Origin of the sequence: Streptomyces sp. NPDC005706 (assembly GCF_040631045.1) — a bacterium.
GTDB lineage: Bacteria > Actinomycetota > Actinomycetes > Streptomycetales > Streptomycetaceae > Streptomyces.
In genome coordinates, this window is sequence record NZ_JBEXYS010000020.1 from 1 (window position 1) to 115,343 (window position 115,343).

Annotated in this window: 98 protein-coding genes, 2 pseudogenes and 2 riboswitches (1 of these 102 running past the window's edge); of the genes and pseudogenes, 63 read left to right on the plus strand and 37 right to left on the minus strand. The window is 72.0% G+C overall.

All coding sequences use genetic code 11. The features are described from left to right. Positions 1-854 (minus strand): maltotransferase domain-containing protein (locus ABZ478_RS26680; protein WP_359553185.1); only part of this gene is annotated, 854 nt, incomplete at its 3' end. 362 nt (positions 855-1,216) lie between these two features. Here ABZ478_RS26680 and ABZ478_RS26685 point away from each other — a divergent pair. Then, complete coding sequence (locus ABZ478_RS26685; protein ID WP_359553186.1) at positions 1,217-3,835, plus strand: glycosyltransferase family 1 protein; 2,619 nt, start codon at positions 1,217-1,219, stop codon at positions 3,833-3,835. Positions 3,836-3,866: 31 nt separating this feature from the next. On the opposite strand, the gene ABZ478_RS26690 is transcribed toward ABZ478_RS26685, so the two are convergent. The 13 genes and pseudogenes from ABZ478_RS26690 to glgX all read right to left on the minus strand — a co-directional run bounded on the left by ABZ478_RS26690 (position 3,867) and on the right by glgX (position 23,605). Continuing rightward, positions 3,867-4,388 carry a DUF1990 domain-containing protein gene (locus ABZ478_RS26690; RefSeq protein ID WP_359553187.1) on the minus strand — a complete coding sequence of 174 codons (522 nt, stop codon included), beginning with the start codon at positions 4,386-4,388 and terminating at the stop codon, positions 3,867-3,869. A gap of 70 nt (positions 4,389-4,458) precedes the next feature. Further along, a complete protein-coding gene (locus ABZ478_RS26695; protein WP_359553188.1) occupies positions 4,459-6,117 on the minus strand; it encodes a M4 family metallopeptidase in 1,659 nt (552 codons plus the stop codon). 344 nt (positions 6,118-6,461) lie between these two features. Beyond that, entirely contained in the window at positions 6,462-8,123 is a 1,662-nt protein-coding gene (locus ABZ478_RS26700; protein WP_359553189.1) for a M4 family metallopeptidase, read from the minus strand. Positions 8,124-8,371: 248 nt separating this feature from the next. After that, on the minus strand, positions 8,372-10,426 hold the full coding sequence (locus tag ABZ478_RS26705; protein WP_359553190.1) for a M4 family metallopeptidase: 2,055 nt from the start codon (positions 10,424-10,426) through the stop codon (positions 8,372-8,374). A gap of 381 nt (positions 10,427-10,807) precedes the next feature. After that, positions 10,808-12,571, minus strand: a complete 1,764-nt coding sequence (locus tag ABZ478_RS26710) for an ABC transporter ATP-binding protein (RefSeq protein ID WP_359553191.1) — start codon at positions 12,569-12,571, stop codon at positions 10,808-10,810. After that, a complete protein-coding gene (locus tag ABZ478_RS26715; RefSeq protein WP_359553192.1) occupies positions 12,568-14,319 on the minus strand; it encodes an ABC transporter ATP-binding protein in 1,752 nt (583 codons plus the stop codon). Before ABZ478_RS26715 ends, ABZ478_RS26710 begins: the two co-directional genes overlap by 4 nt. Before the next feature lie 27 nt (positions 14,320-14,346). Continuing rightward, entirely contained in the window at positions 14,347-16,212 is a 1,866-nt protein-coding gene (locus ABZ478_RS26720) for an ABC transporter ATP-binding protein (protein ID WP_359553193.1), read from the minus strand. Then, positions 16,209-18,014 carry an ABC transporter ATP-binding protein gene (locus ABZ478_RS26725; protein WP_359553194.1) on the minus strand — a complete coding sequence of 602 codons (1,806 nt, stop codon included), beginning with the start codon at positions 18,012-18,014 and terminating at the stop codon, positions 16,209-16,211. Before ABZ478_RS26725 ends, ABZ478_RS26720 begins: the two co-directional genes overlap by 4 nt. Positions 18,015-18,127: 113 nt before the next feature. Next, on the minus strand, positions 18,128-19,372 hold the full coding sequence (locus ABZ478_RS26730) for a glycosyltransferase family 39 protein (protein WP_359553195.1): 1,245 nt from the start codon (positions 19,370-19,372) through the stop codon (positions 18,128-18,130). Between the two features lie 44 nt (positions 19,373-19,416). After that, positions 19,417-20,121, minus strand: a pseudogene (locus ABZ478_RS26735) (dolichyl-phosphate beta-glucosyltransferase); the annotation flags it as partial. Between the two features lie 117 nt (positions 20,122-20,238). Further along, positions 20,239-20,730 (minus strand): hypothetical protein, encoded by a 492-nt coding sequence (locus tag ABZ478_RS26740; protein ID WP_359553196.1) that lies wholly within the window; start codon positions 20,728-20,730, stop codon positions 20,239-20,241. A gap of 11 nt (positions 20,731-20,741) precedes the next feature. Beyond that, positions 20,742-21,248, minus strand: a complete 507-nt coding sequence (locus ABZ478_RS26745) for a SigE family RNA polymerase sigma factor (RefSeq protein ID WP_359553197.1) — start codon at positions 21,246-21,248, stop codon at positions 20,742-20,744. Between the two features lie 110 nt (positions 21,249-21,358). Then, positions 21,359-23,605: a glycogen debranching protein GlgX gene (gene glgX / locus ABZ478_RS26750; protein WP_359553198.1), complete on the minus strand. Its 2,247-nt coding sequence runs from the start codon at positions 23,603-23,605 to the stop codon at positions 21,359-21,361. Between the two features lie 243 nt (positions 23,606-23,848). Between glgX and ABZ478_RS26755 the strand changes: the two genes are divergently transcribed. The 6 genes from ABZ478_RS26755 to ABZ478_RS26780 all read left to right on the plus strand — a co-directional run bounded on the left by ABZ478_RS26755 (position 23,849) and on the right by ABZ478_RS26780 (position 30,333). Next, entirely contained in the window at positions 23,849-25,072 is a 1,224-nt protein-coding gene (locus ABZ478_RS26755) for an Ig-like domain-containing protein (protein ID WP_359553199.1), read from the plus strand. A 157-nt stretch (positions 25,073-25,229) separates the two neighbouring features. Next, positions 25,230-26,474, plus strand: coding sequence for an Ig-like domain-containing protein (locus ABZ478_RS26760; protein ID WP_359553200.1), 1,245 nt, complete (start codon positions 25,230-25,232; stop codon positions 26,472-26,474). 208 nt (positions 26,475-26,682) lie between these two features. Beyond that, positions 26,683-27,450, plus strand: a complete 768-nt coding sequence (locus ABZ478_RS26765; RefSeq protein ID WP_359553201.1) for an enoyl-CoA hydratase-related protein — start codon at positions 26,683-26,685, stop codon at positions 27,448-27,450. A 182-nt stretch (positions 27,451-27,632) separates the two neighbouring features. Further along, positions 27,633-28,253, plus strand: a complete 621-nt coding sequence (locus ABZ478_RS26770; protein WP_359553202.1) for an ATP-binding protein — start codon at positions 27,633-27,635, stop codon at positions 28,251-28,253. A 95-nt stretch (positions 28,254-28,348) separates the two neighbouring features. Beyond that, on the plus strand, positions 28,349-29,149 hold the full coding sequence (locus tag ABZ478_RS26775) for a polysaccharide deacetylase family protein (RefSeq protein WP_359553203.1): 801 nt from the start codon (positions 28,349-28,351) through the stop codon (positions 29,147-29,149). After that, positions 29,149-30,333: a beta-propeller fold lactonase family protein gene (locus ABZ478_RS26780; RefSeq protein WP_359553204.1), complete on the plus strand. Its 1,185-nt coding sequence runs from the start codon at positions 29,149-29,151 to the stop codon at positions 30,331-30,333. Before ABZ478_RS26775 ends, ABZ478_RS26780 begins: the two co-directional genes overlap by 1 nt. 10 nt (positions 30,334-30,343) lie before the next feature. Here ABZ478_RS26780 and ABZ478_RS26785 read toward each other — a convergent pair whose 3' ends face one another. Then, positions 30,344-30,976 carry a GNAT family N-acetyltransferase gene (locus ABZ478_RS26785; RefSeq protein WP_359553205.1) on the minus strand — a complete coding sequence of 211 codons (633 nt, stop codon included), beginning with the start codon at positions 30,974-30,976 and terminating at the stop codon, positions 30,344-30,346. A 49-nt stretch (positions 30,977-31,025) separates the two neighbouring features. Between ABZ478_RS26785 and ABZ478_RS26790 the strand changes: the two genes are divergently transcribed. The 3 genes from ABZ478_RS26790 (at position 31,026) to ABZ478_RS26800 (ending at position 32,271) form a co-directional block, all read left to right on the plus strand. Next, complete coding sequence (locus tag ABZ478_RS26790) at positions 31,026-31,148, plus strand: hypothetical protein (RefSeq protein WP_359553206.1); 123 nt, start codon at positions 31,026-31,028, stop codon at positions 31,146-31,148. 59 nt (positions 31,149-31,207) lie between these two features. After that, positions 31,208-31,420 (plus strand): EF-hand domain-containing protein, encoded by a 213-nt coding sequence (locus tag ABZ478_RS26795; RefSeq protein ID WP_359553286.1) that lies wholly within the window; start codon positions 31,208-31,210, stop codon positions 31,418-31,420. 164 nt (positions 31,421-31,584) lie between these two features. Continuing rightward, positions 31,585-32,271 carry an NAD(P)-binding domain-containing protein gene (locus ABZ478_RS26800; RefSeq protein ID WP_359553207.1) on the plus strand — a complete coding sequence of 229 codons (687 nt, stop codon included), beginning with the start codon at positions 31,585-31,587 and terminating at the stop codon, positions 32,269-32,271. A 15-nt stretch (positions 32,272-32,286) separates the two neighbouring features. Here ABZ478_RS26800 and ABZ478_RS26805 read toward each other — a convergent pair whose 3' ends face one another. The 4 genes from ABZ478_RS26805 to ABZ478_RS26820 form a co-directional block, all read right to left on the minus strand. After that, positions 32,287-32,841 carry a GH25 family lysozyme gene (locus ABZ478_RS26805; protein WP_359553208.1) on the minus strand — a complete coding sequence of 185 codons (555 nt, stop codon included), beginning with the start codon at positions 32,839-32,841 and terminating at the stop codon, positions 32,287-32,289. Positions 32,842-32,933: 92 nt separating this feature from the next. Next, complete coding sequence (locus ABZ478_RS26810) at positions 32,934-33,965, minus strand: phosphatidylinositol-specific phospholipase C domain-containing protein (RefSeq protein ID WP_359553209.1); 1,032 nt, start codon at positions 33,963-33,965, stop codon at positions 32,934-32,936. Between the two features lie 81 nt (positions 33,966-34,046). Further along, on the minus strand, positions 34,047-34,883 hold the full coding sequence (locus tag ABZ478_RS26815) for a hypothetical protein (protein ID WP_359553210.1): 837 nt from the start codon (positions 34,881-34,883) through the stop codon (positions 34,047-34,049). Next, positions 34,880-35,464: an RDD family protein gene (locus ABZ478_RS26820; protein WP_359553211.1), complete on the minus strand. Its 585-nt coding sequence runs from the start codon at positions 35,462-35,464 to the stop codon at positions 34,880-34,882. The genes ABZ478_RS26815 and ABZ478_RS26820 overlap by 4 nt, the downstream gene beginning before the upstream one ends. A gap of 549 nt (positions 35,465-36,013) precedes the next feature. Here ABZ478_RS26820 and ABZ478_RS26825 point away from each other — a divergent pair. Both ABZ478_RS26825 and ABZ478_RS26830 read left to right on the plus strand, forming a co-directional pair. After that, a complete protein-coding gene (locus ABZ478_RS26825; RefSeq protein WP_359553212.1) occupies positions 36,014-36,514 on the plus strand; it encodes a DUF3293 domain-containing protein in 501 nt (166 codons plus the stop codon). Between the two features lie 115 nt (positions 36,515-36,629). After that, positions 36,630-39,395: a tetratricopeptide repeat protein gene (locus tag ABZ478_RS26830; protein ID WP_359553213.1), complete on the plus strand. Its 2,766-nt coding sequence runs from the start codon at positions 36,630-36,632 to the stop codon at positions 39,393-39,395. A gap of 67 nt (positions 39,396-39,462) precedes the next feature. On the opposite strand, the gene ABZ478_RS26835 is transcribed toward ABZ478_RS26830, so the two are convergent. After that, positions 39,463-40,476, minus strand: a complete 1,014-nt coding sequence (locus ABZ478_RS26835; protein ID WP_359553214.1) for a LuxR C-terminal-related transcriptional regulator — start codon at positions 40,474-40,476, stop codon at positions 39,463-39,465. A 396-nt stretch (positions 40,477-40,872) separates the two neighbouring features. Between ABZ478_RS26835 and ABZ478_RS26840 the strand changes: the two genes are divergently transcribed. From ABZ478_RS26840 to ABZ478_RS26855, 4 genes are all read left to right on the plus strand, one after another. Continuing rightward, positions 40,873-42,633, plus strand: a complete 1,761-nt coding sequence (locus tag ABZ478_RS26840; RefSeq protein WP_359553215.1) for a M28 family peptidase — start codon at positions 40,873-40,875, stop codon at positions 42,631-42,633. A gap of 149 nt (positions 42,634-42,782) precedes the next feature. Further along, positions 42,783-43,934, plus strand: a complete 1,152-nt coding sequence (locus ABZ478_RS26845) for a sensor histidine kinase (RefSeq protein ID WP_359553216.1) — start codon at positions 42,783-42,785, stop codon at positions 43,932-43,934. Beyond that, positions 43,931-44,587 carry a response regulator transcription factor gene (locus tag ABZ478_RS26850; RefSeq protein ID WP_359553217.1) on the plus strand — a complete coding sequence of 219 codons (657 nt, stop codon included), beginning with the start codon at positions 43,931-43,933 and terminating at the stop codon, positions 44,585-44,587. The genes ABZ478_RS26845 and ABZ478_RS26850 overlap by 4 nt, the downstream gene beginning before the upstream one ends. A gap of 237 nt (positions 44,588-44,824) precedes the next feature. After that, positions 44,825-45,253 (plus strand): DUF2690 domain-containing protein, encoded by a 429-nt coding sequence (locus tag ABZ478_RS26855; protein WP_359553218.1) that lies wholly within the window; start codon positions 44,825-44,827, stop codon positions 45,251-45,253. Between the two features lie 37 nt (positions 45,254-45,290). Here the strand turns inward: ABZ478_RS26855 and ABZ478_RS26860 are convergent, their stop codons facing one another. The 4 genes from ABZ478_RS26860 to gcvT all read right to left on the minus strand — a co-directional run bounded on the left by ABZ478_RS26860 (position 45,291) and on the right by gcvT (position 49,653). After that, positions 45,291-46,658 (minus strand): L-serine ammonia-lyase, encoded by a 1,368-nt coding sequence (locus ABZ478_RS26860; RefSeq protein WP_359553219.1) that lies wholly within the window; start codon positions 46,656-46,658, stop codon positions 45,291-45,293. An 81-nt stretch (positions 46,659-46,739) separates the two neighbouring features. Continuing rightward, entirely contained in the window at positions 46,740-48,017 is a 1,278-nt protein-coding gene (gene glyA / locus ABZ478_RS26865) for a serine hydroxymethyltransferase (RefSeq protein ID WP_359553220.1), read from the minus strand. Positions 48,018-48,031: 14 nt separating this feature from the next. After that, a complete protein-coding gene (gene gcvH, locus ABZ478_RS26870) occupies positions 48,032-48,409 on the minus strand; it encodes a glycine cleavage system protein GcvH (protein WP_351664555.1) in 378 nt (125 codons plus the stop codon). A 116-nt stretch (positions 48,410-48,525) separates the two neighbouring features. After that, positions 48,526-49,653: a glycine cleavage system aminomethyltransferase GcvT gene (gene gcvT / locus ABZ478_RS26875; RefSeq protein WP_359553221.1), complete on the minus strand. Its 1,128-nt coding sequence runs from the start codon at positions 49,651-49,653 to the stop codon at positions 48,526-48,528. A 159-nt stretch (positions 49,654-49,812) separates the two neighbouring features. Further along, positions 49,813-49,910: riboswitch (glycine riboswitch) on the minus strand. A gap of 178 nt (positions 49,911-50,088) precedes the next feature. On the opposite strand from gcvT, the gene ABZ478_RS26880 reads away from it, so the two are divergent. The 10 genes from ABZ478_RS26880 to ABZ478_RS26925 all read left to right on the plus strand — a co-directional run bounded on the left by ABZ478_RS26880 (position 50,089) and on the right by ABZ478_RS26925 (position 61,752). Then, positions 50,089-50,766 (plus strand): AAA family ATPase, encoded by a 678-nt coding sequence (locus ABZ478_RS26880; protein WP_359553287.1) that lies wholly within the window; start codon positions 50,089-50,091, stop codon positions 50,764-50,766. A gap of 65 nt (positions 50,767-50,831) precedes the next feature. After that, positions 50,832-51,626, plus strand: coding sequence for an enhanced serine sensitivity protein SseB (locus tag ABZ478_RS26885; RefSeq protein ID WP_359553222.1), 795 nt, complete (start codon positions 50,832-50,834; stop codon positions 51,624-51,626). A 175-nt stretch (positions 51,627-51,801) separates the two neighbouring features. Further along, a complete protein-coding gene (locus ABZ478_RS26890) occupies positions 51,802-52,620 on the plus strand; it encodes an enhanced serine sensitivity protein SseB C-terminal domain-containing protein (protein ID WP_358935565.1) in 819 nt (272 codons plus the stop codon). A 349-nt stretch (positions 52,621-52,969) separates the two neighbouring features. Then, positions 52,970-53,968 (plus strand): ABC transporter permease, encoded by a 999-nt coding sequence (locus ABZ478_RS26895; protein WP_359553223.1) that lies wholly within the window; start codon positions 52,970-52,972, stop codon positions 53,966-53,968. 38 nt (positions 53,969-54,006) lie between these two features. Next, positions 54,007-55,776 (plus strand): ABC transporter substrate-binding protein, encoded by a 1,770-nt coding sequence (locus ABZ478_RS26900; RefSeq protein ID WP_359553224.1) that lies wholly within the window; start codon positions 54,007-54,009, stop codon positions 55,774-55,776. A 72-nt stretch (positions 55,777-55,848) separates the two neighbouring features. Continuing rightward, entirely contained in the window at positions 55,849-56,856 is a 1,008-nt protein-coding gene (locus ABZ478_RS26905; protein ID WP_358935572.1) for an ABC transporter permease, read from the plus strand. After that, positions 56,853-57,947: an ABC transporter ATP-binding protein gene (locus ABZ478_RS26910; RefSeq protein ID WP_359553225.1), complete on the plus strand. Its 1,095-nt coding sequence runs from the start codon at positions 56,853-56,855 to the stop codon at positions 57,945-57,947. The genes ABZ478_RS26905 and ABZ478_RS26910 overlap by 4 nt, the downstream gene beginning before the upstream one ends. A 26-nt stretch (positions 57,948-57,973) precedes the next feature. Continuing rightward, positions 57,974-59,557 (plus strand): dipeptide ABC transporter ATP-binding protein, encoded by a 1,584-nt coding sequence (locus ABZ478_RS26915; RefSeq protein ID WP_359553288.1) that lies wholly within the window; start codon positions 57,974-57,976, stop codon positions 59,555-59,557. Between the two features lie 96 nt (positions 59,558-59,653). Next, positions 59,654-61,045 (plus strand): M1 family metallopeptidase, encoded by a 1,392-nt coding sequence (locus tag ABZ478_RS26920; RefSeq protein ID WP_359553226.1) that lies wholly within the window; start codon positions 59,654-59,656, stop codon positions 61,043-61,045. Between the two features lie 47 nt (positions 61,046-61,092). After that, on the plus strand, positions 61,093-61,752 hold the full coding sequence (locus ABZ478_RS26925) for a trimeric intracellular cation channel family protein (protein ID WP_358935579.1): 660 nt from the start codon (positions 61,093-61,095) through the stop codon (positions 61,750-61,752). Here ABZ478_RS26925 and ABZ478_RS26930 read toward each other — a convergent pair. Continuing rightward, on the minus strand, positions 61,661-62,959 hold the full coding sequence (locus tag ABZ478_RS26930; RefSeq protein ID WP_359553227.1) for an alpha/beta hydrolase-fold protein: 1,299 nt from the start codon (positions 62,957-62,959) through the stop codon (positions 61,661-61,663). The genes ABZ478_RS26925 and ABZ478_RS26930 overlap by 92 nt on opposite strands. Before the next feature lie 175 nt (positions 62,960-63,134). Between ABZ478_RS26930 and ABZ478_RS26935 the strand changes: the two genes are divergently transcribed. After that, positions 63,135-64,034 (plus strand): thioesterase family protein, encoded by a 900-nt coding sequence (locus ABZ478_RS26935; protein ID WP_359553228.1) that lies wholly within the window; start codon positions 63,135-63,137, stop codon positions 64,032-64,034. Here ABZ478_RS26935 and ABZ478_RS26940 read toward each other — a convergent pair. Beyond that, positions 64,021-64,617 (minus strand): TIGR03086 family metal-binding protein, encoded by a 597-nt coding sequence (locus ABZ478_RS26940; protein ID WP_359553229.1) that lies wholly within the window; start codon positions 64,615-64,617, stop codon positions 64,021-64,023. The two genes, ABZ478_RS26935 and ABZ478_RS26940, sit on opposite strands and share 14 nt — an antisense overlap. A 100-nt stretch (positions 64,618-64,717) precedes the next feature. Here ABZ478_RS26940 and ABZ478_RS26945 point away from each other — a divergent pair, with 100 nt between their 5' ends. Continuing rightward, positions 64,718-65,707, plus strand: a complete 990-nt coding sequence (locus ABZ478_RS26945; RefSeq protein WP_359553230.1) for a YafY family protein — start codon at positions 64,718-64,720, stop codon at positions 65,705-65,707. A gap of 131 nt (positions 65,708-65,838) precedes the next feature. Next, positions 65,839-66,249: a hypothetical protein gene (locus ABZ478_RS26950; protein ID WP_359553231.1), complete on the plus strand. Its 411-nt coding sequence runs from the start codon at positions 65,839-65,841 to the stop codon at positions 66,247-66,249. 32 nt (positions 66,250-66,281) lie between these two features. Here the strand turns inward: ABZ478_RS26950 and ABZ478_RS26955 are convergent, their stop codons facing one another. Further along, positions 66,282-66,908: a TetR family transcriptional regulator gene (locus ABZ478_RS26955; protein ID WP_359553232.1), complete on the minus strand. Its 627-nt coding sequence runs from the start codon at positions 66,906-66,908 to the stop codon at positions 66,282-66,284. A gap of 145 nt (positions 66,909-67,053) precedes the next feature. Between ABZ478_RS26955 and ABZ478_RS26960 the strand changes: the two genes are divergently transcribed. The 3 genes from ABZ478_RS26960 (at position 67,054) to ABZ478_RS26970 (ending at position 68,818) form a co-directional block, all read left to right on the plus strand. Next, positions 67,054-67,221 (plus strand): hypothetical protein, encoded by a 168-nt coding sequence (locus tag ABZ478_RS26960; RefSeq protein WP_199212098.1) that lies wholly within the window; start codon positions 67,054-67,056, stop codon positions 67,219-67,221. Positions 67,222-67,264: 43 nt separating this feature from the next. Continuing rightward, positions 67,265-67,543: a DUF4190 domain-containing protein gene (locus ABZ478_RS26965; RefSeq protein ID WP_359553233.1), complete on the plus strand. Its 279-nt coding sequence runs from the start codon at positions 67,265-67,267 to the stop codon at positions 67,541-67,543. 105 nt (positions 67,544-67,648) lie between these two features. Further along, on the plus strand, positions 67,649-68,818 hold the full coding sequence (locus ABZ478_RS26970; RefSeq protein ID WP_359553234.1) for a cysteine desulfurase family protein: 1,170 nt from the start codon (positions 67,649-67,651) through the stop codon (positions 68,816-68,818). Positions 68,819-68,892: 74 nt separating this feature from the next. Beyond that, positions 68,893-69,071, minus strand: a riboswitch (TPP riboswitch). 70 nt (positions 69,072-69,141) lie between these two features. Here the strand turns inward: ABZ478_RS26970 and ABZ478_RS26975 are convergent. Beyond that, on the minus strand, positions 69,142-69,777 hold the full coding sequence (locus ABZ478_RS26975) for an N-acetylmuramoyl-L-alanine amidase (RefSeq protein WP_359553235.1): 636 nt from the start codon (positions 69,775-69,777) through the stop codon (positions 69,142-69,144). 93 nt (positions 69,778-69,870) lie between these two features. Between ABZ478_RS26975 and mnmA the strand changes: the two genes are divergently transcribed. Beyond that, positions 69,871-70,995 (plus strand): tRNA 2-thiouridine(34) synthase MnmA, encoded by a 1,125-nt coding sequence (gene mnmA, locus ABZ478_RS26980; protein ID WP_359553236.1) that lies wholly within the window; start codon positions 69,871-69,873, stop codon positions 70,993-70,995. A 27-nt stretch (positions 70,996-71,022) separates the two neighbouring features. Here the strand turns inward: mnmA and ABZ478_RS26985 are convergent, their stop codons facing one another. Further along, positions 71,023-71,955, minus strand: a complete 933-nt coding sequence (locus ABZ478_RS26985) for a hypothetical protein (RefSeq protein WP_359553237.1) — start codon at positions 71,953-71,955, stop codon at positions 71,023-71,025. Positions 71,956-72,265: 310 nt separating this feature from the next. Between ABZ478_RS26985 and ABZ478_RS26990 the strand changes: the two genes are divergently transcribed. Further along, on the plus strand, positions 72,266-72,556 hold the full coding sequence (locus ABZ478_RS26990; protein WP_359553238.1) for a hypothetical protein: 291 nt from the start codon (positions 72,266-72,268) through the stop codon (positions 72,554-72,556). An 888-nt stretch (positions 72,557-73,444) separates the two neighbouring features. On the opposite strand, the gene ABZ478_RS26995 is transcribed toward ABZ478_RS26990, so the two are convergent. Both ABZ478_RS26995 and ABZ478_RS27000 read right to left on the minus strand, forming a co-directional pair. After that, positions 73,445-74,224 carry an alpha/beta hydrolase gene (locus ABZ478_RS26995; protein WP_359553239.1) on the minus strand — a complete coding sequence of 260 codons (780 nt, stop codon included), beginning with the start codon at positions 74,222-74,224 and terminating at the stop codon, positions 73,445-73,447. A 63-nt stretch (positions 74,225-74,287) separates the two neighbouring features. Beyond that, positions 74,288-74,620 carry a DUF427 domain-containing protein gene (locus ABZ478_RS27000; RefSeq protein ID WP_359553240.1) on the minus strand — a complete coding sequence of 111 codons (333 nt, stop codon included), beginning with the start codon at positions 74,618-74,620 and terminating at the stop codon, positions 74,288-74,290. 51 nt (positions 74,621-74,671) lie between these two features. Here ABZ478_RS27000 and ABZ478_RS27005 point away from each other — a divergent pair, with 51 nt between their 5' ends. The 5 genes from ABZ478_RS27005 to ABZ478_RS27025 all read left to right on the plus strand — a co-directional run bounded on the left by ABZ478_RS27005 (position 74,672) and on the right by ABZ478_RS27025 (position 81,676). Further along, positions 74,672-75,211, plus strand: coding sequence for a TIGR00730 family Rossman fold protein (locus tag ABZ478_RS27005; protein ID WP_359553241.1), 540 nt, complete (start codon positions 74,672-74,674; stop codon positions 75,209-75,211). A 7-nt stretch (positions 75,212-75,218) separates the two neighbouring features. Further along, positions 75,219-75,917: an SDR family oxidoreductase gene (locus tag ABZ478_RS27010; RefSeq protein ID WP_359553242.1), complete on the plus strand. Its 699-nt coding sequence runs from the start codon at positions 75,219-75,221 to the stop codon at positions 75,915-75,917. Between the two features lie 89 nt (positions 75,918-76,006). Further along, positions 76,007-76,963 (plus strand): methionine synthase, encoded by a 957-nt coding sequence (locus ABZ478_RS27015; RefSeq protein WP_359553289.1) that lies wholly within the window; start codon positions 76,007-76,009, stop codon positions 76,961-76,963. Positions 76,964-76,978: 15 nt separating this feature from the next. Beyond that, positions 76,979-79,174, plus strand: coding sequence for an NAD-dependent DNA ligase LigA (gene ligA, locus ABZ478_RS27020; RefSeq protein ID WP_359553243.1), 2,196 nt, complete (start codon positions 76,979-76,981; stop codon positions 79,172-79,174). 261 nt (positions 79,175-79,435) lie between these two features. After that, on the plus strand, positions 79,436-81,676 hold the full coding sequence (locus ABZ478_RS27025) for a bifunctional diguanylate cyclase/phosphodiesterase (protein ID WP_359553244.1): 2,241 nt from the start codon (positions 79,436-79,438) through the stop codon (positions 81,674-81,676). Positions 81,677-81,707: 31 nt separating this feature from the next. On the opposite strand, the gene ABZ478_RS27030 is transcribed toward ABZ478_RS27025, so the two are convergent. Then, a complete protein-coding gene (locus ABZ478_RS27030) occupies positions 81,708-82,295 on the minus strand; it encodes a TetR/AcrR family transcriptional regulator (RefSeq protein WP_359553245.1) in 588 nt (195 codons plus the stop codon). An 86-nt stretch (positions 82,296-82,381) separates the two neighbouring features. On the opposite strand from ABZ478_RS27030, the gene ABZ478_RS27035 reads away from it, so the two are divergent. The 11 genes from ABZ478_RS27035 (at position 82,382) to ABZ478_RS27085 (ending at position 92,486) form a co-directional block, all read left to right on the plus strand. Next, complete coding sequence (locus ABZ478_RS27035; RefSeq protein WP_359553246.1) at positions 82,382-82,753, plus strand: DUF4267 domain-containing protein; 372 nt, start codon at positions 82,382-82,384, stop codon at positions 82,751-82,753. Positions 82,754-82,785: 32 nt separating this feature from the next. Beyond that, on the plus strand, positions 82,786-83,286 hold the full coding sequence (locus ABZ478_RS27040; RefSeq protein ID WP_359553247.1) for a cupin domain-containing protein: 501 nt from the start codon (positions 82,786-82,788) through the stop codon (positions 83,284-83,286). Between the two features lie 290 nt (positions 83,287-83,576). Next, on the plus strand, positions 83,577-83,873 hold the full coding sequence (gene gatC / locus ABZ478_RS27045; RefSeq protein WP_018544665.1) for an Asp-tRNA(Asn)/Glu-tRNA(Gln) amidotransferase subunit GatC: 297 nt from the start codon (positions 83,577-83,579) through the stop codon (positions 83,871-83,873). Continuing rightward, positions 83,870-85,375 carry an Asp-tRNA(Asn)/Glu-tRNA(Gln) amidotransferase subunit GatA gene (gene gatA, locus ABZ478_RS27050; RefSeq protein WP_359553290.1) on the plus strand — a complete coding sequence of 502 codons (1,506 nt, stop codon included), beginning with the start codon at positions 83,870-83,872 and terminating at the stop codon, positions 85,373-85,375. The genes gatC and gatA overlap by 4 nt, the downstream gene beginning before the upstream one ends. Next, positions 85,372-85,611 (plus strand): hypothetical protein, encoded by a 240-nt coding sequence (locus tag ABZ478_RS27055; RefSeq protein WP_359553248.1) that lies wholly within the window; start codon positions 85,372-85,374, stop codon positions 85,609-85,611. The genes gatA and ABZ478_RS27055 overlap by 4 nt, the downstream gene beginning before the upstream one ends. 16 nt (positions 85,612-85,627) lie before the next feature. Continuing rightward, complete coding sequence (gene gatB, locus ABZ478_RS27060; protein ID WP_359553249.1) at positions 85,628-87,142, plus strand: Asp-tRNA(Asn)/Glu-tRNA(Gln) amidotransferase subunit GatB; 1,515 nt, start codon at positions 85,628-85,630, stop codon at positions 87,140-87,142. A gap of 140 nt (positions 87,143-87,282) precedes the next feature. Continuing rightward, positions 87,283-87,603: a hypothetical protein gene (locus tag ABZ478_RS27065; protein WP_359553250.1), complete on the plus strand. Its 321-nt coding sequence runs from the start codon at positions 87,283-87,285 to the stop codon at positions 87,601-87,603. 69 nt (positions 87,604-87,672) lie between these two features. Continuing rightward, entirely contained in the window at positions 87,673-88,248 is a 576-nt protein-coding gene (locus ABZ478_RS27070; RefSeq protein WP_359553251.1) for a GNAT family protein, read from the plus strand. A gap of 35 nt (positions 88,249-88,283) precedes the next feature. Continuing rightward, positions 88,284-88,934 carry a hypothetical protein gene (locus ABZ478_RS27075; protein ID WP_359553252.1) on the plus strand — a complete coding sequence of 217 codons (651 nt, stop codon included), beginning with the start codon at positions 88,284-88,286 and terminating at the stop codon, positions 88,932-88,934. Positions 88,935-89,130: 196 nt separating this feature from the next. Then, complete coding sequence (locus ABZ478_RS27080) at positions 89,131-89,322, plus strand: hypothetical protein (protein ID WP_359553253.1); 192 nt, start codon at positions 89,131-89,133, stop codon at positions 89,320-89,322. 119 nt (positions 89,323-89,441) lie between these two features. Continuing rightward, complete coding sequence (locus tag ABZ478_RS27085; protein WP_359553254.1) at positions 89,442-92,486, plus strand: AAA family ATPase; 3,045 nt, start codon at positions 89,442-89,444, stop codon at positions 92,484-92,486. A gap of 24 nt (positions 92,487-92,510) precedes the next feature. On the opposite strand, the gene ABZ478_RS27090 is transcribed toward ABZ478_RS27085, so the two are convergent. Together ABZ478_RS27090 and ABZ478_RS27095 are read right to left on the minus strand one after the other, a co-directional pair. Further along, positions 92,511-93,659 (minus strand): PQQ-dependent sugar dehydrogenase, encoded by a 1,149-nt coding sequence (locus ABZ478_RS27090; protein ID WP_359553255.1) that lies wholly within the window; start codon positions 93,657-93,659, stop codon positions 92,511-92,513. Positions 93,660-93,778: 119 nt separating this feature from the next. After that, positions 93,779-94,777: an aldo/keto reductase gene (locus ABZ478_RS27095; protein ID WP_359553256.1), complete on the minus strand. Its 999-nt coding sequence runs from the start codon at positions 94,775-94,777 to the stop codon at positions 93,779-93,781. 75 nt (positions 94,778-94,852) lie between these two features. Between ABZ478_RS27095 and ABZ478_RS27100 the strand changes: the two genes are divergently transcribed. The 6 genes from ABZ478_RS27100 (at position 94,853) to serA (ending at position 104,782) form a co-directional block, all read left to right on the plus strand. Next, on the plus strand, positions 94,853-95,806 hold the full coding sequence (locus tag ABZ478_RS27100) for a 2-hydroxyacid dehydrogenase (RefSeq protein ID WP_359553257.1): 954 nt from the start codon (positions 94,853-94,855) through the stop codon (positions 95,804-95,806). A 373-nt stretch (positions 95,807-96,179) separates the two neighbouring features. Further along, positions 96,180-99,203 (plus strand): EAL domain-containing protein, encoded by a 3,024-nt coding sequence (locus ABZ478_RS27105; protein WP_359553258.1) that lies wholly within the window; start codon positions 96,180-96,182, stop codon positions 99,201-99,203. A 241-nt stretch (positions 99,204-99,444) separates the two neighbouring features. After that, complete coding sequence (locus ABZ478_RS27110) at positions 99,445-101,292, plus strand: acetolactate synthase large subunit (protein WP_359553259.1); 1,848 nt, start codon at positions 99,445-99,447, stop codon at positions 101,290-101,292. Positions 101,293-101,320: 28 nt separating this feature from the next. Next, positions 101,321-101,845, plus strand: coding sequence for an acetolactate synthase small subunit (ilvN, locus tag ABZ478_RS27115; RefSeq protein ID WP_030216544.1), 525 nt, complete (start codon positions 101,321-101,323; stop codon positions 101,843-101,845). Between the two features lie 118 nt (positions 101,846-101,963). Then, positions 101,964-102,962 carry a ketol-acid reductoisomerase gene (ilvC, locus tag ABZ478_RS27120; RefSeq protein ID WP_359553260.1) on the plus strand — a complete coding sequence of 333 codons (999 nt, stop codon included), beginning with the start codon at positions 101,964-101,966 and terminating at the stop codon, positions 102,960-102,962. Between the two features lie 230 nt (positions 102,963-103,192). Then, on the plus strand, positions 103,193-104,782 hold the full coding sequence (serA, locus tag ABZ478_RS27125; RefSeq protein ID WP_359553261.1) for a phosphoglycerate dehydrogenase: 1,590 nt from the start codon (positions 103,193-103,195) through the stop codon (positions 104,780-104,782). Between the two features lie 71 nt (positions 104,783-104,853). Here serA and ABZ478_RS27130 read toward each other — a convergent pair whose 3' ends face one another. Further along, entirely contained in the window at positions 104,854-106,401 is a 1,548-nt protein-coding gene (locus ABZ478_RS27130; RefSeq protein WP_359553262.1) for an MFS transporter, read from the minus strand. 98 nt (positions 106,402-106,499) lie between these two features. Between ABZ478_RS27130 and ABZ478_RS27135 the strand changes: the two genes are divergently transcribed. Beyond that, positions 106,500-107,072 carry a TetR/AcrR family transcriptional regulator gene (locus ABZ478_RS27135; RefSeq protein WP_359553263.1) on the plus strand — a complete coding sequence of 191 codons (573 nt, stop codon included), beginning with the start codon at positions 106,500-106,502 and terminating at the stop codon, positions 107,070-107,072. Positions 107,073-107,154: 82 nt separating this feature from the next. Here the strand turns inward: ABZ478_RS27135 and ABZ478_RS27140 are convergent, their stop codons facing one another. Then, a complete protein-coding gene (locus ABZ478_RS27140; protein ID WP_359553264.1) occupies positions 107,155-108,372 on the minus strand; it encodes a helix-turn-helix domain-containing protein in 1,218 nt (405 codons plus the stop codon). 165 nt (positions 108,373-108,537) lie between these two features. Here ABZ478_RS27140 and ABZ478_RS27145 point away from each other — a divergent pair, with 165 nt between their 5' ends. The 3 genes from ABZ478_RS27145 to ABZ478_RS27155 all read left to right on the plus strand — a co-directional run bounded on the left by ABZ478_RS27145 (position 108,538) and on the right by ABZ478_RS27155 (position 112,098). Further along, positions 108,538-109,464 carry a proline dehydrogenase family protein gene (locus ABZ478_RS27145; protein WP_359553265.1) on the plus strand — a complete coding sequence of 309 codons (927 nt, stop codon included), beginning with the start codon at positions 108,538-108,540 and terminating at the stop codon, positions 109,462-109,464. Between the two features lie 39 nt (positions 109,465-109,503). Then, the gene (gene pruA / locus ABZ478_RS27150; RefSeq protein ID WP_358935659.1) at positions 109,504-111,135 is read left to right on the plus strand and encodes an L-glutamate gamma-semialdehyde dehydrogenase; all 1,632 of its coding nucleotides are present in this window, start codon (positions 109,504-109,506) and stop codon (positions 111,133-111,135) included. A 93-nt stretch (positions 111,136-111,228) separates the two neighbouring features. After that, entirely contained in the window at positions 111,229-112,098 is an 870-nt protein-coding gene (locus ABZ478_RS27155; protein ID WP_359553266.1) for an alpha/beta fold hydrolase, read from the plus strand. Here the strand turns inward: ABZ478_RS27155 and ABZ478_RS27160 are convergent. Further along, positions 112,058-112,928 (minus strand): annotated as a pseudogene (locus ABZ478_RS27160) (alpha/beta hydrolase). The gene ABZ478_RS27155 and the pseudogene ABZ478_RS27160 sit on opposite strands and share 41 nt — an antisense overlap. Before the next feature lie 413 nt (positions 112,929-113,341). Between ABZ478_RS27160 and ABZ478_RS27165 the strand changes: the two are divergent. The 3 genes from ABZ478_RS27165 to ABZ478_RS27175 all read left to right on the plus strand — a co-directional run. After that, a complete protein-coding gene (locus tag ABZ478_RS27165) occupies positions 113,342-113,473 on the plus strand; it encodes a hypothetical protein (protein ID WP_359553267.1) in 132 nt (43 codons plus the stop codon). A 143-nt stretch (positions 113,474-113,616) separates the two neighbouring features. After that, positions 113,617-114,660: a 3-isopropylmalate dehydrogenase gene (locus tag ABZ478_RS27170; protein WP_359553268.1), complete on the plus strand. Its 1,044-nt coding sequence runs from the start codon at positions 113,617-113,619 to the stop codon at positions 114,658-114,660. A 246-nt stretch (positions 114,661-114,906) separates the two neighbouring features. Further along, positions 114,907-115,343, plus strand: the 5' end (the start) of a protein-coding gene (locus tag ABZ478_RS27175) for a branched-chain amino acid aminotransferase (RefSeq protein ID WP_359553269.1). The gene runs 652 nt beyond the window's last position; the window shows 437 of its 1,089 coding nt (coding positions 1-437); its start codon is at positions 114,907-114,909; the stop codon falls past the right edge of the window.

Genomic DNA, 115,343 nt, shown 5'->3' on the forward strand with positions numbered 1-115,343 from the left:
GGCGGCAGGTAGACGACGTCGAAGCCCATCTCCGCGATCGCCGCGAGACGCCGCTCGGCGCTGCGGAACGTGCCGTGCGCCCGCTCAGCGGTGCCCTCGGAGCGGGGGAAGAACTCGTACCACGAGCCGTACAGCGCCCGCTCCCGCTCCACCAGCAACGGCATCGCCTCGGACGCCGTCACCAACTCCCGCAGCGGATACCGGGACAGCACCCCCTCCACCTCCGGAGACAGCGCCGCCGCCAGCCGCCAGGCGGCCGGACGGCCCTCGTCCCGGAGCGCCGCGGCGGCCTCCAGGACGGTCTCGCGCCGTTCCTCCGGCACTCCGGCGGCCGCCCGTTCGTACAGCTGTGCGCCCTCGGTGAGGACCAGGTCGGTGTCGATGCCCGCCGGGATCTTGATCTGTGCGTGGTGCCGCCAGGTGCCGACCGGGTCCGACCAGGCCTCCACCGTGTAGGTCCAGTGGCCGGGCTCGCCCGGCGTGACGGTGGCGCCCCAGCGGTCGGTGCCGGGGGCGAGTTCGCGCATCGGGGTCCAGGGGCCCGGCCGGCCCTCCGGATCGCGCAGCACGACGTTCGCGGCGACCGCGTCGTGTCCCTCGCGGAACACGGTGGCCGACACTTCGAACGCCTCGCCGGTCACGGCCTTGGCGGGCCGGCGCCCGTGCTGGACCACGGGGCGCACGTCGAGGACGGGGACGCGTCCGACGGCCGTCGACCCGGCCGGGGCGGTGCGCTGCTGGGGCGGGCCGGGATCGTGGAGGTTCTCCGCCGGCTTCCCGGCCTTCCTGCCCGAGGTCTTCTTGCCGGCTGTCCTGCTGGTCGGTGGTGACGACGAGTGGTGCGTGGCGGGCATGACCGCTCCTGTCCGCGTCAACGTGGGTGTGGGCGGATGAATATGGGGAGGTGGGTCCTGCGTTCGTGCTGTGGTGCCGCTGTGGGGCGTACCGGGGGAGCCTTCCCATCCGTATCGGGTGGGCAATCCGGCACTTTGTTAACTACTCGCGCGTATGTCTACGTTCAAGACCGGCCCTCTTTTCCGGGTGCCCGCCGACCGCGGCTCCACGCCCCCGGCACCCCCTCCCCGTGACCCCGGCGCGCCCCGACACCCGTCCCGGTACGTCCCCACCGACCCCCCGGTAACCACTACCGTCGACAGGGACGACGAGACGTACAGCGCCGTGCGTCTCACACCACGCAACGCGTCCGAGGTGAGATGTGAAGGCGATCCGTCGGTTCACCGTCCGTCCCGTTCTCCCCGAACCCCTCCGGCCGCTGAGCGACCTGGCGCGCAATCTGCGCTGGTCCTGGCATGCGGAAACGCGCGACCTGTTCCAGTCCGTCGACCCCGAGCGGTGGGCGTCGGCCAAGGGTGACCCGGTGCGCCTCCTGGGCGGAGTGCGCCCGGCCCGGCTGGCCGAGCTGGCCGCCGACCGGCGCTTCCTGCGCCGGCTGACCGCGGTCGTGGACGACCTCGGCGACTACATGGCCGGCGACCGCTGGTACCAGCACCAGGGCGACGGACTGCCCGCCGCGGTCGCCTACTTCTCCCCGGAGTTCGGCATCACGGCCGCGCTGCCCCAGTACTCCGGCGGCCTCGGCATCCTCGCCGGCGACCACCTCAAGGCGGCCAGCGACCTCGGGGTGCCGCTGATCGGGGTGGGGCTGCTCTACCGGCACGGCTACTTCCGCCAGAGCCTGTCCCGGGACGGCTGGCAGCAGGAGCACTATCCGGTGCTCGACCCGCACGAGCTGCCCGTCACCCAGTTGAAGGAGGCCGACGGCACCCCGGCCCAGGTCTCGCTCGCGCTGCCCGGGGGCAGGGCGCTGCACGCCCGCATCTGGCTGGCGCAGGTCGGCAGGGTGCCGCTGCTGATGCTCGACTCGGACGTGGAGGAGAACGACCTCGGCGAACGCGGGGTGACCGACCGGTTGTACGGCGGCGGCAGCGAGCACCGGCTGCTGCAGGAGATGCTGCTGGGCATAGGAGGTGTCCGGGCCGTGCGCACCTACTGCCGGCTCACCGGCCACCCGGAGCCCGAGGTGTTCCACACCAACGAGGGGCACGCGGGTTTCCTCGGTCTCGAGCGGATCGCCGAACTGTGCGCGCGGGGGCTCGATTTCGACGCGGCGCTGGAGGCCGTCCGGGGCGGCACCGTGTTCACCACGCACACCCCGGTCCCGGCCGGGATCGACCGGTTCGACCGGGAGCTGGTCGCCCGGCACTTCGGCCCGGACTCCGAACTCCCGGGCATCGACGTGCAGCGGATCCTGGCCCTGGGCATGGAGACCTACCCGGGCGGCGAGCCGAACCTGTTCAACATGGCCGTCATGGGCCTCCGGCTGGCCCAGCGGGCCAACGGGGTGTCCCTGCTGCACGGACAGGTCAGCCGGGAGATGTTCGCGGGCCTGTGGCCGGGGTTCGACGCCGAGGAGGTGCCGATCACCTCGGTGACCAACGGGGTGCACGCCCCGACCTGGGTGGCCCCGGAGGTGCTCCGGCTCGGCGCCCGGCAGATCGGCTCCCAGCGGGCCGAGGACGCGCTGGCCGTCGGCGGCTCCGAGCGCTGGGACTCGGTGGCGGACATCGCGGACCAGGACGTCTGGGAGCTGCGCCGCACCCTGCGCGAACAGCTCGTGACCGAGGTGCGGGAGCGGCTGCGCGCCTCCTGGCGGCAGCGTGGCGCCGGGGACGCGGAACTGGGCTGGATCGACGGCGTCCTCGATCCCGACGTGCTCACCATCGGGTTCGCCCGGCGCGTCCCGTCGTACAAGCGCCTGACCCTCATGCTGCGCGACCGCGACCGGCTGATGGAGCTGCTGCTGCACCCGGAGCGGCCGATCCAGATCGTCGTCGCGGGCAAGGCGCACCCGGCGGACGACGGCGGCAAGCGGCTGGTGCAGGAGCTGGTGCGGTTCGCCGACGACCCGCGCGTGCGCCACCGCCTCGTCTTCCTGCCCGACTACGGCATGGCGATGGCGCAGAAGCTCTACCCGGGCTGCGACGTCTGGCTGAACAACCCGCTGCGCCCGCTGGAGGCCTGCGGCACCTCCGGGATGAAGGCGGCGCTCAACGGCTGCCTCAACCTGTCCGTGCTGGACGGCTGGTGGGACGAGTGGTTCCAGCCGGACTTCGGCTGGGCCGTCCCGACGGCGGACGGCGCCGGCACCGACCCCGACCGCCGGGACGACATCGAGGCCGCCGCCCTCTACGACCTGCTGGAACAGCGGGTGACCCCGCGCTTCTACGAGCGCGGCCGGGGCGGACTGCCCGACCGCTGGATCGAGATGGTCCGCCGCACCCTCGGCCGGCTCGGCCCGAAGGTGCTGGCGGGCCGCATGGTCCGGGAGTACGTGGACCGTCTGTACGCCCCCGCCGCCCAGTCGCACCGGGCGCTGACCCCGGACACGGCCCGTGAACTGGCCGCGTGGAAGGCCAGGGTGCGGGCCGCCTGGCCCGGGGTGAGCGTCGACCACGTGGAGACGACGGCCACGACGGCCACCGCGGAGCTGGGCACGACCGTGGGGCTGCGGGTACGGGTGGGACTGGGCGAGCTGGAGCCGGACGACGTGGAGGTGCAGGCGGTCTCGGGCCGGGTGGACGCGGAGGACCGCATCACCGAGGCCACGGCGGTGCCGCTGAAGCCGACCGGCAGCCCCGACCTGGAGGGCCGCCGCCTCTACGAGGGCCCGCTCTCCCTGGACCGCACCGGACCCTACGGCTACACCGTGCGCATCCTCCCGGCCCACCGTCTCCTCACCTCGGCGGCCGAACTGGGCCTGGTGACGGTGCCCTCGCAGGACACGGCGGAGGGAGCGGGGGTGCTGCTGCGCTGAGGGCGCGCGGCTCCGGCGGGCGGTGCGTCGCTCAGGCCTCGTCGTACTCGGCGCACAGGCGCTTCAGGACGGTGCCGCAGCGGCGGGCGTAGGCGCGCTGGAAGCCCCGGGTGGCGGGGCCGCCGGCGCGGGCGTACCACTTCTGCGCGCGGCTGAAGGCGGCGACGGTCAGCCAGACCGTGCCGTCACCCGTACGGTCGACCACGAAGGCCTCCTCACCGCACTCGGGGTGGCCTTCGAGGGTGCCGTAGGCCCAGCCCGCGCGCCGGGGTTCCTCGGCGGTCCAGACGACACGGCAGGGGGCTTTGATGACGCCGGCCAGGGTGACCGTGACGTCCACACCGGGGGCGGCGCGGTCGGCGCCGGCGTCGATGCCCACGCCCATGGCGCGGTGCATCTCCCAGGTGAGGACCGCCTCGGCGGCCCGACTGAAGACGGCCGTTCCCTCGCCGAGGCGGGTACGGACCAGCATCGGGTGGAAACCGGGCGGGCAGACGGTCAGGTCGTCGCGTGTCGCGCCGACCGGCTCGTAGGTGAAGGGCGCCTGGGGCATGGGTCAAAAGGGTAGGGCGGTACCCGGGACGACTTCCGACCGGGTACCGCCCAGCTTCACCGGGCCGTCGTCACTTGACGTTGACGGCCGTCCAGGCGGCCGCGACCGTCTTGTACTCGGTGCTGGAGGCGCCGTACAGGGCCGACGCCGCGCTCAGGGTCGCCTTGCGGGCGCCCTTGTAGTCGGTGGTCGACGTCATGTACTCGGTGAGCGCCTTGTACCAGACCTTCAGCGCCTTGTCCCGGCCTATACCGGTGACCTTGGAGCCGTCGGACGTCGGCGAGTCGTACTTGACGCCGTCGATCGTCTTCGCGCCGCTGCCCTCGGAGAGCAGGTAGAAGAAGTGGTTCGCCACGCCCGAGGACTCGTGCACGTCCTTGTCGCCGACGCCGGCCGACCAGTAGTCGGCGGAGCCGCCGTCCTTGCTGGGCTTGTCCATGTAGCGCAGCGGGGTGCCGTCACCGTTGATGTCGATCTTCTCACCGATGAGGTAGTCGCCCTTGTCGGTGGCGTTCTTGGCGTAGAACTCCACGCCGGTGCCGAAGATGTCGCTGGTGGCCTCGTTCAGGCCGCCGGACTCGCCGCTGTACTCGAGGCCGGCGGTGTTGGAGGTGACGCCGTGGCTCATCTCGTGGCCGGCCACGTCCAGCGCGGTCAGCGGGTGGTTGTCGCCCTCGCCGTCGCCGTAGGTCATGCAGAAGCAGCTGTCGTCCCAGAAGGCGTTGACGTAGTTGCTGCCGTAGTGGACGCGGGAGTACGCGGCCTTGCCGTCGTTCTTGATGCCGCTGCGCCCGAAGGTGTTCTTGTAGAAGTCCCAGGTGACCTGGGCGCCGTAGGCCGCGTCGGCGGCGGCCGTCTGGTCGGTGGGCGAGGAAGAGGCGCTGCCCGTGCCCCACACGTCGTCCGCGTCGGTGAACAGCGTGCCCTTGCCGCTGGTCTTGCGGGCCAGGTTGGTCGTCTGGTGACCGCCGCGCGAGGTGTCCTTGAGCTGGTACTTGGAACCGGACTTGCTGGTGCCGAGCGTCACCGTGCCCGAGTACTGGGTCTTGCCGGACCCCGTCTCGACGGCCTGGTGCTCGTACAGCTTCTTGCCGGTGTTGGCGTCGGTGACGACGTGCAGCTCGTTCGGGGTGCCGTCGTCCTGGAGGCCGCCGACGACCGTCTCGTAGGCGAGGACCGGCTTGCCCTCGGCCGCCCAGATCACCTTGCGCGGTGTCGTGTCGGCGGCCGTCTTCTCCGAACCGGCCGACCTGGCGGCGGTCAGCGCCTGCGACTCGGCCTTGCCGGTGGCGATCTTCGGCGTGAGCGAGGCGACCTCGATGGCGGCCTTGGTGTTCTCGGTGACGCCCTCGGACCTGCCGGACTTGGCGGTGTGGACGATGAGGTCGCCGCCGAGGACGGGCAGTCCGCCGTAGGTGCGCTCGTAGCGGGTGTGCACCGTGCCGTCGGCGTCCTTGACGACGTCCTTGACGACCAGCTTCTCCTTGGCGCCGAGGTCCATCTCCCGCGCGGTGCCGGCGGCGCCGGCCTGGGCCTGCTGGACCAGCGTGGTGCGGGCCCCGGCGGAGAGCTGGACCGGGGCGGCCGACAGGGAGCCGGCGGTGGTGGATCCGTGCGGGGTGTCGGCGTTGGCGTTGAGGGCCACACCGGTGGTGATCAGGGCGCCGGCCGCTACCGCGGTGGCGATGGCCAGCTTGGTGCGCTTTTGGCGCGCGTGAACGGGGCTCACTGAAGCTCCTTGTTCGTGGGGGGTCTCCGGCCGGCGTGGGGGCCGACAGGAGTGTCGTGCTGTGAAGGTGCTGTGGTGCCGCGGCGGTGGGGACAGCCTGGCGTGGAGAGCGCGTACATGTCATGCCCCCCAGTGATGTTGGCCGGAAAACGGCTGTCCGGTAACGGCCTCGGAAATGCGTACGAGCACGGCCCGGAGGTGCGAACCTCCGGGTCGTGCCCGTTGTGCGGCGCCGAAACGTCCGGCTCGGTGAACGTCGGCTTCCGGCCAGGGAGCCGGGGCGAAAGGGGAGGGCGGTACCGGGGCAAGCGCCCCGGTACCGCCCTCGTCCGGTTCTGCTGCGACTAGTTGACGTTGACCGCCGCCCAGGCCGCGGCCACCGTCTTGTACTCGGTGCTGGTGGAGCCGTACAGGGCCGACGCCGCGTTCAGGGTCGCCGTGCGGGCGCCCGAGTACTTCGTCGTCGAGGTCATGTACGTGGTGAGCGCCTTGTACCAGATCTGCAGCGCCTTGGCGCGGCCGATGCCGGTCACCGTGGAGCCGTTGTAGGTGGGCGAGTTGTACGTCACGCCGTTGATCGTCTTCGAGCCGCTGCCCTCGGACAGCAGGTAGAAGAAGTGGTTCGCGACACCGGACGAGTAGTGCACGTCCTTGTTGCCCACGGTGGAGGACCAGTAGTCGGCGGAGCCGCCGTCCTTGCTGGGCTTGTCCATGTAGCGCAGCGGGGTGCCGTTGCCGTTGATGTTGATCTTCTCGCCGATGAGGTAGTCACCGACGTCCGAGCTGTTGGCCGCGTAGAACTCCACGCCCGTGCCGAAGATGTCCGAGGTGGCCTCGTTCAGGCCACCGGACTCACCGCTGTAGTTGAGGCCCGCGGTGTTGGAGGTGACACCGTGGCTCATCTCGTGGCCGGCCACGTCCAGCGAGGTCAGCGGGTGGGTGTTGCCGCTGCCGTCGCCGTAGGTCATGCAGAAGCAGCTGTCGTCCCAGAACGCGTTGACGTAGGCGCTGCTGTAGTGGACGCGGGAGTAGGCGCCGACACCGTTGTTCTTGATGCCGTTGCGGCCGAAGGTGGACTTGTAGAAGTCCCAGGTCTCCTGCGCGCCGTAGGCGGCGTCCGCGGCGGCCGTCTGGTCCGTCGAGGAGCTGGAGGCCGCGCCCGTGCCCCAGATGTTGTCGGCGTCGGTGAACAGGGTGCCGGTGCCGGAGGTCCCACGGGCCAGGTTGTACGTCTTGTGGCCGCCGCGCGAGGTGTCGTACAGCTGGTACGTCGAGCCCGACAGGTTGGTGTTGAGGCTGACGGTGCCGGAGTACAGGGTCTTGCCGGTGCCGGTCGCGTTCTCGATGCCCTGGTACTCGTAGAGCTTCTTGCCCGTGGCCGCGTCGGTGATGACGTGCAGCTGGTTCGGGGTGCCGTCCTCCTGGAGGCCGCCGACGACCGTCTCGTAGGCGAGGACGGGCTTGCCGGAGCCGGCCCAGATCACCTTGCGCGCGCCGTCCGCCGTGGTCTTGGCGGAGCCCAGCGTCTTGGCGGCGCCCACGGCCTGCTTCTCCGCCTTGGCGGCGGTGATCTGCGGCTTGAGCGAAGCCACCTTCACGGCCGACTTGTTGGCCTTGGTGACGCCCTCGGCCTTGCCGGACTTGGCGGTGTGGACGATGAGGTCGCCGCCGAGGACGGGCAGCCCGCCGTAGGTGCGCTCGTAGCGGGTGTGCACGGTGCCGTCGGCGTCCTTGACGACGTCCTTGACGACCAGCTTCTCCTTGGCGCCGAGGCCTATCTCCTGCGCGGTGCCGGCGGCGCCGGCCTGGGCCTGCTGGATCAGCGTGGTGCGCGCCGCGGCGGAGAGCTGGGTCGGGGCGGCCGCAAGCGGCTTGGCGGCGGCGGCCTCGGCCGCGCTCTGGGCGCTGGCACTGGTGGTCAGACCAGTGGAAAGCAGGGCTCCGGCGGCGACAGCGGTGGCGACGGCCAGAGTGGTGCGCTTGCGACGCGCGTAGAGGGGGCTCACAGAAGCTCCTTCTCGTGGGGGAGTCCGGTCAGCGTGGGGTCACTGTCCGGAGGTGTGGTGGGAAGTTGCTGTGCTGTTGCTGCGGCGGTGAGGGAAGAGTGGCATCAGGGGCGCGTACATGTCATGACCCTGATGTGATGTTGGCTCAAATGCATCTGTCCGATAATCGTTTCAGCTATGTAAACGGGCGCCGCCCGAGGGTGCGAACCCCCGGACGACGCCCTGTTTTCCGGCTCGTGGCGAGCGGTTTACGGGAAGGTCAGCTTCCAGCTGTTGATCTTGCCCGTGTCATATGTGGCTTGATCCTGAACCTTCAACTTCCAGGTCCCGTTGGCCGATTCGGAGGAGGCGTTGACCGTGTAGGTCGCCTGCACGTTGTCCGCCGAGTCGGAGGAGGAGCGGTTCTTCAGGCGGTACGAGGCGCCCGACGGGCCGACCAGATCGATCACCAGGTCGCCGCGCCAGGTGTGCGTGATGTCCACGCTCACCTGGAGGTTGCTCGGCGCGCTTCCGCTCCTGCCGGAGACGGTGATGCTCGAGGTGACGGCGGGACCGTTGTCCGGTATCGGCACCGGGGTGGTGTTCTCGTACGAGGTGCCGCCGCCCCCGCCGCCGCCGGAACGTGCACCGACCGCCACGCCCGCCCAGGCGTCCTGCACGGCCTTGTACTCGGCGCTGGTGGTGCCGTACAGCTCGCCGGCCGCCGCGAGCGTGCCGGTGCGCGCGCCCGCGTAGTTGGTGGTGGAGGTCCACTTGGTGGTCAGCGCCCGGTACCAGATCTGCAGCGCCTTGTCCCGGCCGATGCCGGTGACCGGGAGGCCGTCCGCCGTCGGCGAGTTGTAGCTGACGCCGTTGATGACCTTGGCGCCGCTGCCCTCGCTCAGCAGGTAGAAGAAGTGGTTGGCCGGGCCGGACGAGTAGTGGACGTCGACGCCGCCGATCCCCGAGTACCAGCTGTCCTTGGACGCGCCGTCCTTGCTGGGCTTGTCCATGTAGCGCAGCGGGGTGCCGTCGCCGTTGATGTCGATCTTCTCGCCGATGAGGTAGTCGCCGACGTCGGAGGAGTTGTTGGCGAAGAACTCCACGCCGGTGCCCATGATGTCGCTGGTGGCCTCGTTCAGGCCGCCGGACTCACCGCTGTAGTTCAGGTTCGCGGTGTTGGAGGTGACGCCGTGGCTCATCTCGTGCCCGGCGACGTCGAGGGCGGTCAGGGGGTCGGCGTTGCCGGAGCCGTCGCCGTAGGTCATGCAGAAGCAGCTGTCGTCCCAGAAGGCGTTCACGTACGAGTTGCCGTAGTGGACGCGGGAGTAGGCGCCGACGCCGTTGTTCTTGATGCCGCTGCGGTTGAAGGTGCTCTTGTAGAAGTCCCAGGTGACCGCGGCGCCGTAGTGGGCGTCCGCGCCCGCGGTGGCGGCGTTGGACGTGGTGCCGTTGCCCCAGGTGTCGTTGGTCTGGGAGAACAGCGTGCCGGTGCCCGAGCTGCCGTGGTTCAGGTTGTACGTCTTGTGGCCGCCGCGCGCCCCGTCGGTCAGCGTGTAGTTCGAGCCCGACTGGGTCGTGGTCAGCGTGACCTGGCCGCTGTACTGGGTGTTGCCGATGCCGTTCTTGATCCCCTGGTACTCGAACAGCTTCTTGCCCGTGGCCGCGTCGGTGACGACGTGGAGCTGGTTGGGGGTGCCGTCGTCCTGGAGGCCGCCGACGACCGTCTCGTAGGCGAGGACGGGCTTGCCGGAGCCGGCCCAGACGACCTTGCGCACGCTGTCCGCCGCCGACCGGGTGCCGCCGAGGCTCCTGGCCCGCTGGACGGCCTGCTTCTCGGCCGCGGCCTTCGACACGGACGGGGTGAGGTCCGCGATCCTCAGCGTGGCCCGGGTGGCCTTGACGACCGACTTCGGGGCACCGGACCCGGCCGTGTCGACGACGAGGTCGCCGCCGAGCACCGGCAGTCCGGCGTAGGTGCGCTCGTAGCGGGTGTGCAGGGTGCCGTCGGCGTCCTTGACGACGTCCTTGACGACCAGCTTCTCCTTGGCGCCCAGGCCGATCGCCCTGGCCGTCGCGGCCTTTTGGGCGTCGGCGTGCCGGATCAGCTCGGTGCGCTGCGACGGCGTGAGCTTGAGCGCGACATGGGCCGGATTGACCTTGCCGGCCCGCGGCTGGGCGGGGGCGGCGGTCGCGGCGCCGGACTGGACGGCCGCGGCGATCAGGGCGGCGACGCCGGCGAGGGCGACGGTGGCGGTGCGGTGGTGCCCGGTGTGGGGGGTGCGTCTGCGAGAGGTGCTGCTCAACACTGACTCCTTCTGCATGACCGCGGGTCGCGCGGCCAGGGGAGACCGGACGGTGGGTTGGGACGTCCGGGCAGAACAGGGCGTTACGCGGAACCACGTGCAGGTGCGCGGCGGGCTCACCCGGTGCGTGCGAAGCTGTGCGTTCGCTGTGAGCCGACCGTTGTGAAGAGTGACAGGGAATCACCTGACCTGTCAGGACCACGTCACGAACTTGGCCGGAAATCGTACGTAGTCCGGATATTCGTGTTCGGTATACGAACCATCGGCCGTGCGACGGGACACGGCCCGGCCAGGTCGTGCGGGGACGCGGCCCGGCCGTGCCGAGCGGGGACGCCGGCCGTACAGGGGCGCGGCCGTGCAGCCGTACGCACCGTCACGGGCCGCCCGCGTCCCGCCGGATCAGTCCGCCGCGCCGTCCCCGTGCCAGGTCCGCCACAGGGACGCGTACGCACCGTCCGCCCGCACCAGCTCCTCGTGCGTGCCCAGTTCACTGAGCCGGCCGTCCTCCATCACGGCCACCCGGTCCGCGTCGTGCGCGGTGTGAAGGCGGTGGGCGATGGCGATGACCGTACGGGACTCGAGGACCGCGGCCAGGGCGCGTTCGGCGTGGCGGGCGGTGCCGGGATCGAGCAGGGCCGTGGCCTCGTCGAGGATCAGGGTGTGGGGGTCGGCCAGCACCACGCGCGCCAGCGCCAGTTGCTGGGCCCGGGAGCCGTCGGTGGGGTGGCCGCTCGGGCCGAGCACGGTGTCGAGCGAGGCGGGCAGGCCGCGCACCCAGTCGTCGGCGCCCACCGCGGTCAGGGCCGCCCACAGCGCGTCGTCCGTGGCGTCCGGTTCGGCGATCAGTAGGTTGTCCCGGACCGTGCCGAGGAACACGTGGTGCTCCTGGGTGACCAGGACGACCTGGCGGCGCAGCAGCTCCGGTTCCAGGGACGCGATGGGCACCCCGCCGACCGTCACCGAGCCCGCCCCGGGGGTGTCGATGCCCGCGAGGAGTCTGCTGAGGGTCGTCTTCCCGGCGCCGGACGGGCCGACCACGGCCAGCCGTTCGCCCGGCCGCACCGTCAGGTCCACCCCGCGCAGCACCTCACCGCCCCGCTCGTAGGCGTACCGCACCCCGCGCACGTCGATCCGGTCGTCCTCCGGGGCCGGGCAGGCGGCTCCCGGATCCGTCCGGGGGGCCTGCGCCAGACCCTCCACACGCGCGAACGAGGCGCCGCTGCTCTGCAGTTGCTCCACCCGCATCAGGATCTGGTCCAGCGGCTCCGTGAACTGCCGCAGATACAGGGCCGCCGCCACCACCGCGCCGACCCCCACCGCCCCGCGCTGGTGCAGCCAGCCGCCGAGCAGCAGCACGCCCACCACGGGGACGGTGTACGTCACCTCGACCGCCGGGAAGAACACGGTCCGCAGGTAGAGGGTGTGGAAGCGGGCCCGGCGGGACCGCTCCAGCGCGTCCCGGCTCGCGGTGATCCGCCGCCCGCGCAGCCGGAACGCCTCGACCGTGCGGGCCCCGGCCGCCGTCGACGCCACGATCTCGGCCACCTCGGAGTTGGCCGCGCCCTCGGCGAGGTAACCGTCCCGGGCCCGGCGCAGATACCAGCGCAGCGCCAGCCAGATGGGCGTCAGGCACACCACGCCGAACAGGCCCAGCAGCGGATCGAGCGCGAACACCGCGCCCAGCACGAACAGCGCCTGCACGGTGCTGACGAGCAGCTCCGGGCCGACGTCCCGCAGGGTGGTGCCGACCGTCGCCACATCGGCCGTGCCGCGCGCGGTCAGATCACCCGTGCCGGCCCGCTCCACCGCCGACGCGGGCAGTGCCAGCACCCGGTCGACGTACTCCTCGCGCACCCGGGCCAGCGTCCGCTCCCCGAACCGGTGTCCCACGTACCGCGCCCAGCGCGCCAGCAGCAACTGGGCGAGCGCGCACACCAGGATCAGCAGCGCGGGCCCGTCCACCGCGTCCACCCCGTGCCCCGCCCGGACCTCGTCGATGATCCGCCCGACCAGCCACGGCCCGGCCAGCCCCGCCGCGGCCGCCAGCGCGTTGAGCACCAGCGCGGCGGCGAACGCCCGCCCGTCGGCCCGCACCAGCCGCAGGGTCGCCCGCCGTACCCCGGCCCGGGCCGCGACCGGCAGCAGCCCCTCACCCGCCGTCACCGTACGGCCTCCTCGGTGTTCTCGGTGTTCTCGGTGTTCTCGGTGTTCTCGGTGGTCTCGACGTCGCGCGCCACCAGTGCCCGGTAGCCCGGCTCCTCGGCCAGCAGCCGCCGGTGCGGGCCGCCGGCCGCCACCTTGCCGTCGGACAGGAACAGCACCGTGTCCGCGCGGTCCAGCACCAGCGGCGAAGTGCTCGTCACCACCGTCGTACGGCCCTCGCGCGCCGTCCGCAGCCGCTGTGCGACGGTGGCCTCCGTGTGCGCGTCCAGCGCCGAGGTCGGCTCCACGGCGAGCAGCACCTCGGGGTCGGCCAGCAGCGCCCGCACCAGCCGGATCCGCTGCCGCTGGCCGCCGGAGAGGCTGCGGCCCTGCCCGGCGACGGCCGAGTCCGCACCGTCCGGCAGCCCCCGTACGACGTCCTCGGCGGCGGCCGCGTACACCGCCCGGCGCAGCGCGGCCTCATCGGCCGGCTCCGCGGTGGCCACCGTCTCCCTGAGCGGCCCGGCGAACAGGTCCGCCTCGTTGTCGGCGACCAGGATCCGGGACCGCACCTCGGCCAGCGGCACCGCGTCCAGCCGGACCCCGCCCCAGGTGGCGTCGGTCGCCCCGTACCGGCCGAGCCGGTCCACCACCGCCGCCGCCTCGGCGGGACGCGCGGCGGCCAGCGCGACCAGCCGGCCGGCCGGAACCCGCACCCCGGACGCCGGGTCGTGCAGTTCGGCCGGACCGTCCGGCGCGGGCAGCGGGCCCTCGTCCGGCTCCGGCTCCAGCCGCAGCAGCGCCACCACGCGGCGGGCCGCCACCACACCCCGGTTCAGCTGGTAGGTCAGCTCGATGAAGAAAGCCACCGGCACGATCAGCACCGCGACATAGCCGTACACCGACACCAGCTCACCGATGCTGATGCCGCCCTCGGCCGCCTGCCGCGCCGCCAGCCAGGTCACCACCGCCAGGAACAGCGTGGGCACACCCATGCCCAGCGCCTGCACCCAGCTCGCCACCGCCCCCACCCGGTACCCCTGGGCGCGCAGCCGCTGCGAGTCCCGGCGGAAGGCGTCCGCGAACAGCCCCTTGCCACCGAAGCCGTTGAGGACCCGCAGCCCGCCCGCGAGATCCCCGATACGGGCCGCCAGCACGCCCTGGCGCTCCCGGTACTCGCCCTCCGCGCCCTGCAGCCGCAGCGTCAGCGGCCCGGTGAGCAGCGCGATCACCGGCACCCCGAGCAGCACCACGGCGGCGAGCGGTGCCGAGATGGACAGCAGCACCCCGGCCACCACCACGTAGACCACCAGCGAGCCCACCCCGGGCCCGACCACGGTCAGCGCCTGCGCGATGGTCTGCACGTCACCGACCCCGATGGTGACGACCTCCCCGGCCCCGGCCCGGCGCGGCAGCGCCGCCCCCAGCCGCGCCGCGTGCTCCACGACCAGCTTCACCGTGCGGAAGTTGGCGTCCATCCGCACCCGGGTCATGGTGCGGTGCCGCATGATGCTCACCCAGGAGTTCACCCCGCCGACCACCAGCATCACGCCGGCCCACGCGGCCAGCACCCCGGTCCGGCCGGGCACCAGACCGTCGTCCACCGCCCGCGCCATCAGATACGGCTGCGCGGCCATCAGGACCATCCACACGCTGCCCAGCAGCGCGCCCACCAGCGACCGCACCCGCTGGCGCAGCACCAGCCAGCCCAGGAAGTGCCAGCCGCCGCGGACGTCGGGTGTGCCCGGATCCTCGTACGCGTCGATCAACCTGCCGCCCCCGTCCCGTCCGTCCCGCTACGCCAGACTGTCCCGCCACGCCTTGTGCAGATCCGCGAACCTGCCGGTGCCCGCGATGAGTTCGCCCGGGCTGCCGTCCTCGACGATCCGGCCGTGCTCCATCACCAGCACCCGGTCGGCGATCTCCACGGTCGACAGCCGGTGCGCGATCACCACGGCGGTACGGCCGCGCAGCACCGTGGCCATGGCCCGCTGCACGGCGCGCTCGCCCGGAACGTCCAGGGAACTGGTCGCCTCGTCCAGGATCAGGACCGCCGGATCGGCCAGCAAGGCGCGGGCGAACGCGACGAGCTGGCGCTGTCCGGCCGAGATGCGGCCGCCGCGCTTGCGGACGTCCGTGTCGTAGCCGTCGGGCAGAGCGCTGATGAACTCGTGCGCGCCGATCGCCTTCGCGGCCCGCTCGATGTCCTCCCGCGCGGCTTCGGGCCGGCCGATCGCGATGTTGTCCGCCACCGTACCGGAGAACAGGAACGCCTCCTGCGTCACCATGACCACCCCGCGCCGCAGCTCGGGCATCCCCAGTTCGCGCAGGTCGACCCCGTCGAGCAGCACCCGCCCGTCGGACGGGTCGTAGAACCGGGCGAGCAGCTTGGCCAGCGTCGACTTGCCGGCGCCCGTGGAGCCGACGACGGCGACGGTCTGCCCGGCAGGCAGCGTCAGATCGAAGCGGGGCAGCACCTCGCCGCCGGTGCGGTAGGCGAAGCGGACACCGTCGAAGACCACCTCGCGGCCCGGGAACTCGCTTTTCAGGGGCGGCAGTTCGCGCGGCTCCGACGGCTCCGGCACGGACGGCGTCTGCGCCAGCAGCCCGGCGATCTTCTCCAGGGACGCGGCCGCGGACTGGTAGGAGTTCAGGAACATGCCGAGCCGGTCGATCGGGTCGTACAGCCGCCGCAGGTACAGCACGGCCGCCGCCAGCACACCCAGCTCCAGCGAGCCGGACGCCACCCGGTAGGCGCCCCACAGTACGATTCCGGCGACCGCGGTGTTGGCCACCAGGCGGGAGCCGACCACGTAACGGGCCATCTCCAGCAGGGCGTCGCCGTTGGTGCGTTCGTGCCGCTGGTTCAGCACGGCGAACTCGGCGTCGTTCGCCGCCTCCCGGCGGAAGGCGCGCACCGGGCGGATGCCGTTCATCGTCTCCACGAACTTCACGATCACCGACGCGATGGCCGTGGACCGCGCCCGGTACACCCGCCCCGCGCGCCGCTGGTACATCCGCACCAGCAGGTACAGCGGCACGAAGGAGGCCACCGCGACCGCGCCGAGGCCGAGATCCAGCCACAGCAGCATCGCCGCGATGTAGACGAAGGACAGCACGACGGTCACCAACTCCTGCAGCCCCTCGTCGAGGAGCTCGCGCAGCGATTCGACGTCCGTCGTGGAGCGGGAGATCAGGCGGCCGCTCGTGTACCGCTCGTGGAAGTCGACGCTGAGGGCCTGCGCGTGCCGGAAGATCCGGCCCCGCAGATCCAGCAGCACGTCCTGGTTGACCCGCGCGGAGGCCTCGATGAACGCGAACTGCAGTCCGCCGGAGAGCAGCGCGCACAGCAGATAGCCCGCGCCCACCGCGATCAGCGGCCCGTGGTCGTGGTCCCGGAACGCCGGAACGGCGTTGTCGAGGGCGTACGCCACCAGCAGCGGGCCCGCCTGCACGGCCGCCTGCTGGAGCAGCAGCAGGAGCGTGGTGACGGCGACCCGGGACTTCATGGGCGCGAGCAGCGAGCGCAGCAGCGCGGCCGTCGCACCGGGCGGGGCGGGCAGGACGTCGTGGTCGAACGGGTCGCCGTCGCCGGTGTCCCGCGTCCGTGGCGGCCGGTCGTCGTCCTCCGTGGCCGGGGCGGCGGTCGTCGTGCTGGTCATCGGTGGTCCTCCCGGTCCCCGGCCGCCGCGCCCGACATCAGGTGCGCGTACTCGGCGTTCGTGCGCAGCAGTTCCTGATGGGTGCCGACGGCGGCGATCCGGCCGCCCGACAGCAGGGCGACCCGGTCGGCGAGCAGCACCGTGGACGGCCGGTGGGCCACGATCAGCGCGGTGGTGTCCGCCAGCACCTGCCGCAGCGCGGCCTCCACGGCGGCCTCCGTGTGCACGTCCAGCGCGGACAGCGGGTCGTCCAGCACCAGGAACTCCGGCCGGCCGACCACCGCGCGCGCCAGGGCCAGGCGCTGGCGCTGCCCGCCGGACAGGCTCAGCCCCTGCTCGCCGACCTGGGTGCCGGTGCCCTGCGGCAGCGCGTGCGCGAAATCGGCCTGGGCCACCGCGAGCGCCCGGTCCAGGTCCGCCTCGCCGGCGCCGTCCGCCGCGCCCATCAGCACGTTCTCGCCGACGGACGCCGAGAACAGCGTGGGTTCCTCGAAGGCCACGGCGACCCTGGCGCGCAGCTCCTCACGGGGCATGGCGGCGATGTCCACGCCGTTCAGGCTGATGCGGCCCGAGGTCACCTCGTGCAGCCGTGGGACGAGCGCGGTCAGGGTCGTCTTGCCGCTGCCGGTGGCCCCGACCAGGGCCATGGACTCACCGGGGCGGACGTGCAGGTCGATTCGGTCGAGCAGGGGCGGGGAGTCCGGGGGCGCGTCGGGGTAGCGGAACCGGACGTCGTGGAAGCGCAGTCCGGGTTCGGACCCGGCGCCGGCGCCGACCGCCGGCGCCCCGGCGCTCTCCGGTTCCTCGTCCATCACCTCGAAGTACCGCTCGGTGGCGGTCGCCGCCTCCTGGCTCATGGCCAGCAGGAAGCCGATGGAGTCCACCGGCCAGCGCAGCGCGAGCGCCGTGCTCAGGAAGGCGACCAGCGTGCCCGCGGACAGCTCGCCGTCGGCCACCTGCAGCGCGCCGACCACCAGCGCGGCGCCGATCGCCAGCTCCGGGAGCGTCACGATGACGCCCCAGATGGCGGCCAGCAGCCGCGCCTTGCGCAGTTCCGTGCCGCGCAGCCGGCCCGACAGCTCGTGGAACGCCCGCGCCTGGCTGCGGTGCCGGCCGAAGCCCTTGATGATGCGGATGCCGAGCACGCTCTCCTCGACGACCGTGGTCAGATCGCCGACCTGGTCCTGGGCGCGCCGTGCCACCTCGGCGTAGCGCCGCTCGAAGACCACACAGGTCCACAGCACCGGAATCGCGGGCCCGAGGACGACCAGGCCGAGCACCCAGTCCTGCATCAGCATGATCACCACACCGACGAGGATCGTCACGCCGTTGACCAGCAGGAAGGTCAGCGGGAACGCCAGGAACATGCGCAGCAGCATCAGATCGGTCGTGGCCCGGGAGAGGAGCTGGCCGGACGCCCACCGGTCGTGGAAGGACACGGGCAGCCGTTGCAGCCGGCGGTACAGGGCCGCCCGCAGCTCCGCCTCGACGTGCGACAGCGGCCGGGCCACCAGCCAGCGTCTTATGCCGAACAGGACCGCCTCGGCGATGCCGAGCAGCAGCAGGCACAGCGCGCCGAGCCAGACGCCCGCCGGGGTCCGGTCGGCGACCGGGCCGTCGACCATCCACTTCAGCACCAGCGGGATCACCAGGCCCACGCAGGAGGCCACTATCGCGACGAACGCGGCCGTGAACAGCCGCGCCCGCACGGGCCGCACGTACGGCCACAGGCGCAGCAGGGTGCGGACGGCCGACCGCTCGGGGCGGACTTCTTCTGCGGTGGTTGCACGTGTCGTGGGCATCAGGAGTGAGCCTACGGATCGCCACTGACATCGCCCACCGAGTTTTGGCCGGACCCGGCTCCGCCGCTGGACCTACGACCTGCGGCTTCGGGCGTTCGAGGCCGCCGGACCGGCTACGGGACCCCGAGCTCGAACAGGGCGTATCCGGCGTACGAGCCGGAGGCCAGGGCCGCGACGCCCAACAGGGTGAACAGCAGGCGCGGACGGAGGCGGCGCAGCGCGACGGCCAGGGGGACGAACAGGGGGAAGCAGGGGAGCAGGTAGCGGGAGACGTTCGCGAAGATCTGCTGGCTGCCGAGGACCAGGGCGAGCGTGAGCACGGTGTGGACGACGAGCACCGCCGGGGGGCGGAGCCGGAGCAGCAGCGGGACGAGGGCGAACGCCAGCAGGACGACCCCGACCGAGATGACGTCCGCGAAGGGCCACGCCGACAGATACGTGAAGTGACCCACGGGGACGGAGGTGAGCACGTCGAGGGTCTGCGCGCCGTAGTCGAACCGGTGGGCCCAGGCGCCCGACTGGAGCGTGAAGTAGCCGCCGTAGTCACCCATCCGGTGCCCCACCCAGCCCAGGTAGCCGAGCAGGCCCAGCGGGGCCAGGGCCATGGCGAGGAGCGGACGCAGCACGCCGTCGCGCCTGTCGCGCACGGCGAGAAGGGCGGCCACCCCCAGCGCGGCGATCAGGGCCGCGGCCGTGGGGCGGTTGAGGCCGGCCGCGAAGGCGAGGACCCCCGCGGTGAGCCAGCGCCGGGTCATGACCGCGTAGCAGGTCCAGGCGGCCAGAGCGACGTACAGCGAGTCGGAGTAGACCGCCCACTCGACGCCGGAGCCCGGCCAGACCGCCCACAGGCCCGCCGCCACGAGACCGGCGCGCCGGCCGCCGAACAGGTCGGCCACGGCGTAGATCCCGAGCGCGGCGACGAACGAGGCGGCGATCGAGACCAGCAGGCCGGCGCCGTACGGTCCCAGTCCCGTCACCGCGGAGACCAGCCGCATCAGCGCCGGGTAGAGCGGGAAGAACGCCGCCGAGTTGCCCTCCAGCGTGATCAGGCCGGTGGCGCCGGGGATGTGCACGAGTCTCGGGTCGTAGCCGTGCACCGCTATCTGCTGGTACCACCAGCCGTCCCAGGTGGCCAGGACGTCCCAGGCGTGCGCTCCGCCGCCGAACCGTGGATGCTTCCCGCGGAAGTCACCGGCCGAGTCGAGCAGGTACATGAACGAGCAGAAGCCGACGAGCTTCAGGACGCCGTAGCAGGCGAGGACCGGTCCGTGGTGGCGGGCGGCGGCGCGCAGACGCCGCCGGAGCGCCGGCACGGGCTCCCGCGCCGGCGCCGGGACGTGGTGCAGCGTCGTGCTCATACGGCGCCCGCCCGGGTCCGGCGACGGCGGCCCGGCGCACGCCGCAGCCGGGCGATCCCGCGCAGGTCGGCCAGCGCGGTGGCCAGGATGTCGACCCGGCTGTCGGGGTCGTCGACCCAGTCCACCGGCACCTCGTGGATCCGCAGCCCGGCCCGCTCGGCGAGCACCAGCAGCTCGGTGTCGAAGAACCACTCCCCGTCCCGCACCAGGGGCAGCAGGCGCTGGGCGACATCACGCCGCACCGCCTTGAAACCGCACTGCGCGTCCGAGAAGCCCACCGCCAGCGTGCGGCGCAGCAGCATGTTGTAGCAGCGCGAGACGATCTCCCGCTTGGGGCCGCGCACCACCCGTGAACCGGGCGCGAGCCGGGTGCCGATGGCCAGGTCCGAGTGGCCCGAGATGAGCGGTGCCACCAGCGGCAGCAGCGCGGCGAGCCCGGTGGACAGGTCCACGTCGGTGTACGCCAGCACCGGCGCCCGGGAGCCCGACCACGCCGCGCGCAGTGCTCGTCCGCGTCCCTTCTCGGGCAGCCGTATCCACTCCACCTCCGCCAGTTCGCCGGCGAGGGCGGCGGCGATGCGCGGGGTGCGGTCCGTGCTGGCGTTGTCGGCGACCGTGATGCGGAACGGGTAGGGGAAGGTGTCCCGCAGGTGCGCGTGCAGCCGCGTCACGTTCGGCTCCAGATCCGTCTGCTCGTTGTACACCGGCACGGCCATGTCCAGCACGGGCTCCGGGTGCGGGGCGCGCATGGGCAGTGGGGCGTCGGCCGGTGCCAACCGGCCCGGGAGGGGATTCATCACGTAAGTCCCTTGTGTTCTCTGGTTCGAGGCGTGCCGAAGGCACCGTTGGCGGGAAGGGGCGGCGGGCTAGCCGGCCGCCGGGGAGGTGTACGACGGGCTCGCCGACCCGGTGGCCGGTGCTGTGGTGGCCGTGCCGGGGGAGGTGGCCGTCGCCGTGCCGGTGGGCGGCCCGCCCGGAGTGGAACTCCCCGGCGCCGGTGGCGGCAGGGAGGTCTCGGCCGTGCCGCCCGGGCTCGGGAACCGCGTCGTCGGCGGACCGGTCGGGGCGTTCGGCGAGTCGTCCGGCCCCGGGGAGGTGCTCGGCGACGGTGCGGGGCTGATCACCGGCAGCGGGCCGGGAGCGCTCGGCCGGTCGGAACCCGGCGCGTGCGGCCACAGCAGCAGCCCGAGGCCGATCCCGGCGGCGGCCAGCACGGACCCGGCCGCCCTGCGCGCCGCGCGGATCCGCCGCCGGTTCCGCACACCCGCGCGCAGCCGTTCCCGGTGCCCGGCCCGGAAGGCGTGGTGCTGCTGGGTGCTGTGCATGAGCTGCGCCAGCTGCCGCTCGAAGTGATCCATGGCTTCTCCCCTCACCCCACCGGCTCGATGACGTCGGCCAGGAGCCGGCGCAGCCGGGCCACCCCGCGCGCGGCGTGCGACCGGGCCGTGCCCACCGGGCAGCCCAGGGTCTCCGCGACCAGGCGGTCGGGCAGGTCCTGGTAGTAGCGCAGGACGACCGCGGCCCGCTGCCGGGGCGTCAGCTGGGCGAGCGCCCACTCCAGCCGGGACCGCTCGGCGACGGCCGCCGACAGGTCACCTGCCGCCGCCACCTCGGGCAGCTCCTCCACGGGCCGCTCGCCCCACCAGCGCCGGCGGGCGGAGCGGGCCGCGGCCCGGGCCAGCACCTTGCGGACATACGCCTCCGGCGCCCCGTCGGCGACCTTCGGCCAGACGAACCACAACTTGACCAAGGACTCCTGCAACAGGTCCTCGGCGCGGTGCCTGTCCCCTCCGGTGAGCAGACGGGCCAGATGGAACAACACCGACCAGCGGGCCGCCACAAACGCGTCGTACTCACCGGCCCGAGCCTGCTCCATCCCACGGTCCCGTCCTCGCCGGCTGTCCACACAAGGGGAAAGGCCCTGACGCCCCCGGCACGCTGCACCCGACGGGGGTGATCCGCGTCACGGGTGGATGTCACACCGCGTCAGCCGGCCCGCAGCAGCAGGACGGTCCGCGCCGGCACGGTGATCCGCGCACCCGCCGGGTGGACCGTCCCCGGCGCCTCGGACTGCTCCTCGCGCGAGGTGTCGACCACGACCTCGTAGCGCTCCGCCCACGGCGGCCCCGGCAGCACGAAGGCCGTAGGGCGGTCCCCGGCGTGCAGCACCGCGAGAAAGCTGTCGTCCAGGACCGGCGCGCCCCGCTCGTCCCGGCCCGGGATGTCCTGACCGGACAGATACATGCCAAGCGTGGCGGCGGGGGCGTACCAGTCGCCCTCGGTCATCTCCTCGCCCCGCGGGGTGAACCAGGCCAGATCACGCAGTCCGGCCGCCGAGTGGGCGCGCCCGGAGAAGAAGGCGCGGCGGCGCAGCACCGGATGACGGTGGCGCAGGGCGATCAGCCGGGAGGTCAGTTCGTACAGGGAGCGCCAGGCGGGGTCGTCCAGCAGGGACCAGTCCAGCCAGCCGATCTCGTTGTCCTGGCAGTAGGCGTTGTTGTTGCCGTGCTGAGTGCGGCCCAGTTCGTCACCGGCGACCAGCATCGGCACACCGGTGGACAGCAGCAGGGTCGTCATCAGGTTCCGCAACTGCCTGCGCCGCAGCGCCCGTACCCGCTCGTCGTCCGTCTCCCCCTCCGTCCCGCAGTTCCAGGAGCGGTTGTCGTCGGTGCCGTCCCGGTTGCCCTCGCCGTTGGCCGCGTTGTGCTTGCCGCCGTACGAGACCAGGTCGCGCAGGGTGAAACCGTCATGCGCGGTGACGAAGTTGACGGAGGCGTAGGGGCGCCGGCCGCCCCAGGCGTACAGGTCGCTGGAGCCGGACAGCCGGTAGCCCATCTCCCGCACGTCGGGCAGCGCATGGCGCCAGAAGTCCCGCACGGTGTCCCGGTAGCGGTCGTTCCACTCGGTCCACAGCGGTGGGAAGGCGCCCACCTGGTAGCCGCCCGAGCCGATGTCCCACGGTTCGGCGATCAGCTTCACCCGGCGCAGTACCGGGTCCTGGGCGATGACCGCCAGAAAGGGGGACAGCATGTCGACGTCGTGCATCGAGCGGGCCAGCGCCGCCGCGAGGTCGAAGCGGAAGCCGTCCACGCCCATCTCGGTCACCCAGTAGCGCAGCGAGTCCGTGATCAGACGCAGCACCTGGGGCTGGACCACGTGCAGGGTGTTGCCGCAGCCGGTGTAGTCGGCGTACCGGCGGGCGTCGTGCTGGAGCCGGTAGTAGCCCCGGTTGTCGATGCCCTTCAGGGAGAGCGTGGGCCCGAGTTCGCCCGCCTCGGCGGTGTGGTTGTAGACCACGTCGAGGATGACCTCGATGCCGGCCGCGTGCAGCGCGCGGACCATCCGCTTGAACTCGCCGACCTGGCCGCCCGTCGTCCCCGAGGCCGCGTACGCCGCGTGCGGGGCGAAGTAGCCGATGGAGTTGTAGCCCCAGTAGTTCTTCAGGCCCCGGCGCAGCAGGTGGTCCTCGTGCGCGAACTGGTGCACGGGGAGCAGTTCCACGGCCGTGACACCCAGTCGGGTGAGGTGCTCGACCGCCGCCGGGTGGGCGAGCCCGGCGTAGGTGCCGCGCAGCTCCTCGGGGATGCCGGGGTGCAGCCTGGTGAAGCCGCGCACGTGCAGTTCGTAGATGACCGAGTCCGCCCACGGCGTCTTGGGGCGGCGGTCGTCGGACCAGTCGTCGTCGTCCTGGACGACGACGCCCTTGGGGACGTGCGGCGCGGAGTCCCGGTCGTCCCGGACGGTGTCGGCGACATGCTGCTCCGGCCAGTCCCGGACATGCCCGTAGACCTCCGGCGGCAGACGGAACTCCCCGTCCACCGCGCGCGCGTACGGGTCGAGCAGCAGCTTGGCCTGGTTCCAGCGGGCACCGGTCCACGGGTCCCAGCGGCCGTGCACGCGGTAGCCGTAGCGCTGCCCGGGCATCACGCCGGGCACGAAGCCGTGCCAGATCTCGTGCGTCAGTTCGGTCAGTGGAACCTGCGTCTCCCGGCCCCGCTCGTCGAACAGGCACAGCCGCACCGCCTCCGCCCCGGCCGCCCACAACGCGAAGTTGGTGCCCGCGACGCCGTCCGGGCCGACCCGGAACCGGGCCCCCAGCGGGGTCGGCGCACCGGGCCACACGGGCGGCGCGGGCGGCACGCCGCGACGGGCGCCGCTCACCGCGGCCGCCGCCGGCCCGCTCCCGGCGGCCGGCTCCTCGGCCCGTGCCCGCTGCTCGGCTGCGCTCGTCACCAGTCGGCCCCTCTTTCAGTGGCTCGCCCGCGGGGCGCAGCGCGCCGCGCCGAACGGCCGGGCGCGCGCGCAGGCGCACGCCCGGCCACCCGGTACGGCTGCGCCCCGGCGGCTCCGACGCGGGCTGGGGGAGCCTTCCCCCGCGGGCGAAGGCTCCCCTTCGTGTCGTCCTCCCCACTGTTCTGCCCAGCCCGGGCGTCGCACTCACGTTTCCCCGGGGCGTGCCCGCTCGTTGAGTCCTGCGTGAGGCACGCACAAGGACGCGCACGGCGCGCGGGGGCCGCGCTGGCCGCCGTACTGACATGGGTGGGACTGCTGGCCGGCTGCACAGCGGGCGGCTCCGGTGGTCTGGACATCGACCGGATGCTCGGCGGACCGCCGGCCCCGAAGGACGCCATCCGGGTCACCCCGGAGGACGGCAGTACCGCCGTCCGGCCCGGAGAGCGGCTACGGGTCCGGGTGTCCGACGGGCGCCTGGAGAAGGTGAACGTCGTGATGTCCCAGGACGCACAGGACGCCCCGGTCGCTGGGCACATCACCGCCGACGGGCTGGGCTGGGAACCGGACGGCGAACGGCTGGCGCTGGCCGCCAAGTACACCGTCGACGCGGTCGCCCTCGACTCCGAGGGCCGCCGCTCGGCCCGGCACGCCACGTTCACCACGTATGTGCCCGAGGAGCGGTTCATCGGCTACGTCACCCCCGAGAACCGGGCCACCGTCGGCATCGGGATGATCGTCTCCCTCTCCTTCAACCGGGAGATCACCGACCGCGCCGCCGTCGAGCGCGCCGTGCGCGTGAGCGCGAACCCGCCGGTGGAGATCCGCCCGCACTGGTTCGGCAAGGACCGGCTCGACTTCCGTCCCGAGCGCTACTGGAAGCCCGGCACCGAGGTCACCGTCGATCTCGGCCTCAGGGACGTGGAGGGCGCGCCCGGCGTCTACGGCCTTCAGGACAAGACGTTCACCTTCACCGTCGGCCGCGGCCAGGTCTCCCTGGTGGACGCGGCCCGGCACATGATGGAGGTGCGGCGCGACGGGCAGCTGCTGGCGACCGTGCCGATCACCGCGGGCGCCCCGAAGACCACCACCTACAACGGGAAGATGGTGGTGATGGAGATGCTCGAGGTCACCCGCATGAACAGCCGGACGGTCGGCTTCGGCGGCGAGTACGACATCCCCGACGTCCCGCACGCCATGCGGCTCACCGACTCCGGCACCTTCCTGCACGGCAACTACTGGTCGCCGGACGCCCCCGGCAACGTGAACGTCAGTCACGGCTGCGTCGGGCTCCGGGACGTCAAGGGCGGCGGCTCGGACACGCCCGCGGGCTGGTTCTTCGACCGCAGCCTCATCGGTGACGTCGTCGAGGTCGTCAACAGCAAGGACAAAACGGTATCTCCCGACAACGGGCTCGGAGGGTGGAACATGGCATGGAAGGAGTGGAAAGCGGGCAGTGCCGTCAAGTGAGCCGAACGGGCGGGGGTTTCGGGTCGCGGCGGTCGGTTGAAGTTGCGACGGAACGGTGACCTTCGGCCGACTCTCCGCTCGAAATCCTCCGGTTACCATGCGCACACCAATTGTGGTGGGGAGCGGGCCTGACCTGGTCCGGCGAGGGGAGTGCAAGGTGAGCGTGCGGCCGATATCGGGGGCATCGGTGGGGGGCCGGGGGTTCGGCCGTAAGGGGTTGGTGCTGATATCCGGCGCCCTGCTCGTGGCCGTCACCGCGTGCGGTGGGAGCGGTGACACGAAGTCCGGGTCCGGATCCGGCAACGGAAAGGACGCGGGCTCCGGCACGCGGCAGGGCAAGCAGTCCACGGCCGCCGTCAGCATCTCGCCCAAGTCCGGCGCCACCGGCGTCGACACCAGCGGCGCCCTGAAGGTGAGCGTCGCCAAGGGCAGGCTGACCGAGGTGACCGTCAAGGACGCCAAGGGCGCGAAGATCGAGGGCGCCGTCACCGGTGACGGTGCCGCCTGGAAGCCGTCGACCCACCTGGCGGCCGGCACCAAGTACAGCGTGCACGCGGTCGCGAAGGACTCCGCCGGCCGTGAGGCCGCCGAGGACTCCAGCTTCACCACGCTCACCCCGCGGAACACCTTCGTCGGATACTTCACCCCCGAGGACGGTTCGACCGTCGGGGTGGGCATGCCGTTCTCCGTCCGTTTCACCCGGGGCATCACCAACCCGGCGGACGTCGAGAAGGCCGTCAGCATCAGGACCGAGCCGGCCGTCGACGTCGAGGGCCACTGGTTCGGCAACGACCGCCTGGACTTCCGCCCGGAGAAGTACTGGAAGGAAGGCACCAAGGTCACTGTCGACCTCAACCTCGACGGCGTCGAGGGCCGCGACGGCGTCTACGGCAAGCAGCGCAAGACCGTGAAGTTCACCATCGGCCGCGACCAGGTGTCCGTCGTGGACGCCAAGAAGCACACGATGAAGGTCACCCAGGACGGCAAGGTCGTCAAGACCATCCCGGTCACCACCGGCAAGCCCGGTTACGACACCTGGAACGGCCAGATGGTCATGAGCGAGAAGCTCACCGTGACCCGCATGAACGGCGAGACCGTGGGCTACGGCGGCGAGTACGACATCAAGGACGTCCCGCACGCCATCCGCCTGACCAACTCCGGCACCTTCATCCACGGCAACTACTGGGGTGGCGGCGCCTTCGGCAACTACAACGCCAGCCACGGCTGCGTCGGCCTGCGCGATGTGCGCGGCGGCTACGACAAGGGTGTGCCGGCGGCCTGGTTCTTCAACCACTCGATCATCGGCGACGTGGTCGTCGTGAAGCACTCCCACGACCGGACGGTGGCCCCGGACAACGGGCTCAACGGCTGGAACATGTCGTGGGAGGACTGGAAGAAGTGAGTCCCGGCTCTCCGCCGCGGTGAGAGCTTTCCGTCGCGGTGAGAGGCCGGGTCACCGGTCCGCTTCCGGGCGCGGGTGCGCTGTGGCTGGTCGCGCAGTTCCCCGCGCCCCTTCGGGCGCCTGTGGCGGACGGCACCGAGTCAGTGCCCGCCGGTTGTGACGGACCGCACCGCGTCAACCGCCGTTAGTCCCCGTTAACCTGCTCGGCATGACCGTGAATCTCGAAGTCGCCGAAGGTGTCGGAACCATCCGCCTGGACCGGCCGCCGATGAACGCGCTGGACGTGGCCACGCAGGACCGGCTGAAGGAGCTCGCCGAGGAGGCCACGCGCCGCGAGGACGTGCGCGCCGTGGTGATCTACGGCGGCGAGCGGGTGTTCGCGGCGGGCGCGGACATCAAGGAGATGCAGGCCATGGACCACACCGCGATGGTCCTGCGCGCCCGCGCCCTGCAGGACTCCTTCACCGCCGTCGCCCGCATCCCCAAGCCCGTCGTCGCGGCCATCACCGGCTACGCGCTCGGCGGCGGCTGCGAACTGGCCCTCTGCGCCGACTTCCGCATCGCCGCGGAGAACGCCAAGCTGGGCCAGCCCGAGATCCTGCTCGGCCTGATCCCGGGCGCCGGCGGCACCCAGCGCCTGCCCCGGCTGGTCGGCCCCTCCAAGGCGAAGGACCTGATCTTCACCGGCCGCCAGGTGAAGGCCGACGAGGCGCTCGCCATCGGCCTGGTGGACCGGGTCGTCCCGGCCGCCGAGGTGTACGAGCAGGCGCACGCGTGGGCGGCGAGGCTCGCGCAGGGGCCGGCGATCGCGCTGCGCGCGGCGAAGGAGGCCGTCGACACCGGTCTGGAGACCGACATCGACACCGGTCTCGCCGTCGAACGCAACTGGTTCGCGGGCCTGTTCGCCACCGAGGACCGCGAGCGCGGCATGCGCAGCTTCGTGGAGGAGGGGCCGGGCAAGGCCAAGTTCCTGTGACCCCCGGACGTGTGAACTGCCGCACAGACTCTTGCAATTGACACGTTGTCTGATCCGGGTCCCTCGATGGGGCGGTTCATGGGAGCCTTGACTCCACTTGAGTCTGCCTCGTCGAGGGAGTCTGACGATTGCCCGAAAGTGAGTCATCTCCGCAGGTCGGACGGGCTTTCGTCGACCCTGTAATGCCTTCGGCATATGCCGGAGGGCCGACGCGGGACGGGAGCGCGCAGGGGGCGTATTCCTCCGGAACGCCTACGGAGACGGCCCCGGGCGGCCATCATGGGGGCATGGCGGGGCTGGAGGGCATCGGACAGCCGCGGGGACACAGCCGTGCGCCCGCGGCGCGCTGGTCGCCCGCGGTCGAGGACGAACGGGCGCTCAAGGCGCTCGAACTGTTCGGCAACCCGACGGAGTCGGAGGTGCCGCTGCCGTCCCGCCCGGAGTCCGCGGCCACCGCGCGCCGGCTGGCCCAGGTCGTCGTCCTGCGGCACTGGGGGCTCACCCCCAAGATGACCGAGGACGCCGTCCTGCTGGTCTCCGAACTCGTCGGCAACGCCGTACGGCACACCGGGGCCCGGGTCTTCGGCCTGCGGATGCGCCGGCGTCGCGGCTGGATCCGCGTGGAGGTCCGTGATCCCTCCCGCGGACTGCCCTGCCTGATGCCGGTTCAGGAGCTGGACGTCAGCGGCCGCGGCCTGTTCCTGGTGGACAAACTGGCCGACCGCTGGGGTGTGGACCTGCTGCCGCGCGGCAAGACCACCTGGTTCGAGATGCGCGTCGCCGAGCGCGAGCCCGGCCGCTGAGGCTGGGGCGACCGCCGCCCCCCGCTCGACCGGGGCGACCCGACATCCTCCTCCGATCGGGCCAATCGGGCGTTTTCTTACCCTTCCCCCCTTAAATGGTGCGGGTGACCACGACCAACCGTCGCGAGGTGCTGCGTGCGGGCGCCGGGCTCGTCGCCGGGGGCGCGTTCGCCGCCGGTTGCACGGGTGCCCCGGCCGAACCGAGCGCCACCGCCTCCGCCGACCCGTCCGCCCGCGCGTCCGGCCACCCCGCGGCCACCTCCCGAACCGCCCCCGCCCCCCGCTCCTATCCCGGGCAGCCCGCCCAGATCACCCACGGCCCGCGCGGCCGCCCCCGGGTCGCCCTCACCTTCCACGGGCAGGGCGACCCGGAACTCGCCACCTCCCTGCTCGGCGCGGCCGAACGGCACGGCGCCCGGCTGACCGTGCTGGCCGTCGGCACCTGGCTGGACGAGCACCCCGACCTAGCCCGCCGCATCCTCGACGGCGGCCACGACCTCGGCAACCACACCCAGCGGCACGTCGCCGTCAACGCCATGTCACCGGCCGCCGCGGGCAAGGAGATCACCGACTGCGCGGACCGGCTCGAGCGGCTCACCGGATCCATCGGCACCTGGTTCCGGCCGTCCCGTTCCCCGACCGCCTCCCCGGAGGTCGCCGCACTGGCCCGCGCCGCGGGCTACCCGCACGTGCTGTCGTACGACGTCGACTCGCTCGACTACACCCGGCCCGGCGCCGACGCCATCACCCGCAAGGTCACGGCCGAGGTGCGCCCCGGCTCGGTGGTGAGCCTGCACTTCGGCTACCCCGGCACGGTCACCGCCCTCCCCGCCGTACTCCACGAACTCGACCGCCGCGGACTGCGCGCGGTCACCACCACGGAGCTGCTGAGCTGATGCGAACCACGAAAGCCGCCCGCCTGCTGGCCGCCGGAGCCGCCCTCACCGCCCTGACCCTGCTGTCCGCGTGCGGCGGCTCCCAGCACCGCGAGAACGAGGCCATCGGCAGCAAGGCGCCGGTCCGGCCGCAGGTGAGGAAGCCACAGGTGGACGTGTTGCCGGGGATGCCACCGGTGGAGGACCCCACCGACATCTACGCCGCCGACCGCCCGGGCAGGCTCTCCCCGGTGGTCGAGGGCTTCCCCTCCCGGGTCTATGTCCCCAACACCAACTCCGACACCGTCACGGTCATCGACCCGAAGACGTACAAGATCATCGAGACGATCCCGGTGGGCCGCCAGCCGCAGCACGTCGTGCCCTCCTGGGACCTGCGGACGCTGTGGGTCAACAACGACCTCGGCAACTCCCTCACCCCCATCGACCCGAGGACCGGCAAGGCGGGCAAGCCGGTCGACGTGCACGACCCGTACAACCTGTACTTCACGCCCGACGGCAAGTACGCCGTCGTCATGGCCTCCAAGGACCGCCACCTGGTCTTCCGCGACGCGCACACCATGAAGCAGGTCAAGGCCGTCCCGGTCGACTGCGCCGGCGTCAACCACGCCGACTTCTCCATCGACGGCCGCTACTTCATCGTCTCCTGCGAGTTCAGCGGCGAACTGCTCAAGGTCGACACCGCGAAGATGGAGGTCATCGGCGAACAGAAGCTGGCCGTGCACGGCGCCATGCCGCAGGACGTGAAGGTCGCGCCCGACGGCAGGCGGTTCTACATCGCCGACATGGTGGCGAACGGCGTGTGGGTCCTGGACGGCGACACCTTCGGCAAGCCGGCGTTCCTCGCCACCGGCAAGGGCGCGCACGGACTGTACGTCAGCCGCGACTCCCGCGAGATGTACGTCTCCAACCGCGGCGAGGGCTCCATCTCCGTCTTCGACTTCCCGCAGAACCGGCTCACCAGGAAGTGGCACCTGCCCGGCGGCGGCAGTCCCGACATGGGCGGGGTCTCGGCCGACGGCAAGGTGCTGTGGCTCTCCGGCCGCTACAACGCCGAGGTGTACGCCATCGACACCCGCACCGGCACCGAACTGGCCCGCATCAAGGTCGGCAGCGGCCCGCACGGACTCGCCGTCTACCCCCAGCCGGGCCGCTACTCCCTCGGTCACACCGGCGTCTTCCGCTGAGCCCGGCCCGTCAAGGGGCCAGCAGCAGCGCCTCCGCGCCCACCACGCGATAGCCGGCCGCCTGGAACGCCCGCATGCTGCGGGCGTTCCCCGGCGCCGTCTGCGCCCACAGCGGCTCCGCCGCCAGATGCCGGGCCGCCGTCACCAGGGCCCGGCCCAGCCCCCGGTGCCGCGCCCCCTCGTCCACCTCGACGCCCACCTCCAGCCGCCCGCCGACCCCGCGCCCCATGACCAGCACCCCGCCGTCCGCCGTCCACGCCCGCACCTCGTCGCGCCGACGGCGGGCGTAGGCGATGCGCGGATGGCCGGCGTCCTTGATCTCCGTCAGCGCGAGCGGCGGCGCGCCGGGCAGGGGCGATCCGACCAGCAGGGCGTCGACGGTCTCGGCCCGGCGCCCGGTACGGGCCAGGAAAGCGGCGAGGAAGACGGGGTGCAGCGCCGTGGACAGCGGATCGCAGTCCACGGCGTCCAGCGTCTCGCGCACCCACCGCGGGTCCTCGTCCGTGAAGACGACGGAGTGCGCGGTGAAGGCCAGCACCCCCGCGTCCCGCGCCCCGTGCTGCGGCACGACCGTCGTACGGCCGTCGGCCGGCGGGAACACCCCGCGCGCCGCCGCGTCCAGTATGTTCCGCAGGGTCCGCAACCCACCGCTCCTCGAGTCTCCACCGGCTGAAAGGCCCAGACTCGCAGACGTGATCGACGACGGCACCGGACTTCTCGCCATGGGCGGGCCGGCGCGGGCCGGCGGCCCCTTCGCCCGCGAGGAGGACTGCGCCTGGGTGGTCGCCGCACTGGAGGCGCACACGGACCGTTAATCTGACCAGCGTCAGTACGCCAGCAGGGCATGAGCAACACGAACATAAGGGGCGGATCGGTGGCGGACATCGAGGAAGCACGCAAGCAGTTCCAGCGGATCGACGCGGACGGTGACGGTTTCATCACCGCGGCGGAGTTCAAGTCCGCCCTCGCCCAGGGGGGTGACTGGAACGTCACCGACACGGTGGCGGAGGCCGTCATCCGGACCCGCGACCTCAACGGCGACAAGGTCCTGTCGTTCGACGAGTTCTGGACCTACCTGAGCAAGTGACGTGCCCGAAGGGGGTGCCGTCCCGCAGCGGGACGGCACCCCCTTCGTCGTAGGTCCCACCGATCCCCGGCACCCGCCACCGGCGCGCGCGTACCCCCATTCGCCGTACCGGCCGGAATAGCCCGCCGCCGCCCGGGGTTGTCGCCCAGGTCAGAAGCATGCACATGCATGGACTGGAAGGGTCTGTCATGAAGATCGGCATCATCGGCGCGGGCAACATCGGCGGCAATCTGACCCGGCGGCTCACCTCGCTCGGGCACGACGTGTCCGTGGCCAACTCCCGGGGCCCGGAGACCCTGAAGGCACTGGCCGAGGAGACCGGCGCGACGGCGGTACGGGCGGAGGAGGCCGCCGAGGGCGCCGAGGTCGTCGTGGTCACCGTGCCCCTGAAGGCGGTCCCCGGCCTCCCCTCCGGCCTGCTGTCCGGCGCCGCCGAGGGCGTGGCCGTGATCGACACCGGCAACTACTACCCGCAGGAGCGGGACGGCCGGATCGCCGGTATCGAGGACGAGGGCCTGACCGAGAGCCGCTGGACCGAGCGGCACCTCGGGCACCCCGTGATCAAGGCGTTCAACGGCACCTACGCCCAGGACATCCTGGACCGCCCCCGCCCGGCCGGTGACCCCGAGCGGATGGCGCTGCCGGTCGCCGGTGACGACGAGGCCGCCAAGCGGACCGTCCGCGGCCTCATCGACGAGCTGGGCTTCGACACGGTCGACGCGGGTGGCATCGACGACTCCTGGCGCCAGCAGCCGGACACCCCGGTCTACGGCCTGCGGGCGGGGGCCGAAGCGGTCCGCAAGGCCCTCGCGGAGGCGTCCCCCGAGCGGCCGGCGGCCTTCCGCGGCTGACCGCCGACGGCATCGTCAGGGCGTGGCCCACTTCCGCAGGGCGGCCTTGTCCGCGAAGGCGGCCACGTCCTTGTCGTGGGGTTCGCTGCTGTACTGGTGGAAGCGCCACTTGGCCTTGATGCGCGGGTGGCCCGCGCTCACGTAGTCGGCGATCCACAGGCCGTCCCCGGCGTACGAGGTGCGGTCCTTGTTCAGCCAGTAGTCCCGGTTGGTGTACAGCAGCACCCTGTTGTGCGGGCGCAGTTGCTTCACCGTCCGGATGAACTGGTCCTTCTCCGCGTTGCTCGCGTGGTTGCCCTCGCTGGTGGTCTCCCAGTCGACGGCGAGCAGTTCACCCGCCTTCTCCGGTGCGTGCCGGACGAAGTACTCGGCCTGGGCGGTGATGTGCCCCGGCCACAGGAAGTGGTAGTAGCCGACGACCAGTCCCGCGTCGCGGCCGTGCCTGGTCTGCGCGGAGAGCCGGGGGTTGACGTACGAACGCCCCTCCGTCGCCTTGATGAAGACGAAGGAGAGGCCGTCCGTGCCGTAGGACGAGGACTGGTACGCGCTCACGTCGATGCCGTGCAGCATGGGGGGACCCCCCTGGGGTGCCGTGGGGTTTCAGGAGTCGACTCATATATGCCCCGTCCGGCACGAGAGATCCGCGGGTCCGCTGTGCCGCGTCAGCCCCGGGGCGTCACCGAGCCCAGTACCGAGGCCGGCTCGGCGGCCCAGTCGGAGGTGATGACGCTGGCGTGGTTCTTGGCCAGCAGGGCGAGCCGGGCGGCGACTTCGGCGGCCGTGGGGTCGGTCGAGGAGATCGCGGGGGACACCCCGTCGGCACCCGTGGTGATCAGGATGTAGTGGTTCGCGGAGTAGAACGAGGTGTCGTAGCCCTTGTTCACGTACGTCGCCGCGTCCCCGTCGAAGAACACGAACCACGGCCGGATCGAGGCGTCGTACCGGCCGGCGCGCGGATCCCCGTTCTCGGCGCCCAGCACCGCCGGGAACGCCTGGGCCTCGGAGATCCGCCCGGCCGCGGACAGGTCCCGCAGGTGGTCGCCGTACTCCTTGTCCGTCCAGTAGTGGTCGAACGGGTTGGACTGCTCCACCGTGCCCGGGATCAGCTCGAACAGGAACTTGCCCCTCATGGCGTCCCGGGAGGGCCAGGCGTCCGCCCTGGCGGCGGCGTCCAGGGTGGAGTACGTGCCGCCCAGCAGGTCGGCAGGCCGGAACACGCTGCCGCCGAGCTTGCGCGACACCAGCGTGTCGAACTCGTCCGCGCCCATCCCGGCCCGGTTGTTGAAGCCCACCTTCATCTCCACCTTGAAGACGATCGGCGGGTGATCGGGGTGGAGCCGGTTCCAGGCCGCGATGTTGTCCAGGCAACTGCCGAGATCCTGGTTGCGGCTCTTGCCGTACAGCTCGTCCGGGTTCTTCGCGGCCTCGCAGTTGTTGTCGTTGCCGAACGGGTTGCTGTGGCTGACCCGCCACCGGTGACTCAGGCTGTCCACGTACACGTCCAGCTCAAGCAGCGAGGCCCCCGAGTCCAGCGCCTGCGCGAAGTACGGGTACTTGTCCTTCTCGTACGCGTTGTGCGTCCCGATCGCCGTGACCCCGGAGAACTTGGGCGCCTCCGCCTCCGCGTTGCCCGCCCCCATCGCCAGCACCGCGGCGGCCCCGACGGACGCCACCACCCGTCTCACTCCGCGCATCCGCCAACTCCCCTGTAGTTCGGTCAAGTTGGCGGAAGCGTAGAAGCGCGCGGTTACCGCGGGGTAGCCCCTGGAGGAACATCATTCCGGCGAGCGGCAGGCGTGTTCTCCGGGGCGGTACGCGGGTGAGGTGGCGGCGTATCGGGCGCGGGCATCGGCGTTCGCGGCCTTCAGCGCGGTCAGCCGGGTGTCGAGGAGATGCTCGAAGTCGGCCACCCGGTCGTGGGCGCGGGCCTGAGCCCACTCCAGGTAGAAAGCCGCGCTCGGCGAGTGGCCGTCATGGAGAACATCCAGCGCGTGGGGCTCCGTCGCCTGCCCGGTGTGCAGGAGCAGCCGCATCACCTGTGGTGCGATCTGCTGGGGCTGGAAGCCGAGCAGTTCGACCGCGGGTACGGACCACCGCTGAGCGCGGCCGGCATAGGCGACCCGCCCGAGACTGATGACCAGCGCGCCGGTGTCGACGGGGGAGAGGTGCCGCCGGTCGGCATGCCGCCCGGCCTGCCCGGCCCCGATGGTCACGGCCGCCGGTCCGAGGGGAAGGGTGATCCCGCCGAACAGGGCGCGCAATGGTCCGGCAACGGCGGTCGGGGACAGCAGATTGGCTCCGCACACGTGCAGCGGAGGGTCGGTTCGCGGCCAGGCGTAGAGCATCGACCGGGCGATGGACGCGGGCGACCCGTCGGGGGCGTAGGGGTCTGCCAGGATTCGGGCGGTGGCCTCGGCGGCGGACTGTTCACCGCGAAGTTCGGCGAGCGACCGCACCAGTGCCGTTTCGGGATGCCCGACCTCGATCCTGCCGTGGTCGGGAAGCCAGTGGGTGATCGAGCAGGTGGGGCAGGGCCGGTCGGCGGTGGTGATGCCGGCCTGCCCGCACCGGGCGCAGTACAGCCACCCACCGGCTGTGTGGACCGGGCTCACCGCACGGTGACGACGACAGTGCCGAGCACCATGTCTGCCCAGGTCTGACGCTTGTTGTGCCACAGGGGCCACAGCAGTCCGAGCGGAACGACGATCAGCCAGGAGGGCAGCCAGTCGATGAAGTGCATGAGCCGGCGGCCGAAGGCCTGGCCGGCGCCGATGCACCGGCCGTCGCTCGCCCGTACGACCCGGATGCCGACCGCACGCTTGCCCGGGCTCTGGCCGGACCTGCCTTCGCCGGCGATCTGGAGAACGAGGTAGCCGATCGGCCAGCCGATCGCCAGCAGGACGAGTATCAGTGCGGCACCACCGATCGCGTCCGCCGAGCCGGCCGCGACGGCCAGCAGGAGTGCCATCGGTGCGTATGCGGCCAGCGCGTCCATGAACCAGGCGCCGACCCGCTGCCCCCAGGTCGCCAGCGGCGGGCCGTGCCATGCATCGCCGGTCAGGAAGCCACCCGAGGCCTCCGGTCGCGGAGAGGTCGGGAAGGCGTAGGCCGCCCCGGCGGGCGGCGGTACGTGCCACTGGCCGGATGCGGGCCCGCCGTACGCGCCGACACCTCCGTACGACCCGGGGCCCAAGGGTGTGTCTCCCGGGCCGCCACCCGGTGCTCCGGCTCCCGCTCCCAGACCCTCACCGGCCTGATGACCGGCGAAGGGCGTGTAGGCCCATGGCGCGGGCGCTGGTGCCGCGGGCGGGGGAGCGGACGTCCACGGCGGGGCGGCGGGTGGCGTGGCTCCGGTGGGCGGTGCCGGCGCCTCCGCTGTCCCGGCGGCGGGCTTCTTGGCGAGACCCACGGTTCCCGGCAGCGCCGAACCGCAGCCGGGGCAGAACCGGTCTCCGTCGTCACGGACGGGCAATCCGCAAGAGGGACAGGGCATGGGTGCTCCAAAGCCGCGATGTGGAGATGACGTGGAGATCATCCACGTGGTCGGTTCAGTGGTCAACTATTTCTTCGCCCCGCCGGTCGGCGGCTGATGGGCGCGGACAGGTGCTCGACTTGGAGCCCGGCCGTGTGGCAGCATCACGGCGTCCGGCGCTCAATGCCCGGAATCGCAGCCGTCCCGCCCAGCGGGCCGTGAGATCTCCCTGCCGGCAGGTAAGGGGGTCCCCTTCCGAAGGAGACTCCCGTGCCTGCCGTTGTCGATTTCCCCAAGGCCGCGCAGTGGCCGCATTATCTGACCGCCGTCGTGGACATCGCCTTCGCCACACGGAGCGTCCGTGTGGTGCCGGGCTGCCCGGGTGGCGCGCCCAGCCTTCCGTACCCGCTCAGCGCTGGGCGCACGATCCACATCGTCACGGCCTTCAATCCCGGCGGGCGTGCGGCCACGACGGAGGCCAACCTGCGGGCGCAGCACACGTTGCTGCGGGCCGTCGGCCTGCCCGGTCTGAGGTGGTGGCCGGCCGTCGGGTTCGACCCGGACGGCACCCATGCCGAGATCAGCGTGGCCGTGGCCGGCCTGAGTGACGCTCAGGCCCGCTCGCTCGGGCGCCGTTTCGGCCAGGACGCCGTGTTCGCCTGGTCGCCGTCCTCCTGGCGGCTGCTGGCATGTGAGGACGCGGCCCGCGACATGGTCGTGACCGGGTGGCATGCCGTGGCAAGCGGCCTCGCGCCCTGCCCGGCGGTCTGAGTTCACCGACCCCTGCCGGATGGCCGGACCCCCGCGTTGTGAAGATTTCGTGATGAGTAATGTGCTGCCGGGACCGGCCTGCCGGGTCACCCGGAGAGGGAAAGGAAGGGCAAGCATGGAGTGGGGCATAGGTCATCTCGTCGCCCAGTACCGAGCCTGTGCCGCGGCCGGTGTCGAGCCGTTCACCGAGGAGGTGGCCGCCTCGCTGGTGGAGGTGTCCGCCAGGCTCGGTGACGAGGCGAACGGCGCGGAACAACTGGTCATCGACGACCCGGTGATCGTCCTCGACGAACTCTGCCGTGCCCTCGCGGACATCGCCGGCTTCTTCGCCGAGTGCGGCCGGCACGAGGACGAACTGATGGCCCGCCGTCTCGCCCTGGGACTCCACGCCGGCGCGGACCCCGCACGGCACGCCCGGTACCTGAGCGCCCTGGCCCACCCGCTCGCTGCCCTCGGTCGCACCGAGGAGGCCCTCGACGCGCGCCGGGAGGCCTTCGGCACGCTGTGCGAGCTGGCCGAGCAGGACTCCGCGTGTTGGCCGGAGGCCCTCGCCGAGGCCGAGGCCTACGGGGAACTGCTGGCCCGGGACGGTGATCCGGCCACCGCCGTCGAGGTGTGCCGGCAAGCCGTCGACGGTCTCGTCCCGTCCGCCGGCCCGGAGGAGGGCCGGGCGGAGAGGTCCCTCGCCCAGGCCCTGCTGCGGATGACCCGGCGCAGTGCCGATGCCGGCTTCCCCGCCGAGGCCCTGGTACTGGCCCAGGAGGCGGTCGTCCTGCTCAGGCGGCAGGGCGGCCCGGCCGAGGTCGCGGACGCGGTGCGGGCGGTGGGCCTGCGGTACGAGGAACTGAACCGCTGGGACGAGGCGTGTGCCCACCTGGCCGAGGCGGCGGACCTGTTCGCCGGTGTCGCAGGGGCAGGCGGGGAGCCGGGCATCCGCCTGCGGTACCTGCAGTCGCTCACCGACCTCTCAAGGGCCCAGGTCCGACTGGACGGCGACACCGCGGTGCAGACCGCCCAGCAGTGCGTCGCTCTGCACCGGGACCTCGTACGCGAGGACGAGGAGCACCTGCCACGTCTCGCCGCCGCCCTGGTGGAGCTGCACCACCGGCTCACCGCGGCCGGACTCCACGTCAAAGCGGTGTACGCGGCGCAGGAGGCGGCCGCGCTCTACGGCCGCCTGCACGACCAGAATCCGGAGTGGAGCACCGAACTCGCCAGGACCCACCTCCACCTCGGCCGGCGCCTCTCCCACATCGGCCGCCTCGAGCCCGCGGTGGAGGCGAACGGGACCGCGGTCGAGCTGCTGCGCGACGACCCCGGTGACCGGTTCGAACTGGGCCTCGCACTCAAGGAGTTCGGTACACGGCTGCACGAGCTGGAGCGCTTCGAGGAGTCGCTGGCCGCCACCGCGGAGGCCGCGGGGACCTTCCGCGCCGCCGACGAGCTCCCCGCTCTCGCGGCCACCCTCTACAACCTCGCCATCACCCACAACGTCGCCGGTCACCCGGCGGAGACCGTGCGATCGGCCACCGAAGCCGTACAGATCTACCAGCGCCTGTACGACGACGACAGCGACTGGGCCCCCGGCCTCTACCAGTCCCTCGGCCTGCTCGGTGCGGCCTTTGAGCACATGGACCGCTTCGACCAGGCGATCACCGCCCTGGAACGCGCGGTCAGCCTGCTGGAGCGCCTGTGCACCCCGGACAGCGACGGCTACGCCCCGGACCTGGCACGGATCCTGCACGACCTGAGCCGCTGCCATGAGCAGCAGGACCGCCTGGAACGGGCACTGGATCACATGCGGCGCTCGGTCTCCCTGTATGGGGAGCTGACGCAGCGCGACCCCGACCGGTTCCGGGGCCGGCTCGCGGGCGCCTGGCTCTCGCTGGGCATCTACCTGGGCCGGCTCGGACAGGCGGAGGAGGCCCGGGCCGCCACCAGCCTTGCCGCCGACCTCTACCGGCAGACCACCGACCGCGAGAGCCTCGCCCTCGCACTGTCCCAACTGGCCTCCCGTGAGCACGTCCTGGACCGCGACGAAGAGAGCGTCGCCGCCCGTACCGAGGCCATCGAGCTGTACGAGGAATGTGCCCTCGAGCAGCCCGAGTACCACGGACCCAACCTCGCCAGGGCGCTGGAGGACCTCGCTGCCCATCACACCCGAAGAGAGGAGTACGCGGCGGCGCTGCCCCTTCTGGAACGCGCCGCGGACCTCTGGGAACGCCTCGGGGACCGGGGCTACCTCATCGGGAACCTGCGCAGACGCCTGCTGGTCCACTGCTGCCTCGGGCAGGACGCGGAGGACACCCTGGAGCGGCTCGTCGACGCCCAGCAGGATACGGAGCAGACCGTCCGTACCCTGGATGCCGTCGTGCAGGAACTGATCCGCCTCGACCGTCAGTCCCCGGCCGAGCCGCTGCTCGCCAGGGCGTTCGGCCTGTGGGAGATCCATCTGCTCGAACACCCCGCCGCCGACCCCATGGTGCGGCTCATGCTGCTGGACTCCCGTGCCGCGCTGCTGGCCCGCGACGAGCGGCACTCCGAGGCGGTCACGGTCCAGGACGAGACGGTCCGGCTGCTCGAGTCGTTCGCCCGCGACAACCCCGCCGGCCACCTCGGTTTCCTGACAGCCGCCCGGTCCCGCCTGGCCGGCCACCTGTACGCCGCCGGCCGTCCGGCCGACGCCCTGGACCACCAGCGACAGGTCGTGTCCGGCTACGAGCGGCTCGCCGCGGGTGACCCGGGGGAGTACCGGCCGGCCCTGGCCTCCGCCCTGTACGAACTCGGCCGCCTGCTGCGCGATCTCGGGATGGCCGACGCCGATGCCGTCCTGGCCCGGGCGGCCACCCTCCGACTCACCCTGGAGGGCGCCGGGGAGTGACGCGGGCCCGGGAGCATGCCGATGCACGGCCCTGATTTCGTGTCAGGTCCGGCCGCCGGGCTCCGGATCAGCTCACCAGGCCCAGGCGGGCGGCGGTGACTCCGGCCTCGAAGCGGCTGGAGGTGCCGAGTTTCTCCATGATCTGGTTCATCAGGCGGCGCAGGGTGCGGTCCGAGCAGGCCAGCCGGCGGGCGATGGTCTCGTCCTTGGCGCCGGTGGCAAGCAGCGCCAGTACCTCGCGTTCCTGCGCGGACAGTTCGCAGCCGGCGCCGCCGCGCCCGCGTCCGGGCTGGCGTTCGGTGTGCGGCCGGGCGAGGTCCCAGGCGTGGGTGAAGACCTTGCAGAAGCACCGCGCGACGGGCGTGCTGTGCAGGATGACGTCGCCGCCCTCGCCCTGCGGGCCGGGCCCCGCCCCGATGACGACGATCGCCCGGTCCAGGATGTTCATGTGGAGCGGCACCGTCGGGGCGACCCGCACCTCGACCCCGGCGTCGGCCAGCGCGTTCAGATAACGGGCCGGCGCCTGTGAGCGGACGGCCTGCTGGGACGTCAGCATGCGCATCCGGACGCCGTTCGCCAGCATGTCCAGGTCCCCGGCGAGGCTGGACTCCAGAACCTGTGCGTCGGGGAAGGAGTTGCGCATCGCCAGGAACTCCTCCCGGCTGAGCGCGTCCAGTTCCTCCAGCCGCTTCCGGGTGCGCTCGCGGTCCGTGAAGTACTCGATCTCGGCCGCCTCCCGGGCGTCGAACCGCGGGGCCGTGAGCACGCACAGCACGTCGTCCAGTGCCTCGGCGTCCCGGCCGGCGGCCTCGGCCGTCTCCCGCAGCCGGCGACCGTGCTCCGAGACGATGTGCCGCAGGGCCCGGTCCGGAGTGCTCAGCCGATCACCGCCGGGGTCGAGGAGCCGCCGGTCGGCGAGCCACCTGGCCAGCTCGGCGGAGATCCCCCCGAGTTCCTCCCGCTCGGCGGTGGCGTCCCGGGCCCCCGACGCCGTGATCCGCTCGACCATGGCCAGGTAGGCCGCCCGCGCCTCGGCGGCGGTCGGCGGCCGGCCATGCGAAGGGTTCTGCGCCGCATGCATGGGCGCACGATACGGGGCCCTCCCGGGGGAGGCCAGGGACGTCACTCGGGCGGACCGGACCGGCGGCCGTACTGGCCGGAAGCGGACGTGCCGGAATCGGACAGGAGCGGACGGACCGTACGGCGGTTAACCTCGTCGCCGCCCGCCCAACTCCTCGTGGCCCCCGGTGCGCCTCCCCAATCCACCCCGCGCCGGGAGCCGTCGAGGAGTCGGACCAGGGCCCCCGGATCCGGCCGGTTCCGCACGGCGAGGCTTGACCTGCGCTTGGCATGCGCATGCTCAATACGGCAGTGCGGGACCGCTCACCCGGGTCCCCACCCCCACCCGCATCGGCCGGGAGGCGCGGCACCACCACGCCCCGCCTCCCGTTTCCTCCCACCCCACAAAGGAGACACGGTGCTTCGAAGAATCTCCCCGACCGGCCTGTCCCTGACCGGTGTCACCCTGGCCGCCGCACTGGGCCTGGTGGCGCTCCCCGCGAGCGCCGCGCCGGCCCGCGAGGGCACCAGTACCGCGGCCGCTCCGGCCACCCTCACCGCGGCCGCGCCCGACATCGACGTCACCAAGGTCCAGGCGCACCTGACCGAACTGAACGCCATAGCGACCCGCAACGGCGGCAACCGCAGATCGACGACCCAGGGCTACCGCGACTCGGTCGCCTATGTGAAGGGCAAGCTCCAGGCGGCCGGTTACACGGTCACCGAGCAGGCCTGCACCTCCGGCTGCACCAGCGGCGCCGGACCCAACCTGATCGCCGAGTGGCCGCACGGCGACGCGTCGAAGGTGTACATGTTCGGCTCGCACCTCGACAGCGTCTCCGCCGGACCCGGCATCAACGACAACGGCTCCGGCAGCGCCACCCTCCTGGAGGTCGCGCTGAAGCTCGCCGAGACCAACCCGTCGATGGCGGGGCGCGTCCGCTTCGGCTGGTGGACGGACGAGGAGCAGGGCCTCAACGGCTCGGACTTCTACGTCCGTTCACTGACCTCCGCCCAGCGCTCGGCGATCAAGGCGTACTACAACTTCGACATGGTCGCCTCGCGCAACGGCGGCTACTTCATCAACCACATCACCTCCGCGGCCGCCGCTCCGATGAAGGCGTACTGGGACTCGCTGAACCTGCAGCCGGAGGAGAACACCGAGGGCGCGGGCCGCTCCGACGACTACTCCTTCGAGAACTACGGCATCCCCACCTCCGGCTACGCCATGGGGGCCAGCGCCCGCAAGACCTCGGCGCAGGCGGCCAAGTGGGGCGGCACGGCGAACGCCGCGTACGACAGCTGCTACCACTCCTCCTGCGACACCACGAGCAACATCAACGCCACCGGGCTGAACCGCAGCGCCGACGGCGTCGCCTACACCCTGTGGTCGCAGGCGGTGTCGGCCACCGTCCCGGCCGACGACTTCTCGCTCTCGGCGAGCCCCGCCACGGGCAGCACCGCCCCGGGCACCTCGCTGACCACCACCGTGTCCACCGCCACGACCAACGGCTCGGCCCAGACGGTCAACCTGTCCGCCTCGGGCGCTCCCGCAGGGGTCACGGTCTCCTTCAGCCCGGCCTCGGTGACCTCCGGCGGCTCGTCCACGGCGACGGTCTCCGTCGGCTCCTCCGTGGCACCGGGGACGTACAACCTCACCATCACCGGCGCCGGCTCCACCACGCACACCGCGCAGTACACGCTGACCGTCACCGGCGCCGGCGGCTGCACGGCCTCGCAGATGGTCACCAACGGCGGTTTCGAGAGCGGCACTTCGCCGTGGACCGGGAACACCGGCGCGATCGGCGCGTTCAGCGGCCAGTCCGCGCATTCCGGCACCCGGTACGCGTGGCTGGCGGGTTACGGCTCCACGGCCACCGACACGGTCGGCCAGACGGTGACGATCCCGGCCGGCTGCACCAGGGCGACCCTGAAGTACTGGCTGCACATCGACACCAGTGAGTCGGGCTCCACGGCGTACGACACCTTCCAGGTCAAGGTCAACGGGACCGCGAAGCAGACGTACTCCAACGCCAACGCGGCCACGGGGTACACCGAGCGCACGCTGGACCTGAGCCAGTACATCGGCCAGCAGATCACGCTGACCTTCACGGGCTCCGAGGATTCCAGCCTCCAGACCAGCTTCGTCGTCGACGACGTCACCCTGACGACCGGCTGATCACCCGCGGCACGGACAGGGGGAGGCGGGCTCCCGGAGCCCGCCTCCCCCTCGCGCCGTGTCTCGTCGTACCCGGCCCGCCGCTCCAACTGACGTGGTACCGCGAAAGTTTGATGCCCGCCCGCCGGAACCGGCGTTACGCTGCGACGATGCGGATCCGCCCCCTCATCGGCGACACGCTGTTCGCCGTGGCGCTGACCATCGTGGCCGTGACGCTGGGCGCGGAGGCCGCGCGGCAGGGACAGCGCCCGCTCGACGCGACCGCCTACGCACTGGTGATCCTGGTCCACCTGCCGCTGGTGATCCGCAGCCGCGCCCCCGTCGCGGTCTGCGGTCTGGTGTTCGGAACCTGGGCGCTGTACATCGGCGCCGGCCACTGGCCCGTGGTGGGCAGCATCGGCCCCATGCTCGCCCTCTACACGGTCGCCTCCCTGCGCCCCTCACGCGTCTCCGTGCCGTGCGCGGCCATGCTGGGCGGAATCTGGATCTACGCGGGCGCGGTCAGCCATGCCGACTCCTGGCCGTCCGTCGCCGGACAGGCGCTGGTCTACCCGGCGGTGCTGTGGCGGTTCGGCGCCGTCGCCCGCCGCTCGGCCGAACTGACCCGGGAGCTGCGCCGCGAGCAGGCGGAACGCGCCCGGCGCGAGGTGGCCGAGGAACGCGGCCGGATCGCCCGCGAACTGCACGACGTGGTCGCCCACCACATGTCCGTGATCTCGGTGCAGACCGGTCTTGCCCGGTTCGTCTTCGACACCGACCGGCCGACCGCCCGGGCCGCCCTCGACACCATCGACGCCACCGGCAGGGAGGCCCTCGAGGAGCTGCGCCGCATGCTCACCGTGCTGCGCGCCGCCGACGACGGCGCCCCGGCCGGCCCCATGCCCGGCCTGGGCCGCCTCGAGGAGATGGCCGAACGCGTCCGCGCCGGCGGCGTCTCCGTCGCCCTCACCGTCGAGGGCCCGCCCCGCCCGCTCGCCCCGGGCATCGAACTGTGCGCCTACCGGGTGGTCCAGGAGGCGCTCACCAACGTCATGAAGCACGCGCCCGGCGCCAGCGCGGAGGTACGGCTGACGTACGAACCGCACCAGGTGACCGTCGCGGTCACGGACGACGGGCAGGGGGTGATTCCGGACAGAGTGCGGATCGACGGCGGCCACGGCTTGATTGGCATGCGGGAACGGGCCAAGCTCTACGGCGGGCGGATCAGCACCGGCCCGCAGGACCAAGGCGGTTACGCCGTGCGGCTGACCCTTCCGACCTCCGCGCGGGCCGCCGCGCAGGGGGACCACACCATCACATGACCACAGTGCTCGTCGTCGACGACCAGTACCTGATCCGGGCCGGACTGGTGGGCCTGCTGCGTGCCGCACCCGGTATGGAGGTGGTCGGCGAGGCGAGCGACGGCGCGGAGGCCGTGGCCCTCGCCGCCGAGAAGGCCCCCGACGTCGTCCTGATGGACATCCGGATGCCCGGCATGACCGGCATCGACGCCACTGAGCGCATCCTCGCCCAGGCCACCGGCCCCGCGCCCAGGATCCTGGTACTGACCACCTTCGACCTCGACGAGTACGTGTACGGGGCACTGCGCGCAGGCGCCTCCGGGTTCCTGCTGAAGGACTCCGGCCCGGAACGGCTGCTCGCCGCGGTGACGGCGGTCAGCGGCGGCGACGCGCTCTTCGCGCCCAGCGTCACCCGCCGCCTGGTCGAGGCGTACGCTCGCCGGCCCGACTGCGAACAGCCCACCGAACTGGGCGCGTTGACCTCCCGCGAACTGGAGGTCCTGAAGCTGATCGCCCGCGGCCTGTCCAACCCGGAGATCGCCGACCGCCTCTACATCAGCGAGGCGACCGTGAAGACCCACCTGAACCGCACGATGACCAAGCTGGACCTCGACAGCAGGGCCCAGGCAGTGGTCGTGGCCTATGAGTCGGGACTCGTCACCCCGGGCGGATGACCCCCGGTCGCGGCCGCGCCCGCGGGTAAACCCGCGCGGTACCCGGCCTACCGCGCGGGGCTGAGCGCGGATTCGAACCAGCGTGGGATTCGCCCCCGCGGCCGCTTCCGTAGCGTCGTTCCCGCAAGCCGGTTCCACACGGGGGACGGTGGTCCCGGCCGGCCCGGACAGCGGTGAACGCCGCGTTCCGGGCCGGCCGGGCCGCTGCCTCGGTCTGCATCCACGACGGAGGAAATCATGGTCATTCCGCGCATCGGCACCCGCGCCGCGGTCCTGGTCGCCACGGCGACCCTTCTCACCGGGCTGGGCAGCACGGTCGCCGCGACGAGCGCCGCCGCGGCCGGCACGAGCGCCGCGGGCTCGTGCACCTTCGCCCACGCCAAGACGGTGAAGACGGCGAAGGTCGACTCCATCAACATCCAGCTCCGGTACAGCACCTCCACCCGCTGCGCCTGGGGCCGCATCTACAACGCCGACCCCGGCGACAAGGTCTGGGTGGACCGCTCCTCCAACGGCGGCCGCACCTGGGACGGCCCGCTGAGCCTGACCACGGTCCGCAGCGGCTCCGACACCCACACCGCCTCGCGCTACGACGGCGGCTACGTGATGCGCGCCTGCGGGTGGAACGACTCCACCCACCACATCAAGTGCACCGGCTGGTACTGAGCACCCCGGCGGCACCCCGCGTGCGGCGGGGTGCCGCTCAGCACTCGATGATGTTCACCGCCAGCCCACCCCGGGCCGTCTCCTTGTACTTGACCGACATGTCCGCGCCGGTGTCCTTCATCGTCTTGATGACCTTGTCCAGGGACACCTTGTGCGAGCCGTCACCGCGCATCGCCATCTTCGCCGCGGTGACCGCCTTCACCGCGGCCATGCCGTTGCGCTCGATGCAGGGGATCTGGACCAGGCCGCCCACGGGATCGCAGGTCAGGCCGAGGTTGTGCTCCATGCCGATCTCGGCCGCGTTCTCCACCTGCTCCGGACTGCCGCCGAGCACCTCGGCGAGGGCGCCCGCGGCCATGGAGCAGGCGGAGCCGACCTCGCCCTGGCAGCCGACCTCGGCGCCGGAGATGGAGGCGTTCTCCTTGAAGAGCATGCCGATGGCGCCGGCGGCGAGCAGGAAGCGGACCACGCCGTCCTCGTCGGCGCCCGGCACGAAGTTGATGTAGTAGTGCAGGACGGCCGGGATGATGCCCGCCGCGCCGTTGGTCGGGGCGGTGACCACGCGGCCGCCGGCCGCGTTCTCCTCGTTCACGGCCATCGCGTAGAGCGTGATCCACTCCATCGCGTGCGCGAGCGGGTCGCCCTCGGCGCGCAGCTGGCGGGCCGAGACGGCCGCGCGGCGGCGCACCTTCAGGCCGCCGGGCAGGATGCCCTCCCGGGACATGCCCCGCTGGACGCACTCGCGCATGACCCGCCAGATCTCCAGCAGGCCCGCCCGGATCTCCTCCTCGGTGCGCCAGGCGCGCTCGTTCTCCAGCATCAGCGAGGAGATCGAAAGACCCGTCTCCCGGGTCAGGCGCAGCAGCTCGTCACCGGTGCGGAAGGGGTACTTCAGGACCGTGTCGTCCAGCACTATGCGATCCGCGCCGACCGCGTCCTCGTCCACGACGAAGCCGCCGCCGACCGAGTAGTACGTCTTGGAGAGCAGCTCCGTGCCGGCCGCGTCGAACGCCCACACCGTCATGCCGTTGGCGTGGTAGGGCAGCGCCTTGCGGCGGTGCAGGACCAGGTCGTCGTCGAAGGAGAACGCTATCTCGTGCTCGCCGAGCAGCGAGATCCGGCCCGACCGCCTGATCCCCTCCACGCGCTCGTCGGCCGACTCCACGTCCACCGTGCGCGGCGAGGCGCCCTCCAGACCGAGCAGCACCGCCTTCGGGGTGCCGTGGCCGTGGCCGGTCGCGCCGAGCGAGCCGTACAGCTCGCAGCGCACCGCGGCGACGGAGCCCAGCAGGTCCTCGTTGCGCAGCCTGCGGGAGAACATGCGTGCCGCGCGCATCGGACCGACCGTGTGGGAGCTGGACGGGCCGATGCCGATCGAGAACAGGTCGAAGACCGAGATGGCCACGGAAACTCCTCAATACGGGGTGGTGCGGGTGCGGCACCGCGCACACCTTCCAGTGTGCGCGGTGCCCGGTGAAACACGGACTTACTTGTTCAGACCCGGGTACAGCGGGTGCTTGCCGGCCAGGGCCTCCACCCGGGCCTTGAGCCCCTCCACGGCGGCGCCCTCGAACGGGGCGGGCGCCTTGAGGGTCTCGGCGATCACGTCCGCGACCTCGGCGAAGTCCTCGGCCGTGAAGCCCCGGGTCGCCAGGGCCGGCGTACCGATGCGCAGACCCGAGGTCACCATCGGGGGACGCGGGTCGTTCGGGACGGCGTTGCGGTTGACCGTGATGCCGACCTCGTGGAGGCGGTCCTCGGCCTGCTGCCCGTCCAGCTCGGACTCACGCAGGTCCACCAGGATCAGGTGCACGTCCGTACCGCCGGACAGCACGTTGACCCCGGCCCCGCGGGCGTCGGCGGCGGTCAGCCGCTCGGCGAGGATGCGGGCACCCTCCACCGTACGGCGCTGGCGCTCCTTGAACTCCTCCGAGGCGGCGACCTTGAAGGAGACCGCCTTGGCCGCGATCACGTGCTCCAGGGGACCGCCCTGGAAGCCCGGGAAGACGGACGAGTTCAGCTTCTTCGCGAAGTCCTTCTTCGCCAGGATGATGCCGCCGCGCGGGCCGCCGAGGGTCTTGTGGGTCGTGGAGGTGACCACGTCCGCGTGCTCGACCGGGTTCGGGTGCAGCCCCGCCGCGACCAGGCCCGCGAAGTGCGCCATGTCGACCCACAGGTACGCCTCGACCTCGTCGGCGATCCGGCGGAACTCGGCGAAGTCGAGCTGACGCGGGTACGCCGACCAGCCGGCGATGATCACCTTCGGGCGGTGCTCCTTGGCCAGCCGCTCGACCTCGGCCATGTCGACCAGGCCGGCGTCGTCCACGTGGTACGCGACCACGTTGAACTGCTTGCCGGAGAAGTTCAGCCGCATCCCGTGGGTGAGGTGGCCGCCGTGCGCCAGGTCCAGGCCGAGGATGGTGTCCCCGGGCTGGGCGAGGGCGAACAGCGCCGCCTGGTTCGCGGAGGCGCCGGAGTGGGGCTGGACGTTGGCGTACTCGGCGCCGAACAGCTCCTTGATCCGGTCGATGGCGATCTGCTCGGCGACGTCGACGTGCTCGCAGCCGCCGTAGTAGCGGCGGCCCGGGTAGCCCTCCGCGTACTTGTTGGTCAGCACCGAGCCCTGGGCCTCCATCACCGCGAGCGGCGCGAAGTTCTCCGAGGCGATCATCTCCAGCGTCGACTGCTGGCGGTTCAGCTCGGCGTCGACCGCGGCGGCGATCTCCGGGTCGAGTTCGTGCAGGGGCGTGTTCAGGACGGTCATTCGGCTACGACTCCTCAGCCGGCGTTCTGGGCGGTGTACTCGTCGGCGGAGAGCAGGTCGGCCGGCTCCTCGGTGACGCGTACCTTGAACAGCCAGCCGCCTTCGAAGGGCGCCGAGTTCACCAGCGACGGGTCGTTGACGACGTCCTCGTTGACCTCGGTGATCTCACCGGTGACCGGCGAGTACAGGTCCGAGACCGACTTGGTCGACTCCAGCTCGCCGCAGGTCTCACCCGCGGACACCGTGGAACCGACCTCGGGGAGCTGGGCGTAGACCACGTCGCCGAGCGCGTTGGCCGCGAACTCGGTGATGCCGACCGTCGAGACGCCGTCCTCGGCGGCCGACAGCCACTCGTGCTCCTTGCTGTAGCGCAGCTGCTGGGGGTTGCTCATGGCCTGAATTCTCCTGTACGCGCGGGAGTGCTGATGAATGGGGGACTGCTGGACCCGCTGCTGAGCAGCGGGGATGTGCGCAGGGTCACGTCCGGTGGACGGACCGCGCCCAGTGTCTACTTCTGGCGCTTGTAGAAGGGGAGCGCCACGACCTCGTACGGCTCGTGGCTGCCCCGGATGTCCACGCCGACACCCTCGGTGCCCGGCGCCGCGTGCGCCGCGTCGACGTACGCCATCGCGATCGGCTTGCCCAGGGTGGGGGAGGGGGCGCCGGAGGTGACCTCGCCGATCACCTCGCCGCCCGCGACGACGGCGAACCCGGCCCGCGGCACCCGGCGGCCCTCGGCGACCAGGCCGACGAGCTTGCGCGGCGGGTTCTGCTCGGCGCTGGCGGCGGCCTCGGTGAGCGCCTCGCGGCCCACGAAGTCGCCCTCCTTCTCGAACTTCACCACCCGGCCGAGCCCGGCGTCGAAGGGGGTCAGGGAGGTGGTCAGCTCGTGCCCGTACAGCGGCATGCCCGCCTCGAGGCGCAGGGTGTCCCGGCAGGACAGGCCGCACGGGACCAGGCCGGCGCCCTCGCCCGCCTTGGTCAGCGCCTGCCACAGCTCCACCGCGTGCTCGGGCTTCACGAACAGCTCGAAGCCGTCCTCGCCGGTGTAGCCGGTGCGGGCGATCAGCGCGGGGACGCCGGCGACGGTGCCCGGCAGGCCCGCGTAGTACTTCAGGCCGTCCAGGTCGGCGTCCGTGAGGGACTTCAGGATGCCGGGGGACTCGGGGCCCTGGACCGCGAGCAGCGCGTAGGCGTCCCGGTCGTCGCGCACCTCGGCGTCGAAGCCCGCGGCACGCTCGGTCAGCGCGTCCAGCACCATCTGGGCGTTGGAGGCGTTGGCGACGACCATGTACTCGTGTTCGGCCAGCCGGTAGACGATCAGGTCGTCCAGGATGCCGCCGTCGGCCCGGCAGATCATGGTGTAGCGGGCGCGGCCGACACCGACCGAGGCGATGTTGCCCACCAGCGCGTGGTTCAGCAGGCCGGCCGCCTGCGGCCCGGTCACGGTGATCTCGCCCATGTGGGAGAGGTCGAAGAGACCGGCCTTGGTCCGCACCGCGAGATGCTCGTCGCGCTCGGATCCGTAGCGCAGCGGCATGTCCCAGCCGGCGAAGTCGGTCATCGTCGCGCCGAGCGAGCGATGCAGGGCGTCGAGCGCGGTACGGCGCGGTCCAGTGGGTTCGGTACTGCTCATCGGTCGGTCGTCTCCCAGGGTGCAGGTATGACAGGCGAGGAACGTTCCTCCCCATCTGTCATCGGAACCTGAGAGGTTCGCCATGATCCTCGCGAGGAGTGGTCACGGCTTGCACCTTGGGTGGAGCCACTGTCGCAGCGGCCCGCTTTTCAGATGTGCCTCGCCCGCGCGGTAACGGGGCCTGAGAGATTCAAGGGAGGGACTTGCTCCTTCGGCGTCCCAGCGGAGCTGGCTGGGAACTCTCCCGCGCGGATTCAAGCGGCCGGTATGCAGTTGGCGCGCACATCATTGCACGCCGCGCCCCACCCCGTCAGGGCCGGCATCTGTAACCGAGCTGTGGCAGTACGCGCACCCAACCGCTGGACCGGCGCATTACCTTCTCTTTACATTCAATGGGCAAAGGGTCTCCGAGCCCACAAGGGGAGAACGATGACGGTGAACAGGACCGCGGCCTACGCCGCCACCACCGGTCTCGCGGTACCGAAGCAGCCCTCCGCCCCGGCCCGTGGGCGCTGCGCGGAGCGTCCCGCCCCGGTCGTCCGCGACCTGCGCGAGCGCGCCGGGCGCAGCCCGCACGACCTGCTCTTCGGCCCCCGCGACCTGGTGGTGATCACCGGCCTGCCCGGCAGCGGCAAGTCCACCCTGATGCACCGCGCGGTCCCCGGCCACCGCGTCGACTCCCAGGACACCCGGGACCGCTGGGACGCCCGGATGCCCCGCCTCCTCCCCTACGCGCTCTACCGCCCCCTGGTCCGGTTCGCCCACTACGCAGCGCTGCGCCGCGCCCTGGGCACCGGCGAGGGGGTGGTCGTGCACGACTGCGGCACCCAGGCCTGGGTGCGCGGCTGGCTGGCCCGCGCCGCCCGGCGCCGCGGCGGCACCCTGCAGCTGCTTCTGCTCGACGTCACCGCGGACACCGCCCGCGCGGGCCAGCGCGAGCGCGGCCGCGGTGTCTCCCGCTACGCCTTCCGGCGCCACCGCCGCACGGCGGCCCGTCTGCTGCGCGCGGTGGAGCGGGGAGAACTGCCCGCCGGCTGCGGCTCGGCGGTGCTGCTGGACCGGGACGCCGCGGACGTGCTGCGCCGCATCGGCTTCGCCGGCCGATCCGGCTGAGCGCTGTCACGGCCACCCGCTAGCCTTTTGGACCACAGCAGTGGTTCCCAGCAGGCGGCAGGCAGATGGACTTCTCGGCGGCGGACCTTCCCGCGGACTTCCCGGCACAGACGCACCCCCACCCGCACGGCGGTTGGCCCGGCAACGAACTGGAGGAGGTGCTCTCGGCCTCCCTCGGCATACCCGGCGCGGGCGGCCGGATCGCCGAGGTGCTCGGCCGCAGCCTGCTGTGGGTCCCGCTGCCCAACGGCGGCGGCCCGCACAGCGGCCCGCTGGACCTGCCCACGACGGAGATCGAGGGCCAGGTGTACGTCCCGGTCTTCAGCTCCGAGGAACAGCTCCGCCTGGCCGCCGGCCCCCACATGTCGTACACCGTCGCCCCGGCGGTGGAGTTCGCCCGCGGTCTGCCCCCGCAGGCGGGCATCCTCCTGAACCCCGACGGCGTGGTCGGCCTGCCGCTGCCGCCCGAGGCGGTGGCAGAACTCTGCCGCACCGGCCACACCCCGCTGGACGGCCCCGCCACCGGCGGCCGGGTCCGTCTCTTCGAGCCGGACTGGCAGGACGACCCGGTCGACTTCCTCTCCGCCGCCTCCGCCGAGTTCGCCGGCACCGGCGTGGTGGTCACCGCCCGCCGCTGCCTCGCCTCCGTCGAGACGGCCGACCCGGTGATGTTCGTGGGTGTGGAACTCTCCCAGTGGGAGGGCGACCTGCGGGCCCTCCCTCTGGAGGCCCTCGGCCGGGCCCTGGGTAAATCCCCGGTCAAATGGCAGGTCAACCTCGTCCTCCTGGACGTCACGGACGACCCGGTGGCCACCTGGCTCAAATCCAACGTCCGCCCCTTCTACCAGTACGGCCACTGACCAGCGGGCTCGGGGACAGCGGGCCCGAGGGGCACGGGGCCGTGCCGGTCAGCGGCTCCGCCGACGGGCACGCTCAGGCCCCACCCGCACCCGCGCACGAACACAGGGCCCCGAGCCGATGGGCGCTTAAGCTGTCCCCACACGCGGGGCACTGACAGAAGGGCCGGTAAGACAGGTGAGCGCGAGCCACAGCGGCAGCGTCGAGCACATGCTGCGCCAGGTCACCCCCGGCCGCTACGACGCCTACGAGGAACTGCTGCGGGCCCTCGCCACTCCCTCCTCCGGCCAGATCTGGATGCTGCTGTGGCACGGCCAGGCCGGCTCGCCGGACGCCCAGTACGGGAACATGGAGGTCGACGGCTACGGCTACGCCCCCTGTGTGACCTCCGCGCAGGAACTCTCGGCGAGTGGCTGGAACCGCTCCTACGAGGTGGTCGACGGGCTCGACGTGGCCCGCACCCTCTATCCCGACCACTACGGCCTCTGGCTCAACCCGCACGCCCCGGGCGGCGGCGTCGGCATCCCCTGGCTGGATCTGCGCCGCATCGCCACCGGCCTGGACCGCCGGCCGGCCGGCCCGCTGCGGCTGTCGGAACCCGGCATCGACGTCGCGCAGTTCTACGCCCTGCTGGTGCAGAACGCCCACCGCACCCCGGCCCTGCGCTCGCTGCGCCGCGCCTGGGTGCAGCCCGCGCTCGGCGCGCCGTACCTCGCCATCGGCCTGGACGTGTACGACACCTCGCCCGCCGCCGTCGACTCGGTGCGCGCGATGATGCAGCAGTCCGTCGGCGCGGTCCCCGAGGGGCTGCCGGTGTCGACGGTCGCGATGACCGACGACTACGACCCGGTCGTGCTGTGGATGCGGGCCAACGCCCGCCCGTTCTACGATCGCGACGCCCACGCGGCCGTACCCCAGCCGCAGCCGCAGGGCCCGCCGCAGCCCCAGGCGCCGGCCCCCGGTTACGGCTACCCACCGGTCCACGGGGGCTACTGACCAACCGGACCGGGGAGTCCGCCACTTGGACGGTGGTGGAGAAATCGTGTGCGGTACGGACTTCTCCGCGCGTAGAAGAGCGGCGATTCGTCCGATTGGGGTGGAAGTGCCGCTATGCCCCAAGTGCCCCCCGTTCGGTGGCCGTTACCCCGTGATCGGATAACGGAATCCCCTGGACTGCATCACGGTTGCGCATACTTTCCCCGTCAGCTCTGGCGGGTGATCGCGAAGAAGCAGAAGACTCGCGATTCAGACGTGAGGTCGAACCTCGCGATCGAGGCAAGTCGACAAAGCCGCAAACCGCGGCAGGCGCAAGCCGGTCACCACCGGCGAGAGGGGTCGGGTCACTGTGACCGCACCGATCGAGACCACCGGGGCGGCAGCCGAGGCACAGCCGGAAGCTGTGCTCGAGGGTGCCGATAAGGGGCGGATCGAGGGTCGTTCTCTCGGGCAGATCGCCTGGTCGAGATTCAAGAGGGACAAGGTCGCCGTGGCGGGTGGCGTCATCGTCGTCCTGCTCATCGCGCTGGCCGTCCTCTCCCGGCCTCTGCAGGCCCTGCTCGGACTCGACCCCAACGCCTTCCACCAGGACCTGATCACCCCCGACACCTCGCTGCCCAAGGGCAGTTGGGGCGGCATGAGCGCGGACCACCCGCTCGGTGTGGACCCCAAGTTCGGCCGGGACATCGCCACCCGCGTCCTGGAGGGCTCCTGGGTGTCGCTGGTGGTCGCCTTCGGCGCCACGATCCTGTCCAACGTGATCGGCGCCATCATGGGCGTCGTCGCGGGTTACTACGGCGGCCGGGTCGACAACATCATCAGCCGCCTGATGGACACCTTCCTCGCCTTCCCCCTCCTGCTGTTCGCCATCGCGATCTCCGCCACGCTCCAGGGCGGCGCGTTCGGCCTCAACGGGCTCCCGCTCCACCTGAGCGTGCTGATCTTCGTCATCGGCTTCTTCAACTGGCCCTACCTGGGCCGGATCGTGCGCGGCCAGACCCTCGCCCTGCGTGAGCGCGAGTTCGTGGACGCCTCCCGCGGCATGGGTGCCAAGGGCCCGTACATCCTGTTCCGGGAGCTGATGCCCAACCTGGTCGGCCCGATCATCGTCTACTCGACGCTGCTCATCCCGACCAACATCCTCTTCGAGGCGTCCCTGAGCTTCCTCGGTGTCGGCATCCAGCCCCCGCAGGCCTCCTGGGGCGGCATGCTCCGCGAAGCGGTCACCTACTACCAGGTCGATCCCCAGTACATGATCGTGCCCGGTCTCGCCATCTTCGTGACCGTCCTGGCGTTCAATCTGCTGGGCGACGGTCTCCGCGACGCTCTCGACCCGCGCAGCCGCTGACGCCTGCCACCGCCCGAGAGCCCGAAAAGTTTCCGACTATGGAGGGGAAAGCGCCCATCATGCGAAGGTCAGCGCTGGCCGCTATCGCGGCCATCGGCTCCGCCAGCCTGCTCGTTGCAGGTTGCAGCAAGGCCGATGACAACAAGGACAACAACGGCTCGTCCGCCGGGGCCAACGCCGCGACCAAGGGTGTGGTCAACGCTTCCGACAAGAAGGGCGGCACGGTCACCTACGAGCTGTCCGACGTGCCGGACTCCTTCGACCCCGGCAACACGTACTACGCGTACATGTACAACCTCAGCCGGCTCTACGCCCGCCCGCTGATGACGTTCCAGCCCGGCGCCGGCGAGAAGGGCAACACCCTCGTCCCGGACCTCGCCGCGAGCAAGGGCGTCCCGAGCGACGGCGGCAAGACCTGGACGTACAAGCTGCGTTCGGGCCTGAAGTACGAGGACGGCTCGCCGATCACCTCGAAGGACGTCAAGTACGCCGTCGAGCGCTCCAACTTCGCGCGTGACGTGCTCTCCCTCGGCCCGAACTACTTCCAGCAGTTCATGGCGAAGGGCGACAAGTACAAGGGCCCCTACAAGGACAAGAGCGCCAAGGGCCTGTCCTCCATCGAGACGCCGGACGACGGCACGATCGTCTTCCACCTGAACCAGGCGTTCCAGGAGTTCGACTACCTCGTCGCCGCCCCGCAGACGGCCCCGGTGCCCCAGTCCAAGGACAAGGGCGTCGACTACGTCAAGCACATCGTGTCGTCGGGCTCGTACAAGTTCCAGAGCTACGAGGACGGCAAGCAGGCCGTGCTCGTGCGCAACGAGAACTGGGACGCGAAGACCGACCCGCTGCGCAAGCAGCTGCCGGAGAAGATCGTCGTCAAGCTGAAGGTCAACCCGGAGACCATCGACCAGGACGTCCTGGCCGGTGACGCGATCGACCTGGCCGGTGCCGGTGTCCAGGCCTCCACGCAGGCCAAGGTGCTCACCGACACGGCGAAGAAGGCCGGCACGGACAACACCTACGGTGGCCGCCTCGTCTACATGGCGATCAACACCAAGGTGAAGCCGTTCGACAAGGTCGAGTGCCGCAAGGCCGTGCAGTACGCGATCGACAAGGTCTCGGTGCAGACCGCCGAGGGCGGCCCGATCCGCGGCGACATCGCCTCCACCGTGCTGCCCCCGGACATCCCGGGCTACGAGAAGTCGGACGGCTACGCGACCTCCGGCAACAAGGGTGACGCGGCCAAGGCCAAGGAGCAGCTGAAGGCCTGCGGCAAGTCGTCGATCAGCACCAACATCTCGGCCCGCTCGGACCGTCCGCAGGAGATCGACGCCGCCACGGCGATCATCAACTCGCTGAAGAAGGTCGGCATCAACGCCAGCCTGAAGCAGTTCCCGTCCGGCAAGTACTTCACCGACTACGCCGGTGTCCCGAAGTTCACCGAGAAGCAGAACGTCGGTCTGATCATGATGCAGTGGGGTGCCGACTGGCCCTCCGGCTACGGCTTCCTGCAGCAGATCCTGAACGGCAAGGCGATCAGCCAGTCGGGTAACACCAACCTGTCGCAGTACGACAACAAGGACGTCAACTCCCTGCTGGGCAAGGCGATCGGTACCCAGGACGACACCGAGCGCAACAGCCTGTACACGCAGATCGACAAGAAGACCATGGACGACGCCGTCCTCGTCCCGCTGACCTACTTCAAGGTCCTGCTGGCCCGCCCGCAGAACTACACCAACCTGGTTTCCACGGCGGCCTTCAGCGGTCAGTACGACTACCTCAACATCGGCGTCGCGTCGAAGTAGCAGCCCCGGAAGGCAGGTGAAGGCATTGGTGCCCGCGGGCTTCGCGGCCCGCGGGCACCAGCGCCGGTCCCCGTGATCTCGTACATCCTCCGCCGGACGTTCGCGGCAGTGATCCTGCTGCTGGTCGTCTCCGCGGTCACCTTCGCCATCTTCTTCCTGCTGCCTCGGCTTGCCGGCCAGACAGCGGACCAGCTGGCGCAGCAGTACATCGGCAAGAGTCCGTCGAAGGCGGACATCGTCGCTGTCAAGCACAACCTCGGTCTGGACCAGCCTGTCTACGTCCAGTACTGGCACTTCATCAAGGGGATCGTGGCCGGCGCCACCTACGACCTCGGCCCCACCACGGTGCACTGCGACGCACCCTGCTTCGGTTACTCCTTCAAGAACCACCAGGCAGTGTGGCCGGAGCTCACCTCCCGTCTTCCGATCACCCTGTCGCTGGCCGTCGGTGCCGCCGTGCTGTGGCTGGTCTCGGGCGTCGTGGCCGGTGTCATCTCCGCGCTGAAGCCGCGTTCGTTCCTCGACCGGACCTTCATGGGCATCGCGCTCACCGGCGTCTCGCTGCCCATGTTCTTCACGGGCAACCTGGCGATCCTGCTCTTCACCTATCAGTGGCCGATCTTCGGCAAGACCTACGTCCCGCTCACCGAGAACCCGGCACAGTGGGCCAACACCCTCATCCCGGCGTGGTGTTCGCTCGCCCTGCTGTACTCCGCCATCTACGCGCGGCTGACCCGCTCGGGCATGCTGGAGACGATGAGCGAGGACTTCATCCGCACGGCCCGCGCCAAGGGCCTGCGGGAGCGCACCGTCGTCACCCGGCACGGACTGCGCGCCGCCCTGACCCCGATCATCACGGTGTTCGGCATGGACATCGGTCTGCTGCTCGGCGGTGCCGTGATCACCGAGTCGGTGTTCTCGCTGCCCGGCATCGGCCAGTACGCGGTGCAGGGCATCACCGACAACGACCTGCCGAAGATCCTCGGCGTGACGCTGCTCGCCGCCGCCTTCGTCGTCTTCGCAAATCTCCTGGTGGACGTGCTCTACGCCGCCGCCGACCCGCGGGTGAGGCTCTCGTGACCGAACTCTCCAAGACCGGCGCCGCCGTGGGCGAACCCACCTCCGCGTCCCAGCCCCCCACGGCCTTCCTCGAGGTCCGCGACCTCAGGGTGCACTTCCCGACCGACGACGGCCTGGTCAAGTCCGTCGACGGGCTCAGCTTCTCGCTGGAGAAGGGCCGCACCCTCGCCGTCGTCGGTGAGTCCGGCTCCGGCAAGTCGGTGACCTCGCAGGCCATCATGGGTCTGCACCGGCTGGGCACCCGCGGCAAGAACGTGCGGATGACCGGCGAGATCTGGCTGGACGGCAAGGAACTGGTCTCCGCCGCCCCGGACGAGGTGCGCAAGCTCCGCGGCCGCGAGATGGCGATGATCTTCCAGGACCCGCTGTCCGCGATGCACCCGTACTACAAGGTCGGCGACCAGATCGTCGAGGCCTACCGGGTGCACCACGACGTCAGCAGGAAGGTCGCCCGCAAGCGCGCCATCGAGATGCTCGACCGCGTCGGCATCCCCGAGCCCGCGAAGCGCGTGGACGGCTACCCGCACGAGTTCTCCGGCGGTATGCGCCAGCGCGCCATGATCGCCATGGCGCTGGTGAACAACCCCGAGCTGCTCATCGCGGACGAGCCCACCACCGCCCTGGACGTCACCGTCCAGGCGCAGATCCTCGACCTGATCCGGGATCTGCAGAAGGAGTTCGGCTCCGCGGTCATCATGGTCACCCACGACCTCGGTGTGGTCGCCGAGATCGCCGACGACGTCCTCGTGATGTACGGCGGCCGGTGTGTCGAGCGCGGGCCGGCCGCCCGGGTCTTCGAGGAGCCGCAGCACCCCTACACCTGGGGTCTGCTCGGCTCGATGCCCCGCATCGACCGCGACACCTCCGAACGGCTCATCCCGGTCAAGGGCCAGCCGCCGAGCCTCATCAACGTCCCCTCGGGCTGCGCCTTCCACCCGCGCTGCCCGTACGCGGACATCCCCAAGGGGAATGTCACCCGCACCCTGCGCCCCGAGCTGGAGCAGGTGAGCACCGGGCACTGGTCCGCCTGCCACCTCCCGGCCGAGGACCGTGAGCGGATCTGGACCGAAGAGATTGCGCCGAAGCTGTGAGTGAGACCAAGAAGACGGACGAGGCCGTGATCCCGCAGCAGGCGCAGGCCCCCGCGGGCGACTCGGCGGACCGTGAGGTGCTGCTCAGGGTCGAGGGCCTGAAGAAGCACTTCCCGATCAAGAAGGGCATCCTCCAGCGCCAGGTCGGCGCGGTGAAGGCCGTCGACGGGATCGACTTCGAGGTACGCAAGGGCGAGACCCTGGGCGTGGTGGGCGAGTCGGGCTGCGGCAAGTCGACCATGGGCCGGGTCATCACCCGCCTCCAGGACCCGACCGGCGGCAAGATCACCTTCGACGGCCGGGACATCACGACGCTGCGGACCGGGCAGATGCGCCCGCTGCGCCGCGACATCCAGATGATCTTCCAGGACCCTTACGGCTCCCTGAACCCGCGCCACACCATCGGCTCGATCGTCTCCGCGCCCTTCCGGCTGCAGGGCGTGGAGCCGGAGGGCGGGGTGAAGAAGGAGGTCCAGCGGCTGCTGGAGCTGGTCGGTCTGAGCCCCGAGCACTACAACCGCTACCCGCACGAGTTCTCCGGCGGCCAGCGCCAGCGCATCGGCATCGCCCGCGCGCTCGCCCTGAAGCCGAAGCTGGTCGTGGCCGACGAGCCGGTCTCCGCGCTGGACGTGTCGATCCAGGCGCAGGTCGTGAACCTCATGGACGACCTCCAGCAGGAACTCGGCCTCACCTACGTGATCATCGCGCACGACCTGTCGGTCGTCCGGCACGTCTCGGACCGGATCGCGGTGATGTACCTCGGCAAGATCGTCGAGCTGGCCGACCGCACCTCGCTGTACGAGGCGCCGATGCACCCGTACACCAAGGCGCTGATGTCGGCGGTGCCGGTGCCGGACACCAAGCGCCGGGGCCAGAAGAGCGAGCGCATCCTGCTCCGCGGTGACGTGCCCTCGCCCATCGCCCCGCCGCCCGGCTGCCGGTTCCACACCCGCTGCTGGAAGGCGACGGACATCTGCCGGACGACCGAGCCGCAGCTCCTCGAGCTGAAGCCCGGCCAGCGGGTCGCCTGCCACCACCCGGAGAACTTCGCCGACCAGGCCCCGCAGGACACGGTCCTGCTGTCGGTGGCGAAGGAAGCGTCGGAGCTGGTCCCGGACGTCGTGCTGGAGGAGTCGGCGGCTGCCGCCGCCGAGGCCGCCGGGACGGACGCCGCGGAGAAGCCCGCGGCTGCCGGGGGCGACGCGACGGAGACGGCCGAGGCCGCCGCGGAGGAGAAGTCCGGGACTGACGCCACGGTCGAGCCCGAGGCCGACGCCGCGGACGAGCCCGAGGCCGACGCGGGGGAGAAGCCCGCCACGGCCGAGGCCGACGCCGAGGACAAGCCCGCGGCCGACGCTCAGGAGGAGCCCGCGAGCGCCGAGACCGACGCGCCCGCCGAGGCCGAAGCGGCCGCGGAGCCCGAGGCCGACGCGGAGGAGTCCGACGCGGTGAAGGAGTCGGCGAAGGCTGCCGAGGCCGTCGCCGAGGCCGGTTCCGTGAAGACCGGGCCCGGTGCCAGGACCTCGGCCGGCAAGGCCGAGACCGAGGCCGTCGTTCCCGCCGAGGAGCCCGCCGCCGACACCGACTCCCAGGAGTCAACCGGCAAGTAGCACATGACAGAACTGCAAAGTCATGTACATGTCTGAACGGGAGAGTGCAGAGTCGTCCGTGCCCGACCACTGATCGGCACGCTCGAAGGGACGACCATGGCACTCTCCCGTTCGGCACGGTTAGGGGCCCTCGCCACCGCGGCGGCCTCCTTCCTCCTCATCGCGGCGTCACCCGCCCCGAGGGCCGGCGCGCCCGGCATCGGCGACACCTACTTCCCCGGACTCGGCAACGGCGGCTACGACGCCCGCCACTACGACCTGGACATCGCCTACGCCCCCGGCACCGGCCGCCTGGACGGCCGTACCACCCTCACGGCACGCGCCACCCGGAACCTCTCCTCCTTCGACCTCGACCTCCAGCGGCTGGAGATCACCCGGGTCGAGGTCGACGGCTCGAGCGCGCGGTTCACCCGGGACGGCGACGAGGTCACCGTCACCCCGCGCCACACCCTGCGCAAGGGCCGCGAGTTCACCGTCTCGGTCACCTACGGCGGCGTACCCGAACCGCTCGGCGGCCCCATCATCTTCGGCTCGGACTACGGCTGGATGAGGACGCCCGACGGCGTCTTCGTGGCCTGCGAACCGAACGCCGCCTCCACCTGGTTCCCGTCCAGCGACCACCCCTCCGACAAGGCCACGTACGACATCCGGATCAAGGCGCCCAAGGGCCTGACCGGTGTCTCCAACGGGCGGCTCGTCTCCACCCGCGACCGGGGCGGTTCGACGTACACGCACTGGCGGGAGAGCCGGCCGATGGCCACGTACCTCGCGACCGCCACCATCGGCAGGTTCGACGTGCGGACGGGCCGCACCCCGGGCGGCATCCCCGTCTACGTCGCCATCGACCCCGTGCTGAAGAACAGCAACAACGTCGACGTCTACGCAGTCACCGCCGCCGCCACCGACTACTGGTCCCAGGTCTTCGGCCCGTACCCCTTCGAGGAGACCGGCGCCATCGTGGATGACATGCCCGAGGCCGGGTTCTCGCTGGAGGTGCAGAGCAAGCCCGCCTACTCGGCCGTGCGCAACGAGTCGACGATCGTGCACGAACTGGCCCACCAGTGGTTCGGCGACTCGGTGAGCGTGGCGCGGTGGAAGGACATCTGGCTCAACGAGGGCTTCGCCACCTACGCCCAGTGGCTGTGGGCGGAGCACCAGGGCACCCGCTCGGCCCACGACTCCTTCCGTGCCGCCTACGACGCCCGCCCCGCCGACTCCGCCTTCTGGCAGATCAAGGTGGCCGACCCGCAGCGGGACACCATGTTCGCCTCCGCCGTGTACCAGCGCGGCGCGATGACCCTGCAGCTGCTGCGCGAGCGGATCGGCGACCGGGCGTTCTTCAGGCTGCTGCCCGCGTGGACCCGGCTGCACCGGTACGGCAACGCGGACACGGCCGACTTCGTCCGGCTCGCCGAGCGGATCAGCGGACAGCGACTGGACGATCTGTTTGGCACCTGGCTGTATACGACAGGCAGGCCGACCCTCTGAACCTGCACTTGTAAGGTGCACACCCCCTGGCGGGTGAGAATGTCAGGGTGCAGCTCCAGCAACTCTTCAGTCCCTCCGTCCAGCACACGCTCGATGTCATCGGCATCTTCGTGTTCGCGATCTCCGGTGCTCTGCTGGCCGTCCGGAAGAACTTCGACATCTTCGGGATCGCCGTGCTCGCCGAGGTCACGGCGCTGGGCGGGGGGCTGTTCCGCGACGTGGTCATCGGGGCCGTGCCCCCGGCGGCCTTCACGGACCTCGGGTACTTCCTCACCCCGCTGATCGCCACGCTCGTGGTGTTCTTCCTGCACCCGCACGTGGAGCGGATCCAGACGGGGGTGCTGGTCTTCGACGCGGCCGGTCTCGGCCTGTTCTGCGTCAGCGGCACCACCAAGGCGTACTCCTACGGGCTCAACCTGACCGCGTCGGCGACCCTCGGCCTCGCCACGGCGGTCGGCGGCGGTGTGCTGCGGGACGTGCTCGCCAACGAGGTCCCGTCACTGCTGCGCTGGGACCGCGACCTGTACGCGGTCCCGGCGATCGTCGGCGCCACCATGGTGGCCCTGTGCATCCGCTACGACGCCCTGACCCCGCTCACCAGCGGGCTCGCGGTCGTCACCGCCTTCGTCCTGCGGCTGCTCGCGATGAAGTTCCACTGGCGAGCGCCGCGTGCGTGGAATCGGCGCTCGACAGTGACCGAGGAGTAGACCCGGCGGCCCCGTCTCCGCTGCCGGTGCCGCTCAGGGGTGCCGTGCCGGCCCCGGCGAGCGAGCCGTCCTCGCCCCTGGCGCGGTTCTGGCCCATCTGCAGGGTCAGCCAGCGGAACACCTCGGGGACCTGCGGCCGCCACAGCGCCATGGTGTGACCGCCGGCGCTGCGCGGCAGGAACACCACGTGCACGGTCGTCGGCGCCTTGGCGACCGCCTGCAGTGCCGCGCCCGCCTGGTAGCCGTCGCCGGACTCGCCGGAGACGTAGAGGGCGATCCGGGGCGGCTCGGCCGCCTTCCGCAGCAGCAGGTAGGGGTTGTTCCGGGCGCGCAGGGCGGGACTCTGGGCGGCCAGCGAGTTCCGCTCGCCGATCGGGTCGTTGTAGCCGGACAGGCTCACGGCGGCCCGGTAGCGGTCGGGGTGGGCCACGGCCAGTTTGACCGCGCAGTGCGCGCCGGCCGAGTAGCCGGCCACCGCCCACCCCGACGGCGCCGGCTGGGCGCGGAAGTTGTCCAGCACCATCCTCGGCACGTCGACGCTGAGCCAGCTGTCGGCGTTGACCTGCCCCGGGACGTTGGCGCAGCCCGTGTCGACGCCGGCCAGCAGGTTGGTGCGCGGCGCGACCAGGATGAAGGGCGCCACCCGGCCGTCGCGCATCAGCGGCAGCACCTGCTGGTGCGCCCCGAGCGCGCCGAACCAGGCCTTGGCCGAGCCCGGGTAGCCCGGCAGCAGCTCCACGACCGGGAATCTGCGGTGGCGGTAGGCGGGTTCGCCGTACTGGGGCGGCAGCCAGACGTAGACCTCGGCGTTCACGCCGGAGACCCGCCCCCGGAGCTGGGTGACGCGCACCCCGCCCGCCGCGCGCATCCCGGGTCCGTCGGCCGGCCGGAAGACCTGCGCGACCCTGGGCAGCCGCTTCAGGGCGATCCCGCCGGTGCCGTCCCGGCCGAGGTCGGCGGCCCGCTGGACGTGGTCGCCGGTGCCGATGAGGTCGGCCCAGTTGTCGTACAGGCCGTTCTGGTTGTTGACCAGCACGAAGACCAGCGTGACGGCCGTGCCCTGGGTGAACAGCAGCATCAGCACCCGGGCCGCGGCGCGCAGCGGCTTCGGCCCGGGCGTCCTCGACCACAGCAGGAGCGGCAGTATGAGGGCGACCACGGACAGCACGACGATCGTGCAGAGGAACGGAGTCCCGGTGAGGCTCATGTCCCCATAGAGGGTGATCACCGGCCGGGGGTTGTGGACGTGTCCGGACACTTACCTGGAAATTGCCGGAATCTCACCCGGGGGGCCCTCTGGCCTGGGCCGAGTGGCCGGATCGCGGCATCCGCTCGACCATGCAAAGCTACCGCTTAGTAATTTCCTGTTGTACCGTTCACCCATGCCAGAAGCAGCTTCCGCACCCTCCCCCACTCTCGGCTTCGCTCGAGCGGGGGGACCCCCATCGTCGCGGGCCGTGATCGGCGACAGCGAGTTCGACCGTGACACGGCGGTCACCCGGCGCGAGACCGGCGTCTACGACATCGACCTCTCGGCCGGCTGGACCATCATCAACGCCGTCAACGGCGGCTATCTGCTGGCCGTCCTCGGCAGGGCCCTCGCGGACACCCTTCCGCACCCGGACCCCTTCACCGTCTCCGCGCACTACCTGACCGCGTCCCAGCCGGGCCCGGCGGTCGTCCGCACGCAGACCGTCCGCACCGGCCGCACCCTCTCCACGGGCCAGGCCTCGCTCCTCCAGTTCGACGACGAGGGCAACGAGGTCGAGCGGATCCGCGTCCTCGCCTCCTACGGCGACCTCGCCGGCCTGCCCGACGACGTCCGTACGACGGCCGCCCCGCCGGCGATCCCGCCGCTGGGCCAGTGCTTCGGCCCGGAGGACGGCCCCGCCCCGGTCGAGGGCAGCTCGGCCATCGCCGGCCGGCTGATGCTCAAGCTGGACCCCGCCACCCTCGGCTGGGCCCTCGGCGCGCCCTCCGGCAAGGGTGAGATGCGGGCCTGGTTCGGGCTGGCCGACGGCCGCGACGCCGACCCGCTCTCGCTGCTGCTCGCGGTGGACGCGCTGCCGCCCACCGCCTTCGAGATCGGCCTCAAGGGCTGGGTGCCCACGGTGGAACTCACCGTCCACGTCCGGCACCGCCCCGCCCCCGGACCGCTGCGGGTGTCGATCACCACCCGCAACCTGGCCGGCGGATTCCTGGAGGAGGACGCCGAGGTCTGGGACAGCGCGGACCGGCTGGTCGCCCAGTCCCGGCAGCTCGCCCGGGTCAGGCTCGGCTGAGCGGGGTGCGGCCCAGCCAGGCCGCCAGTTCCTCGTAGACACCGGCGCCCTCGGGGGCGCCGGTGCGGGCGGCGAACGGGGTGGCGGCGTCCCTCGGCCTGGAGTCGGGCAGCACCCGGCGGGCATTGGCGAGCGAGAACTCGGCCAGCTCCGGGTCGAGCTCCAGCGGATGGCCGAGGGCCTCGGCGAGGTCCCAGGTGTGGGTCACGATCTCCATCACGTAACCCGACAGCGCCGCGTGGCCCGGGACCTCGCCCCACGGCACGCGCACGGTCGTCACCATCCGCTCGTCGCTCTCCCAGGCCCTGAGCACCCGGACCCTGACCTCGTCGTAGGCGGCGGCCCAGCCGTCGTCGGCGACACCGTCGGTGGACGGGTCCACGGCGAGCCCGTCACCGCCCTCGCCGACCACCGCGATCCGCCGGGTGCCACCGACGACATGGCCGAGCAGGCCACGGACGTCGAACTCGGAACAAGGGGTCGGCCGGGTGAGGTCCTCGGGGCGCACGGTCTTGATGAGCGCGGCCGCCTGCTCGGTGGCGCGGACGTAGTAGGGGCGCGGGTCGGTGAACTCGTTCGTCATGACAAGCCTCTCGGTGAGTCGGTGCGCCGAGCATCCCCGGATAACCTGACACCTGCCGTCAACATTTGCGCGGACCTGGACGCGGCGGGATTCTGGGCCCGTGAAGTCCGACCGGCTGCTGTCGATCCTGCTGCTCCTGCAGACCCGCGGGCGTGTTCCGGCGCGCGAACTGGCCGACCGGCTCGAGGTGTCGGTCCGCACCATCTACCGGGACGTCGAGGCCCTGTCGGCGTCCGGTGTGCCGGTGTACGCCGAGCGCGGCCGGCACGGCGGCATCGAACTCCTCGCCGGTTTCCGTACCGACGTCACGGGCCTGACCGCGGACGAGTCCCGGGCGCTGTTCATCCTGGCCGCGCAGGGCGCCCACGCGGCGCTCGGCCTCGACAGCGCGCTCGGCTCCGCCCTGCGCAAGGTGATGGCCGCCCTGCCGGCGCCGCACCGGCCCGCCGCCGAGGTCACCAGCCGCCGCATCCTGGTCGACGCCACCCGCTGGCTCGGCGGCCCTCAGCAGGCCGTGGACCTGGAGGCGCTGCAGGACGCGGTCTTCTCCGACCGGCGGCTGCGGCTGCGCTACCGGCACAGCGGGGACCGGGAGCCGTCCGCGTACACCGTGGACCCCTACGGTCTGGTGGCCAAGGCCGGGGTCTGGTACCTCGTCGCCGACCGCCGGGGCACGCCCCGGCTGTTCCGCGCCGACCGGGTGCGCTCGGCCCGGCTGCTCGACGATCCCGTGCGGCGGCGGCCGGGCGTCGAACTCGCCGACGTCTGGGAGGTGCTGCGCCGGCAGGTGGAGGAGCGGCCGGGGGACGGTGTCGACGTCACCGTGCGGGTGCGGCGCGAACGCCTCGACATGTTCCGGCGGATGGCCGCCGCCCAATTGACCGACATCCCCGACGACGACGGGGAGGGCGACTGGGTCACCGCCCGGCTGTCGTACCCGGTGCTGCGGGCGGTGCGCCAACTGCTCGGGTTCTCCGACCAGGTGGAGATCCTGGGCCCACCCGAGGCGCGCGCGGAACTGCTGCGGGCGGTCCGCTCCGTCACGGCCCTGTACCAGGAGGCCGGTCCGGACGGTGGCCGAAGTGCCTGATGAACGGCGGTACTTGGGGCGCGCTTTGCCCGATTGACAGCGCGGGGACAGGGGAGGCCCAAGCGTGCCCTATGCGCCGCTGGTTCAGTGCCCGCCTCAGGTCTTCCTCGTCCTCCGTGGAGCTGTCTCTCATGAAGCGTGCCCGTCTCGTCCCCGCCGCCGTCCTGCCGGCGCTCTCCCCGCTGCTGCTGACCGCGTGCGGCTCGGACGACTCGTCCTCCTCGACCGGCGGCTCCGGGCAGCAGACCTGCCGGGCGCCGTCCGGCATGCCGACCGGCACGGCGGGCCGTCCCGGCGGGATGCCGTCCGGCGCGCCCTCGGGGGCCTCCACCGCGAGGCCGAGCGGCGCGCCCTCGGGGAGGCCCTCCGGTGCGCCCTCGGGGAGGCCCTCCGGTGCGCCCTCGGGGAGGCCCGGCGGTGCGCCGAGCGGAGCGCCCGGTGGCGGCCAGGGCGGCCCCGGGGGCGGGCAGGGCGGCGGCTGCGGCGGGCCCGGTGGGGAAACGGCCGGGGGACAGGCGGAGGGGCAGGCGCAGCAGGGCTGACGAGCCGACAGGCGCCGGACCGGCGGGGCGGGTCAGTCCAGCCAGTGGTGGCGGCCGATGCTGATGAGCCGCAACTGCCGCCGGGCCAGCAGGGTGACGCGTGCCCGCTCGTCCTCCGGCGCCTCCAGCGACTCCAGGAACAGGGAGGCGGTCAGCAGCATCTGGTCGACGTAGAGGTGCGCGAGCATCCGCAGGTCTTCGTCGTTCCAGCCGCGCGCCTCCGGGTCGCCCGCCAGCTCGGCCTTCACCTCCTCGGCGAAACGGGCCAGTTGGTCGCGGATGGCCTCGCGGACCGGCTGAACTCCGCCATGTCGCTCACGGGCGATGAAACGGACGTGTGCGGGGTACGCGTCGACGTGGCGGGCGATCAGCTCGACGGCGCGCGTGATGCGTTCCCCGCTGTCGCCGGCCGCGGACACCGTCGTCCGCACCATCGGATGCAGGCTGCCCAGCGCCTCGTCGACCAGGGCCACACCGAGGTCGGCGGTGGAGCGGAAGTGCCGGTAGAAGGCGGTCGGAGCGACCCCGACGGCACGGGTGACCTCGCGCAGGCCGAGGCTGCTCAGGCTCTGCTCCTCCAGGAGAGCGAGCGCCGCGTCCAAAAACGCCTGCCGCGTCTTCTGCTTCTGGGCCTGCCGGATGCCGAGGGTGTGACTCATGTCATCCAGTTAACAACTGTTCTCTGGAATTGGGAAGCCACGAGAAGCGCTAGACTCGAAGTCAGTGAACAACTGTTACTACAACTGTTCACCCAAGGTTCACAAGCGAACAACACGAGGCAACTCGGAGGGGGGATCTCATCCCATGCTGTTCCTCGTCGCCGCACTCATGCTCCTCGGTGTCGTGCTGGGCACCGTCGCCCACGCGCCGCTGACCGTCACCGCCGCCGCGGCCGCCGTCATCGCCGTCTGGCTCGGCATCTTCGCGATCCGCGAGCGCCACGGCCGCCGCCGCCACACCTCGGCCAACTGACCGTCGACCGACCGTCCGAACCGACTTCCTGGAGCTGAGCACCATGCAACTCACCGCACCGGCCTCGGGCCGCACGGAGAACCGCCCGCGCACGCGCGACGCCGACGGCATGGCCGTGGCGTCCTTCATCCTCGGCCTCGTCGGTCTGCTCGTCCTCAACGTCTTCCTGGGCCCGGTCGCCATCGTCCTGGCCGCCATCGCCCTCTGGCGCGGCACGTCCCGCCGTGGCCGCGCCTGGCTGGGCCTGACCCTGGGCATCGCCGACCTCGCGGTCCTGGGCCTCGCGATGGACCTGTCCAACACGGTGTCCTGGAGCCTGTGAGGCGACCGGCGTGCCGCCGTCGCGGCCGGGCCCGTCCCCGGTACGGGCGAGGCGCAGCCGGTGGCAGCCGGGGCACCGTGAGGGCGCCGTAGAATCGGCGTCACCATGGCTTACCTCGACCACGCCGCGACGACCCCGATGCTCCCGGAGGCGGCGGAGGCACTGACCGCCCAGCTGAGCATCACGGGCAACGCCTCCTCCCTCCACGCGTCCGGCCGCAAGGCCCGCCGTACCGTCGAGGAGTCCCGCGAGACCCTGGCGGAGGCGCTGGGTGCCCGCCCCAGCGAGGTGGTGTTCACCTCGGGCGGCACCGAGGCCGACAACCTCGCGGTGAAGGGCCTGTACTGGGCCCGCCACGCCGTCGACCCGGCCCGCACCCGGGTCCTCGCCAGCCCCGTCGAGCACCACGCCGTCCTCGACGCCGTGCACTGGCTCGGTGAGCACGAGGGCGCCGTCGTCGAGTACCTGCCCGTCGACTCCCACGGCCGCGTCCACGCCGAAGCACTGCGCGAGGCCATCGCCCGCGACCCCGGCAGTGTCGCCCTGGTCACCGTGATGTGGGCCAACAATGAGATCGGCACCGTCATGCCGGTCCGTGAACTGGCCGACGTCGCGGCCGAGTTCGATGTGCCGCTGCACGCCGACGCGGTCCAGGCCTTCGGTCAGGTCCCGGTCGGCTTCGCCGACTCCGGCCTCGCCGCGCTCACCGTGTCGGGCCACAAGATCGGCGGCCCGTACGGCATCGGCGCGCTGCTCCTCGGCCGCGAGTACACCCCGGTGCCCGTGCTGCACGGGGGTGGCCAGGAGCGCCATGTCCGCTCCGGCACCCTCGACGTGCCCGCCGTGGCCTCCTTCGCGGTGGCCGGCCGGCTCGCCGCCGAGCAGCGTGAGTGGTTCGCGCGGGAGGTCGGCGCCCTGCGGGACCAGTTGGTGGACGCCGTCCGTACGGCCGTACCGGACGCGATCCTCGGCGGCGACCCCGCACCCGGTGGCCGGCTCCCGGCCAACGCGCACTTCACCTTCCCCGGCTGCGAGGGCGACTCCCTGCTGCTCCTGCTGGACGCCCAGGGCATCGAGTGCTCCACCGGCTCCGCCTGCACCGCGGGCGTCGCCCAGCCGAGCCACGTCCTGCTCGCCACCGGCACCGACCCGGACCTGGCGCGCGGGACCCTGCGCTTCTCGCTCGGGCACACCTCTACGGAGGCGGACGTGGAAGCGGTCGCCAAGGCCATCGGCCCCGCGGTGGAACGCGCGCGGGCGGCCGGGCTGAGCTGAGGGGCGGGCCGCCGGGCTCAGCCGACGCACGGGCCGCCGCCGTGGGGCGCGCCGCCCGGCCCGGCGCACGCGAAAGACCTACGAAACAAGTTCCCTTCGCCGGCATTGTCCGGATCAGGTGCTGGGGGTCGCCTTCGGTCCAGTCCTTGCGACTTTCCGGCCTCTCAGTCCTAGCGTCGACGTCGGCCTCGGCGGAAGCCTCGTGCCTCTCGCAGAAGTCGGCTACGCCGCTGTAACTCCCTCACTCATCCCGTAGGCCTGCTCTCAGAATAGAACTTCTCGTTTCGTGCAAAAAGGGGCGAAACCATGATTTTTTCGGGCATTCATCCCGCCTGCCGCACCAGCCCCATGTAGCGCTTCCAGTCCCAGTGCGGCCCCGGATCCGTGTGATCCGTCCCCGGCACCTGCGCGTGCCCGATGACATGCTCCCGGTCGACGGGTATCCCGTACCGCGCGCAGACCGCGGCCGTCAGCCGCGCCGACGCGGCGTACATCGCGTCCGTGAAGGAGGAGGCGTCCTCCACGAAGCCCTCGTGCTCGATGCCGACGCTGCGCTCGTTGTACTCCCGGTTGCCGGCGTGGAACGCCACGTCCAGCTCCCGTATGAGCTGGGTGACCCGTCCGTCCCTGCGCACGATGTAGTGTGCCGCGGCGCCGTGCGCCGGGTCCTGGAAGGCCCGCACGGCGCTCGAATAGCCGCCCTGCGTGACATGGACGACGACACGGTCGACGGCGTAGTCGTCCGGGCGGTCCGCGCGGCGGTAGTTCGCCGGGTCCGCCGCCGTCCAGCGCGCGCCCCGGAAGTCCACCGCCCCGGCCACCCGTGACTTCTCCACTCCGGGCAGCCGCCACCACAGGTGGGACAGTTCCTCCCGGGCCAGCGCGGCCGTGCCCACGGCGGCCGCCAGCCCGCCGATGAGCAGCGCCCGCCGCCCCGGCCGCCGGTCCGTGTCAGTCATGGTCACCCCCGCTTGGAACCTGCCCCGTCCGCTGTGATCGTCAACGGATGTACGGCGGTCCTGGTTCCCGCGGCCCCGTACCCTGGAAGGGTTATGACTGAGATCCCGCAGCGCCCCCTCCGCGTCCTCGCCGCCATGTCCGGCGGCGTCGACTCCGCCGTCGCCGCCGCGCGTGCCGCGGAAGCCGGGCACGACGTCACCGGCGTCCACCTCGCGCTCTCCGCGAACCCGCAGTCCTTCCGCACCGGCGCGCGGGGCTGTTGCACCATCGAGGACTCGCGCGACGCCCGCCGCGCCGCCGACGTCATCGGCATCCCGTTCTACGTCTGGGACCTCGCCGACCGCTTCCGTGAGGACGTCGTCGAGGACTTCATCGCCGAGTACGAGGCCGGCCGCACCCCCAACCCCTGCCTGCGCTGCAACGAGAAGATCAAGTTCGCCGCGCTGCTGGACAAGGCGCTCGCCCTCGGCTTCGACGCCGTCTGCACCGGCCACTACGCCCAGGTGATCACGCGTGAGGACGGCTCCCGCGAGCTGCACCGGGCCTCCGACATGGCCAAGGACCAGAGTTACGTCCTCGGCGTGCTGGACGAGCGGCAGCTCGCCCACGCGCTGTTCCCGCTCGGCGACACGGTCACCACCAAGGACGAGATCCGCGCCGAGGCCGAGCGCCGGGGCCTCGCCGTCGCCAAGAAGCCGGACTCGCACGACATCTGCTTCATCGCCGACGGCGACACCCAGGGCTTCCTGGCCGGCCGGCTCGGCAAGGCCGAAGGGGACATCGTCGACGAGTCCGGCGCGGTCGTCGGCTCCCACGAGGGCGCCTACGGCTTCACCATCGGCCAGCGCAAGGGCCTGCGGCTCGGCACCCCGGCCCCCGACGGCAAGCCGCGCTACGTCCTCGACATCTCCCCGGTGAACAACACCGTGACCGTCGGCCCGGCCGCCGCCCTGGACGTCACCGCCCTGACGGCGGTCAAGCCGCGCTGGTGCGGCACCGCCCCGGCCGGCCCCGGCACCTACACCGCCCAGCTGCGCGCCCACGGCGGCGAGACCGAGGTGACGGCGGAGCTCGTCGACTCCACCCTCGAGGTGTCGTTCACCGAGCCGGTCAGGGGCGTCGCCCCCGGCCAGGCGATCGTGCTGTACGACGGCACGCGCGTGGTCGGCTCGGCGACGATCGCGTCCACGGTGCGGGTGCAGGCTCCGGTGGCCTGAGAACGCCCGTCCCGGGACGGGCGGCGCCTACTCCCAGTCCCAGGTCACGCCCACGTGCCCGGGCTGGATCTCGGGCTCCACGATGTGCACCGTGCCGTGCGCGTTCAGCGTGAGGTCGCCGAGGAACTCGGGCGGCGCCTGCACCGTGGGCCGCCCGAACCGCCGGCACCGCACCGGCAGCGCCGCCCGGTCGAAGGCGACCTGCAGCACGTAGGCGCCGCCCGCGTAGCTGAAGCCCCGGTAGTACTCGTTGCTCGGCTCGCCGGTGCCGTCCTCGAACCGGTACCGCATCATCGCCGTCTCACCCGCCGCGAGCCGCGCGTCGAAGAGCAGCTCCACGGCCACCATCCCGGCCTCCGGCGCCCGGCGCACCCGCCCCACCCGGCAGTTCTCCAGGCCCACCACCCGCATCCGCGCGGTGTCGCAGCCGATCTCGCCGCAGTGGATGGCGACGTAGCGGTCCATGCCCTCCCGGTGCGCCCGCACCACGTGCTCGGCCTCCCGGCTGGCCAGCCGGCGCTCCGCGTCGATCCGCACCCGCTCGTACTGCAGCACGGTGTGCAGCCCGCCGTCGCGCGGTGCCTCCAGGTCGGCGAGCAGCCGTTCCAGCGCCGAGTCCGGGCCGACCAGCATCCGGAACGGCCGGGCCACCGGCTGGTCGGCCGGCGTACGCGGTCCGAGCAGCCGGGTCAGGGCGTGCTCCGGCAGCTCCAGCACCTCCTCCAGCGCGGTCACCGCCCGCAGTGACTCGGGCCGGTCCGGCCGGCGGACGCCGCGCTGCCAGTAACTCAGGCTGGTGACGCCCACGCTGACGCCGCGTTGCTCCAGCCGGTGCCGCACCCGGTGCAGCGCCAGCCCGCGGGCCGTCAGCGCCGCCCGCAGGGCCACGGAGAAGGGGCCGGTCCGCAGCGCCTCGGCGAGCCGTGCCTCCGCGTCCGATCCGTCGGGCTGTGCTTTCACCAAGGGAGCCTCCCTCCGCTCCGTCGTGAATGTTCACTTCCCGGACCGCGGCCGGGCCGAGGGCGCCGCGATGCTACCAGCGGCAAGTGGCGTGCTGTTCACAGTCGTACGCGGTTCGTTCACACCGCGGTCCGAGCGGGCACGACGGGCGTTGACCATGCACAGCCACTCCCCGATGCTCATCGGCGAGCGCCCGGACGCGCTGCTTCCCCCCAACCCCGACCTCTCGCAGGGAGGACCGCTCCATGTCTCCCACCGATCCCCGCCCGCGCGGTTCGTCCCGCATCCGCACGCTCAACGGATCCGGGGTGTGAGCGCCGTGCATCAGCTCCACCCCCTGATCCGTCCGGTGGCCGCCGGCACCCTGGCCGCCGCCGTGCTCGTGCTGAGCGGCGCCGCCCCCGCCAAGGCCGTTCCGGCCGCCCGGGCCCACAGCGCGGGCGCGGCCGACGCCCGGGCCGTGGCTGCGGCTCCGCCGGCCGCCGGCGAGTCCCGCACCGGCGCCGCCGCACTGGCCGGCCTGGGCGTCTGTGGCGCCGGCCTCGCCCCGGTCCTCGCCCGCACCGGGCGGCGGCGGCCCGAAGACCCCGGAACGCGGTGACCTGGCCCCGCCGCGTTCCAGGGGGTGCGCGCAGCACGACGGCCCCACACGTCGCCGCACGCACTCAGGGGTGGGTCCGGGGAACGGCCCCCCACGGGGCCCGGACCCACCCCGAAGCCAGGGCCCGGGCGGCCCCCGGCCACCGGGACCGCGTCCCCCCCCACACACAGGACGCCGCTCCCACCCGGAGGATGAGTCCGGGAGGCGGCCCGCCCGACCGTCCGGGCGCACCCTGACGGCCGTCGCGCCGGGGCCGGCTCCCCGGCTCGCGGGGTGCCCGGCCGGGGGAGTCGGGGTCCGGCTGGTGTCCTACCCACGGGGCGCCGGTCGTCCTGGCGGCGCTCTCTCCACGGGGGCGCCGGTCGTCCGGGTGATGTCCTGCCGCGGGGCGCAGGCGCCGCCCGGAGGGCGAGTCCGGAGGCGGACCGCGTGACGGTGGGGCCGACCCTGATGGGCAGCGGACCGGGGCGGGCTTCCCCGGCGCGCAGGGTGCCGCTCGGGGAAGCCGGAGTCCGGCTGGCCTCAGGGCGTCGGTCGTCCGGGTGCGCCCTGACCGACGGGCCCGGGAAGCGGCTCCGCCGCAGCGGGCCGGGCGCCGGGGGACGGGGCCCGGCCGGGGTCCTCCCCACGAGGCGCCGGCCGGGCGGGAGGCGTTCCCTCAGCAGGGCGCTGCTTCCGCCCCGCCCCGAAGGACGTCGGCCCGGCGAGAGGCGACGTCCCCCCACGCAGGGTCCCGGACTCGCCAGGAGGGGAGTGAGGCCGGGGGACACCCTGACGCTGCCCGGACCCACCCCCGGGGGGCTGGGTCCGGGCAGTGGCCCCCGAGGACGAGGACGGGCCTGGCACCGCCCCAGCGGGCCGGGCCCGTCCCTACGTCACCGAGACCGGTCAGCCGGTGAAGAACTCCGCCAGGACCGGGGCCAGTACCTCCGGCTCCACCGCGTGGGTCTGGCCCTCCAGGGCGCGGTACGTGCCCCGCGGCACGGCCCGGGCCACCGACCCGGCCGCCTCGCGCAGCCAGCCGGGGCTCGCCCCGCCCGCCACCGACAGGACCGGCACGGAGACCGCGGCCAGCCGCTCCCGGGGCAGCAGTCCGTCACCCAGGACCGCGTCGTCGTACGCCAGACTGGGCGCGACGGACTCCATGCCGGCCCACATCGGTGACTCGCGCGCGCTGCGGATCGTCTCCTCGGCGAGACCCGTCAGCCGCAGGAACAGCTCCACCGCGTCCCCGCGCCGGCCGGCCGAGAGCGCCTCCCGCAGACGCTCGGTGTACGCCCGCTTCCCGGCCCCGCCGTCCAGGAAGTCGGCGAAGGGCACCTCGTACACGGCGGCCTGACGGACCGGCAGGCCGCTCGCCGCCGCCTCGAGCACCAGCGCGCCGCCCGAGGAGACCCCGAAGAGACCCGCCGCGCCACCCACCGCGTCGACCAGCGCGGCCAGGTCCTCGACCTCGCGTTCCACCGAGTACGGCGCCGTGTCACCGCTCTCGCCGCGGCCCCGACGGTCGTAGACCACGGCCGTGCAGTCGCCGGCGAGCCGGTGCGCCAGGGGCGTCACGGTGCCCCCGGTGGACATCGCGCCGCTCACCAGGATCACCGTCGGCCCCCGGCCGATCACTTGGTACGCGAGGGAGGTGCCGTCGCGGGAAGTCGTCTTCTTGTCCATGCCCGTGCAGACTGCCGCACGGCGCGGGACTCACCGGTCACGACACGTCGGTGTCGGGGAGAGTCACGTTTCTTCGACCTCTTCCACCTCGTAGAAGCACAGATGGTCCTTGATCGCGGCCACGTCCGGCTTCGGGTCCGGGTACGCCCAGACCAGGTCGGGCGCGCCCGGCAGCGACCAGTAGGAGGCGGTGCCCTTGAAGGGGCAGACGGTGTGGGTGCCGGACGGCGTCAGCAGATCCATCCGGACGTCCTCGGCGGGAATGTAGTACCGCACCGGACAGCCCGTCTCGCGCAGCAGCAGGGGACGGCCGGTCTCCGCCAGCACCTGGCCGCCGTGCACCGCCCGCACGCGCCGCTCGCCCTGTTCGATGGTGATCGTGTGTCCTCGGGTCATACCAGGACAGCGCCGGCGGGCCCGGACTTCTTCCCGCGTACGGTGGACGGCATGAACATCTGCGTCTTCCTCTCCGCCGCCGACCTCGACGAGCGCTACACCCGGCCCGCCCGCGAGTTCGCGGAGCTGCTCGGCAAGGCCGGCCACACCCTGGTCTGGGGCGGCTCCAACGTCGGCCTGATGAAGGTCGTCGCCGACGGCGTGCAAGAGGCGGGCGGCAGGCTGCTGGGCGTCTCCGTGGAGTTCCTCGCGGCGAAGGCACGTCCCGGCGCCGACGAGATGGTGATCGCCGCCGACCTCGCCGAGCGCAAGAGGCTGCTGCTGGAGAAGGCCGACGCGGTGGTGATCATGGTGGGCGGCACCGGGACGCTGGACGAGGCCACCGAGATCCTGGAGCTGAAGAAGCACGGCCGTACCGACAAGCCGGTGGTGCTGCTGAACACGGCCGGTTTCTACGACGGGCTCCAGCAGCAGTTCCGCCGCATGGACGCGGAGGGCTTCCTGCCCCGCCCGCTCGCCGAGCTGATGTTCTTCGCCGAGGAGCCGGCGGCCGCCCTGGCCCACCTCGAGGAGTCACTGTCGGCCGGCTGATGCGAGCATGGCGGACATGGCTACTCATGTGATCACCGGGGCCGGCTCCGGCATCGGCGCGGCCGTCGCCCGCCGGCTTCACGCGCGCGGGGACGAAGTCGTCCTGCACGCGCGCGACGCGGGCCGCGCCAAGGAACTGGCGGCCGAGTTCCCCGGGGCGCGCACCCTGGTGGGCGACCTCGCCGACCCCGACAAGCTCTCCTGGGCCTTCTCCCACCAGACGCTCCCGGAGCGGGTCGACTCGCTCCTGCACATCGCCGGAGTGGTGGATCTCGGCGAGGTCGGCGAGCTGACCCCCAAGTCCTGGCGCCACCAGCTCAACGTCAACCTGATCGCTCCCGCCGAGCTGACCCGGCACTTCCTGCCCCAGCTCCGCGCCGCCCGCGGTCATGTGATCTTCGTCAACTCCGGGTCCGGCCTGAACGCCCACGCGGGCTGGTCCGCGTACGCCGCCTCCAAGCACGGACTGAAGGCGCTGGCCGACTCGCTGCGCCAGGAGGAGCACGGCAACGGCGTCCGCGTCACCTCCGTCTACCCCGGGCGTACGGCCAGCCCCATGCAGGCCAAGGTGCACCACCAGGAGGGCAAGGAGTACGACGCCTCGCGGTGGATCGACCCCGAGTCGGTGGCGACCACCATCCTCACCGCCCTGGATCTGCCGAGGGACGCGGAGATCAACGACCTGACGGTGCGCCCGGGCCGCTGACCGCCGGTCACCCGGGGGCGCGAAGGCTACGTAGGCTTCACCCCGTGAACGACAACATTCGCTTCGGTGGGGCCACCGGGATCGGGTCGATGCCCGGCGGGGACGCCCGGGAGGCCGCCAAGACCGTCACCGGCAGCTTCGAGGACTTTCCGTTCCTGCCCGAGCTGCCCGCGCGCGGGCCCGGCGCGGACATGATCGGGCGCACCGCCGGGATGCTGGTCGAGCTGTACGCGCGCGTGGAGCCCAGCGGCTGGCGGCTCGGCGACCGGCCCGGCCGGGACACCAAGCGGGCCCGGTCATGGCTCGGTGAGGACCTCGACGCGCTGGAGGAGTTCACCCAGGGCCACGAGGGCGACCTCAAGGTGCAGGCCGTCGGGCCCTGGACCCTGGCCGCAGCCCTGGAGCTGAGGAACGGGGAGGCCGCGCTGTCGGACCCGGGCGCCTGCCGCGACCTCGCCGCCTCGCTGGCGGAGGGGCTGCGGCTGCACCTCGCCGAGGTGCGGCGCCGCGTCCCCGGCGCCCGCCTCGTGCTCCAGCTCGACGAGCCGTCGCTCACCGACGTACTGCGCGGGCAGGTACGGACCGCCAGCGGCTACCGCACCCACCGGGCCGTGGACCGGCAGCTGGTCGAGGCCACGCTCCGGGACGTGATCGCGGTGCACGACGACGGTCCGGTCGCCGTCCACTCCTGCGCCCCCGACGTGCCGTTCGCCCTGCTGCGCCGGGCCGGCGCCGACGCCGTCTCCTTCGACTTCTCGCTCCTCACCGAACGTGACGACGACGCCATCGGCGAGGCCGTGGAGGCCGGCATCCGCCTGTTCGCCGGTGTCGTGCCGGGCACGGACGGCCCATTGTCAGACCCTGCCGGTAGCGTCATGGGTGTCAGGACGCTGTGGCGCAGGCTGGGGCTGCGTCCCGGGCTGCTCGCGGAGGCGGTCACGGTGACCCCGGCATGCGGTCTCGCGGGCGCTTCTCCCGCGTACGCACGCCAGGTGCTCGCCCACTGCGTCCGGGCGGCGAGATCCCTCGCGGACAACCCAGAGTAACGGGAGGACGACACGGTGGCCGGCGACAAGCAGCAGGCGGAGACGGCAGTGCCCGCCGAGGCACGGGAGAAGCACGCGCAGCTCGCTGAGCAGATCGAGGAGCACCGCTTCCGGTACTACGTGAAGGCCGCCCCGGTCGTCAGCGACGCCGAGTTCGACCAGCTCCTGAAGAGCCTGGAGGCACTGGAGGAGCGGTACCCGGAGCTGCGCACGCCGGACTCGCCGACCCAGAAGGTCGCCGGGTCCTACGCGACGGAGTTCACCGCGGTCGAGCACCGCGAGCGGATGCTGTCCCTGGACAACACCTTCAACGACGACGAGCTGGCCGCCTGGGCCGACCGAATCGCCAGGGAACTGGGCGAGCAGGAGTACCACTTCCTGTGCGAGCTGAAGGTCGACGGCCTCGCCGTCAACCTCACCTACGAGAACGGCCGCCTCACGCGCGCGGCGACCCGCGGCGACGGCCGCACCGGCGAGGACATCACGCCCAACGTCCGCACGATCGCGGACATCCCGGACCGGCTCAAGGGCGACGACGTCCCCGCCCTGGTGGAGATCCGCGGCGAGGTCTACTTCCCGATGGAGAAGTTCCTCGAACTCAACGAGCGCCTGGTCGCGGCCGGGGACAAGCCCTTCGCCAACCCCCGCAACGCCGCCGCCGGTTCGCTGCGCCAGAAGGACCCGCGCGTCACCGCCACCCGCCCGCTGCACATGGTCGTCCACGGCATCGGCGCCCTGGAGGGCTTCACGGGCATGACCCGTCTCTCCCAGGCCTACGACCTGCTGAAGACCTGGGGGCTGCCCACCTCCCGGCACAACCGGGTGGTCGACGACCTCGACGGCGTACGGGAGTTCATCGCCCACTACGGCGAGAACCGGCATTCCGTGGAACACGAGATCGACGGTGTGGTCGTCAAGCTGGACGAGATGCGCCTCCAGGGGCGTCTCGGCTCCACCGCGCGGGCGCCGCGCTGGGCGATCGCCTACAAGTACGCCCCGGAAGAGGTCAACACCAAGCTCGTCGACATCAAGGTGGGCGTCGGCCGCACGGGACGTGTCACGCCGTACGCCCAGGTCGAGCCGGTCACCGTCGCGGGCAGCGAGGTCGAGTTCGCCACCCTGCACAACCAGGAGGTCGTCAAGGCCAAGGGCGTGCTCATCGGCGACACCGTCGTCCTGCGCAAGGCCGGTGATGTCATCCCCGAGATCCTCGGCCCGGTGGCCGACCTGCGGGACGGCAGCGAGCGGGAGTTCGTGATGCCGGGCGAGTGCCCGGAGTGCGGCACCCCGCTGCGGCCCATGAAGGAGGGCGACATCGACCTCCGCTGCCCCAACGCCCGTGCCTGTCCCGCCCAGTTGCGCGGGCGCGTGTCCTACCTCGCGGGCCGCGAGTGCCTGGACATCGAGCACTTCGGCGATGTGGCCGCCGCCGCGCTCACCCAGCCGCTGGAGCCGTCCGACCCGCCGCTGGTCGACGAGGGCGACCTGTTCGACCTGACGGTGGAGAAGCTGCTGCCCATCAGGGCCTACGTGCTGGACCCGGACAGCGGCCTGCCCAAGAGGGACCCCAAGACCGGCGAGGACAAGGTCGTCGCGGTCTTCGCCAACCAGAAGGGCGAGCCGAAGAAGAACACGCTGACGCTGCTGGAGAACATCGAGGCGGCGAAGTCCCGTCCGCTCGCCCGCTTCCTGAACGGGCTCTCCATCCGGCACGTCGGCCCGGTCGCGGCACAGGCCCTCGCGCGCGAGTTCCGCTCGATCGACCGCATCGAACAGGCCACCCAGGAAGAGCTGGCCACCACCGACGGCGTCGGCCCCATCATCGCCGCCGCACTCAAGGAGTGGTTCGCCGAGGACTGGCACCGCGAGATCGTCCGCAAGTGGAAGGCCGCCGGGGTTCCGCTGGAGGACGAGTCGTCCGGCGAGGACGAGGGCCCGCGTCCGCTGGAGGGGCTCACCGTCGTCGTCACCGGCACGCTGGAGAACTTCACCCGGGACGGTGCCAAGGAGGCACTGCAGAGCCGCGGTGCCAAGGTGACCGGTTCGGTCTCGAAGAAGACCTCGTTCGTGGTCGTCGGCGACAACCCGGGATCGAAGTACGACAAGGCGATGCAGCTCAAGGTTCCCGTCCTGAACGAGGCCGGTTTCGCAGTCCTGTTGGAGCAGGGACCCGAAGCGGCGGCCGAAGTCGCGCTTCCGACCGAGGAGTAGCGGTTGAAGGCCGCCCGATCGGTGCATATCAGATGCATACGGGTGGCCCGGGCGCATTCGGGCAACCGTTGACGACCGCTGCCCCAGGAAGCCTTCCGCGGCCTACTGTTGAGGCGTGCGCCTGCCGTGCCCAGCTGCGGTTGGGGCATCCCCCCTGTCCGCCAGGGGCACGGGGAAAGGATTGTTCAACGCGGAGCCGCTGATGGTTGTCGGGCACCGGGCCGCGTGGCGTGGGCACCGCCGGCTGTGAGAGGGACGGGAATGGAACCGACCGAGAGCGCCGCCCCGCACGCATGGCTGCGCCTGCGCCGCCGTGCGGGCGCGTGGCGGGGGACCCGGTGGACGGGGCGGGGCGCCGGACGCACCCCTGCCCGGACGCACCCGGCCCAAGCGGGCGCCGCGCCCGAGTCGCACCCCGCGGTCCCGGCGGCCGTCGAGGCCGCCCGGACACAACCCGGCACCGACCCCGAACTCCGTCCGCCCTGGCCCGCGTCGCACGCGGCCCTCGTGGCCGCCGCCGCGCTGGCCCTGGCGGCGGGCTTCTACCGTGCCTTCGCCGGCCACCACGCCCTGTTCCCGTGCGAGACGCGGGGCTGGTCGCTGGCCGTGCTCACCGGCATCATCGTCGGCCACCTCGTGATGCTCGGCCGCGCCCGCTGGTGGGGCGGCACGGGCTCCGGCGCGGCCCTCACCCTGGCCGTCCTGCTGCTGTACGGCTGGATGCCGGCCGGGATGGTCAGCCTCACCGTCGTCGTCCTGGTCGGCACGGCCAGACGGCAGCGCTGGCGGCAGGGCGTGCTGCACGGCGCGGTCGACATCCTCGGGATCAGCGCCGGCGCCCTGGTGCTCGGCTTCTTCGGGCGGGTGCCGAGCGTCGAGGAGCCCTGGCGGCCCGAGAGCTGGGGCATCGCCACCGCGCCGGAGGTGGTGGTCGTCGCGGCCGCCTACCTCGCGGTCAGCCGGGGCCTGCTGTGGTACGCGCAGGCACCGCGCGGCGGCCCGCTGCCCACGGTCGCCCGCACCGCCCTGGTCCGGCAGGGCCTGCTCGCCGTGGCGCTGCTCGGCATCGCCCCGCTGGTGTGCGTGGTCGCCGACGCCCGGCCGGTCCTGCTGCCGCTGTTCGCCATCCCGCTCATCGCCCTCGACTCCACGTTGTGGATGGCCCGGGCCCGCGCCGAGGAGCAGTTGCGCGACCCGCTGACCGGGCTGCCCAACCGGCAGTGGCTGCTGGAGCGGATCTGGACCGCCCTGGACGACGCCGAGCGGATCGGCGCCCGCGCCGCGCTCATGCTGATCGACCTCGACCGGTTCCGTTCGGTGAACGACACCCTCGGCCATCTCGCCGGCGACCGGCTGCTGCTGCAGATCGCCGACCGCCTGCGCCAGGCCCTGCCGCGCGGCGCGGAGGCCGCCCGGCTCGGCGGCGACGAGTTCGCCGTCTTACTGCCCGTCGCGGACTCCACCACCTCCGCCACCCGCGTCGCCCGCGGCCTCGTCACGGAACTCAGCTCACCGCTCGACCTCGACGGGCTCACCCTCGTCCTGGAGGCCAGCGCCGGCGTCGCCGTCTTCCCCGACCATGCGCTGGACGCCGAAGGCCTGCTGCGGCGGGCGGACGTGGCGATGTACCAGGCGAAGCGGGACCGTACCGGCGTGGAGGTCTACGAGTCCAAGCGGGACTCCAACACGCCCGACCGGCTCGGTCTGCTGGGTGATCTGCGCCGGGCGCTGGACGCCCACGAGGTGCAGCTGCACTACCAGCCCAAGGTGCGCTTCGACGGTCAGGTCGCGGGCCTGGAGGCGCTGGTCCGGTGGGTGCATCCCGAGCGCGGGAAGGTTCCGCCGGACGAGTTCATAGCGATCGCCGAGTCCTCCGGGCTGATGCCCCATCTGACGGAGTACGTACTGGAGACCGCGCTCGGGCAGGTCGCCGCCTGGCGGGCGCAGGGGCTGCGGGTGCCGGTGGCGGTCAACGTCTCCCCGCGCGACGTGCACACGCCCGGTTTCGCCGGCTCGGTCGCCGCCCGCCTCGCGCGGCACGGAGTCCCGGCCGGGGCGCTCCAGCTCGAGATCACCGAGCACGTCCTGCTGGAGGACCCGCAGCGGGCCGCCGACACCCTCGCCGCGCTCACCGGGCACGGCGTGAAGATGTCCCTGGACGACTTCGGCACCGGGTACTCCTCGCTGGTGCACCTGCGCCGGCTCCCCGTCAGCGAGCTGAAGATCGACCGCTCCTTCGTGGCCCGGCTGGCCGTGGACACCGAGGACGCCGAGATCGTGCGGTGCACGGTCGACCTGGCGCACTCGCTGGGCCTGCTCGTCGTCGCCGAGGGCGTGGAGGACGACGAGACCTGGGAGCGGCTGCGCGACCTCGGCTGCGACGCGGTGCAGGGGTGGCTGGTCGCCGCCGCGATGCCGCCGGACGAGACGACCGCGTGGCTGCGGGCCCGCGGGTCGCGCGGCTGGCAGCGGCCGCGGGCCGCGCTGCCGGCCGCCGAGTAGCGCCCGGCCGGCAGCGCCGGGGCGCGGGCGGTCAGATCGCCGCGAAGTGCCCGATCAGCAGGTCCAGTCTGCGCTCGTGCGCCTCCTCCGGCAGCCGTCCGCTGCGCATCAGCGTGACCAGCCCGTGCAGGGCCGCCCAGAACGTCTCCGTGAGCAGACCCGGCTCGTCACCCTCCACCGCGACCGGCTCCACCGCGAGCAGCAGCTCCCCGAACGCCTCCTGCAGCGGCGCCGGTGCCTCCGGCGTGGCGAACGGCAGGTCCACCAAGTGGGTGAACATCGCGTCGTAGAGGGCCGGCCGGCGCCGCGCGAAGGACGTGTACGTCCGCGCCACCGCCGCCAGTGGCTCCCGCGGGTCCCGGGGGTCCCGCAGTCCCGCGCGTGCCGTCCGCAGCTCGGCCGCCAGGTCGGCGCAGCCCTGCACCGCGACCGCGGCCATGATCGCGCCCTTGCCCTTGAAGTGGCTGTAGAGGACCGGCTGGCTGTACTCGATCTCGGCGGCCAGCCGGCGCGTGGTGACCGCGTCCCAGCCCTCCGCCTCCGCGAGTTCCCGCGCGGCCGTGACGATCAGCCGCTCGCGTTCCGCTCGTTCGCGCTCCCGGCGCGTCTGGATCGACATGGCTTGATTCTAGCACTGCTAGCGTTCCTGCCGCCGCTCTGCTAGCTTCGCTTGCATCACTAGCGCTGCTAGCAAGGAGAGAGGACATGACCGTCACCGCCTACACCCTGGCTGTCGTGCTCGACCTGTTCTGCCTGTTCCTCGGCTACCGCTTCCTGTTCCGGCCCGGGCCCTCCGCGGCCGGCTACGGAGTACCGGCCGACCCGGCCGGCGACGCCGGGGCCTACCTCACGATCAAGGGTCTCCGGGACGGCGCCCTCGGAGTGGTGGGCCTGGCGCTGCTGGCCTTCGCCGGAGCGCGCGCCGAGGCCTGGTTCATGGTCGGCGTGGCGCTCGTGCCGCTCGGCGACACGCTGATAGTCCTGCGGCACGGTGGTGCGCGGGCCGTGGCGTTCGGGGTCCACTTCGCCACGGCGGTCGTCGTACTGATCAGCGCCGCCCTGCTCTTCCTCGTCTGACCACGGCACCACCGTCACCAGGGGGTTCGAAGATGTCGCTGTTCGTTCCGAAGTTCGACGAGACCGTGATCGTCCGCGAGGCCGAGGCCGAGGCCGAGGTGGTCGGCCGCGCGCCCACCACCATCCGCCTGCTGGCCGACAGCAGCGCGACCGGAGGCGCGCTGTCCACCCAGCGGGTCACCCTCCGCGAGGGTGCCGACGGCGCCAAACCGCACTGGCACGACAACTCCGCCGAGATGTTCTTCCTGCTGGACGGCGCCGCCGACATCCTCTCCGGTGACGACGTCGTCACCGCCGGCCCGGGCGACCTCGTCGTCGTCCCGCCCGGCAGGCCGCACGCCTTCGCCGCCGTGCCGGGAGCCGACGCCGACCTGCTCATCGTGCTCACCCCGGGCGTCGAACGCTTCGAGTACTTCCGCCACCTCCAGCGCATCGCCCTCGGCGAGGCCACCCCCGAGAGCCTGCTGGAGGTGCAGGAGCTGTACGACAACCACTTCCTGAGGAGCCGGGCCTGGGACGCGCGGCGCCACTGAGCCGGGGGCGAGGCCGCCGCGGGCCGGGGGCACGGCCGAACCGTTTCACGCTCACGGCCCCCCGCCCCATAGGATTGGGGACTGGCGTCACATTCCCGCCTGCCGCGCGACGCCTGGCACGCACGCTCGCCGCGTTGCCGAATCGCCCACGTGGCTCCGCCACGAGGGCGCTCCGGCGCCTTGCGATCGCACGCACCAAGCGCCGCACGGCCCGCCCTCCGGGCGGACGGCGGGAATGCGACGCCAGCCCCCCGCCCCAAACCACAAACACTCACCCAGAGGATCGCTGCATGCCTGGCATCACGCGCGAGGAGGTCGCCCACCTCGCCCGGCTGGCGCGTCTGGAGCTGAAGCCCGAAGAACTCGATCACTTCGCAGGCCAGCTCGACGACATCATCGGCGCGGTCGCCCGCGTCAGCGAGGTCGCCGACCAAGACGTACCGCCGACCTCCCACCCGCTGCCGCTGACGAACGTCATGCGCGCGGACGAGGTCCGTCCCTCGCTCACCCCCGCGCAGGCGCTCTCCGGCGCCCCGGCCCAGGAGCAGCAGCGTTTCAAGGTGCCGCAGATCCTGGGGGAGGACTGACCATGACGGACAGCAACATCATCAAGCTCACGGCGGCGCAGACCGCCGAGAAGATCGCCTCCGGCGAGCTGACGGCCGTCGAGGTCACCGAGGCCCACCTCGCCCGCATCGAGGCCGTCGACGAGAAGGTGCACGCCTTCCTGCACGTCGACCGCGAGGGCGCCCTCGCCCAGGCCCGCGCCGTGGACGAGAAGCGGGCCCGCGGCGAGAAGCTCGGCCCGCTGGCCGGCGTCCCGCTCGCGCTGAAGGACATCTTCACCACCGAGGGCGTGCCGACCACCGTCGGCTCGAAGATCCTCGAGGGCTGGATCCCGCCGTACGACGCGACGCTCACCAAGCGGCTGAAGGCCGCCGACGTCGTCATCCTCGGCAAGACCAACATGGACGAGTTCGCCATGGGCTCCTCCACCGAGAACAGCGCCTACGGCCCGACCGGCAACCCCTGGGACCTCACCAAGATCCCCGGCGGCTCCGGTGGCGGCTCCTCCGCCGCGCTCGCCTCCTTCCAGGCCCCGCTCGCCATCGGCACCGACACCGGCGGTTCCATCCGCCAGCCCGCCGCCGTCACCGGCACGGTCGGCGTGAAGCCGACCTACGGCGCGGTCTCCCGCTACGGCATGGTCGCCTTCTCCTCCTCCCTCGACCAGGGCGGCCCCTGCGCCCGCACGGTCCTGGACGCGGCCCTGCTGCACGAGGTCATCGCCGGGCACGACCCGCTCGACTCCACCTCCATCGACGCCCCGGTCCCGCCGGTGGTCGAGGCCGCGCGCAACGGCAGCGTCGAGGGCATGCGGGTCGGCGTCGTCAAGCAGTTCCGCGGCGAGGGCTACCAGGCCGGCGTCGTGCAGCGCTTCGACGAGTCCGTGGAGCTGCTGAAGGAGCTGGGCGCCGAGATCGTCGAGCTGGACTGCCCGTCCTTCGACCTCGCGCTCTCCGCGTACTACCTGATCGCGCCGTCCGAGTGCTCCTCCAACCTCGCCCGCTTCGACGGCCTGCGCTACGGCCTCAGGACCGGCGACGACGGCGGCCACTCCGCCGAGGAGGTCACCTCCCTCACCCGTGAGGCGGGCTTCGGCCCCGAGGTGAAGCGGCGCGTGATGCTCGGCACCTACGCCCTGTCGAGCGGCTACTACGACGCCTACTACGGCTCCGCGCAGAAGGTCCGCACGCTCATCACGCGTGACTTCGAGAAGGCCTTCGAGCAGGTCGACGTCATCGTGTCGCCGACCACGCCGACCACCGCCTTCGCGATCGGCGAGCGTGCCGACGACCCGATGGCGATGTACCTGGCCGACCTGTGCACCATCCCGACCAACCTGGCGGGCAACGCGGCCATGTCGCTGCCCTGCGGTCTCGCCCCGGAGGACAACCTCCCGGTGGGCCTGCAGATCATCGCCCCGGCGCTCAAGGACGACCGGCTGTACAAGGTCGGAGCCGCCGTCGAGGCCGCCTTCGTGGAAAGGTGGGGGCACCCGCTGATCGAGGAGGCTCCGTCGCTGTGAGCGCACTGAACAAGGCCAAGGGCTTCAAGAAGTCGAAGTCCGGCACGTACCTGTCGATGGCCGGGACCGCGTTCAGCGCGTTCGGCGTGGCCAAGCAGATCAAGAAGGCGCGCGCCGAGCAGGACCCACTGCGGCTGATCGACGCCACCGTGTCCGCCGTCGCGATCGTCACCGGCCTCGCCATCCTCTACCGCGAGCTGAAGCGGCTGGGCGACGACGACGTCCTGCTGGGCTGAGAGGGAAGTTTTCACCGTGACCACCACGACCGACCTGGTGTCGTACGAGGACGCGCTGGCGTCGTACGACCCCGTCATGGGCCTCGAGGTCCATGTCGAACTCGGCACCAAGACCAAGATGTTCTGCGGGTGCTCGACCGAGCTGGGCGCGGAGCCCAACTCGCAGACCTGCCCGGTCTGCCTCGGCATGCCCGGCGCGCTCCCGGTCGTCAACGCGACCGGCGTCGAGTCCGCGATCAAGATCGGCCTCGCGCTGCACTGCGAGATCGCCGAATGGTGCCGCTTCGCCCGGAAGAACTACTTCTATCCGGACATGCCGAAGAACTTCCAGACCTCCCAGTACGACGAGCCGATCGCCTTCAACGGCTACCTCGACGTGCAGCTGGAGGACGGCGAGAGCTTCCGCGTGGAGATCGAGCGCGCCCACATGGAGGAGGACACCGGCAAGTCGACGCACGTCGGCGGTGCCACCGGCCGTATCCACGGCGCGTCCCACTCGCTGCTCGACTACAACCGCGCGGGCATCCCGCTCATCGAGATCGTCACCAAGCCGATCGAAGGCGCCGGCGAGCGCGCCCCCGAGGTCGCCCGGGCGTACGTCCGCGAGCTGCGCGAGCTCATCAGGGCGCTCGGCGTCTCCGATGCCCGTATGGAGATGGGCCAGATGCGCTGCGACGTGAACCTGTCGCTGCGCCCGAACGGCACCGAGAAGTTCGGCACCCGTTCGGAGACGAAGAACGTCAACTCGCTGCGGTCCGTGGAGCGTGCGGCCCGCTTCGAGATCCAGCGGCACGCGGCCGTGCTGTCGTCCGGCGGCACGATCGTGCAGGAGACCCGGCACTTCCACGAGGACACCGGCTCCACCACCTCCGGCCGCGTGAAGGAGGAGGCCGAGGACTACCGGTACTTCCCGGAGCCCGACCTCGTACCGGTCGCCCCGTCCCGCGAGTGGGTCGAGGAGATCCGCGCCGCGCTGCCGGAGATGCCGCTGGCCCGCCGCACCCGGCTGCTTGCCGAGTGGGGCATCTCCGCCACCGACATGCAGGCGATCCTGAACGCCGGCGCGCTGGACCCGATCGTCGCCACGATCGACGCCGGTGCCGACGCGGCCTCCGCCCGCAAGTGGTGGATGGGCGAACTGGCGCGCAGCGCCAACGAGTCGGGCAAGGCGCTGGACGAGCTGGCCATCACGCCGCAGCAGGTCGCCCGGGTCACCGAGCTGGTGAACTCCGGAGACCTGAACGACAAGCTGGCCCGCCAGGTCATCGAGGGCGTCCTCGCGGGCGAGGGCACCCCGGACGAGGTGGTCGACAAGCGCGGTCTGAAGGTCGTCTCCGACGAGGGCGCGCTGACCGCCGCCGTCGACGAGGCCATCGCCGGCAACCCGGGCGTCGCGGACAAGATCCGCGGCGGCAAGGTGGCCGCGGCCGGTGCCCTGGTCGGCGCGGTCATGAAGGCGACCCGGGGTCAGGCGGACGCGGCCCGCGTCAAGGAGCTGATCCTCGAGAAGCTGGGCGTCAGCGAGGGCTGAGCCACCACCGCGACGGCCCCGGAGGCATCCCCCTCCGGGGCCGTCGCGCTGTGCCGCGGCCGTCCGGGCGGCCGTGGGGCGCCGGTCAGGGCACGGCCCCGCACCGGCGTGGAAGGGCGGACGTTATACGCTCACCCGCCATGAGTGGACGTACCGATTCCGACGCCGAACCCGTCATAGCCGAGGCGGACGAGCCGGACGGCCACGACGACGTCTCCGAGGCCCGCCGGGCCCGGTGGACCGCGGCGGGCACCGGAGCCCTGCTCTGCCTCGCCGGCTGTGCCGCCGCGCTGCTCCGGCTCACCGGCTCCGCCCCGGCCCTCGTCCCCGCCGCCTACGCCCTCGGTGCCGCCGTGTGCGCGCTCGCCGCCGTCCTCGGCGCCCGCGGCCGTACCCGCCGGGCCCTGTGGCTGCTGGTCGCCGGTACGGCGGTCATGGCCCTCGGCGATCAGTTCGACTGAACGCGGCCCGCGCCCGTGAGAGGGTGAGCGGCGTCCGGACGGTGGCACAGCGGGAGGAGCGGCAGCGCGATGTACGCGATGTCCATGGGTGACGACGGCGCCGAGCTGCGGCCCCTGGAGGTCTGGCACGCGGCGGACCTGCTCGCCAACATCGACCGGGGACGGGAGTTCATCGGCCGGCACGTCGGCCTGCCGGACGTGGTGACCGACCTGGACGCCGCCCGCGCCTATCTCGCGTCGTACGCGGAGAAGCGTGGCGCCGACGCCGGCAGCCTGCACGGGGTGTGGCTGGACGGGAGGCTGGCCGGGGGACTGCTGTTCCGGGTGTGGGACACCCCCAGCGGGGTCTGCGAGGCCGGCTGCTGGCTGGAGCCGGCGGCGGCCGGGCGCGGGCTGGTCACGCGCGGTATGCGGGTGCTGCTGGGCTGGGCGTTCGAGGAGCGCGGCATGCACCGGGTGGAGTGGCACGTGTCGTCGGCCAACGAGCCCAGCATCGGCGTGGCCCGGCGCCTCGGCATGACCCGGGAGGGCGTGCTGCGGGAGAACTATCCGTACCGGGGCGTGCGCACGGACACCGAGATCTGGTCGGTGCTGGCCCCCGAGTGGCGTGCGGCACGCGCGCGTACCGCGTCCGACGATCATTAAGGGACCTCTCAGACGGCATCCGTACGGTGCCGGGCATGGCAACGAACACACAGGACGTCAACAGGACCGACGACGAGCGGACGGCGCAGGAGGCAGCGGCCGCCACCGGGGCGGACGCCACGGACACGGCGGACGGCACCGGCCCGGCCGGGAACGGTGCGCAGACGCGGGGGACCGGGGCGACGCCGAAGGCCGGGGGACGGCAGGAGCCCGAAGGACCGGAGGGTTCCGGGGAGTCCGACGCGTTCGAGGAGTCCGACGCGTTCGAGGAGGAGCCCGCGCGGAAGGCGCCCTCCGGGGTCGGACTGGGCGCCGGTGCCGTGGTCTCCGCCGCGCTGGGCCTGGTCTCCCTCACCGGTGGCTGGATCGGCACCGTCGCCGCCGCCCGCGAGACCCTGGTCGGCCAGCTCCAGACCTCCTCCGGCGCGAGCGTCGCCAAGCAGATCAAGGAGGTGTACGGCGACGCCTGGCACACCACCGCCCTGTGGGCCGGCCTGTTCGCGCTGGCCGCGCTCGTCACCGGCGTGGTCGTGCTCGTCCGGCCCGCGTTCGGCGCCCCCGGCCGTCCGCAGGCCGCGTGGATCAGGTCGGTCGCGTGGGGCGGGGTCTCGCTCGGTGTCATCGGCCTGCTGCTGGCCGTCCTGAAGTACTCCGACGCGCTGCTCGCCCTGCCCTCCACGGGCTGAGAACCCGCGGGTCCGCCGGGGCCTTAGGGAATCCCTGAGCACCTTAGGGAGCCCCTGGGGCCCCTTACCCGTGTCCGGGCCCGGACACGGGTCACCAAGATGCGGAACTCTCCCGATGTGGCGCACCCCCCTGGGGGACGAGTGTGGAGGCATCGCAACGAGCGACACCGACACCGGCCCCCGGAAGGACCACGCCATGTACGAGTTCGAGACCCACCGGTTCCGTCACGCCGAACTGCGCCGTGCGGCCGCCCAGGAACGCCTGGCACGCGAGGCGGTCGGCGCCCGGCGCGCCGCACGCCGCGAGGAGACGGCCGGGCTCGGCACCACCGGCGCCGAACCCCATACCGACCGCCCTCGCCGGCACCGGCTCCCGCGCACCGCGTGAGCGCCGGGCCCGCCGGTACCGGCGCGGGGGCCGGCACCGGCACGGCCGCCCCGGCTGTTGTTACGACCATCGCACCGGGACTGTGGAAAACCGGTCCCGCGCCCTCCGGACCTCGTGCGATGCTCGGGCCCGTGGAGAACAGGTCCGTCAGTCCCGTGTTCGTCGGCCGCGCCGACGAGTTGGACACCTTGAACGACGCGCTCGCCCGTGCCGCCGCGGGCGAGCCGCAGGCGCTGCTGCTCGGCGGCGAGGCGGGGGTCGGCAAGACCCGCCTCGTCGAGGAGTTCGCCGCCGTCGCCGGCCGCCGGTCCGCGGTCGTCGCCGTGGGCGGCTGTGTGGAGATCGGCGCCGACGGGCTGCCCTTCGCCCCCTTCTCCAGCGCGCTGCGCGCCCTGCGCGACACCCTGCCCGAGGAGTTCGCCGCCGCCGCTGCCGGTCAGCAGGAGGAACTGGCCCGGCTGCTGCCCGAGCTCGGCGAGGCCGCGTCGAGCCGCCACGACGAGCAGGGCACGGCCCGCCTGTTCGAACTCACCGCCCGGCTGCTGGAGCGGGCCGCCGCCGAGCGCACGGTCGTCCTCGTCCTGGAGGATCTGCACTGGGCCGACGCCTCGACCCGCCACCTGCTCGCCTACCTCTTCCGCACCCTGCGCACCGGCCACCTCCTGGTCCTGGCCACCTACCGAGCCGACGACATCCACCGCCGCCACCCGCTGCGCCCCCTGCTCGCCGAACTCGACCGGCTGCGCACCGTCCGGCGCCTCGAACTCGCCCGGTTCACCCGCGAGGAGGTGGCCCGCCAGATCGCCGGCATCCTCGCCGCCGAACCCGACCCCGCCCAGGTCGACGCGATCTTCGAACGCTCCGACGGCAACGCCTTCTTCGTCGAGGAACTGGCCGTCGCCGCCTGCGAGGGCTGCTGCACCGGTCTCTCCGACTCCCTGCGCGACCTGCTCCTGGTCCGGGTCGAGAAACTGCCCGAGAGCGCCCAGCGGGTCGCCCGGATCGTCGCCGAGGGCGGCTCCACCGTGGAGCACCGGCTGATCGCCGCCGTCGCCCGGTTCACCGAGGACGACCTCATCGAGGCACTGCGCGCCGCCGTCGGCGCCAACATCCTCACCGCCACCCCGGACGGCGACGGCTACCGCTTCCGGCACGCCCTCGTCCGCGAGGCCGTCGCCGACGACCTGCTGCCCGGTGAACGCTCCCGCCTGAACCGCCGCTACGCCGAGGCGCTGGAGGCCGACCCCTCGCTCGTCCCCGCGGGCGCCCGCGTGATGCGCCTGGCCAGCTACTGGTACCACGCCCACGACCCCGCCAAGGCCCTGCCCGCGGTCCTGGAGGCCTCCGTCGTGGCCCGCCGCCGGCACGCCTACACCGAGCAACTGCGGCTCCTGGAGCGGGCGATGGAGCTGTGGGACACCGTGCCCGGGGAGGTCCGCTCCGCCCTGCGCCCGGTCGACTACACCGGCGTCTATCCCCCGTGCGGCTGCGATCCGGCCACCACCCCGCTGCGCTACCTCGACCTCATGGCCGAGGCGGCGGTCGCCGGCCGCTTCGGCGGCGAACGCGAACGCGCCCTGAAGATCGTGAAGCGGGCGCTGCAACTGCTCCAGGACGATCCGGACCCGCTGCGCGCCGCCTGGTTCTGGGTCCAGCGCTCCCGCCTGGTCCAGGCCCTGGCCCGCGGCGACGGATGGCCGGAACTGGCCACCGCGCAGGAGCTGGTGCGGGGCCTGCCGCCCTCCGAGGTGCACGCCGAGGTGCTGACGGAGTCCGCCGGCTGGTCCATGCTGCACCGGCCCGGACCCGAGGCCCTCGCGGACGCCGAGCAAGCGGTCGAGTACGCGCGGATGGTGAACGCCCGCGAGATCGAGCTCAACGCCCGCCTCACCCTGGGCGGGCTCATGGTCGACGCCGGTGACATCGAGGCCGGGCTCGCGGAGATGTCCCGGGTCAAGGAGGAGGCGATCACCGAGGGCGTGTCCCAGGTGGCGGGCCGCGCCCATGTGAACCTGCCGGGATCGATGCAGTCCGTCGGCCGGGACCGGGACGCCGAGCCCATCCTGCGCGAGGGCATCGCCTTCACCCGCCGGTACGGGCTGCCCGACTCCCAGGCCTGGGTCTGGGGCAACCTCTCCGACGCGCTGTACTCGCTGGGCCGGTGGGACGAGGCCGCCGAGGCGGCCGGACAGGCGATCCGCATCGGACGCAGCGCCAAACCCCGCGGCGCGGGCGCCCTGCGGCTGGCCCACCTCGCCCTGGCCCACGGCGACGGCGCGGAGGCCGCCCGCCAACTGGCCACCGCCCGCGCCCACTACGGCACCCGCGACCCGATGCCCCAGAACGGACTGCCCCTGGCCCGCATCGCCGTGGGCGTCGCCGCCTGCGAGGGCAGGCTCCTCGACGCCCGCGCCGAGTTCCTGACCGCCCTGGAGGCCGGCTTCCCGCCCGGCACCCAGCGCTACGCCTGGCCCCTGCTGCTGGCGATGGCCACCGCGGAGGCCGACGCCGGCACCCTGCCGGCCGCCGACGCGGGCCGGGCCGACATGCTCGGCCGGCTCTCCGAGGCGGCCCGCCGGCTCATCGCCGACGCCCCCCTGTGGCGTGCCTACGACCAGTGGACCCGCGCCGAACTGCGCCGGGCCGAGGGCCGGGACACCGACGGCACCTGGTCACCGGTGGTCACGGCGTTCGAGGGTCTGGATCGCCCCTACGACCTGGCCCGGGTCCGCCACCGCCTCGCCCAGGCCCTGCTGACCGACGGCGGCGAGGAGCACCGGGAGCGGGCCGCGGAACTGCTGAGACTGTCCGGAACGGTCGCCGGCCACCTCGGCGCCCGCCCGCTCGCCGAGGCGGTCGCCCGGCTCGCCCAGCGCGCCCGGCTCAGCCTCGGCCACGCCCCGCGCCGGGCCCTCGCGCCCGCCGATCCGGCGTCGGCCCTAGGCCTCACCAGCCGGGAGCGGGACGTCCTGCGCCTGGTCTCGGCCGGTCGCACCAACCGCCAGATAGCCGAGGAACTGTTCATCTCCCCGAAGACCGCGAGCGTGCACGTCTCCAACATCCTGTCCAAGCTCGGCGTCTCCGGCCGGGGCGAGGCGGCGGCGGTGGCACACCGGCTCGGTCTGTTCCCGCCGGACACCGAGGAGCGGCTGGTGGCGGGATGAGCACGGTGGCCGCGAAGGGGCCGCTCAGCGGACCGACACCTCCAGCACCCGGTCGTCCCCCTTCTTCGGCGATCCCCGGCCGTCTGTGTTGCTCGTGACCAGCCACACCTTGCCGTCCCCCGCCGGGACGACGGTGCGCAGCCGGCCGTACTCGCCGGTGAGGAACGCCTGGGGGGCCGCCGAGGCGGCGGTGCCGCGCAGCGGGATGCGCCACAGCCGTTCGCCCTTCAGACCGGCCATCCAGATCACGCCGTCGACGTAGGCGATCCCGCTCGGGGAGGCCTCGTCGGTGTGCCACTGGGCCACCGGGTTGCGGAACCCGGCGCCGGAGGTCCGGCCCTCGGCGTCCGGCCAGCCGTAGTTGCCGCCCGGCACGATCGCGTTCAGCTCGTCCCAGGTGTCCTGGCCGAACTCGGAGGCGAACAGGCGCTGCCTGGAGTCCCAGGCCAGCCCCTGGACGTTGCGGTGGCCGTAGGAGTACACGGGGGAGCCGGGGAACGGGTTGCCGGGGGCCGGCTCGCCCTCCGGGGTCAGGCGGAGGATCTTGCCGCCCAGCGACTTCCGGTCCTGGGCCAGTCCGCGGTCGCCGCTCTCGCCCGTGCCCGCGTACAGCATCCGGTCCGGGCCGAACGCGATCCGGCCGCCGTTGTGGATGAACCCCTTGGGGATGCCCTTGAAGACCGTGTCCGGGGCGCCCAGTTGCTCACCGGCCGGCTTCCCCTCGTCGTACAGCATCCGGACGATGCGGTTGTCCGAGGCCGAGGTGAAGTAGGCGTAGATCATATGGTCCGAGGCGAAGCCGGGGGAGAGGGCGATGCCGAGCAGGCCGCCCTCGCCCTCCGCGGCGACCCCGGAGACCGTGCCCAGCTCGGTCTCGCGGCCCGTCCTCTCGTCGACACGGGTGATCGTGCCGTCGTCCCGGGAGGAGACCAGCAGCCCGCCGCCGGGGAGCGGGGCCAGACCCCACGGCGTCTTCAGGCCGTCGGCGACGGTGCGCAGCACCTTCACCGATCCCTTGGCCGGCGGCGCGGACCCGGTGGCCCGGCCGGACGGAGCGGTGGCCGTCGCCGTCCCCCTCGGCGTGGTGCTCCCGCCGTCACCCGGGAAGCCCTGGCCGCCGGAGGAGCAGCCCGCCGTCAGCAGGAGCGCGGTCGCGGCCAACACGGCCGTCACAACTCGGCGTTGCACGATCATGGTCCCTTCGCAGCGGCGGACGTACGACAGCGTCTCCCTCTCATACTCCGCCCGTCCCGCCAGGGTTCCCGCCCGGCGCGCGCCGCATGCCGGACCGCTCAGTCCCAGGAGCCCCGCGCCGACGGCAGCCGGGACACCTCCGCCAGGTCCTCCGCGGTCAGACGCAGCGCGGCCGCCGCCGCGTTCTCCCCGGCCCAGCGCTCCCGCTTCGTACCGGGCAGCGCGATCACCTGACGGCCTTGCGCCAGCACCCAGGCCAGCGCCACCTGCGCCGCGGTGACGTCCGCGCCGTGCCGGCGGGCGACTCGGCGCAGACCGGCGACGATCGGCTGGTTGGCCGCCATCATCTCGGCCGTGAAGCGGGGGTGCCGGGCGCGCACGTCGTCCGGTTCGAAACCCTCGCCGGGCGTCAGCGTGCCGGTCAGGAAGCCGTTGCCCAGCGGCATCGCGGCCAGGAAGCCCACGCCCCGCGCCTCGCACCACGGCAGCAGCGTGTCCAGCGCCTCCGGCGACCACACCGACAGCTCCGCCTGCACCGCGCTCACCGGGAAGATCTGCTGCACCCTGTGCAGCTGACGCAGCGTGGTGTCGTAGAGCCGGCTGCCGGAGCGGCGGCCGGCGCGCGCGCCCACCGCGCACAGGCCCAGTGCCCGTACCTTCCCGGCCCGCACCAGGTCGGCCATCGCGCCCCAGGTCTCCTCCACGGGGACCTCGGGATCGGCGCGGTGCAGCTGGTAGAGGTCGATCACATCGGTCTGCAGCCGCCTGAGCGAGGCGTCGCAGGCCCTCTTCACATAGCCCGGGCGGCCGTTGGCCACGATGTGCTGCTCACCCACGAGCAGCCCCGCCTTCGTCGACACGAAGGCGTCCCCGCGCCGCTCCCTGAGCACCCGCCCCAGCAGCAGCTCGTTGGTGAACGGACCGTACATGTCGGCCGTGTCCAGCAGGGTCGAGCCCACATCGAGCGCCCGGTGCACGGCTCTGAGCGACTCGTCGCCCCGCTGCCGGGAGCCGGTGTACGCCCAGCTCATCGGCATGCATCCGAGTCCGACGGCCCCCACCGCGAGCGCACCCGCGCCGATCGTCCTGCGCTCCACCTGCTCGTGAACCTCCCTCGTCCGGTCCCCCAACCTAACGCCCCACGCCCGGAGGCCTGACATAGCCTCCTTGCCATGACACAAGACGTGTGGCTTCCCATCGCGCCGGAGGAGATCGAGGGGCTTCCCCAGGGGCCCCGCTACCTGTTCTGGGACGGAGGCGACGACGGCGAACAGGAGTTTCCCCGCGACCCCGCCGACTGCGCGTTCTACGTCGTGCCGTACATGCGTGGAAGCGCCGTCGGCCTGCGGCCGATGGACCGCATGAGCACGGTACGGGTCGTGCAGACGCTGTCGGCCGGCGTCGACCATGTGAGCCCGGGTCTGCGGCACCTGCCCCCGGGTGTCCGGCTGTGCAACGCGCGCGGAGTCCACGAGGCCAGCACGGCCGAACTGACCCTCGCGCTCGTCCTCGCCTCCCTGCGGGGCATCCCCGACTTCGTCCGGGCCCAGGACCGGGGCGAGTGGCGCGGGGGCTTCCACCCCGCGCTCGCCGACAGGACCGCCCTCATCATCGGCTACGGCGCCATCGGCGCCGCCATCGAGGACCGGCTCGCGCCCTTCGAACTCGCGCGGGTGGCGCGCGTCGCGCGCTCAGGGCGCACCACGGCGCGCGGTCCCGTGCACGCGCTCACCGAGTTGCCCGCACTGCTTCCGAAAGCCGATGTCGTGATCCTCTCCACGCCCTTGACGGAGGCGACCAGAGGTCTGGTGAACGCGGACTTCCTCAGCCTGATGAAGGACGGGGCGCTGCTCGTCAACGTCTCCCGCGGACCTGTCGTGGACACGAACGCGCTGCTCACCGAGGTGGAGAAGGGACGCATCACCGCCGCCCTCGACGTCACCGACCCCGAGCCGCTGCCGCCGGGTCACCCCCTGTGGACGGCGCCCGGCGTGCTCATCAGCCCGCACGTCGGCGGCCCCACTTCCGCCTTCCTGCCGCGCGCCAAGCGGCTTCTGGTGGACCAGTTGCACCGATTCGTGAACCACGAGCCCCTGCGGAACGTGATCCTCACTACGGGGACCTGACACACTCCCGGCACCCTCCGCAATCTTTCGAGCGCGGAACGTGTTGACATCTTCGCTGGTCGTCACGGAGCGTAGAGAAGCTATGTCCCTGAGTGACGATCCTGGTGTATCGTCCCGACAGGGGCTGCGCCGCTGACCGTTCGGCGCCGGGGATGGACAGATCGGACTTGTGAGGGGGGCGACGGGCGATGCACGGCCTATGGACGAACGATCCGACGCGGCGGAGCCGCCGACGGGGACCCTGGCGCACGACCGCGCGCAGACGCGGCCACCACACGAGCCATCACTGCCACCGCAAACCGGCCGGCCGCGGAAGGCACACGGCGCACCGGGACACCGGGGAGCCGGGAGCGGCGCGCACCGGGAGGCCCCGGTGAACGCCCCGCCCGCCCTGACGGGCACCCTCGACGGCACGCCGCTCGCTCCGTCCGCGCCCCAGGCGCCGCCGCCCGCCCGGCCGCCGTCCGCCGCAGAGGGCCCGCGGCTGGTGCCCCAGCTCGTCCTCGCCCTGGTCTGCGGGACCTATGCGATCGGCTCCATGTTCGACTGGGGCTCGGAACAAGTCGCGCTGATCATGGGCGACTTCGGGCTGAGCGCCGCGGCCGGCGCCGCCGCCTTCTCCTGCTTCCGCTACGCCCGCGGGCCCCGGGTCCGCTTCCGGCCGGCCTGGCTGCTCTTCGCGCTCTCCTCCGCGATGGCGTCCCTCGGCAACGCGGTCTGGGGGTGGTACGAGGTCGTCCTGGACCGGCCCGTGCCCAGCCCCAGCTACGCCGATCTGTTCTTCCTGTGCTTCGCCCCGCCCGCCATCGTGGGCCTGCTCGTCCTCGCCCAGCGGCCGGCGAACCGGGCGGGCTGGATCTGCCTGGCGCTGGACGCCTGGCTGATCGGCGGCTCGCTGCTCACCCTGTCCTGGAGTCTCGCGCTGGCCCAGGCCGCCCGGTTCGACGGGCCGAGCGTGGCGCACACCGCGCTGTCCCTGGCGTATCCGCTGCTGGACATCGCGCTCGTGAGCATGGTGCTCGCGCTGCACTTCCGCCGCTCCCCGGGCAACCGCACGGCGGTCAACACCGCCATCGGCGCGCTCGCCCTGACGGTGATGTGCGACGCGCTGTTCACCTCGCCGCTGCTGCACAGCAGTTACCACTCCGGGCAACTGCTGGACGCCGGCTGGTTCGCCGGGTCGCTGCTCCTCGCCTACGCCCCCTGGGCCGCATCCCACCGCACCGGGACACCGGACGGCGAACGGCGCGTGCCCGAGGGGCACTCGCGCGTGGTCCACGAGCACGTGCCGGGACAGCGCGGCCCCGGCCAGCCGCACGTACCCCCGCCCGCGCCGGGCGGCGGCGACCACCCGCGGTTCCTGCCCGGCCGGCCGATCACCGGCTCACTGGCCGCGCTCACGCCTTACCTGGCCGCCGCCGTGTGCACCCTGGGCATCCTCTACAACGTGCTCAACGGCCGCAGGCCCGACCACGTCGTACTGATCACCGCAGGGGCCGTCGTGCTGGCGCTCGTCATGCGGCAGGGCATCATGCTGCTGGACAACATCACCCTCACCCAGGAACTGGCGCAGAAGGAGAACCACTTCCGCTCCCTGGTGCAGGGCTCCAGCGACGTCATCATGATCGCCGCGCCCAACGGCATCCTGCGCTACGTCTCCCCGGCCGCCGCCGGGGTGTACGGCCGGCCCGCCGAGGATCTGGTGGGCACCGAACTGGCCGCTCTGATCCACTCGGAGGACCTGGGCTGCGTGGTGCACGAGGTGCGCCGCTTCCTCGCCGCCAGCCCCCTCGAGGAACCCACCACCCGCATCGAGTGCCGCTTCCGGTCGGGCGACGGAGGCTGGCTCAACGTCGAGTCCACCGTCAACCGCCACCACGGCGGCCTGATCTTCAACAGCCGGGACGTGACCGAAAGAGTGCGGCTCCAGGCCCAGTTGCAGCACAACGCCGAGCACGACCCGCTCACCGACCTGCCCAACCGCGCGCTGTTCACCCGGCGCGTCCAGCAGGCCCTCTCCGGCCGCCGCGCCACGGACCGGGGCGCCGCCCTGCGCGGCACGGCCGTGCTCTTCATCGACCTGGACGGCTTCAAGGCCGTCAACGACACGATCGGCCACCAGGCCGGGGACGAACTGCTCGTCCAGGCCGCCCGCAGACTCCAGGACGCGGTCCGGCAGGGGGACACCGCGTCCCGGCTGGGCGGCGACGAGTTCGCCGCACTGATCGCCGGGGACGGCACCCGCGACCGGGCCGCCCGCGAGCGGAACATCCTGGAGCTCGCCGACCGCCTCAGGACCACCCTCTCCCAGCCCTACGCCATCGACGGCAACGATGTCCGGGTCAACGCATCCATCGGCGTCGCCTTCGCCGAGCCGGGCCTCGGCGCGGGCGAACTGCTGCGCAACGCCGACCTCGCGATGTACCGCGCGAAATCGGCCGGGAAGGGCCGCGTCGAGCTGTACCGGCCGCAGATGCAGCAGGACGTCGTACGCAAGGCGGAGCTGGCCACCCGGCTGCGCGCCGCCCTGCACGACGGCGAGTTCGCGCTGCTGCACCAGCCGGTGGTGAGCCTCGGGAACGGCCGGATCACGGCGGTCTGCGCACAGGCGCGCTGGCGCTCCTCCCAGGGGGTGCTGTTCACCCCGGCCGAGTTCCTGAGAGTGGCCGAGGACGGCGACAAGACCGCGGAGCTGGACCGCTGGATCCTGCGGGAGGCGGTGGACCAGGCCGCGGAGCGGGCCGCCGACGGACACGTCGTGCCGGTCTCCGTGCGGCTGAGCGCCCGGCGGCTGCTGGACCGCTCGATGCCGCTGGGCACCGTGGAGGCGCTGCTGACCCGGCACGGACTGCCGCCCGGCGCGCTGATCCTGGAGCTGTCCGACACCGACCACCGGACCTCGCTGGAGGAACTGGAGCGGCGGCTGACCGCGCTCAGCCGGCTCGGCGTGCGGATCGCGCTCGACGGCTTCGGCAGCGGCCACGCGGCCATCACGGCCCTCAGGCGGCTGCCCGTGGACATCCTCAAGCTGGACCGCGGCCTGGTCGAGGGGGTCGTGGAGTCCCCGCGGCTGCACAAGATCACCAGTGGCCTGCTCCGTATCGCCTGCGATCTCGGGCTCCAGTCCGTGGCCGAAGGCGTGGATCTGCCGGAGCAGGTGACCGCGCTGCGCGCCATGGGCTGCACCCACGGCCAGGGCAGCGCGTTCGCGGGCCCGCTGGACGAGTACCGGCTGCGCCGGGCGCTCGGATCCGGCCACTATCCAGTGCCGCGCACACCTGTCGAACCGGCGTTCGCGGGTGGAACCGCCGGGGTGTACGCGGGAGGGGTGTCCGCCGTCATCGGAGGTGGCAGTGCGCTCCGCTCACATAATGAGACGCCCGTCCCACCCACTTGACACGTGGTGTGTGCCGGGGGGAGGGTCAGTGCCATGCGCACCCGAATTCTCGTACTTGGACAGCGCGTCGGCTGAACTGGGACCCACCGGAGGACGATCCGGAATCCCCAGCGACCTACCCGACGCGCTCCCCTCGCTTGCCTTCCGGCACGAGGGGTTTTTTGTTGCACGAGCGCCTTTCGTGCGGCGCCTCGACTCCGCCCAAACCTCGCATAAACCTCAGCATCGAGAAGAGAAGCCGATGACCGAGCAGGCCACCGGGGCCCATCCGCAGCCCCGGCCCCGATCCGGAGGACATCAGTCCGCCCCCGTCGAGCACGTCACGGGTGCGCAGTCCCTCATCCGCTCCCTCGAGGAGGTCGGCGCGGACACGGTATTCGGCATTCCGGGCGGGGCGATCCTGCCCGCGTACGACCCGCTGATGGACTCCACCCGCGTCCGTCACGTCCTGGTCCGGCACGAGCAGGGCGCCGGCCACGCGGCCACCGGCTACGCGCAGGCCACCGGCAAGGTCGGCGTCTGCATGGCCACCTCGGGCCCGGGCGCGACCAACCTGGTCACCCCGATCGCCGACGCGCACATGGACTCGGTGCCGCTCGTGGCGATCACCGGGCAGGTCGCGTCCAAGGCGATCGGCACGGACGCCTTCCAGGAGGCGGACATCGTCGGCATCACCATGCCGATCACCAAGCACAACTTCCTGGTCACCAAGGCCGAGGACATCCCGCGGACCATCGCGGAGGCCTTCCACATCGCCTCCACCGGCCGACCCGGCCCGGTCCTGGTGGACATCGCCAAGGACGCCCTCCAGGCGAAGACCACCTTCTCCTGGCCGCCGGTCACGGACCTGCCCGGCTACCGCCCGGTGACCAAGCCGCACGCCAAGCAGATCCGCGAGGCCGCCAAGCTGATCACCACGGCCAAGCGTCCCGTCCTCTACGTCGGCGGCGGCGTCCTCAAGGCGCGGGCCACCGCCGAGCTGAAGGTCCTCGCCGAACTCACCGGAGCGCCCGTCACCACCACCCTGATGGCGCTCGGCGCGTTCCCCGACAGCCACCCGCTGCACGTGGGAATGCCGGGCATGCACGGTGCGGTCACCGCCGTCACCGCGCTGCAGAAGGCCGACCTGATCGTCGCCCTCGGAGCCCGTTTCGACGACCGCGTCACCGGCAAGCTGGACAGCTTCGCCCCGTACGCCAAGATCGTCCACGCCGACATCGACCCCGCCGAGATCGGCAAGAACCGCGCCGCCGACGTGCCGATCGTCGGCGACGCCCGCGAGGTCATCGCCGACCTGGTCCAGGCGGTGCAGAAGGAGCACAGCGAGGGTCACCGGGGCGACTACACCGCCTGGTGGAGCGACCTGAGCCGCTGGCGCGACACCTACCCGCTCGGCTACGACCAGCCCGAGGACGGCTCGCTGTCCCCGCAGGCCGTCATCGAGCGCGTCGGGCGGCTCGCGCCCGAGGGCACGATCTTCGCGGCGGGCGTCGGCCAGCACCAGATGTGGTCCGCGCACTTCATCCAGTACGAGCAGCCCGCCACCTGGCTGAACTCCGGCGGCGCCGGAACCATGGGCTACGCGGTCCCGGCCGCGATGGGCGCAAAGGCCGGCCGGCCCGACCGCACCGTGTGGGCGATCGACGGCGACGGCTGCTTCCAGATGACCAATCAGGAGCTGACCACCTGCGCCCTGAACAACATCCCGATCAAGGTCGCCGTCATCAACAACGGCGCCCTCGGGATGGTCCGCCAGTGGCAGACCCTGTTCTACAACCAGCGGTACTCCAACACCGTCCTGCACTCCGGTCCGGAGGACGTCAACCCGGAGGCCAGGGGCACCCGCGTCCCCGACTTCGTGAAGCTGTCGGAGGCGATGGGCTGCCACGCGATCCGCTGCGAGCGCCCGGAGGACCTGGACAAGGTCATCGAGGAGGCGAACTCCATCAACGACCGCCCGGTCGTCGTCGACTTCATCGTCCACGAGGACGCGATGGTCTGGCCGATGGTCGCCGCCGGCACCTCCAACGACGAGATCATGGCCGCCCGGGACGTCCGTCCCGACTTCGGCGACAGCGAAGACGACTGAGCCGGAAGAGCGAAGAGGAAGACCAGACATGTCCAAGCACACGCTCTCCGTCCTGGTGGAGAACACGCCCGGCATCCTCGCCCGGATCGCCGCCCTCTTCTCCCGTCGAGGCTTCAACATCGACTCGCTCGCGGTGGGGGTCACCGAACACCCCGACATCTCGCGGATCACCATCGTGGTCAGCGTCGAGGAGTTCCCGCTGGAGCAGGTCACCAAGCAGCTCAACAAGCTCGTCAACGTGCTGAAGATCGTGGAGCTGGAGCCCGGCCAGGCCGTTCAGCGCGAACTCGTCCTGGTGAAGGTCCGCGCCGACAACGAGACCCGCTCCCAGATCGTGGAGATCGTCCAGCTCTTCCGCGCCAAGACCGTGGACGTCTCCCCGGAGGCCGTGACCATCGAGGCCACCGGGTCCAGCGACAAGCTGTCCGCCATGCTCAAGATGCTGGAGCCGTTCGGCATCAAGGAGCTGGTGCAGTCCGGCACGATCGCGATCGGCCGCGGCGCCCGTTCGATCACCGACCGGTCGCTTCGCGCTCTGGACCGATCCGCGTAAGGCTGGGTACGGGCGGCCGGCGCGCACCGTCCGCCCGTATGCCGAGACCCCGAAACTTCCTTCCCCCTCACCGGCATACGGTGGGAGCAGAAACTGCACACCAAGGAGAGAACCCAAAGTGGCCGAGCTGTTCTACGACGCTGACGCCGACCTGTCCATCATCCAGGGCCGCAAGGTCGCGGTCATCGGCTACGGCAGCCAGGGCCACGCCCACGCGCTGTCGCTGCGTGACTCCGGTGTCGACGTCCGTGTCGGTCTGCACGAGGGCTCCAAGTCCAAGGCCAAGGCCGAGGAGCAGGGCCTGCGCGTGGTGACCCCGGCCGAGGCGGCCGCCGAGGCCGACGTCATCATGATCCTCGTCCCGGACCCGATCCAGGGCAAGGTCTACGAGGAGTCCATCGCCCCGCACCTGAAGGACGGCGACGCGCTGTTCTTCGGCCACGGCTTCAACATCCGCTTCGGCTTCATCAAGCCCCCGGCCGGCGTGGACGTCTGCATGGTCGCCCCGAAGGGCCCGGGCCACCTGGTCCGCCGCCAGTACGAGGAGGGCCGCGGCGTTCCCTGCATCGCCGCCGTCGAGCAGGACGCCTCCGGCAACGCCTTCGAGCTGGCCCTGTCCTACGCCAAGGGCATCGGGGGCACCCGGGCCGGCGTCATCAAGACGACCTTCACCGAGGAGACCGAGACCGACCTGTTCGGTGAGCAGGCCGTCCTCTGCGGTGGCACCGCCGCGCTGGTGAAGGCGGGCTTCGAGACCCTGACCGAGGCGGGCTACCAGCCCGAGATCGCCTACTTCGAGTGCCTGCACGAGCTGAAGCTGATCGTGGACCTCATGTACGAGGGCGGCCTGGAGAAGATGCGCTGGTCCATCTCCGAGACCGCCGAGTGGGGCGACTACGTCACCGGCCCGCGCATCATCACCGACGCCACCAAGGCCGAGATGAAGAAGGTCCTCGCCGAGATCCAGGACGGCACCTTCGCCCAGAACTGGATGGACGAGTACCACGGCGGTCTGAAGAAGTACGACGAGTACAAGCAGCAGGACTCCGAGCACCTGCTGGAGACCACCGGCAAGCAGCTCCGCAAGCTGATGAGCTGGGTGAACGAGGAGGCGTAAGCCCCACGTCAGGGGGTCGGGGCACACTGCTCCGGCCCCCTTTGTCCACCCCGTCCAGCCACGGACGGGTGATCCTTCCGCAGAGGCGCAAGACGGCCTCCTGCACGCCACTAGACTGCTGCACAACATACGCGTCAGGCCCACAGCGTCGTGCGTCTTCCGCGGCTAGCCCCCCTCCACCGCCAGCGGCCGTCGGGACGGCCGTCCGCATTGGACTTGTGAGGACTCACGTGAGCTCGAAACCCGTCGTACTCATCGCTGAAGAGCTGTCGCCCGCCACCGTCGACGCGCTTGGCCCGGACTTCGAGATCCGGCACTGCAACGGCGCCGACCGCGCCGAGCTGATCCCCGCCATCGCCGACGTCGACGCGATCCTGATCCGGTCGGCCACCAAGGTCGACGCGGAGGCCGTCGCCGCCGCCAAGCAGCTCAAGGTCGTCGCGCGAGCCGGCGTCGGCCTGGACAACGTCGACGTCTCCGCCTCCACCAAGGCCGGCGTGATGGTCGTCAACGCCCCGACCTCGAACATCGTGACCGCCGCCGAGCTGGCCTGCGGTCTGATCCTCGCCACCGCCCGCAACATTCCGCAGGCCAACTCCGCGCTGAAGAACGGCGAGTGGAAGCGCAGCAAGTACACCGGTGTCGAGCTGGCCGAGAAGACCCTCGGTGTCGTGGGCCTGGGCCGCATCGGCGCCCTCGTCGCCCAGCGCATGTCCGCCTTCGGCATGAAGGTCGTCGCCTACGACCCCTACGTGCAGCCGGCGCGGGCCGCGCAGATGGGCGTCAAGGTGCTGTCCCTGGACGAGCTGCTCGAGGTCTCCGACTTCATCACCGTCCACCTGCCGAAGACCCCCGAGACCCTCGGCCTGATCGGCGACGAGGCGCTGCGCAAGGTCAAGCCCAGCGTCCGCATCGTCAACGCGGCCCGCGGCGGCATCGTCGACGAGGCGGCGCTGTACGCGGCGCTGAAGGAGGGCCGGGTGGCCGGCGCCGGCCTCGACGTGTACGCGAAGGAGCCCTGCACGGACTCCCCGCTGTTCGAGCTGGACCAGGTCGTCTGCACCCCGCACCTCGGCGCGTCCACGGACGAGGCCCAGGAGAAGGCCGGCATCGCCGTCGCCAGGTCGGTGCGCCTGGCGCTCGCCGGCGAGCTGGTGCCGGACGCGGTGAACGTCCAGGGCGGTGTCATCGCCGAGGACGTCAAGCCGGGTCTGCCGCTCGCCGAACGCCTCGGCCGCATCTTCACCGCCCTCGCGGGCGAGGTCGCGGTCCGCCTCGACGTCGAGGTCTACGGCGAGATCACCCAGCACGACGTGAAGGTGCTCGAGCTGTCCGCGCTCAAGGGCGTCTTCGAGGACGTCGTCGACGAGACGGTCTCCTACGTCAACGCCCCGCTGTTCGCGCAGGAGCGCGGTGTCGAGGTGCGCCTGACGACCAGCTCCGAGTCCGCCGAGCACCGCAACGTGGTGACCGTGCGCGGCACGCTCGCGGGCGGCGAGGAGGTGTCGGTCTCCGGCACCCTGGCCGGCCCGAAGCACCTGCAGAAGATCGTCGCGGTCGGCGACTACGACGTCGACCTCGCCCTCGCGGACCACATGGTCGTCCTGCGCTACGAGGACCGTCCGGGTGTCGTCGGCACCGTCGGCCGCATCCTCGGCGAGGCCGGCCTCAACATCGCCGGTATGCAGGTCGCCCGCGCGGCGGCGGGCGGGGAGGCGCTGGCCGTCCTGACCGTCGACGACACGGTGGCCGCCGGTGTGCTGGCCGAGGTCGCGGAGGAGATCGGGGCGACGTCCGCGCGCTCGGTGAACCTGGTCTGACCGGGCCGACGACGCAGAAGCGCCGGACGGGTCCATGACCCGTCCGGCGCTTCTGCGTGTCCAATCGCCGCTCAGGCCGCGGTCTCCATCCCGGCCGTGGCCGCCGGCGTGCGCCGCGTTCCGGTCCCGCGCAGCGTCACCGCCGACGCGACGGCCGCGAGCACCAGCACCGCCGCCCCCGCGATCGCCGCCCCGTGCATCCCGGTGGTGAACGCCTCCCGGGCGGTGGCCGCCAGGGCGTCACCCGTGCGCCCCGGCAGCCGTCCGGCGACCGCGAGCGCACCGCCCAGGGTCTCGTGCGCCTCGGCCGGGGCCGATGCGGGCATCTCGTGGCGGTAGAGCGCCGTGCCGATGGAGCCGAGGGCCGCCATGCCCAGGGCGCCGCCGAACTCCTGGCCGGTCTCCAGCAGTGACGAGGCAGCGCCCGCCTGCTCCACCGGAGCCGTGCCCATCGCCAGGTCCGTCATCTGGGACATCACCATGACGATGCCGGACGCCAGTACGCCGCAGGCGGCGAGGAGGAGCCAGAGCGAGTCCGTGCCGGCCAGGGCCAGCATCCCGTAGCCCGCCGCCGCGACGGCGAAGCCGGCGGTGACCACGTAGGCGCGGTCGACACCCCGCTGGACCAGAGCGGTCGCGGCCGGGGCCGCCATACCGATCGGCACCGACGGCAGCAGCGCCCACAGGGCCGCCTCCATCGCGCTCTTGTCCAGCACCATCTGCAGGTACTGCGTGGTGAAGAAGGCCGAACCCATCATCGCCAGCGCGGAGACGAGGTTCAGGACGACCGCGGGGGCGAAGCCCCGGCCGCGGAAGAGGGCCGGCGAGATCATCGGGGAGGCCGCCGTGCGCTGCCGGTGCACGAACAGCGCCGCGAACAGCAGGCCCACGGTGATCGGGACGACGTAGCGCGGGTGCCAGCCCTCGGACGGGATCTCCTTGAGGCCGTAGACCACGGGGAGCACCGCGGCCATCGACAGCGGCACGCTCAGCAGGTCGAAGCGGCCGGGCTCCGGGTTCTTGGACTCGGGCAGCAGCACCGGGCCGAGGAGCAGCAGCAGTGCCATCGCGGGCAGGTTGACCAGGAAGACCGAGCCCCACCAGAAGTACTGGACCAGGACACCGCTGAGCACCGAGCCGAGCGCGATGCCGCCGGTCATGACGCCCGACCAGATGCCGATCGCCTTCGCCCGCTCCGCGGGGTGGGTGAACATCGTGCGGAGCAGCGCCATGGTCGACGGCATCAGGGTCGCGCCGCCGATGCCGAGGACGGCGCGGGCCGCGATCAGGGTCTCGGCGCTGTTCGCGTAGGCCGCCACCAGGGAGGCGGCGCCGAAAGCCGCGGCGCCGATCAGCAGCAGCCGGCGCCGGCCGATCCGGTCGCCCAGCGAGCCCATCGTCATCAGCAGGCCGGCCAGGACGAAGGCGTAGATGTCGAAGATCCACAGCTGCTGGGTGCCGCTCGGCTCCAGGTCCGCGCTGATCGCCGGGATGGCGAAGTACAGGACGGACACGTCCATCGAGACCAGCAGCAGCGGAAGCATCAGCACGCAGAGCGCGGTCCATTCGCGGCGGCCGGCGCGGCCGCCGGCGGAGTCGTTGCTCGTCGGGTTCGTCATGACGGTGACTGTACGGGCGTCTTAAACGCTTGTCTAGAACAGTTGTATAAGTCATGCGTCTAGGACAGTTGTATGGATCCGGCGCTAGGCTGGCCCGCATGGGACACCGTGAGGATCTGCTGGAAGGCGCCAAGAGCTGCCTGCTGGAAAAGGGCTTCGCGCGCACCACGGCGCGCGACATCGTCAAGGCCTCGGGGACCAACCTGGCCTCGATCGGCTACCACTACGGGTCGAAGGACGCCCTGCTCGCGGAGGCCTACGTCGCCCTCGTGGAACGCATGTCCGGCGCCTTCGACGGTGAGAGCGCCGCGCCGGCCGGCGCGCCCGGATCGCTGGAGCGCTTCCGGTGGGTCTGGTCGAACATCGTCGGCACCATGCGGGAACCGGGCTCGGTGTGGCGGCTCAGCATGGAGGTCATGACCCTCGACATGCCGGAGCTGCGCGACCACCTGGCCGCAGCGCAGCGCGAGGGCGGACGAGGCCTGGTCGCCCTGATGACCGACGCGCCCGAGGAGGAGGTCTCCGACGAGACGGCGGACACCCTCGGCCGGTTCTATCTGACCCTGATGACCGGGCTCATCGCTCAGTGGACCTTCGACCCGAAGACCGCTCCCGACGGGGACGCGCTGACCGAGGGGCTGCGCCTGATCATCGAGGCCGCGAGCGGCTGACCGCTCGGCCCGGCCGCTCGGGCCGGTCTCTCAGCCCGGCCGCTCTCCTCGGCCGCTCGCCCGGGCCGCTCTCCTCGGCCGCTCAGCTCAGCCGCGCCCGCTTCAGCGCCATGTGCAGCAGCAGCCGGTCCTCGCCGTCGTCCAGGTCGAGGCCGGTGAGCTGCTCGACGCGGGAGAGGCGGTAGTAGAGGGTCTGCCGGTGGACGCCCAGCTCGGCGGCCGTGCGGCCGGCCTGCCCCGCGCAGTCGAGGTAGACCTCGGCGGTGCGGGCCAGCTCCCGGTGGGCCGGGGTCAGCAGCGGGCCGACCGCGGGATCGTGGGCGGTCTGCGGCGGCAGCGCCGTCAGCAGCCGGTACGGCCCGACGCGCCCCCACTCGGCGACCGGCCCGAACCGCGGCTCCGCCAGCGCGGCGCGCGCGGCGGCGGACGCCTCCTGCCAGATCTCTCCCAGCTCGGCGAGGCCGATACGGGGCTCCCCGACCCCGGCGGCGGCCGCCGTCCTGGACCGGCGCGCCCCGCGCGCCCCCGCCGGCTCCTTCAGTACCCGTGACGCCGCCGTCAGGGCCGGTGTCGCCACGTCCGCCGAGCGGAGCCGCACCAGCACCGCCAGACTCTGCTCCGTGGCCCCCCACGGGAGCGTGCACAACGCCGTCGCGTGCGGGACCGTACGGACGGACGGCGCGTCGTCCGGGTCGGCCGACGGCCAGGGGGCGACGCACACCAGCGTGTGCGGGCCGTCCGCGCGCGTCCCCAGCGCGGTGCGCAGTTCGGCCACCGCCATGTCCTGCTGCCAGCCGGGTTCCGCGGTCAGCACCGCCCGCAGCTCCCGGCCCAGCCCCGCCCCCGCCCGCTGCTCGTCCGCGAGCAGGGCGCCGATCCGGCCCGTCACCTGCATGGCGGCGCCCAGTTGCGCCTCCGTCGGGCCAGGGTCGTCGTCCAGCAGCCAGACATAGCCGAGGACCACACCCCGATGGCGCACCGGCAGACAGATGCGGCCGCGGTAGACGCCGGCCTCCGGCGTCGGCGGGATCCGCACCGGTCCGGTCGCACGGGTGATGCCGAAGCCCTCGAACCACTCCCGCACGGTCGCGGTGGAACGCCGGGTCAGGATCGAGCGGGTGCGCACCGGGTCCAGGGCCGACGGGTCCAGGTCACCCTCGCTGTCGTAGGCGCCGAAGGCGATCAGCTCGAAGTCCCGGTTCTCCAGGGTCGCCGGAACGCCCAGCAGCTCCGAGATCTCGTCCACCAGCTCCTGATAGTCAGCCTTGTAGTCCGACGTCACCCCCGCATTCTCCCGCATCTCCGCGCCCCTTCATACATCTGTCTGAGATCGCGGTCGCGGATGCGTGACAGCTGTCGATGGCAGACGATCGGAGAAATCCATAGGTTTCACGGTGGTTCTCCGTGCCGTACCCGAATCGTCGGGCTCGGCCCGTCTTCGGTGCTTTTGTAGTGGAGGTGCCCCGTGCTGGGTCCCGTGATTCTCGCCGCGTCGCGCAGCGACCGGATGCGACGCCTGATCTCGGCGGCCCCGGTGACCAAGCAGGTCGTGGACCGCTTCATCCCCGGCGAGACCGTGACCGACGTCGCCCCGATCATCGGGGACCTGGTGGCCAAGGGCCTGGAACTGACGATGGACGTCGTCGGCGAGGACATCACCACCCCCGAGCAGGCCTGCGCCGCCCGGGACGCCTACCTCGAGCTGATCGGCCGGCTCAAGGAGCTGGAGCTGGGCGAGAAGGTCGAGATGTCCGTCAAGCTGTCCATGTTCGGACAGGCACTGGAAGGCGGCCACGAGCTGGCCCTGGCCAACGTCCGTCCGGTCGTCGAGGCCGCCGCCGCCATCGGCACCACCGTCACGCTCGACGCCGAGGACCACACCACCCTGGACTCGATGTTCGCCATCCACGAGGAGCTGCGGAAGGACTTCCCGCAGACCGGCTGCGTCATCCAGGCCTACCTCTTCCGCACCGAGGCCGACGCCCGCCGCCTCGCGGAGGCCGGCAGCCGGGTGCGCCTGGTGAAGGGCGCCTACAAGGAGCCCGCCGAGGTCGCGTACCAGCGGAAGCACGAGATCGACAAGGCGTACGTCCGTATCCTGAGGACGCTGATGGAGGGCGAGGGCTACCCCATGATCGGGTCCCACGACCCGCGCCTGATCTCCATAGCCCAGGAGCTGGCCCACCAGGCCGGCCGCAAGCTGGACGAGTACGAGTTCCAGATGCTGTACGGCATCCGCGGCGACGAGCACCTGCGGCTGGCCGCCGAGGGCCACCGCATGCGCGTCTACACCGCCTACGGCACCGACTGGTACGGCTACTTCATGCGCCGTCTCGCGGAGAAGCCGGCGAACCTGCGCTTCTTCCTGCGCAGCATGGTCAGCAAGGGCTGAGCCCGAACACCCGCTCACGTACAAGGAGTCAAGGATCCTATGGACGCTGTGACCCAGGTCCCCACCCCGGTCAACGAGCCGGTGCACGGCTACGCCCCCGGCTCGCCCGAGCGCTCCCGTCTGGAGGCCAAGCTCAAGGAGCTGGCCGAGAACCCGATCGAGCTGCCGATGACCATCGGCGGCGAGAAGCGCCTCGGCGGCGGTGAGCCCTTCGAGGTCGTCCAGCCGCACAACCACAAGGCCGTCATCGGCACCGGCAGGCACGCCACCCAGCAGGACGCCCAGGACGCCGTCGACGCGGCCCTGGCCGCCGCGCCGGCCTGGCGCGCCATGTCCTTCGACGACCGCGCCGCGATCATCCTGCGCGCCGCCGAGCTGCTGTCCGGCCCCTGGCGCGAGACCATCGCCGCCTCCACGATGCTGGGCCAGTCCAAGACCGCCCAGCAGGCCGAGATCGACAGCCCCTGCGAGCTGGTCGACTTCTGGCGCTTCAACGTCCACTACGCCCGCCAGATCCTCGCCGAGCAGCCCCCGGCGAACTCCCCGGGCGTCTGGAACCGCATGGACCACCGCCCGCTGGAGGGCTTCGTCTACGCGATCACGCCGTTCAACTTCAGCGCGATCGCCGCGAACCTGCCCACCGCCCCCGCGCTCATGGGCAACGTCGTGGTCTGGAAGCCGTCCCCGACGCAGACCCACGCCGCCGTGCTGCTCATGCGGCTCCTGGAGGAGGCGGGCCTGCCCAAGGGCGTCATCAACCTCGTCACCGGTGACGGCATCGAGGTCTCCAAGGTCGCCCTGGAGCACCGGGACCTCGCGGGCATCCACTTCACCGGTTCGACCAAGACCTTCCAGTACCTGTGGAAGACGGTCGGCAACAACATCGAGAAGTACCGCTCCTACCCGCGTCTGGTCGGCGAGACCGGCGGCAAGGACTTCGTGGTCGCCCACCCGAGCGCCGACCGCGCCATCCTGAAGACCGCCCTGACCCGCGGCGCCTTCGAGTACCAGGGCCAGAAGTGCTCGGCCACCTCCCGCGCCTACATCCCGGCTTCCATCTGGAACTCCGGGTTCAAGGAGGAGTTCGCGGCCGAGGTCGACAACCTGACCATGGGTGACGTCACCGACCTGTCGAACTTCATCGGCGCCGTCATCGACGAGCGCTCCTTCGCCAAGAACAAGGCCGCCATCGACCGCGCCGAGGCGGACGCGGCCTGCACGATCGTCGCGGGCGGCAGCTACGACGACTCGGTCGGCTACTTCGTCCGCCCGACCGTCGTCGAGTGCACCGACCCGGAGAACGAGGTCTTCACCACCGAGTACTTCGGCCCCTTCCTCGCCGTGTACGTCTACGAGGACGACCGGTACGACGAGATGCTGACCCAGATGGAGTCGGTCTCCGACTACGCCCTCACCGGTTCGGTCATCTCGGGCGACCGCGCCGCGGCGGCGTACACGATGGAGAAGCTCCGCTTCGCGGCGGGCAACTTCTACATCAACGACAAGTCGACCGGTGCCGTGGTCGGCCAGCAGCCCTTCGGCGGCGGCCGCGCCTCCGGCACCAACGACAAGGCGGGCGCCCCGCAGAACCTGATGCGCTGGACCCTGACCCGCGCCATCAAGGAGACCCTGGTCCCGCCGACCGACTACTCCTACCCGCACATGGGCTGACCTCCGCCCGCCCCGTGAACTCGGGCCGGGAAGCCTGACCCCCGAGCAGGCTTCCCGGCCCGTTGCCAATTTTGGCCCTGTCACAATGCGTTCATGACGGTGACGGCGGACGACGGGGTACGGCTGTGGGCGGAGCGTTCGGGCGGCGCCGGTGACCCGCTGGTGCTGTGCCACGGCGGCCCGGGCCTGTGGGACATGTTCGGCGACCTGGCCGCGCTGCTCGCGGACGTCACCCCGGTGATCCGCTGGGACCAGCGCGGCTGCGGCCGCTCGGAGCGCTGCGACGGCCCCTGGACCGGCGAGCGGTTCGTGGCCGATCTGGACGCCGTACGACGGCACTTCGGCCTGGAGCGGATGGCGCTGCTCGGCCACTCCTGGGGCGCACAGCTGGGCCTGAGCTACGCCCTGGCGCATCCGGACCGGGTGAGCGCGCTGGTGTACGTCTCCGGCACCGGCATCGGCCCGGACGCCGGCTGGCACCCCGGGTACAAGGAGAACTTCCTCGCCCGACTCGCCGACCACCCCGAACGCCTCGCCCGCTGGCGGGAGTTGTCCGGCCTCGCCCGGCGCACGGAGGACGAGGAGCGGGAACGGGCCGTGCTGCACTGGTCCGTGGAGTTCGAGGACCGTGACCGGGCCCTGGAACCGGCCGGGCGCATGGCCGAGCCGTGGTTCGGGATCAACTCCGAGTGCGCCGGCGCCCTCAACGAGGAACGCGGGCGCACCTGGGGCACCCGCGCGCTGCACTCCGCCTGCCGGGCCCTCGGGGTGCCGGTGCTGATCGTCGACGGCGCCGACGACATCCGCCCCCGTACCGCCGTCGACTCCCTCGCCGGGGCGCTGCCGCACGCCCGCCGGGTGACCTTCCCGGGCGCGGGGCACATGCCGTGGGTGGACGACCCCGAGGGCTTCCGCGAACTGCTCAGCCGGTGGGCAGGTGACGGCCGAGGAAGTCCCGCATGAGCGCGGCGATCTCGTCGGCGTGCGTCTCCAGGGCGAAGTGCCCGGTGGGCAGCAGGTGCACCTCGGCCTCCGGCAGGTCCCGCTGGAAGGCGAGCGCGCCGGCCGGCACGAAGATCTCGTCGTGTCCGCCCCAGACCGCGAGCAGCGGGACCCGGGAGGCGCGGAAGTACTCGTGGAAGGCCGGGTAGAGCGCGAGGTTGGCACCGTAGTCGGAGATCAGGTCGAGCTGGATCTCCGACTGTCCGGGGCGGGCCAGCAGCGCCGCGTCGTGTTCGTAGGCGTCCGGGCTGACCAGTGAGGGGTCCGGAACGCCGTGCAGGTACTGCCACTTGATGCCGTCGGGGGAGTAGATCTCCCGCACCGGCGCCTCCGTCTTCGGCGTCCGCTAGGGCCAGCACGGGCGCCCAGGCCTCCTCGCCGAGCCCCTCCTCGTAGGCGTTGCCGTTCTGCGTGACGATCGCGGTCACCCGGTCGGGGTGGGCGAGGGCCAGGCGCAGGCCGATCGGGGCGCCGTAGTCCTGGATGTACAGGGCGTATCGCTCCAGCCCCAGCCGCTGGGTGAACTCGTCCGTCACGGCGGCGAGTTCGGCGAAGGTGTACGAGAACTCCGCCGGACCGGGCGCCGCCGACCGGCCGAAGCCGATGTGGTCGGGGGCGATCACCCGGTACCGGCCGGCGAGCAGCGGGATCAGGTCGCGGAACATGTGCGAGCTGCTCGGGAAGCCGTGCAGGAGCAGCAGCACCGGGGCGTCGGAGGGGCCCGCCTCGCGGTAGTACACCTCGAGGCCGCGGACGGTGGCGGTGCGGTGGTGGACCTGGTGAGTGGACATGGGTGCAGTCCAGCACGCCCGTATCTAACCCGTCAAGAGAGTTTTAGAGGTTAGAAATAGAGGTTGGAAGATCAAGATCCTGGACGAGTCCTTCGATGATTCGGGTGCCCGTCTCCGGCCGGTCCGCCAAGCGGACAAGGCGCAGGTCGTGGCCGTGTGGCGGGATCCGCCGTCTCAGATAGTAGGAAGTCCGAGTAATTGTGCAGACAGGCGCGGCGGGCTCCCTTAGTTTTGTAGGAGTCGAACGTCTCGCTCGATCCAGCGAACGGCGGTCGTGAGCCGGGCCCCGTGCAGGCAATCCCTGCGGCACCGCTCCCCGCCCTCCGGGGCCCCCGCCCGCGCCCATCCGGCAGTGGGGGAGTCCCTCGCAACCCTGCTGCCGTACTCCGGTTTCCCGAAGGAGTCGATTCACCATGGCCGAGACGACCGTCCGCCGCCGAGTCCGCCACGTTTCCCGCTCGACCGAGTCCGAGCGCAAGAACGCCGCCGCCGCCCTCCAGCGCGCCCTCGACCGCCGCGACAACGGCGGCGAGACCGGCCACTGAGCCGGCACCGATCCGGGAGCCGCACCCGCCCGGGCTGCGGCGCGGCCCGCCGCCGCGCCGCACCCCGGAAGAGGCCGACGGCCCACATGTCCGCATCGCGGACAGGGCGTGTCATCCTCTGGGACGGGAGGTAGGGTGCCGACATGTCTCGCAGCCTCAATCTCGCAGTGATCCCCGGTGACGGCATCGGCCAGGAGGTCGTGGCCGAGGGTCTGAAGGTCCTCTCCGCCGTCCTGCCGCAGGATGTGAAGCTGGAGACCGCGGAGTACGACTTCGGCGCCAAGCGCTACCACGCCACCGGTGAGACCCTCACCGACGCCGACCTCGACGCCCTGAAGCGGCACGACGCCATCCTGCTCGGCGCCATCGGCGACCCGTCGGTCCCCTCCGGCGTGCTGGAGCGCGGCTTCCTGCTCAAGCTCCGCTTCGCCTTCGACCACCACGTCAACCTGCGCCCGTCGAAGCTGCTGCCCGGTGTCTCCACCCCGCTGGCCGGCCAGCCGGAGATCGACTTCGTGGTCGTCCGCGAGGGCACCGAGGGCCCCTACACGGGCAACGGCGGCACCATCCGCAAGGGCACCGAGCACGAGGTCGCCACCGAGGTCTCCGTCAACACGGCCTTCGGTGTCGAGCGCGTGGTCCGCGACGCCTTCACCCGCGCCCAGGCCCGCCCGCGCAAGAAGCTCACGCTGGTCCACAAGAACAACGTGCTGACCTTCGCCGGGCACCTGTGGACGAACGTCTTCAACAAGGTGGCCGAGGAGTACCCCGAGGTCACCACCGACTACATCCACGTGGACGCGGCGACCATCTACCTGGTCACCGACCCCGGCCGGTTCGACGTGATCGTCACCGACAACCTCTTCGGCGACATCATCACCGACCTCGCCGCCGCCGTCTCCGGAGGCATCGGCGTGGCCGCCTCCGGCAACATCAACCCCGGCCGCGAGTTCCCGTCCATGTTCGAGCCGGTCCACGGCTCGGCCCCGGACATCGCGGGCCAGGGCAAGGCCGACCCCAGCGCCACGGTGCTCTCCGTCGCGCTGCTGCTGCGCCACCTCGGCCACGACGCCGAGGCCGACCGCATCGACGCCGCGGTCGCCGCCGACCTCACCGAGCGCGTGGGCAAGCCCGCCCGCAGCACCTCCGAGATCGGCGACGCCCTCGCCGTACGCGTAGCCGGCTGACCCGCCGCGCCACGCACAAGCCGTCGGGTCGCACACGCACCCGGCGGCTTCTTTTGTGCCTCGCCGGGTGCCACCATCATCCACTGGGCCGCTTTCACCCCGATTCCGTCCGGCGTGGCCCGCGCGCGATAATCGAACGCGGAGCCGCGACATGAGGGAAAGCTCGGACGTCCTAGCACCGGCCACCGGCCGGTGAGGGGCGCGAACGCGGCCCGGTCACTACTCACCGGTGAAGGACAAGCACTCATGACGACGCCCACGATCGAGCTCAAGCCCTCCGCCCACCCGCTCGCCGCCGCGGAGCGCGAGGCGATCCTGGCCAGCCCCGGATTCGGCCGCCACTTCACCGACCACATGGTGACGATCAAGTGGACCGAGGGGCGCGGCTGGCACGACGGCCAGCTCGTTCCGTACGCGCCGATCCCCCTCGACCCGGCCACCAACGTCCTGCACTACGCGCAGGAGATCTTCGAGGGTCTGAAGGCCTACCGCCAGCCCGACGGCTCGGTCGCCACCTTCCGCCCGGACCAGAACGCCAAGCGCTTCCAGCGTTCCGCGCGCCGTCTCGCCATGCCGGAGCTGCCGGTCGAGACGTTCGTCGAGGCCTGCGACCTCCTGGTCCAGCAGGACAAGGACTGGGTGCCCGCGCACGGCGGCGAGGAGTCGCTCTACCTGCGCCCGTT

Coding starts and splice junctions, on each gene's coding strand:
- glyA (WP_359553220.1), bottom strand. CDS start 48,017: ATGACCGTCCTGAACACGCCCCTGCACGAACTCGACCCGGAGATCGCC.
- ABZ478_RS26940 (WP_359553229.1), bottom strand. CDS start 64,617: ATGACGAACGAGTTCACCGACCCGCGCCCCTACTACGTCCGCGCCACC.
- ABZ478_RS27110 (WP_359553259.1), top strand. CDS start 99,445: ATGACCGAGCAGGCCACCGGGGCCCATCCGCAGCCCCGGCCCCGATCC.
- ABZ478_RS26955 (WP_359553232.1), bottom strand. CDS start 66,908: ATGAGTCACACCCTCGGCATCCGGCAGGCCCAGAAGCAGAAGACGCGG.
- ABZ478_RS26960 (WP_199212098.1), top strand. CDS start 67,054: ATGCTGTTCCTCGTCGCCGCACTCATGCTCCTCGGTGTCGTGCTGGGC.
- gcvH (WP_351664555.1), bottom strand. CDS start 48,409: ATGAGCAACCCCCAGCAGCTGCGCTACAGCAAGGAGCACGAGTGGCTG.
- ABZ478_RS26745 (WP_359553197.1), bottom strand. CDS start 21,248: ATGGAGCAGGCTCGGGCCGGTGAGTACGACGCGTTTGTGGCGGCCCGC.
- ABZ478_RS26935 (WP_359553228.1), top strand. CDS start 63,135: ATGCCAGAAGCAGCTTCCGCACCCTCCCCCACTCTCGGCTTCGCTCGA.
- ABZ478_RS27015 (WP_359553289.1), top strand. CDS start 76,007: ATGCCCGGCGGGGACGCCCGGGAGGCCGCCAAGACCGTCACCGGCAGC.
- ABZ478_RS26900 (WP_359553224.1), top strand. CDS start 54,007: ATGGAGGGGAAAGCGCCCATCATGCGAAGGTCAGCGCTGGCCGCTATC.
- ABZ478_RS27030 (WP_359553245.1), bottom strand. CDS start 82,295: ATGTCGATCCAGACGCGCCGGGAGCGCGAACGAGCGGAACGCGAGCGG.
- ABZ478_RS26730 (WP_359553195.1), bottom strand. CDS start 19,372: ATGAGCACGACGCTGCACCACGTCCCGGCGCCGGCGCGGGAGCCCGTG.
- ABZ478_RS27000 (WP_359553240.1), bottom strand. CDS start 74,620: ATGACCCGAGGACACACGATCACCATCGAACAGGGCGAGCGGCGCGTG.
- ABZ478_RS27070 (WP_359553251.1), top strand. CDS start 87,673: ATGTACGCGATGTCCATGGGTGACGACGGCGCCGAGCTGCGGCCCCTG.
- ABZ478_RS26845 (WP_359553216.1), top strand. CDS start 42,783: ATGCGGATCCGCCCCCTCATCGGCGACACGCTGTTCGCCGTGGCGCTG.
- pruA (WP_358935659.1), top strand. CDS start 109,504: ATGGACGCTGTGACCCAGGTCCCCACCCCGGTCAACGAGCCGGTGCAC.
- ABZ478_RS26690 (WP_359553187.1), bottom strand. CDS start 4,388: ATGCCCCAGGCGCCCTTCACCTACGAGCCGGTCGGCGCGACACGCGAC.
- ABZ478_RS27075 (WP_359553252.1), top strand. CDS start 88,284: ATGGCAACGAACACACAGGACGTCAACAGGACCGACGACGAGCGGACG.
- ABZ478_RS26770 (WP_359553202.1), top strand. CDS start 27,633: ATGCCTTCGGCATATGCCGGAGGGCCGACGCGGGACGGGAGCGCGCAG.
- ABZ478_RS26930 (WP_359553227.1), bottom strand. CDS start 62,959: ATGAGCCTCACCGGGACTCCGTTCCTCTGCACGATCGTCGTGCTGTCC.
- ABZ478_RS26965 (WP_359553233.1), top strand. CDS start 67,265: ATGCAACTCACCGCACCGGCCTCGGGCCGCACGGAGAACCGCCCGCGC.
- ABZ478_RS27155 (WP_359553266.1), top strand. CDS start 111,229: ATGACGGTGACGGCGGACGACGGGGTACGGCTGTGGGCGGAGCGTTCG.
- ABZ478_RS27170 (WP_359553268.1), top strand. CDS start 113,617: ATGTCTCGCAGCCTCAATCTCGCAGTGATCCCCGGTGACGGCATCGGC.
- ilvN (WP_030216544.1), top strand. CDS start 101,321: ATGTCCAAGCACACGCTCTCCGTCCTGGTGGAGAACACGCCCGGCATC.
- ABZ478_RS27035 (WP_359553246.1), top strand. CDS start 82,382: ATGACCGTCACCGCCTACACCCTGGCTGTCGTGCTCGACCTGTTCTGC.
- mnmA (WP_359553236.1), top strand. CDS start 69,871: ATGACTGAGATCCCGCAGCGCCCCCTCCGCGTCCTCGCCGCCATGTCC.
- ABZ478_RS27085 (WP_359553254.1), top strand. CDS start 89,442: ATGCTCGGGCCCGTGGAGAACAGGTCCGTCAGTCCCGTGTTCGTCGGC.
- ABZ478_RS26705 (WP_359553190.1), bottom strand. CDS start 10,426: ATGCAGAAGGAGTCAGTGTTGAGCAGCACCTCTCGCAGACGCACCCCC.
- ABZ478_RS26920 (WP_359553226.1), top strand. CDS start 59,654: ATGGCACTCTCCCGTTCGGCACGGTTAGGGGCCCTCGCCACCGCGGCG.
- ABZ478_RS26855 (WP_359553218.1), top strand. CDS start 44,825: ATGGTCATTCCGCGCATCGGCACCCGCGCCGCGGTCCTGGTCGCCACG.
- ABZ478_RS27065 (WP_359553250.1), top strand. CDS start 87,283: ATGAGTGGACGTACCGATTCCGACGCCGAACCCGTCATAGCCGAGGCG.
- ABZ478_RS26740 (WP_359553196.1), bottom strand. CDS start 20,730: ATGGATCACTTCGAGCGGCAGCTGGCGCAGCTCATGCACAGCACCCAG.
- ABZ478_RS26970 (WP_359553234.1), top strand. CDS start 67,649: ATGGCTTACCTCGACCACGCCGCGACGACCCCGATGCTCCCGGAGGCG.
- ABZ478_RS26850 (WP_359553217.1), top strand. CDS start 43,931: ATGACCACAGTGCTCGTCGTCGACGACCAGTACCTGATCCGGGCCGGA.
- ABZ478_RS27135 (WP_359553263.1), top strand. CDS start 106,500: ATGGGACACCGTGAGGATCTGCTGGAAGGCGCCAAGAGCTGCCTGCTG.
- ABZ478_RS26765 (WP_359553201.1), top strand. CDS start 26,683: ATGACCGTGAATCTCGAAGTCGCCGAAGGTGTCGGAACCATCCGCCTG.
- gatC (WP_018544665.1), top strand. CDS start 83,577: ATGCCTGGCATCACGCGCGAGGAGGTCGCCCACCTCGCCCGGCTGGCG.
- ABZ478_RS26720 (WP_359553193.1), bottom strand. CDS start 16,212: ATGACCAGCACGACGACCGCCGCCCCGGCCACGGAGGACGACGACCGG.
- ABZ478_RS26830 (WP_359553213.1), top strand. CDS start 36,630: ATGGAGTGGGGCATAGGTCATCTCGTCGCCCAGTACCGAGCCTGTGCC.
- ABZ478_RS27100 (WP_359553257.1), top strand. CDS start 94,853: ATGACACAAGACGTGTGGCTTCCCATCGCGCCGGAGGAGATCGAGGGG.
- ABZ478_RS26800 (WP_359553207.1), top strand. CDS start 31,585: ATGCATGGACTGGAAGGGTCTGTCATGAAGATCGGCATCATCGGCGCG.
- ABZ478_RS26810 (WP_359553209.1), bottom strand. CDS start 33,965: ATGCGCGGAGTGAGACGGGTGGTGGCGTCCGTCGGGGCCGCCGCGGTG.
- ABZ478_RS26885 (WP_359553222.1), top strand. CDS start 50,832: ATGGACTTCTCGGCGGCGGACCTTCCCGCGGACTTCCCGGCACAGACG.
- gcvT (WP_359553221.1), bottom strand. CDS start 49,653: ATGAGCAGTACCGAACCCACTGGACCGCGCCGTACCGCGCTCGACGCC.
- ABZ478_RS26950 (WP_359553231.1), top strand. CDS start 65,839: ATGAAGCGTGCCCGTCTCGTCCCCGCCGCCGTCCTGCCGGCGCTCTCC.
- ABZ478_RS27005 (WP_359553241.1), top strand. CDS start 74,672: ATGAACATCTGCGTCTTCCTCTCCGCCGCCGACCTCGACGAGCGCTAC.
- ABZ478_RS26805 (WP_359553208.1), bottom strand. CDS start 32,841: ATGCTGCACGGCATCGACGTGAGCGCGTACCAGTCCTCGTCCTACGGC.
- ABZ478_RS27130 (WP_359553262.1), bottom strand. CDS start 106,401: ATGACGAACCCGACGAGCAACGACTCCGCCGGCGGCCGCGCCGGCCGC.
- ABZ478_RS27080 (WP_359553253.1), top strand. CDS start 89,131: ATGTACGAGTTCGAGACCCACCGGTTCCGTCACGCCGAACTGCGCCGT.
- ABZ478_RS26780 (WP_359553204.1), top strand. CDS start 29,149: ATGCGAACCACGAAAGCCGCCCGCCTGCTGGCCGCCGGAGCCGCCCTC.
- ABZ478_RS27025 (WP_359553244.1), top strand. CDS start 79,436: ATGGAACCGACCGAGAGCGCCGCCCCGCACGCATGGCTGCGCCTGCGC.
- ABZ478_RS27140 (WP_359553264.1), bottom strand. CDS start 108,372: ATGCGGGAGAATGCGGGGGTGACGTCGGACTACAAGGCTGACTATCAG.
- ABZ478_RS27165 (WP_359553267.1), top strand. CDS start 113,342: ATGGCCGAGACGACCGTCCGCCGCCGAGTCCGCCACGTTTCCCGCTCG.
- ABZ478_RS26775 (WP_359553203.1), top strand. CDS start 28,349: ATGGTGCGGGTGACCACGACCAACCGTCGCGAGGTGCTGCGTGCGGGC.
- ABZ478_RS26995 (WP_359553239.1), bottom strand. CDS start 74,224: ATGGACAAGAAGACGACTTCCCGCGACGGCACCTCCCTCGCGTACCAA.
- ABZ478_RS27040 (WP_359553247.1), top strand. CDS start 82,786: ATGTCGCTGTTCGTTCCGAAGTTCGACGAGACCGTGATCGTCCGCGAG.
- ABZ478_RS26835 (WP_359553214.1), bottom strand. CDS start 40,476: ATGCATGCGGCGCAGAACCCTTCGCATGGCCGGCCGCCGACCGCCGCC.
- ABZ478_RS26975 (WP_359553235.1), bottom strand. CDS start 69,777: ATGACTGACACGGACCGGCGGCCGGGGCGGCGGGCGCTGCTCATCGGC.
- ABZ478_RS27010 (WP_359553242.1), top strand. CDS start 75,219: ATGGCGGACATGGCTACTCATGTGATCACCGGGGCCGGCTCCGGCATC.
- ABZ478_RS26725 (WP_359553194.1), bottom strand. CDS start 18,014: ATGCCCACGACACGTGCAACCACCGCAGAAGAAGTCCGCCCCGAGCGG.